92 protein-coding genes and 1 CRISPR repeat array (2 of these 93 running past the window's edge) are annotated in these 113,220 nt (G+C 70.4%); of the genes, 48 read left to right on the top strand and 44 right to left on the bottom strand.

The window, feature by feature from the left end; genetic code table 11:
* The 7 genes in view from KAK06_RS13125 to KAK06_RS13095 are tightly spaced (at most 21 nt apart) and all read left to right on the top strand, a layout consistent with a single transcriptional unit that may run on beyond the window.
* Window positions 1–833, top strand: partial view of an ABC transporter permease gene (locus KAK06_RS13125; RefSeq protein ID WP_210802562.1) — the 3' portion only. Its footprint begins 88 nt before the window's first position; 833 of the gene's 921 nt are visible here — the last part of the coding sequence; its start codon lies off the left edge, out of view; its stop codon occupies window positions 831–833.
* A 20-nt stretch (window positions 834–853) separates the two neighbouring features.
* On the top strand, window positions 854–1,537 hold the full coding sequence (gene biuH / locus KAK06_RS13120) for a biuret amidohydrolase (protein ID WP_210802561.1): 684 nt from the start codon (window positions 854–856) through the stop codon (window positions 1,535–1,537).
* 5 nt (window positions 1,538–1,542) lie between these two features.
* Complete coding sequence (locus KAK06_RS13115; protein ID WP_210802560.1) at window positions 1,543–3,087, top strand: ABC transporter ATP-binding protein; 1,545 nt, start codon at window positions 1,543–1,545, stop codon at window positions 3,085–3,087.
* Complete coding sequence (locus KAK06_RS13110) at window positions 3,084–3,749, top strand: cysteine hydrolase family protein (RefSeq protein ID WP_210802559.1); 666 nt, start codon at window positions 3,084–3,086, stop codon at window positions 3,747–3,749. The genes KAK06_RS13115 and KAK06_RS13110 overlap by 4 nt, the downstream gene beginning before the upstream one ends.
* A complete protein-coding gene (gene atzF / locus KAK06_RS13105) occupies window positions 3,746–5,545 on the top strand; it encodes an allophanate hydrolase (RefSeq protein WP_210802558.1) in 1,800 nt (599 codons plus the stop codon). Before KAK06_RS13110 ends, atzF begins: the two co-directional genes overlap by 4 nt.
* A gap of 4 nt (window positions 5,546–5,549) precedes the next feature.
* Entirely contained in the window at window positions 5,550–5,948 is a 399-nt protein-coding gene (gene hpxZ / locus KAK06_RS13100; RefSeq protein ID WP_210802557.1) for an oxalurate catabolism protein HpxZ, read from the top strand.
* Between the two features lie 21 nt (window positions 5,949–5,969).
* Entirely contained in the window at window positions 5,970–6,716 is a 747-nt protein-coding gene (locus KAK06_RS13095) for a GntR family transcriptional regulator (protein ID WP_210802556.1), read from the top strand.
* A 29-nt stretch (window positions 6,717–6,745) separates the two neighbouring features.
* Here the strand turns inward: KAK06_RS13095 and KAK06_RS13090 are convergent, their stop codons facing one another.
* The 3 genes from KAK06_RS13090 to KAK06_RS13080 form a co-directional block, all read right to left on the bottom strand.
* Complete coding sequence (locus KAK06_RS13090; protein ID WP_210802555.1) at window positions 6,746–7,774, bottom strand: hypothetical protein; 1,029 nt, start codon at window positions 7,772–7,774, stop codon at window positions 6,746–6,748.
* 83 nt (window positions 7,775–7,857) lie between these two features.
* Window positions 7,858–9,369, bottom strand: coding sequence for a hypothetical protein (locus KAK06_RS13085; RefSeq protein ID WP_210802554.1), 1,512 nt, complete (start codon window positions 9,367–9,369; stop codon window positions 7,858–7,860).
* Between the two features lie 81 nt (window positions 9,370–9,450).
* Window positions 9,451–11,490 carry a S9 family peptidase gene (locus KAK06_RS13080; protein ID WP_210802553.1) on the bottom strand — a complete coding sequence of 680 codons (2,040 nt, stop codon included), beginning with the start codon at window positions 11,488–11,490 and terminating at the stop codon, window positions 9,451–9,453.
* 283 nt (window positions 11,491–11,773) lie between these two features.
* On the opposite strand from KAK06_RS13080, the gene KAK06_RS13075 reads away from it, so the two are divergent.
* From KAK06_RS13075 to KAK06_RS13065, 3 genes are all read left to right on the top strand, one after another.
* On the top strand, window positions 11,774–12,523 hold the full coding sequence (locus tag KAK06_RS13075; protein ID WP_210802552.1) for a Crp/Fnr family transcriptional regulator: 750 nt from the start codon (window positions 11,774–11,776) through the stop codon (window positions 12,521–12,523).
* Between the two features lie 105 nt (window positions 12,524–12,628).
* Window positions 12,629–12,775: a DUF3149 domain-containing protein gene (locus tag KAK06_RS13070; protein ID WP_210802551.1), complete on the top strand. Its 147-nt coding sequence runs from the start codon at window positions 12,629–12,631 to the stop codon at window positions 12,773–12,775.
* Between the two features lie 72 nt (window positions 12,776–12,847).
* Window positions 12,848–13,663, top strand: coding sequence for a TlpA family protein disulfide reductase (locus KAK06_RS13065; protein ID WP_210802550.1), 816 nt, complete (start codon window positions 12,848–12,850; stop codon window positions 13,661–13,663).
* A gap of 264 nt (window positions 13,664–13,927) precedes the next feature.
* Here the strand turns inward: KAK06_RS13065 and KAK06_RS13060 are convergent, their stop codons facing one another.
* Both KAK06_RS13060 and KAK06_RS13055 read right to left on the bottom strand, forming a co-directional pair.
* Window positions 13,928–14,305, bottom strand: a complete 378-nt coding sequence (locus KAK06_RS13060; protein ID WP_210802549.1) for a c-type cytochrome — start codon at window positions 14,303–14,305, stop codon at window positions 13,928–13,930.
* A gap of 56 nt (window positions 14,306–14,361) precedes the next feature.
* Window positions 14,362–16,764 carry a penicillin-binding protein 1A gene (locus tag KAK06_RS13055; protein ID WP_210802548.1) on the bottom strand — a complete coding sequence of 801 codons (2,403 nt, stop codon included), beginning with the start codon at window positions 16,762–16,764 and terminating at the stop codon, window positions 14,362–14,364.
* A 131-nt stretch (window positions 16,765–16,895) separates the two neighbouring features.
* Between KAK06_RS13055 and KAK06_RS13050 the strand changes: the two genes are divergently transcribed.
* The gene (locus tag KAK06_RS13050) at window positions 16,896–18,542 is read left to right on the top strand and encodes an FMN-binding glutamate synthase family protein (RefSeq protein WP_210802547.1); all 1,647 of its coding nucleotides are present in this window, start codon (window positions 16,896–16,898) and stop codon (window positions 18,540–18,542) included.
* Window positions 18,543–18,606: 64 nt separating this feature from the next.
* Here the strand turns inward: KAK06_RS13050 and KAK06_RS24560 are convergent, their stop codons facing one another.
* The gene (locus KAK06_RS24560) at window positions 18,607–21,165 is read right to left on the bottom strand and encodes a S8 family serine peptidase (protein ID WP_310741083.1); all 2,559 of its coding nucleotides are present in this window, start codon (window positions 21,163–21,165) and stop codon (window positions 18,607–18,609) included.
* Between the two features lie 250 nt (window positions 21,166–21,415).
* Complete coding sequence (locus KAK06_RS13040; RefSeq protein ID WP_210802546.1) at window positions 21,416–22,030, bottom strand: glutathione S-transferase family protein; 615 nt, start codon at window positions 22,028–22,030, stop codon at window positions 21,416–21,418.
* A 181-nt stretch (window positions 22,031–22,211) separates the two neighbouring features.
* On the opposite strand from KAK06_RS13040, the gene purB reads away from it, so the two are divergent.
* Entirely contained in the window at window positions 22,212–23,585 is a 1,374-nt protein-coding gene (purB, locus tag KAK06_RS13035; protein ID WP_210802580.1) for an adenylosuccinate lyase, read from the top strand.
* Between the two features lie 6 nt (window positions 23,586–23,591).
* Here the strand turns inward: purB and KAK06_RS13030 are convergent, their stop codons facing one another.
* The 3 genes from KAK06_RS13030 to KAK06_RS13020 all read right to left on the bottom strand — a co-directional run bounded on the left by KAK06_RS13030 (window position 23,592) and on the right by KAK06_RS13020 (window position 27,466).
* Window positions 23,592–23,825 carry a hypothetical protein gene (locus KAK06_RS13030; protein WP_210802545.1) on the bottom strand — a complete coding sequence of 78 codons (234 nt, stop codon included), beginning with the start codon at window positions 23,823–23,825 and terminating at the stop codon, window positions 23,592–23,594.
* 162 nt (window positions 23,826–23,987) lie between these two features.
* Entirely contained in the window at window positions 23,988–26,903 is a 2,916-nt protein-coding gene (locus tag KAK06_RS13025) for a serine/threonine-protein kinase (protein ID WP_210802544.1), read from the bottom strand.
* A complete protein-coding gene (locus tag KAK06_RS13020; RefSeq protein WP_210802543.1) occupies window positions 26,900–27,466 on the bottom strand; it encodes an ECF-type sigma factor in 567 nt (188 codons plus the stop codon). Before KAK06_RS13020 ends, KAK06_RS13025 begins: the two co-directional genes overlap by 4 nt.
* A gap of 99 nt (window positions 27,467–27,565) precedes the next feature.
* Here KAK06_RS13020 and pyrF point away from each other — a divergent pair, with 99 nt between their 5' ends.
* Window positions 27,566–28,381 (top strand): orotidine-5'-phosphate decarboxylase, encoded by an 816-nt coding sequence (gene pyrF, locus KAK06_RS13015; protein WP_210802542.1) that lies wholly within the window; start codon window positions 27,566–27,568, stop codon window positions 28,379–28,381.
* A gap of 59 nt (window positions 28,382–28,440) precedes the next feature.
* Window positions 28,441–31,323: a PAS domain-containing hybrid sensor histidine kinase/response regulator gene (locus KAK06_RS13010; RefSeq protein WP_210802541.1), complete on the top strand. Its 2,883-nt coding sequence runs from the start codon at window positions 28,441–28,443 to the stop codon at window positions 31,321–31,323.
* Here KAK06_RS13010 and KAK06_RS13005 read toward each other — a convergent pair.
* The 5 genes from KAK06_RS13005 to KAK06_RS12985 form a co-directional block, all read right to left on the bottom strand.
* Window positions 31,301–32,614 carry a toll/interleukin-1 receptor domain-containing protein gene (locus tag KAK06_RS13005; protein ID WP_210802540.1) on the bottom strand — a complete coding sequence of 438 codons (1,314 nt, stop codon included), beginning with the start codon at window positions 32,612–32,614 and terminating at the stop codon, window positions 31,301–31,303. The genes KAK06_RS13010 and KAK06_RS13005 overlap by 23 nt on opposite strands.
* 51 nt (window positions 32,615–32,665) lie before the next feature.
* Window positions 32,666–33,481 carry a response regulator gene (locus KAK06_RS13000; protein ID WP_210802539.1) on the bottom strand — a complete coding sequence of 272 codons (816 nt, stop codon included), beginning with the start codon at window positions 33,479–33,481 and terminating at the stop codon, window positions 32,666–32,668.
* Complete coding sequence (locus KAK06_RS12995; RefSeq protein ID WP_210802538.1) at window positions 33,478–34,941, bottom strand: PAS domain-containing sensor histidine kinase; 1,464 nt, start codon at window positions 34,939–34,941, stop codon at window positions 33,478–33,480. Before KAK06_RS12995 ends, KAK06_RS13000 begins: the two co-directional genes overlap by 4 nt.
* 101 nt (window positions 34,942–35,042) lie before the next feature.
* A complete protein-coding gene (locus tag KAK06_RS12990) occupies window positions 35,043–37,328 on the bottom strand; it encodes a xanthine dehydrogenase family protein molybdopterin-binding subunit (RefSeq protein ID WP_210802537.1) in 2,286 nt (761 codons plus the stop codon).
* Entirely contained in the window at window positions 37,319–37,801 is a 483-nt protein-coding gene (locus tag KAK06_RS12985; protein WP_210802536.1) for a (2Fe-2S)-binding protein, read from the bottom strand. The genes KAK06_RS12990 and KAK06_RS12985 overlap by 10 nt, the downstream gene beginning before the upstream one ends.
* Window positions 37,802–38,003: 202 nt before the next feature.
* On the opposite strand from KAK06_RS12985, the gene KAK06_RS12980 reads away from it, so the two are divergent.
* Window positions 38,004–38,978 (top strand): porin, encoded by a 975-nt coding sequence (locus tag KAK06_RS12980; RefSeq protein WP_210802535.1) that lies wholly within the window; start codon window positions 38,004–38,006, stop codon window positions 38,976–38,978.
* A 46-nt stretch (window positions 38,979–39,024) separates the two neighbouring features.
* On the opposite strand, the gene KAK06_RS12975 is transcribed toward KAK06_RS12980, so the two are convergent.
* Both KAK06_RS12975 and KAK06_RS12970 read right to left on the bottom strand, forming a co-directional pair.
* A complete protein-coding gene (locus KAK06_RS12975) occupies window positions 39,025–40,734 on the bottom strand; it encodes a M14 family metallopeptidase (RefSeq protein ID WP_210802534.1) in 1,710 nt (569 codons plus the stop codon).
* 43 nt (window positions 40,735–40,777) lie between these two features.
* Window positions 40,778–41,530, bottom strand: coding sequence for a class II glutamine amidotransferase (locus KAK06_RS12970; protein ID WP_210802533.1), 753 nt, complete (start codon window positions 41,528–41,530; stop codon window positions 40,778–40,780).
* 91 nt (window positions 41,531–41,621) lie between these two features.
* On the opposite strand from KAK06_RS12970, the gene KAK06_RS12965 reads away from it, so the two are divergent.
* Window positions 41,622–42,008 carry a TraR/DksA family transcriptional regulator gene (locus KAK06_RS12965; RefSeq protein WP_210802532.1) on the top strand — a complete coding sequence of 129 codons (387 nt, stop codon included), beginning with the start codon at window positions 41,622–41,624 and terminating at the stop codon, window positions 42,006–42,008.
* Here the strand turns inward: KAK06_RS12965 and KAK06_RS12960 are convergent, their stop codons facing one another.
* The 11 genes from KAK06_RS12960 to KAK06_RS12910 form a co-directional block, all read right to left on the bottom strand.
* Complete coding sequence (locus tag KAK06_RS12960) at window positions 42,009–43,898, bottom strand: ATP-binding cassette domain-containing protein (RefSeq protein ID WP_210802531.1); 1,890 nt, start codon at window positions 43,896–43,898, stop codon at window positions 42,009–42,011.
* A gap of 31 nt (window positions 43,899–43,929) precedes the next feature.
* Entirely contained in the window at window positions 43,930–47,091 is a 3,162-nt protein-coding gene (locus KAK06_RS12955) for a Kelch repeat-containing protein (RefSeq protein ID WP_210802530.1), read from the bottom strand.
* A 92-nt stretch (window positions 47,092–47,183) separates the two neighbouring features.
* Window positions 47,184–47,672 (bottom strand): DoxX family membrane protein, encoded by a 489-nt coding sequence (locus tag KAK06_RS12950; protein ID WP_210802529.1) that lies wholly within the window; start codon window positions 47,670–47,672, stop codon window positions 47,184–47,186.
* Window positions 47,673–47,680: 8 nt separating this feature from the next.
* The gene (locus KAK06_RS12945; protein WP_210802528.1) at window positions 47,681–47,920 is read right to left on the bottom strand and encodes a hypothetical protein; all 240 of its coding nucleotides are present in this window, start codon (window positions 47,918–47,920) and stop codon (window positions 47,681–47,683) included.
* 119 nt (window positions 47,921–48,039) lie between these two features.
* Entirely contained in the window at window positions 48,040–48,240 is a 201-nt protein-coding gene (locus KAK06_RS12940; protein ID WP_210802527.1) for a hypothetical protein, read from the bottom strand.
* Between the two features lie 19 nt (window positions 48,241–48,259).
* A complete protein-coding gene (locus tag KAK06_RS12935; protein WP_210802526.1) occupies window positions 48,260–48,529 on the bottom strand; it encodes an HvfC/BufC family peptide modification chaperone in 270 nt (89 codons plus the stop codon).
* Window positions 48,505–49,296 carry an MbnB/TglH/ChrH family RiPP precursor modification enzyme gene (locus KAK06_RS12930; protein ID WP_210802525.1) on the bottom strand — a complete coding sequence of 264 codons (792 nt, stop codon included), beginning with the start codon at window positions 49,294–49,296 and terminating at the stop codon, window positions 48,505–48,507. Before KAK06_RS12930 ends, KAK06_RS12935 begins: the two co-directional genes overlap by 25 nt.
* Window positions 49,297–49,304: 8 nt before the next feature.
* Entirely contained in the window at window positions 49,305–49,553 is a 249-nt protein-coding gene (locus KAK06_RS12925; protein WP_210802524.1) for a hypothetical protein, read from the bottom strand.
* A gap of 97 nt (window positions 49,554–49,650) precedes the next feature.
* On the bottom strand, window positions 49,651–50,013 hold the full coding sequence (locus tag KAK06_RS12920) for a methylglyoxal synthase (RefSeq protein ID WP_210802523.1): 363 nt from the start codon (window positions 50,011–50,013) through the stop codon (window positions 49,651–49,653).
* Window positions 49,998–50,960 carry a glutathione synthase gene (gene gshB, locus KAK06_RS12915; protein WP_210802522.1) on the bottom strand — a complete coding sequence of 321 codons (963 nt, stop codon included), beginning with the start codon at window positions 50,958–50,960 and terminating at the stop codon, window positions 49,998–50,000. Before gshB ends, KAK06_RS12920 begins: the two co-directional genes overlap by 16 nt.
* The gene (locus tag KAK06_RS12910) at window positions 50,957–51,661 is read right to left on the bottom strand and encodes a phosphatase PAP2 family protein (RefSeq protein ID WP_210802521.1); all 705 of its coding nucleotides are present in this window, start codon (window positions 51,659–51,661) and stop codon (window positions 50,957–50,959) included. The genes gshB and KAK06_RS12910 overlap by 4 nt, the downstream gene beginning before the upstream one ends.
* A 108-nt stretch (window positions 51,662–51,769) precedes the next feature.
* Between KAK06_RS12910 and KAK06_RS12905 the strand changes: the two genes are divergently transcribed.
* Entirely contained in the window at window positions 51,770–52,657 is an 888-nt protein-coding gene (locus tag KAK06_RS12905; protein ID WP_247652834.1) for a hypothetical protein, read from the top strand.
* The gene (locus KAK06_RS12900) at window positions 52,654–53,844 is read left to right on the top strand and encodes a choice-of-anchor X domain-containing protein (RefSeq protein WP_210802520.1); all 1,191 of its coding nucleotides are present in this window, start codon (window positions 52,654–52,656) and stop codon (window positions 53,842–53,844) included. The genes KAK06_RS12905 and KAK06_RS12900 overlap by 4 nt, the downstream gene beginning before the upstream one ends.
* Here KAK06_RS12900 and KAK06_RS12895 read toward each other — a convergent pair whose 3' ends face one another.
* The gene (locus KAK06_RS12895) at window positions 53,845–54,945 is read right to left on the bottom strand and encodes an alkene reductase (RefSeq protein WP_210802519.1); all 1,101 of its coding nucleotides are present in this window, start codon (window positions 54,943–54,945) and stop codon (window positions 53,845–53,847) included.
* Between the two features lie 62 nt (window positions 54,946–55,007).
* Here KAK06_RS12895 and KAK06_RS12890 point away from each other — a divergent pair, with 62 nt between their 5' ends.
* The 4 genes from KAK06_RS12890 to KAK06_RS12875 all read left to right on the top strand — a co-directional run bounded on the left by KAK06_RS12890 (window position 55,008) and on the right by KAK06_RS12875 (window position 59,519).
* Window positions 55,008–55,895: a 23S rRNA (adenine(2030)-N(6))-methyltransferase RlmJ gene (locus KAK06_RS12890; RefSeq protein WP_210802518.1), complete on the top strand. Its 888-nt coding sequence runs from the start codon at window positions 55,008–55,010 to the stop codon at window positions 55,893–55,895.
* A 47-nt stretch (window positions 55,896–55,942) separates the two neighbouring features.
* Complete coding sequence (locus KAK06_RS12885; protein WP_210802517.1) at window positions 55,943–56,287, top strand: hypothetical protein; 345 nt, start codon at window positions 55,943–55,945, stop codon at window positions 56,285–56,287.
* A 105-nt stretch (window positions 56,288–56,392) separates the two neighbouring features.
* Window positions 56,393–58,393, top strand: coding sequence for a TonB-dependent receptor (locus KAK06_RS12880; RefSeq protein WP_210802516.1), 2,001 nt, complete (start codon window positions 56,393–56,395; stop codon window positions 58,391–58,393).
* A 4-nt stretch (window positions 58,394–58,397) separates the two neighbouring features.
* On the top strand, window positions 58,398–59,519 hold the full coding sequence (locus KAK06_RS12875; RefSeq protein ID WP_210802515.1) for a PepSY-associated TM helix domain-containing protein: 1,122 nt from the start codon (window positions 58,398–58,400) through the stop codon (window positions 59,517–59,519).
* On the opposite strand, the gene KAK06_RS12870 is transcribed toward KAK06_RS12875, so the two are convergent.
* A complete protein-coding gene (locus KAK06_RS12870) occupies window positions 59,509–63,033 on the bottom strand; it encodes an alpha-1,6-glucosidase domain-containing protein (protein WP_210802514.1) in 3,525 nt (1,174 codons plus the stop codon). The two genes, KAK06_RS12875 and KAK06_RS12870, sit on opposite strands and share 11 nt — an antisense overlap.
* 161 nt (window positions 63,034–63,194) lie before the next feature.
* Here KAK06_RS12870 and mnmE point away from each other — a divergent pair, with 161 nt between their 5' ends.
* Window positions 63,195–64,577 (top strand): tRNA uridine-5-carboxymethylaminomethyl(34) synthesis GTPase MnmE, encoded by a 1,383-nt coding sequence (mnmE, locus tag KAK06_RS12865; protein WP_210802513.1) that lies wholly within the window; start codon window positions 63,195–63,197, stop codon window positions 64,575–64,577.
* A gap of 9 nt (window positions 64,578–64,586) precedes the next feature.
* On the opposite strand, the gene KAK06_RS12860 is transcribed toward mnmE, so the two are convergent.
* Genes KAK06_RS12860 through KAK06_RS12835 form a run of 6 tightly spaced genes read right to left on the bottom strand, consistent with a single transcriptional unit; the run spans window position 64,587 to window position 70,231 of the window.
* Window positions 64,587–65,558: a Bug family tripartite tricarboxylate transporter substrate binding protein gene (locus KAK06_RS12860; protein ID WP_210802512.1), complete on the bottom strand. Its 972-nt coding sequence runs from the start codon at window positions 65,556–65,558 to the stop codon at window positions 64,587–64,589.
* 38 nt (window positions 65,559–65,596) lie between these two features.
* Entirely contained in the window at window positions 65,597–67,198 is a 1,602-nt protein-coding gene (locus KAK06_RS12855) for a bifunctional 3-(3-hydroxy-phenyl)propionate/3-hydroxycinnamic acid hydroxylase (protein WP_210802511.1), read from the bottom strand.
* 1 nt (window position 67,199) lies between these two features.
* A complete protein-coding gene (locus tag KAK06_RS12850) occupies window positions 67,200–67,745 on the bottom strand; it encodes a VOC family protein (protein ID WP_210802510.1) in 546 nt (181 codons plus the stop codon).
* A gap of 22 nt (window positions 67,746–67,767) precedes the next feature.
* Complete coding sequence (locus KAK06_RS12845) at window positions 67,768–68,781, bottom strand: zinc-dependent alcohol dehydrogenase family protein (protein ID WP_247652833.1); 1,014 nt, start codon at window positions 68,779–68,781, stop codon at window positions 67,768–67,770.
* Window positions 68,768–69,346, bottom strand: a complete 579-nt coding sequence (locus tag KAK06_RS12840; RefSeq protein ID WP_210802509.1) for an amino acid synthesis family protein — start codon at window positions 69,344–69,346, stop codon at window positions 68,768–68,770. Before KAK06_RS12840 ends, KAK06_RS12845 begins: the two co-directional genes overlap by 14 nt.
* 24 nt (window positions 69,347–69,370) lie before the next feature.
* On the bottom strand, window positions 69,371–70,231 hold the full coding sequence (locus KAK06_RS12835) for a fumarylacetoacetate hydrolase family protein (RefSeq protein ID WP_210802508.1): 861 nt from the start codon (window positions 70,229–70,231) through the stop codon (window positions 69,371–69,373).
* Between the two features lie 116 nt (window positions 70,232–70,347).
* Here KAK06_RS12835 and KAK06_RS12830 point away from each other — a divergent pair, with 116 nt between their 5' ends.
* The gene (locus KAK06_RS12830) at window positions 70,348–71,046 is read left to right on the top strand and encodes a GntR family transcriptional regulator (protein WP_210802507.1); all 699 of its coding nucleotides are present in this window, start codon (window positions 70,348–70,350) and stop codon (window positions 71,044–71,046) included.
* A gap of 16 nt (window positions 71,047–71,062) precedes the next feature.
* On the opposite strand, the gene KAK06_RS12825 is transcribed toward KAK06_RS12830, so the two are convergent.
* Complete coding sequence (locus tag KAK06_RS12825) at window positions 71,063–71,806, bottom strand: GNAT family N-acetyltransferase (protein WP_210802506.1); 744 nt, start codon at window positions 71,804–71,806, stop codon at window positions 71,063–71,065.
* A 206-nt stretch (window positions 71,807–72,012) separates the two neighbouring features.
* Here KAK06_RS12825 and KAK06_RS12820 point away from each other — a divergent pair, with 206 nt between their 5' ends.
* Window positions 72,013–72,480: a cyclic nucleotide-binding domain-containing protein gene (locus KAK06_RS12820; RefSeq protein WP_210802505.1), complete on the top strand. Its 468-nt coding sequence runs from the start codon at window positions 72,013–72,015 to the stop codon at window positions 72,478–72,480.
* Window positions 72,481–72,494: 14 nt separating this feature from the next.
* On the opposite strand, the gene KAK06_RS12815 is transcribed toward KAK06_RS12820, so the two are convergent.
* The gene (locus KAK06_RS12815; RefSeq protein ID WP_210802504.1) at window positions 72,495–74,489 is read right to left on the bottom strand and encodes a monovalent cation:proton antiporter-2 (CPA2) family protein; all 1,995 of its coding nucleotides are present in this window, start codon (window positions 74,487–74,489) and stop codon (window positions 72,495–72,497) included.
* A gap of 63 nt (window positions 74,490–74,552) precedes the next feature.
* On the opposite strand from KAK06_RS12815, the gene KAK06_RS12810 reads away from it, so the two are divergent.
* From KAK06_RS12810 to KAK06_RS12795, 4 genes are all read left to right on the top strand, one after another.
* Entirely contained in the window at window positions 74,553–75,539 is a 987-nt protein-coding gene (locus KAK06_RS12810; RefSeq protein WP_247652832.1) for a KpsF/GutQ family sugar-phosphate isomerase, read from the top strand.
* A gap of 85 nt (window positions 75,540–75,624) precedes the next feature.
* The gene (locus KAK06_RS12805; RefSeq protein WP_210802503.1) at window positions 75,625–76,200 is read left to right on the top strand and encodes a KdsC family phosphatase; all 576 of its coding nucleotides are present in this window, start codon (window positions 75,625–75,627) and stop codon (window positions 76,198–76,200) included.
* Window positions 76,197–76,892, top strand: a complete 696-nt coding sequence (lptC, locus tag KAK06_RS12800) for an LPS export ABC transporter periplasmic protein LptC (RefSeq protein WP_210802502.1) — start codon at window positions 76,197–76,199, stop codon at window positions 76,890–76,892. The genes KAK06_RS12805 and lptC overlap by 4 nt, the downstream gene beginning before the upstream one ends.
* Window positions 76,889–77,671 carry an SDR family oxidoreductase gene (locus KAK06_RS12795; protein WP_210802501.1) on the top strand — a complete coding sequence of 261 codons (783 nt, stop codon included), beginning with the start codon at window positions 76,889–76,891 and terminating at the stop codon, window positions 77,669–77,671. Before lptC ends, KAK06_RS12795 begins: the two co-directional genes overlap by 4 nt.
* Before the next feature lie 78 nt (window positions 77,672–77,749).
* Here KAK06_RS12795 and rbp read toward each other — a convergent pair whose 3' ends face one another.
* Window positions 77,750–78,250, bottom strand: coding sequence for an RNA-binding regulator (rbp, locus tag KAK06_RS12790; RefSeq protein ID WP_210802500.1), 501 nt, complete (start codon window positions 78,248–78,250; stop codon window positions 77,750–77,752).
* A gap of 206 nt (window positions 78,251–78,456) precedes the next feature.
* On the opposite strand from rbp, the gene KAK06_RS12785 reads away from it, so the two are divergent.
* The 4 genes from KAK06_RS12785 to KAK06_RS12770 all read left to right on the top strand — a co-directional run bounded on the left by KAK06_RS12785 (window position 78,457) and on the right by KAK06_RS12770 (window position 82,596).
* Window positions 78,457–79,227 carry a helical backbone metal receptor gene (locus tag KAK06_RS12785; RefSeq protein WP_210802499.1) on the top strand — a complete coding sequence of 257 codons (771 nt, stop codon included), beginning with the start codon at window positions 78,457–78,459 and terminating at the stop codon, window positions 79,225–79,227.
* 33 nt (window positions 79,228–79,260) lie between these two features.
* A complete protein-coding gene (locus tag KAK06_RS12780; RefSeq protein WP_210802498.1) occupies window positions 79,261–79,902 on the top strand; it encodes a MarC family protein in 642 nt (213 codons plus the stop codon).
* Window positions 79,903–79,909: 7 nt separating this feature from the next.
* On the top strand, window positions 79,910–81,577 hold the full coding sequence (locus KAK06_RS12775) for a GMC family oxidoreductase (RefSeq protein WP_210802497.1): 1,668 nt from the start codon (window positions 79,910–79,912) through the stop codon (window positions 81,575–81,577).
* A gap of 257 nt (window positions 81,578–81,834) precedes the next feature.
* Window positions 81,835–82,596, top strand: a complete 762-nt coding sequence (locus KAK06_RS12770) for a sulfite exporter TauE/SafE family protein (RefSeq protein WP_210802496.1) — start codon at window positions 81,835–81,837, stop codon at window positions 82,594–82,596.
* Here the strand turns inward: KAK06_RS12770 and KAK06_RS12765 are convergent.
* Window positions 82,584–83,303, bottom strand: a complete 720-nt coding sequence (locus tag KAK06_RS12765) for a 2OG-Fe(II) oxygenase (protein ID WP_210802495.1) — start codon at window positions 83,301–83,303, stop codon at window positions 82,584–82,586. The two genes, KAK06_RS12770 and KAK06_RS12765, sit on opposite strands and share 13 nt — an antisense overlap.
* A 112-nt stretch (window positions 83,304–83,415) precedes the next feature.
* Between KAK06_RS12765 and KAK06_RS12760 the strand changes: the two genes are divergently transcribed.
* Window positions 83,416–84,900 carry a metallophosphoesterase gene (locus tag KAK06_RS12760; protein WP_210802494.1) on the top strand — a complete coding sequence of 495 codons (1,485 nt, stop codon included), beginning with the start codon at window positions 83,416–83,418 and terminating at the stop codon, window positions 84,898–84,900.
* On the top strand, window positions 84,897–86,927 hold the full coding sequence (locus tag KAK06_RS12755) for a CHAT domain-containing protein (RefSeq protein WP_210802493.1): 2,031 nt from the start codon (window positions 84,897–84,899) through the stop codon (window positions 86,925–86,927). The genes KAK06_RS12760 and KAK06_RS12755 overlap by 4 nt, the downstream gene beginning before the upstream one ends.
* Here KAK06_RS12755 and KAK06_RS12750 read toward each other — a convergent pair.
* Window positions 86,906–87,802, bottom strand: a complete 897-nt coding sequence (locus KAK06_RS12750; RefSeq protein WP_210802492.1) for a LysR family transcriptional regulator — start codon at window positions 87,800–87,802, stop codon at window positions 86,906–86,908. The two genes, KAK06_RS12755 and KAK06_RS12750, sit on opposite strands and share 22 nt — an antisense overlap.
* 98 nt (window positions 87,803–87,900) lie before the next feature.
* On the opposite strand from KAK06_RS12750, the gene bla reads away from it, so the two are divergent.
* On the top strand, window positions 87,901–88,773 hold the full coding sequence (bla, locus tag KAK06_RS12745) for a class A beta-lactamase (RefSeq protein WP_210802491.1): 873 nt from the start codon (window positions 87,901–87,903) through the stop codon (window positions 88,771–88,773).
* 31 nt (window positions 88,774–88,804) lie between these two features.
* On the opposite strand, the gene KAK06_RS12740 is transcribed toward bla, so the two are convergent.
* The gene (locus tag KAK06_RS12740; RefSeq protein ID WP_210802490.1) at window positions 88,805–89,248 is read right to left on the bottom strand and encodes a MarR family winged helix-turn-helix transcriptional regulator; all 444 of its coding nucleotides are present in this window, start codon (window positions 89,246–89,248) and stop codon (window positions 88,805–88,807) included.
* 122 nt (window positions 89,249–89,370) lie between these two features.
* Here KAK06_RS12740 and KAK06_RS12735 point away from each other — a divergent pair, with 122 nt between their 5' ends.
* The 4 genes from KAK06_RS12735 to KAK06_RS12720 all read left to right on the top strand — a co-directional run bounded on the left by KAK06_RS12735 (window position 89,371) and on the right by KAK06_RS12720 (window position 95,051).
* The gene (locus KAK06_RS12735) at window positions 89,371–91,068 is read left to right on the top strand and encodes a long-chain-fatty-acid--CoA ligase (RefSeq protein WP_210802489.1); all 1,698 of its coding nucleotides are present in this window, start codon (window positions 89,371–89,373) and stop codon (window positions 91,066–91,068) included.
* 31 nt (window positions 91,069–91,099) lie between these two features.
* Complete coding sequence (locus tag KAK06_RS12730; RefSeq protein ID WP_210802488.1) at window positions 91,100–92,239, top strand: ABC transporter substrate-binding protein; 1,140 nt, start codon at window positions 91,100–91,102, stop codon at window positions 92,237–92,239.
* Between the two features lie 20 nt (window positions 92,240–92,259).
* On the top strand, window positions 92,260–92,847 hold the full coding sequence (locus tag KAK06_RS12725) for an ABC transporter ATP-binding protein (protein ID WP_210802487.1): 588 nt from the start codon (window positions 92,260–92,262) through the stop codon (window positions 92,845–92,847).
* A gap of 338 nt (window positions 92,848–93,185) precedes the next feature.
* Window positions 93,186–95,051 (top strand): phosphoenolpyruvate carboxykinase (GTP), encoded by a 1,866-nt coding sequence (locus KAK06_RS12720; RefSeq protein ID WP_210802486.1) that lies wholly within the window; start codon window positions 93,186–93,188, stop codon window positions 95,049–95,051.
* A 60-nt stretch (window positions 95,052–95,111) separates the two neighbouring features.
* Here KAK06_RS12720 and KAK06_RS12715 read toward each other — a convergent pair whose 3' ends face one another.
* Window positions 95,112–96,341, bottom strand: a complete 1,230-nt coding sequence (locus KAK06_RS12715) for a hypothetical protein (protein ID WP_210802485.1) — start codon at window positions 96,339–96,341, stop codon at window positions 95,112–95,114.
* Between the two features lie 226 nt (window positions 96,342–96,567).
* Between KAK06_RS12715 and KAK06_RS12710 the strand changes: the two genes are divergently transcribed.
* The 7 genes from KAK06_RS12710 (at window position 96,568) to cas6f (ending at window position 105,454) form a co-directional block, all read left to right on the top strand.
* Entirely contained in the window at window positions 96,568–96,837 is a 270-nt protein-coding gene (locus KAK06_RS12710) for an HTH domain-containing protein (RefSeq protein WP_210802484.1), read from the top strand.
* A 177-nt stretch (window positions 96,838–97,014) separates the two neighbouring features.
* Entirely contained in the window at window positions 97,015–98,025 is a 1,011-nt protein-coding gene (gene cas1f / locus KAK06_RS12705) for a type I-F CRISPR-associated endonuclease Cas1f (RefSeq protein ID WP_210802483.1), read from the top strand.
* 2 nt (window positions 98,026–98,027) lie between these two features.
* Window positions 98,028–101,444, top strand: a complete 3,417-nt coding sequence (cas3f, locus tag KAK06_RS12700; protein WP_210802482.1) for a type I-F CRISPR-associated helicase Cas3f — start codon at window positions 98,028–98,030, stop codon at window positions 101,442–101,444.
* A gap of 134 nt (window positions 101,445–101,578) precedes the next feature.
* Complete coding sequence (gene csy1 / locus KAK06_RS12695) at window positions 101,579–102,811, top strand: type I-F CRISPR-associated protein Csy1 (protein ID WP_310741085.1); 1,233 nt, start codon at window positions 101,579–101,581, stop codon at window positions 102,809–102,811.
* Window positions 102,808–103,827, top strand: coding sequence for a type I-F CRISPR-associated protein Csy2 (gene csy2 / locus KAK06_RS12690; RefSeq protein ID WP_310741082.1), 1,020 nt, complete (start codon window positions 102,808–102,810; stop codon window positions 103,825–103,827). Before csy1 ends, csy2 begins: the two co-directional genes overlap by 4 nt.
* Window positions 103,828–103,845: 18 nt before the next feature.
* The gene (gene csy3 / locus KAK06_RS12685) at window positions 103,846–104,886 is read left to right on the top strand and encodes a type I-F CRISPR-associated protein Csy3 (RefSeq protein ID WP_210802480.1); all 1,041 of its coding nucleotides are present in this window, start codon (window positions 103,846–103,848) and stop codon (window positions 104,884–104,886) included.
* Window positions 104,887–104,893: 7 nt separating this feature from the next.
* Window positions 104,894–105,454 (top strand): type I-F CRISPR-associated endoribonuclease Cas6/Csy4, encoded by a 561-nt coding sequence (gene cas6f / locus KAK06_RS12680; RefSeq protein ID WP_210802479.1) that lies wholly within the window; start codon window positions 104,894–104,896, stop codon window positions 105,452–105,454.
* 129 nt (window positions 105,455–105,583) lie between these two features.
* A CRISPR array of direct repeats spans window positions 105,584–112,034; the repeat unit is 28 nt; unit sequence GTCCACTGCCGCACAGGCAGCTCAGAAA.
* Window positions 112,035–112,212: 178 nt separating this feature from the next.
* On the opposite strand, the gene KAK06_RS12675 is transcribed toward cas6f, so the two are convergent.
* Complete coding sequence (locus KAK06_RS12675) at window positions 112,213–112,545, bottom strand: type II toxin-antitoxin system Phd/YefM family antitoxin (protein ID WP_210802478.1); 333 nt, start codon at window positions 112,543–112,545, stop codon at window positions 112,213–112,215.
* Between the two features lie 510 nt (window positions 112,546–113,055).
* Here KAK06_RS12675 and KAK06_RS12670 point away from each other — a divergent pair.
* A protein-coding gene (locus KAK06_RS12670) for an acyl--CoA ligase (RefSeq protein WP_210802477.1) crosses the window boundary here: on the top strand, window positions 113,056–113,220 show its 5' portion. 1,359 nt of this gene lie beyond the right edge of the window; the window shows 165 of its 1,524 coding nt (coding positions 1–165); its start codon is at window positions 113,056–113,058; its stop codon lies beyond the right edge, outside the window.

Below are 113,220 nucleotides of genomic sequence, written 5' to 3'. Positions count from 1 at the left end.
GCGAGTGCCTGACCGAGAAGAGCGGGCGCATCAACCTGGGCCTGGAAGGCGTGCTGGTGTTCAGCGCGATGGCAGGCTTCGGCGGCGCCTACCTGAGTGGCTCGCCCTGGCTGGGCGTGCTGCTGGCCGGCAGCTGCGGCGCGCTGCTGGCGCTGCTGCACGGCCTGCTGTGCTCGCTGCCGCGGGTGTCGGACATCGCCACCGGCATTGCGCTGATGCTGCTGGGCTCGGGCCTGGCCTTCTACCTGGGCAAGCCGCTGATCCAGCCGCAGGCGCCGCAGATCCCCTCGCTGCCGCTGGGCGCCTGGAGCGACTCGCCCGCGGTGCAGTCGGCACTGGCCATCAATGCGCTGTTCCCGCTGGGCGTGGCGCTGGCCGCGCTGCTGGCCTGGGGCCTGCGCCACACGCGCTGGGGCCTGGTGGTGCGCATGGCCGGCGACTCCAGCGATGCGGCACGCGCGCTGGGCTATTCGGTGAGCGGCGTGCGCATCGCCGCCACCACGGCCGGCGGTTTCATCGCCGGGCTGGGCGGCGCCTCGCTGTCGCTGTACTACCCGGGCAGCTGGAATGAGGGCCTGTCCAGCGGCCAGGGCCTGATCGCGGTGGCGCTGGTGATCTTCGCCCGCTGGCACCCCTGGCGCTGCCTGGGCGCGGCGCTGCTGTTCGGCGGCGCCGGCGCCATCGGCCCGGCGCTGCAGAGCGTGGGCATCAGCGGCGGCTACTACCTGTTCAACGCCATGCCCTATGTGCTGACGCTGGCCATCCTGGTGGCCACCTGCTCGCCCAGCCGCACGCTCAAGGGCGCGCCGGCCGAGCTGGGTGTCTCGCGCTGACCTGAAAGGACGAACCGACCATGCCCACCCTCCGCTCCGTGCCCTACGCCTGGCCGTACGACGGCCAGGTCACGCCGCAGAACACCGCGCTGGTGATCATCGACATGCAGACCGACTTCTGCGGCGTCGGCGGCTACGTGGACACGATGGGCTACGACCTGTCGATGACGCGCGCGCCGATCGAGCCGCTGACGCGCCTGCTGGCCGAGGCCCGCCGCACCGGCCTGCACGTGATCCACACCCGCGAAGGCCACCGCCCCGACCTGTCCGACCTGCCGGCCAACAAGCGCTGGCGCAGCCAGGCGATCGGCGCCGGCATCGGCGATATCGGCCCCTGCGGCCGCATCCTGGTGCGCGGTGAACCCGGCTGGGACATCATCCCCGAGCTCTACCCGATCGCCGGCGAGCCGATCATCGACAAGCCCGGCAAGGGCAGCTTCTGCGCCACCGACCTGGAGCTGATCCTGCACACCCGCGGCATCCGCAACCTGATCCTCACCGGCATCACCACCGACGTGTGCGTGCACACCACGATGCGCGAGGCCAATGACCGCGGCTTCGAGTGCGTGATGCTGTCCGACTGCACCGGCGCCACCGACCGCGGCAACCACGAGGCCGCGCTGAAGATGATCCAGATGCAGGGCGGCGTGTTCGGCGCGGTGTCCGACTCGGCCGCGGTGCTGGACCTGCTGGCCGGCTGGTGAGCGCGATGACCGCGCTGTCGCTGCAGACCTTCGAGCTGGGCAAGCGCTTCGGCAGCTTCACCGCGCTGCAGGGCGTGAGCCTGGCGGTGCGGCCCGGCACGGTGCACGCGCTGCTGGGCGAGAACGGCGCGGGCAAGAGCACGCTGGTCAAGTGCATCGTCGGCTACCAGCGGCCCGACGAGGGCGCGGTGCTGGTGGACGGCCGCGAGCAGGACATCCACTCGCCCACCGTGGCGCGCGACCTGGGCCTGGGCATGGTCTACCAGCACTTCACCGTGGTGCCGGGCATGACGGTGGCCGAGAACCTGCTGCTGGCGCGCGGCCGGCTGCCCATGCGCATCGACTGGCGCAGCGCCCGCGCCGAGCTGGCGGCCTTTCTGCAGACCACGCCGTTCAAGCTGCCGCTGGATGCCACGCCGCTGGACCTGTCGGCCGGCGAGAAGCAGAAGCTCGAGATCCTCAAGCAGCTGTTCCTGAAACCCCGCCTGCTGATCCTGGACGAGCCCACCTCGGTGCTGACCCCGCAGGAGGCCGACGAGGTGCTGGGCGCGCTGCGCGAGCAGGCCCGCTCGGGCGCCTGCTCGGTGCTGATGATCACCCACAAGTTCCGCGAGGTGATGGCCCACGCCGACGATGTCAGCGTGCTGCGCCGCGGCCGCCTGGTGCACAGCGGCGCGGTGGCCGGCACCACGCCCGCCGCGCTGGCCGAGGCGATGGTGGGCGAGGCCCAGGGCGCGCTGGCCGTGGGCGAGCGCAGCGACCGGCTGGAGCAGCCGCCGGGCGAAACCAAGCTGGCGATCGACACGCTGGTGGTGATGGGCGACCGCGGCGAGCCCGCGGTGCGCGGCCTGGACCTGCAGGTGCGCCGCGGCGAGATCGTCGGCGTGGCCGGCGTCAGCGGCAACGGCCAGCGCGAGCTGATGCAGGCGCTGACCGGCCAGCGCGCGCGCCTGTCGGGCCGGGTGCAGGTGGATGGCCGCGCCTTCGGGGCCCGCCGCGGCGAGAACCGCCACCACCGCGTGCGCAGCCTGCCGGAAGAGCCGCTGGCGAACGCCTGCGTGGGCGCGCTGAGCGTGGCGCAGAACATGGCGCTGCGCCACTTCGACGAGCGGCCCTGGTCGCGCGCCGGCTGGGTGCGCTGGGGCGCGCTGCGCGCGCGGGCGCGGCAGTGGATCGCCGAGTACGGCGTCAAGACCCAGGGCGAGCGCGCGGCCATCCGCACGCTCTCGGGCGGCAACGTGCAGCGCGCGGTGCTGGCGCGCGAGCTCGACGGCGAAGCCGAGCTGCTGCTGGTCAGCAACCCGGTCTTCGGCCTGGACTTCGCTGCGGTGGCCGAAATCCACGGCCGGCTGATGGCGGCGCGCAACCGCGGCGCCGCGGTGCTGCTGGTCAGCGAGGATCTGGACGAGCTGCTGTCGCTGGCCGACCGCATCGTGGTGATGAGCGAGGGCCGCGTCGTCCACGACACGCCGGCGCGCAGCGCCAGCCGCCAGTCGCTGGGCGCCTACATGGGTGGACGTGCCCATGGCCCGCAGGAGACGCACGCATGATCCGCCTGGCCGCCACCCCCTTCGAGTACCCGTTCGAGCTGGCGCACACCGCGCTGGTGATCATCGACATGCAGCGCGACTTCGTCGAGCCCGGCGGCTTTGGCGAGACGCTGGGCAACGACGTCACCCGGCTGCAGGCCATCGTGCCCACGGTGCGCCGCGTGCTGGACGCCTGGCGCGCCGCCGGCGGCCGTGTGCTGCACACGCGCGAGGCGCATGCGCCCGACCTGTCCGATTGCCCGCCCGCCAAGCGCCTGCGCGGCGCGCCCACGCTGCGCATCGGCGACACCGGCCCGATGGGCCGCATCCTGGTGGCCGGCGAGCCCGGCAACCAGATCATCCCCGAGCTGGCGCCGCGGCCCGGCGAGTGGGTGATCGACAAGCCCGGCAAGGGCATGTTCTGCGGCACCCAGATCGATGCGCTGCTGCGCAGCCACGGCATCAGCCACCTGGTCTTCATGGGCGTGACCACCGAGGTCTGCGTGCAGACCTCGATGCGCGAGGCCAATGACCGCGGCTATGACTGCCTGGTGGTGGAAGACGGCACCGAGAGCTACTTCCCTGAATTCAAGACGGCCACACTGGCGATGCTGACCGCGCAGGGCGCGATCGTCGGCTGGAGCGCGCCATCGGCCACCCTGATCGCTGCGCTGACCGCATGACCCGCCCCCTGCACACCATCGCCGACTGGCGCCGCGCCTACGATGAGGGCGCCGAGCCGCTGCCGCTGTACGGCGCGCTGCTGGCGCGGCTGTCGGCCCAGGACCCGGCCTGGATCACCCGCGCCAGCTGCGCCGTGATCGAGGCCCAGCTGGCCGCGCTGCCGCCGCGCAGCGCCGCACTGCCGCTGTGGGGCGTGCCCTTTGCGGTGAAGGACAACATCGACGTGGCGGGCCTGCCCACCACCGCCGCCTGCCCGGCCTTCGCGCACGAGCCCGCGACCAGCGCCACCTGCGTGCAGCGGCTGCAGCAGGCCGGTGCGGTGTGCATCGGCAAGACCAACCTGGACCAGTTCGCCACCGGCCTGGTGGGGACCCGTTCGCCCTATGGCGCGGTGCCCAACAGCTTCGATCCGGCGTTTGTCAGCGGCGGCTCCAGTTCGGGCTCGGCGTCGGTGGTGGCGCGCGGCCTGGTGCCCTTCGCGCTGGGCACCGACACCGCTGGTTCGGGCCGCGTGCCGGCGGGCTTCAACCACCTGGTGGGCCTGAAGCCCTCACCCGGCCGCGTGCCCATGGCCGGCGTGCTGCCGGCCTGCCGCACGCTGGACGTGGTCAGCGTCTTCGCGCTGACCGTGGCCGACGCCGCCGAGGTGATGGCCTGGATCGAGGGCGCCGACGACGAACCGCGCTTCGCCTGGCCCGCGCTGCAGCCGCCCTGGCTGGGCGGCGCGCACCCTGCGCTGCGCCTGGGCGTGCCCGACCGCCCCGGCTGCGACAGCGCGCTGGGCTGGGACCGCGCGTTCGACGACGCGCTGGCGCGCGCGCGCAGCCTGGGCGCCGAGACCGTGCCACTGGACTTCGGCCCGCTGTTCGAGGTGGCCGAGCTGCTCTACGACGGCCCCTGGGTGGCCGAGCGCCACAGCGTGGTGGCCGACCTGATGGCGCGCCAGCCCGAGGCGCTGGACCCCACGGTGGCCGCGGTGATCGGCGCCGCCACCCGCTACAGCGCCGACGATGCCTTCCTGGGCCGCTATCGGCTGGAAGAACTGCGCGCCCGCCTGGCGCCGCTGTGGCAGCAGGTGGACGCGCTGCTGGTGCCCACCGCGCCCACCTGCCCCACGCTGGCCGCGGTGGCGGCCGAGCCGGTGCGGCGCAACAGCGAGCTGGGCCGCTACACCAACTTCGTCAACCTGCTGGGCTGGTCGGCGCTGGCGCTGCCGGCCGTGCTGCCCGAGGAGGGCGGGCTGCCGTTCGGCATCACGCTGATCGGCCCGGGCGGCGCCGATGCCGCGCTGATCGACTGGGGCCTGCGCTGGGAGGCCGCCGGCCCCGATCAGTTGGGCGCCCGGCTGCGTGCGGCGCGCGCCGACGACCGCACCCCCGGCCGCCGACCACAGGCCGCGCCCACGCTGGCGCTGGCGGTGGTGGGCGCGCACCTGCAGGGCCTGCCGCTGCACGGCCAGCTGGTCGAGCGCGGCGCGCGGCTGCTGGCGCGCACCACCACGGCCGCACGCTACCGCCTGCATGCGCTGCCGGGCAGCACGCCGCCCAAGCCCGGGCTGGCGCGCGTGGCCGACGGGCAGCCCGGCCACGCGATCGCGCTGGAGGTCTACGAACTGCCGCAGGCGGCGCTGGGCTCCTTCCTGGCGCTGATCCCGCCGCCGCTGGGTCTGGGCAATGTCGAGCTGGCCGACGGCCGCTGGGTCAAGGGCTTCATCTGCGAGGGCGCCGCGCTGCAGGGCGCACCCGACATCAGCGCCTTCGGCGGCTGGCGCGCCTACCTGGCGCGGGGGCGCTGAGGCCATGATCGACACCCGCCTGATCGACGACGAGCTGGTGCTGGAGGAGCTGCACGCCGTGTTCGTGGCCTACGAGGCCGCACTGATGGCCAACGACGTGGACGCGCTCAATGCCTTCTTCTGGGACGATGCGCGCACCACCCGCTACGGCATCGCCGACCGCCAGTGGGGCATCGACGAGCTGCGCGCCTACCGCGCCGCCACGCCCGCGCCCCAGTTCACGCGCACGCTGCACCACCTGCGGCTGCACAGCTTCGGCCACGACGTGGCGGTGGCCCAGGTGGAGTTCGTGCGCAGCGACACCGCGCTGCGCGGCTTCCAGACCCAGACCTGGGTGCGCCTGGCCGAGGGCTGGCGCATCGTGGCCGCCCACGTCAGCATGATCCCGTTCGAGGCCGACTGAGCTGCTTATCATCCTGGCCACATGCCCAGCACGACGCGCCCCCGAAAAACCGCCCCCCGCCCGACACGCGCCGCCACCGTGGTGCGCGTGGCTCCCGGCCTGAGCAGCGAGCCCACGCTGGCCGACCAGGCGCATGCGCGCATCAAGCAGATGGTGGTGGACTTCGCGCTGATGCCGGGCGAGCGCATCTCCGAGTCCGAGCTGGCCCAGCGCGTGCAGGTCAGCCGCACGCCGCTGCGCGCCGCGCTGCAGCGCCTGGCGCGCGAGGGCCTGCTGCAGCTGGTGCCCAAGCTGGGCTGGCAGGTGGCGCCGCTGGACTTCGACGTGATGGACGAGCTCTACGACCTGCGCGTGCTGATCGAATGCGACGCCGCCCGCCACCTGGCCGAGCACGAGGAGCGCCCCGAGCTGCGCCAGCTGGCCGATGTCTGGCTGGTGCCCGCCGCCGAGCGCCAGCGCGACGGCGCCCAGGTCGGCGCGCTGGACGAGCAGTTCCATGCGCTGCTGGTGCAGGGCAGCGGCAACCGCGAGATGGTCCGCGTGCACCAGGAGATCACCGAGCGCATCCGCATCATCCGCCGGCTGGATTTCACCAAGCCGGCGCGCATCGACGCCACCTACGACGAGCACGCGCGCATCCTGCGCGCCATCACCCGCCGCCGCGCCGACGAGGCCCAGCGCCTGCTGCGCGCCCACATCGCGCAGAGCAAGCTCGAGGTGCGGCACATCACGCTGGACATGCTCTACCGGGCGCGGCGCAGCGCCTGACGCGCCGGCGGCAGGGCCCTCGTGGATGCTCAGAGCGGATGCATCAGGTAGGGCATCATCACCTTGGTCTTTCGATGAACGGCCATGCCGGCGATGCGTCCGGCACTGTCAATACCCTGCGCACTGATTAGCCGCCAACCCTTGGGTGAGACCATTGGATCGATGCGCTTGTTGAGGTCGGCGATGCTGCCGTTGATCCAGATGACGGCGCGATCACTGCCGCTGCGGCGGGCATAGCCAACAATCTGGCCCTTGGAATTGATGCCTGTGGCCCACGCGTCAGTGCCGTCCAGCGTTGGCAACTCCACCAAGCCATTCCCAGTCCAATAAAAGGGCCTGGTGTACGAGCCGTCTGATGTGTCCGACCAGCCCACGAGCCAGCCTTTGCGGTTCACGGCAGACACAACGGCCCTTGGGCCACCCAGCGTACCCAAGTCCAGCGGACTGCCGGCGATCCAGACCGCCGCGTGTGTGACCGTCGACGAGATCGTCAACGATCCACCCGCGATGCCGTCGTCATTGAGTGCTTTGACAGCACCGCCGACGGCGCCATCCGGCAGTGGCAACGCCGCAGGCACCTCCTCGGTCCACAACGTGGGTTGCGGCCATCCCAGGCCCGGCCACTCCGCGTAGCCCGCAATGACGCCACCTGCATTGACGGCCAGCGCCATGCTCTGTCCAGGCCCTGTCGGCAACTGCAGCCAGTCCCAGCTGCCGTCGGCCCGCCAGACAACCGGTTGCGGGTTCGACGACGGTTGGAACCGGCCCTCGCCCACCGTCACGCCGGCGGCGTTGCCAGCCAGCGCAGCGTTGGCGCCCGCCCCAGCGGCCGGCAGACGGGTAGGCTGCAGCCCGTTCCAGCGCACGGCAGCGATCTGCGAGGGAGGCGCGTCGTCAATCGACTGGCCGAGTACCACACCACCTGGCGCGATGCCATAGACATAAGAGCGCGAGCCAGGCACGCTGTTGAAGTTGTCAAGCAACTCCAGACGGTAATTGCCGGCCGATGCGGCACCAACGGACAGCGATAGGGCCACAGCGGCAAAGGCGTGGGTCATGGACATATTCGGTGTCTCCCTTGTTTGTCATGCATACCTGCAAAAGCCGCCACTTCCAGAACCGCTATAGACACAAGGTGGCGTCAGCGCGTGGGCGTCGAAAAGCGGTAGTCCACGCCCAGGCCCACGGTGTCGGCGCTGAAGCGCCGGCCGGCCGAGCTGCGGGCCTCCAGCCGGCCCAGGTTCAGGCTCAGCGAGAGCTGGTCGTCCAGGATGTAGCGCACGCCGCCGCTGGCCTTGGCCGCGGTGCCGTGCACGTTGGCGCCCACCATCGCCTGGCCGAACCACTGCCAGCGGTCGCTGGCCGCGGCGCGGCTTTGCAGGCCCAGGCCGGTCAGCAACTCGCCGTAGCCGGGGTAGCCCAGGTAGGCGTTGTAGGCCACCGCGGCCTGCACCGGCACGTACCAGCGCTCGTTCAGCGGCGTGTCGACCTGGATGCCGATCATCTGCAGCGGCGGCCGCGCGATGTCGCGGTAGACCAGCTTGAAATCGGTCTGGTGGAACAGGCTGACGCGGAAACCCTGCCAGTGCGACGGGCCCTCGTCGCCCGCGCGGCTGGGGCGCAGATGGTGGGTCAGCGCCAGGCCGTAGGTGGTGTTGCGCGAGCTGGCCTTGGGCGCGCTCATGTGGCCCACCGACAGCGACAGGCCCAGCGTGCGGCTCAGCGCGTACTCGGCGCTCAGCTTGGGATAGACCAGCAGGCCCGGGCCGGTGTCGATCTGCTCGGGCGAGTAGCCGCCCGAGCCCAGGCCCAGCTGGCCGTACAGCGCCCAGCTCGGTGCCACACGCCAGCGCTGGCCCACACCACCCAGCACCTGGTTGTAGATCGGCAGGCCGCGGTAGCCCACGCCGATCGCGCCGAACCAGTAGGTGTCGGGCGCGAAGAAGTGCGCGTACTGCAGGTCGGCCAGGCGCAGCGTGCCCTTGAAGTTGCCCTGCGGGCTGCTCTGGCGGTAGTTGTCCAGCGTCACCGTCAGCATGTTCTCGCCCACCTCGGCGGCGGCGCGGCGCTCGTCGGCCGGCCCCAGCGGCTGGCCCTGGCTGGCGAATGGACCGGTGAGGTAGCTGTACGGGATCTCGACGAACAGATTGGCCTGGGTGCTGTCGATCGCCGAGCTGCGGAATTTCACCTTGGCGGCATTGACCCCAACGGCGAAGGAACCGAAGTCCCAGCCCAGGCCGACATGACCCTTGACGAAGCCGCCAGTGCCCGACAGCACCTTGCTCTGCGCAATGCTGCGCCCACCGCCGCCGCCGCCGGCCGACAGGCCCGCAGTGGCGAACAGCGGGCCGCTGATCGGCTGGCGCAGGTAGGCGCCCAGGTCAAAGGCCATGAAGCCGCCGTAGCCGCCATGCACCAGCGGCGCATACACCCCCGCGCCCAGGTGCAGGCGCTCGCCCACCGGGTGGTACAGGTGAAAGCCCATGAAGTCGATCGGCGCATCACCGGGCACCTTGATCTTCTGGTAGTCCAGCGTGATCAGCGCGTCGTGGCGGCGCAGGCTGGCGTCGGGGGAGGCGCTGTCCTGGGCGTGAGCGCAGGCTCCGGCCAGCAGGCCAAGGGCGACAAGGGGGACGGGCAGGCGAAGCGTCATGGGCGGTCTCGGGCGGCAGGACGTGGGCGGGCGGCGCGCGAGGTTAACACCGCGCGCACCAGCGCCGCAGCCGCCGGCCGCTCAGCGACCCTCGGCTGGCAGGTGCTTCGCCAGAAACGCCTCCACCCGCCGTGCGAAGTCGATCTGGTTCTTCTCGGTGCGCCAGCCATGGCCCTCACCGGGGTAGACCACCCACTCGGGCTCGCGGCCGGCGCGGCGCAGGGCGTCGCGCATGCGCTCGCCATGGGCGATCGGCACGCGCTGGTCCTCGGTGCCGTAGGCCATCAGCAGCGGCGCCTTGATGCGGGCGGCCTGGCGCACCGGGTCGATGGCCTCGACCATGGCCGCATCCTCGGGCAGGCTCGCCACGCGCTTGGGCAGGTTGACACTGCGACCCTGGCTGGAGATGTCGTCACGCACCAGCCAGGAGCCCTTGAGGAGCAGCTCCATGTCGGCCACCCCCACCCACTGGATGCCGCAGGACCACAGCTCAGGCTGGCTGACCAGGCCCATCAGCGTGGCATAGCCGCCATAGCTGGCGCCCATGATGCAGGCGCGCTCGCCAGCGATGCCCTTGGACTGCACATGGCGCAGCGCGTCGGCCAGGTCGTCCTGCATCGCGCGGCCCCATTGGCGGTCGCCGGCGCGTTCGTGCACCAGGCCGTAGCCGGCGCTGCCGCGGAACTCGGGCTCGATCACCACGTAGCCGCGTGAGGCCAGGAACTGCACCATCGGGTCCCACGCCCAGTGGCCGCCGCGCACCCAGGGGCCGCCATGCACCAGCAGCACCGCGGGCGGGCGCGCCTTGGCCGGCACACCAACCGGGCGGGTGACCCACAGCGGCATCTCGCGACCGTCGCGCGTGCGGATGCGCTCGAAGCCCTTGTCGGCCATCTGCGCCACCGGCAACTCGGGCCGCGCCACCTGCAACAGCTGCAGCGCGTTGCGGCCCTCCTGGTCGGGCCGCCACAGCCAGACCCGACCCGGGTCGCTGGCCGATCGCGAATGCACCAGCACCACCCGGTCGTCGCGGTCACAGCGGGCGCAGCTCAGGCGGTTGGACCAGTCGGGCAGCAGCGCGTCGATCCTGGCCTGCAGCGCGCGCAGCGCCGGGTCGTACCAGACGGTGGTGTGGGCGTCGGTTTCCAGGTGCACGCCCAGCAGGCGCTGGCCGGTGCTGTCAAAGACCAGGTCGGGCGAGACATCGAAGCCGGGCGCTTCGACCAGGTTGGTGGCCGCGGGCCGGCCCGCCGCAAAGTCATAGCGACCCAGCGCGTACCACTGGCCAGCGCCGTAGCGGTGCGTCAGGTAGAGCTCGCCTCGGCCGTCCACCGCCTCAGGGATGAAGGGCAGCTTGTCGGGCGCGGCCTCGGCCAGCGTTGACCAGCCGTCAGCACCGTTCCAGAGGATCGTGGCCCGGTGGTCACGCTCGGCCACGATGGCGCGAGGCACGCCCTGCGGGTCGAACCACCACTGCTTGGCATGGCGCGGCGTGCCCTTGAGGTCGATCTTGCGGGTGCGGCCGGTGGCGGTGTCCAGCCACATCGGCTCGACGCCGGCCAGTTGGCCCACGCCGAACAGCATCTGGCCGACGATGACCTCGTTGCGCTGACCCGGCAGGACCTGCAGCAGCAGGTGGTTCCAGGCCAGCGTGTTGTCGCGGATGCGGGTGTCGATCGCGACCGGGGTGTAGCGGCGGTAGACCAGTTGGCGGTACTCGGTGCCATCGGACTTCACCGAGTACAGGCCCGGGGCGTACTCGTAGTCCTCGCCGCTGCCCTCCTGGTAGTCGATCGCACTGAAGACCAGGCGCTCGTCATTGACCCACTGGAAGCGGCCGACGTCGCCATCCTCAAAGGCCGCCACCCAGCGCAGTTGGCGGTCGCCCTCCAGGTTCATCACCACCAGGCCGACGCGCTCGCGTTTCACACTGGTGGTGAAGGCCAGTTGGCGGCCCGAGGGCGACAGCTTGAGCTGCTCGATCGCCGGCCGCTGGAAGAAGCGCTCGACCGGCAGGTCGGACGCCGCCGCGGCCCGGCCAGGCAGCCAGGCCACCCCGGCCAGCACGATCGTCACCAGGCCCGACCGCCACCCGCGGCCGCACACCCATGGCTGTTGCATGGTCATCCTCCCTTGTCGGCTCGATGTTCGCACGGGCACGGCCCGGTGGAATCAGGGCTGACGCTGGTCGGGCCGGGGTGCCGGCGACAGCAGCGCCTGGGCCAGATCGCCATCGACCAAGGCCCCGGCCGCGTCGATCAAGGGCTGCTCGAAGTCGTTCCAGCCGCGACGTCGCCTTGAGCTTCGGCAGCGGCGGCGCGCGTGATCGACATCAATCGACGCCGCCGCCAACGCGGTTCAATGCTGCCCACCGGCCCTGCCGACGGGGCCTGTGGCTTGCTGCATGAATCTCGCCGATCCGCCCCCGCCGCCGCGTGCGCGCATCCACTGGCTGACGCCGCCGGCCGACCAGCAGCCGCTGTGCACCGAGTGCGCGGTGCGCGACATGGCCTTGTTCGGCCCGCTGCCGGGCGACTGGCTGCGCCAGGCGCATGACTACGTCAGCGCACTGACACTGCCGCCAGGCCAGCGTTTGCTGGGCCGGGGGCACCAGGGTCAGGCCGTCTACACCGTGCGCCAGGGCGTGCTGCGCGCCGAGCGCTACACGGAAGCCGGCCAGCGCCGCATCGTGCGCCTGGCCGGGCCCGGCGCGCTGCTGGGCAGCGAAGCGCTCTCAGGCCTGCCGCAGGTGGACGATCTGATCGCCTGCACCGAGGTGTCGCTGTGCCGCATCTCGCTGGGCCTGTTCCCGCCCGCCACCGAGCGCGGCCAGGCCATGGCTGTGCCGGTGTTGCGCCAGCTGCAGCGCGACATGGACGCGATGGTGCAGTGGTCGGTACACCTGACCCGCGGCAGCGCGCGCTCGCGTCTGCTGCAGCTGCTGGCGCTGCTGGACCGCCATGCCGAAGCCGACGGCAGCGCCTGGCTGCCGCGGCGCGACGAGATCGGCGACATGCTGGACCTGACGCTCGAAACCGCCAGCCGCCAGTTCAGCGCGGTGCACAAGTCAGGCGTGGTGCAGGTGCTGTCGCTGCAGCGCATGCGGGTGGACCGGCCGGCACTGGCGGCAGCCATCGCCGCGCTGGCCGACTGATCCAGGTCAAGCGCAGGCCAGGCGCCCGGCGCCGCTTGCCAATTGTCATCCGGCCCCGGTGCGGGCGGGCGTGTCATGTCGACCTCGACATTCACGGAGCCTCACATGCCTGCCTTGATCGATCTCTTCACCAGCGACGTCGGACTGCTCAGCCTGGCCAGCATTGTCTTCATGCTGGGCATGGGCGTGTTCTACCTGCGCTACTTCCTGCGCCACATGCACGAGGACGAGGCGCGCCACAAGCAGGGTTGATCGCCGCCGCCGCATCGGCGGTGCCGGATCCGGCGACACTGCGGGGACGATGCACCCCGCCCTGCCCCGCTGATGTTGTCCGTCACGATCGGCCCGCTGGCCCTGCCGCTGCAGCCGCTGGCCTGGCTGCTGGCCCTGGTGGCCGGCGCCTGGCTGGCCGGGCGCCTGGTGCGCCGCACAGATCCGCAGGCCGGCCAGCGCGTCGGTGATGCGCTGTGGCTGGCCGCGCTGGCAGCGTTGCTGGCCGGGCGCCTGGTGCACCTGCTGCTGCACACCTCGGCGTATGCCGGTCAGCCCTGGGCCATGCTCGATGTGCGCGACGGTGGTCTGCACGGCCCGGTCGCCGCGCTGACCGGCGCCGGGTTTCTGGTCTGGCGCCTGCGTCACCAGCGGGCCTGGTGGCAGCCCGCCGCCGGCGGCGCTGCGCTGGCGCTGGCGATCGTTGGCGCCGCCAGCGTGCTGGCCCAGCGCCACGCGGTGCACCAGCCCCCCGAGCTGGTGCTGCAGGACCTGCAGGGCGCGCCCGTGAACGTGCGCAGCGCGCTGCACGGCCAGCCGGCGGTGCTGGCGCTGTGGGCCACCTGGTGCGGCGTGTGCCAGCGCGAGCTGCCGCTGCTGCAGCAGGCCCAGCAGCGTTGGCCGCAGGTGCGCGTGGTCTATGTCAACCAGGCCGAGGCACCGGCGCTGGTGCAGGCTCACCTGGCCACCCAGGCCGCGCCCGCGGCACCGGTGTGGCTGGACACCCAGGCGCAGCTGGGCACGCTGGCCGGCTCGCGCGCGCTGCCCACGCTGCTGTTCTACGACGCCGCTGGCCAGCTCGTGGGCACCCATGTGGGTCTGCTCAATGCCGCGGCGCTGGAGGTGCGGCTGCAGTCGCTGACCCGCTGAGCCGCGCCGCCAGCCGCCATGCTGCGCACCGCACACCCCACCCGCCCAGCGACTGCTGTTGATCGAGGACGACCGGATGATCGGCGACAGCCTGCGCGCTGGGCTGCGCGCCGAGCATGGCCGCCTGCAGGTGCGGCGCGACGGCGAGACGATCTTCGTGCCGGTGCCGCTGGGCTGAGGCCCTCCAGGACACGCCGGGCCGCCCCAAGTGTCCTGGTCCCCCGCGGGGGGTGGGCCGGGCGCAGCACGGCGGTGCTCGGTGTGTCAGGGCACCAGCACCAGCAGCCAGTTGACCAGCCGGCGCGCCTCGTCGGCACTGACCGTGCCGGCCTGCGGCGGCATGTTGGCCGGCGAGACCTTGCCCACCCAGTGGCGCCCGGCGGGGTTGCTGCCGTCCAGCACGGTGCGGGTGAGCGTGTCGTGGGCGCGCGGGTCGTTGCGGTACTTGATCGACACATCGCGCCAGGCCGGCGCGATCGGCGGCAGGCCGTCGGCGCGCGGCGCCGCGGGCTGCAGCGTGTGGCAGGCCATGCAGCCACGATCGGTGGCCAGCTTCAGCATCGCGGCGTTGTTCTCGGCCGGTGTGGCGCCGACCGCGCTGGTCAGCAGCCAGGCGGCGGTGGCGGTCATCAGGGTGCGCATCGTGTTCTCCGGATCGGGGCCCGCAGGCTCTGCGGGTGCATTCTCGCGCGCGGCGCTCAGGGACCGGAGGCGGCGGTGGATGCGGCCGACGCAGCGGGCGGCGGCGGCTCAGCCTCCAGGCCGATGCGCTCGACGAAGCCGCCACCGGCGAACTCGGCGTAGCGCCAGTCACCGTCCACGCTCACCACGCCCTCGGGCGGCGCGTCAGCGACCACCGGCACGCCCTTGAGCGCCTGCTGCATGTAGCCCAGCCAGGCCGGCAGTGCCAGGCCGCCGCCGCTCTCGCGCGCGCCCAGGCTGCGCGGCTCGTCGTAGCCGATCCACACCACCGCCACCACCGCCGGCTGGAAGCCGGCGAACCAGGCGTCGACCGCGTCATTGGTGGTGCCGGTCTTGCCGTACACATCCGATCGCTTGAGCGTGGCCTGGGCGCGCGCCGCGGTGCCGCTGCGCGTGACCTCCTGCAGCAGCGCGCGGGTGACGAAGGCGTTGCGCGCCGGGATGACGCGCGCGCCATCGGCTGCGCTGGCGGCTGCGGCCACCGCGGTGGGCGCGGCGCTGGCCGGGGCCGAGGCGGTCTCGGCCGCTGGCACGCCAGACGCGGCCGACGCGGCCGGTGCCGCCGCCTCCACCAGCGCGGGCGCGGTCGGCGCCTCATAAAGCACCGTGCCCTGGGCGTCGACGATCTTCTCGATCACCCGCGGCGTGACCTTGAAGCCGCCATTGGCGAACACCGCATAGGCGGCGGCCATCTGCATCGGCGTGACACTGCCGGCGCCCAGCGCCAGCGTCAGGTTGTCGGGCTGCTTGTCGCGCTCCAGGCCGAAGCGCTCAGCCCAGTCGCGCACCGTGGGCACGCCGATCTGCTGCAGCAGGCGCACGCTGACCAGGTTCTTGGACTTGGCCAGCGCCTGGCGCAGCGTCAGCGGACCGTCGAACTGGCCGTCGCTGTTCTGCGGGCTCCAGTCGCCGATCGTCAGTGGCGCGTCGTTGATGACGGTGGCCGGCATCACGCCCTGCTCCAGCGACGCGGAGTACAGCAGCGGCTTGAAGCTGGAGCCGGGCTGGCGCCAGGCCTGGGTGGCGTGGTTGAAGGGCTGGCGCGCGAAGTCGTAGCCGCCCACCAGCGCGCGCACGCGACCGGTGGCGCTGTCCAGCGCGACCAGCGCGCCCTCGGCCTCGGGCCACTGGGCCATCGTCCAGCCGCCCTTGGCGGTGGCGGCCACGCGGATGATCGAGCCGCGCTGCACGCGCAGCGCGTCGCTGGCCTTGGGGCCCAGGCCGCTGTGCGCCAGGCGCAGACCGTCGCCGCTGAGGGTGACGGTGTCGCCGTTGGCCAGGCGGGCGCTCAGCTCGCGCGGGCTGGCCTGCAGCACGATGGCCACGCGCAGGTCCTCATCGTCGCGGCTGTCCTTCAGCGCCGCCGCGATGGCCGCGTCATCGGCATCGTCGGGCAGGGTCACCTCGTCCTCGGGGCCGCGCCAGGGCTGGCGGCGCTCATGATCGAGCAGGCTCTTGCGCAGCGACAGCCAGGCCGCCTGCTGCTCGGCCGCGACCAGCGAGGTGGTGACCTTGATGCCGGTGGTGTAGGCCTTGTCGCCCAGCCGCGCGAACACCTCGCGCCGAGCCATCTCGGCCACATGCTCGGCATGCACGTCGGTCTGGCCCTGGGTGCGCACCACCAGCTTCTGCGCCACGGCGGCGTCGTGCTCTTCCTGGGTGATGGTGCCGGTGGCCAGCAGCCGGCCCAGCACCACGCGCTGGCGGGCGGTGGCGCGTTCGAAGTGGGTGATCGGGTTGGCGAAGCTGGGGTTCTTGGGCAGGCCGGCGAGCATCGCCATCTCGGCCACGCTGCACTCGGCCAGCGGCTTGCCGAAGTACACCCGCGCCGCGGCTCCAAAGCCATAGGCGCGCTGACCCAGGTAGATCTGGTTCATGTAGAGCTCAAGGATCTGGTCCTTGCTGAGCTGCTGCTCGATCTTCAGCGCCAGCGCCGCTTCCTTGAGCTTGCGCTCCAGCGTGCGGCGCGACGACAGGTAGAAGTTGCGCGCCACCTGCTGGGTGATGGTGGACGCCCCCTCGCGCCGGCCGGCCAGGTTGGCCAGCAGCGCGCGGGCGATGCCGCGGTAATCAATGCCGCCATGCTCGCGAAAGCGCACGTCCTCGACCGCCACCAGGATGTCCTGCATGCGCGGCGGGATCTGCGCCAGCGGCAGGAACTCGCGCCGCTCGCTGCCGAACTGGGTGATCTCGATGCCCTCGCGCGTGAGCACCTGCAGCGGCTGGCGCGGCTGGTAGTGGGTCAGCTCATCGAGCGGCGGCAGCTGCGGGTAGATGATGGCCACCGCCGCGGCCGTGGCCAGGCCCGCCAGCACGGCCAGCAGCGCCAGAATCAGCAGCAACGACGAGAACATGAAGCCGCGGCGGCGGGCCGGTGAGGCGGGTGGAACAACAGGCATGGGCGATCGGGCGGCCGGAACCGAGGCATTATCGGCATGGATTGGCGGGCGCTCCCCGGCCAGTTCCGGCCTTCGGGGCGGGCCGCGCTCGCTAGCATCCGCGCAGGCGCCGCCGCGCCAAGGAGACGCCCATGCCTGCCTGGCTCGACGCGCTGAACCGCCATCTGCCGCTGCGCTACCTCACCCTGATCGCCCTGGCCTGCGCGGCCCTGCTGGGCGCCTTCGTGTGGATCGCCACCGGCGAGTTCGCCTGGCTGGCGCTGCTGGGCGCCGCCGGCACCGGCCTGGGCTGGCGCGACCTGCACCAGCGCCGCCACGCGGTGCTGCGCAACTACCCGGTGATCGGCCACCTGCGCTTTCTGCTGGAGTTCATCCGGCCCGAGATCCGCCAGTACTTCATCGAGAGCGACAACGAGGCCGCGCCCTTCTCGCGCCAGCAGCGCTCACTGGTCTACCAGCGCGCCAAGGGTCAGCCCGACAAGCGCCCCTTCGGCACCCAGCTGGATGTGCACCACCAGGGCTACGAATGGATCAACCACTCGCTGGTGCCCACCCACATCGACAGCCACGACTTCCGCGTGACGATCGGCGCCGGCCGCGGCCAGCCCTACAGCGCCAGCGTGTTCAACATCTCGGCGATGAGCTTTGGGGCGCTCAGCGCCAACGCCATCCTGGCGCTCAACGGTGGCGCCCGCAAGGGCGGCTTCATGCACGACACCGGCGAGGGCTCGATCAGCGAGCACCACCGGGTGCATGGGGGCGACCTGGTGTGGGAGATCGGCTCGGGCTACTTTGGCTGCCGCGGCGACGACGGCCGCTTCAGCGAGGAGCGCTTCGTCGCCAACGCCGCCAGCGCGCAGGTGCGGCTCATCGAGGTCAAGCTCAGCCAGGGCGCCAAGCCGGGCCATGGCGGCGTGCTGCCCGGGCCCAAGGTGACGCCCGAGATCGCCGCGGCGCGCGGTGTGCCGGTGGGGGTGGACTGCGTGTCGCCCGCCGCGCACTCGGCCTTCTCGACCCCGCTGGAGCTGCTGCAGTTCATCGAGCGGCTGCGCGCGCTCAGCGGCGGCAAGCCCACCGGCTTCAAGCTGTGCATCGGCCACCCCTGGGAGTGGTTCGCGATCTGCCAGGCGATGCAGGCCAGCGGCATCGTGCCCGACTTCATCGTCGTCGATGGCGCCGAGGGCGGCACCGGCGCCGCGCCGCTGGAGTTCACCGACCATGTGGGCACGCCGCTGCAGGAAGGCCTGCTGCTGGTGCACAACACACTGGTCGGCCTGGGGCTGCGCGAGCGCATCCGCCTGGGTGCCTCGGGCAAGATCGTCAGCGCCTTCGACATCGCCCGCGCGATGGCGCTGGGGGCCGACTTCTGCAACTCGGCGCGCGGCTTCATGTTTGCGCTGGGCTGCATCCAGGCCCAGACCTGCCACAGCGGTGAATGCCCCACCGGCGTGACCACCCAGGACCCCTGGCGCCAGCGTGCGCTGGTGGTGCCCGACAAGACCGAGCGGGTGGCGCAGTTCCACGCCAACACGCTGCATGCGCTCAAGGAACTGGTGCAGGCCGCCGGCCTGCGGCACCCTGGCGAGATCCGCGCCAGCCACATCGTGCGCCGGGTCGATGGCGACCAGGTGCGGCTGCTGGCCAACCAGCTGCGCTTCCTGCAGCCCGGCGAGCTGCTCGAGGCCATCGCCGGGCGCCAGCCCTGGCCGCACAAGGTCTACGAGACCTACTGGCCGTTGGCGCGGCCGGACAGCTTCGCGCCGCGCGCGCCTGAATGAAAAAGCCCCGCCGGGTGGCGGGGCTTGGCAGCAGGCGGGCGGCGCATCGAGGCGCCGCGCCGGCTCAGCGCACGGTGGCGCGGGCGATCGTCACCGTGTTGGTGCTGAAGGTCTCCCAGTGCGCCGGGTTGGTCGGGTCACCCAGCGCCTTGAGCACCTCGATGGTCACCGTGTAGTCACCGTCGGGCTGCACGCCCTTGGTGGTGGTGCCGTCCCAGGCGAAGGCGAAGGCACCGGTGGCGGTGCTGTTGCGGCCCAGGTACTGGTCGATGCTGATGATGCCGGCCGACTTGCCCGTGGCCTTGTCGGTGGCCTTGACGATGATCTTGCGCGACTGGTGATCCAGGTGCAGCAGGAAGTACGGGATGTCGTCAGCCACCATCGAGTAGGTGCCGCCAGTGCTGTTGCGGTTCACAAAGCTGCCGCCGACCAGCTGGGCCAGCCACGGGTAGTCGCTGCCACCCGAGGTCAGCACCTGGATCGACTGGTAGTCACCCTTGAAGCCGGCAAAGGGCACGCGCAGCACCTGACCGCCGCCCTGCGGCGTGGCCACGACGTAGCCGCCGAAGAGGCTCTTGTCGGCGAGATCGGCGTTGGCCGCGACCGTCACGTCCACCGTGGCGGTGCCACGGGCCGGCACTGTCACCGAGGCGGGGATGATGGTCACGCTTGCCGCGGCATCCAGCGCGCTCACCGCAAAGGTGTTCGGACCGGTGGCCAGCGCCGCAGCGTGCGACAGGTCGTAGGTGATGGCGGCGCTCGAGGTGTTCCTCAGCGTCAGCGTGCGGGTCTTGGCAGCCCCTTCGGTCTCGCCCAGGGCCAGCTCGCTGGGCATCACCACCACCGGGGCCTGCACCGCAGCGGGGATGTTGATCAGGCCGGCGCCCTGGCGGTGCACCATGTCGATGTAGCTGGAGGTGGGCGCACCGTTGTAGACCTTGGGCACCGCGGTGTTCTGCAGGCGGCGCTTGACGGCGGCGGGCAACAGCGACGGGTCGGCCTGCAGCATCAGCGCAGCGGCGCCCGCCACGTGCGGCGAGGCCATCGAGGTGCCCGACAGCGAGGTGTAGCCACCCTTCTCCAGCGGATAGGTCGAGTAGATCGAGCCGCCTGGTGCGCCCAGGTTGGGCTTGAGGCTCAGGTCAGCGGCCAAACCCCAGGACGAGAAGCTCGAGATCAGCCCACCGGTCGGGTTGGGCACGCTGATCACACCGGACTGCCAGTCCATCGCCGCGCTGCCGGCCTGGATCAGGCCGTCGATCGTGGCGCCGTCGACCGCGCTGATCGACACCACGGGAATGGTGATCGGCGGGGTGCCGGCCACCGTCGGGTTGATCAGGCCGGTGGTGTTGTTGTAGAGGATCACCCCGGCCGCGCCCGCGGTCTGGGCGTTGAAGGCCTTGATGTAGAAGGCGCAGGTGCCGCGGCGGATCAGCGCCACCTGGCCGGTCAGGCTGCCGGCGGGCAGCGGGTTGCACGCGTCGTTGGCGGTGCTGGTGGTGCCGGTGCGGGCCAGCGGGAAGTTGCCGCTGGTGGGCGGGGTCGGCGCGCCGGTGGCGGCCAGATAGCCCACGTCGGCGGCGCCGGCGGTGAAGTGGCTCAGCGCCATCGCCGTGTTGTCGAACGAGGCCACGCCGATCACCTGCTTGCCCACGCCGGGCGCACCCGCCGCGTACAGGCCGCTGGTGCCGGAGTTGCCGATCGAGGCCACCATCACCACACCGGCCTTGGCCAGGTTGTCGGCCGCCTTGGCGGTGGGGTAGTCGGGCCACTGGAAGGACGAACCGATACTCTGGTTGACGACCTGCATGCCATCGGCCAGCGCGCGCTCCATGGCGGCGGCCATGATGTCGGAGTCGGTGGTGCCGTTGCAGCCGAAGACGCGGTAGGCGCCGAAGCTCACGTTGGGGGCCACGCCCTTGAGCGTGTCGCCGTTGGCGCCGACGATGCCCGCCACGTGCGAGCCGTGGCCACCGCAATCGTCGGGGTTGGCATCGGGCACCGGGTCGGTGCCGAGGTCGGCGTTGTAGTCATCGCCGACGAAGTCGTAGCCGGTCACCACGCGCGGGTTCGGGAAACCGGGCGTGCCGCCGTTGAGCGCGGGGTGATCGACGTCGACGCCGGTGTCGATGATGCCGACCTTGATGCCCTGACCGGTCAGGCCCAGCACGTTCTGCGCATAGTCGGCGCCGGTCATGGCCAGCGCGGTCATCATCGTCGGGCCCACGTCACCCCGCACGCGCTCGACCTTGGGCGCGGGAATGATCGACACCGGGTGCACCGCCTTCACGCCGGGCAGGCGCTCGAGGCGGGCCTTCTCGGCCGGCGTGGCGCGCACCGAGACGCCGTTGAACAGGCGCTCGAAACTGAAGCGCTCCTTGACCTGGATGCGCGCCGCGGCCACGGCCTGGCGGAACGCGGCCTTCTCGCTGCGGATGCGGTCGCTGCGGCCACCTTCGGCGGTGGGCGCCGACTTGAACTCGATGAACCACAGGTCAGGCGAGCGCTGCGCGCTCTGCGCGGACACGCTTTGCGAGGTGCTGGGGGCGGCTTGGCCCGCGGTCACGCCCATCATCAGGGCAGCGGCGGCGCTGGCGATCAGCGTCTGGCGATTGACTTTCACTACAAGGAACTCCAGGGTTGTAAACCCGGGCCGGATGGGCCCGGTGGATGCGCCCGCTTCTGGCGGAGCGCCTCTGCACGACGCAAGAAGAATGCCCAAGAGTGAACATGCCTCTGCCGTCGAACGAGCCGCGATGTTTGGCCATGCGTGCCCGTTCGGCGCTGCGTGCTTTCCCGCGGAGTGCTGGTGGCGTGCCCCCTAGGCTTAGGGAATTTGGCTGCTCACCTGTCCCTGAGGCGACAGGTGGCGCTCAGGCCTGAGGCAGGGTGTCGGTGAAGCTGGGCCGGGCGGCCAGCTTGTCGAACAGGCGCTGCAGATTGGGGTGGTCGGCGCGCCAGTCGATGTCGGGGAAGCGGAAGTCCAGGTAGCCCAGCGCCACGCCCACGGCGATGTCGGCCAGGCTCATGTGGATGCCCACGCAGAAGGGCTTGTCGCCCAGGCCCTGGCTCATCGCCCGCAGCGCGCTGTGTACACGGCTGAGCTGGCGGTCGATCCAGGCGTCACAGCGCTGTTCGGCGCTGCGGCCGGGCCAGACGGCTTCCATGCGGGCGGCGATGCTGGCATCGAGCAGGCCGTCGGCCAGCGCCTCCCAGGTGCGCACCTCGACGCGCTCGCGGCCGCTGGGCGGGATCAGCTTGCCCACCGGCGACAGCGTGTCGACGTACTCGACGATGACGCGCGAGTCGAAGATGGCCTCGCCGGCGTCCATCACCAGGCAGGGCACCTTGCCCAGCGGGTTGGAGGTGAGGATCTGGTCATTGCCCCACACGTCCTCGAGGACGAACTGGTAGTCCAGCTTTTTCTCGGCCAGCACAACGCGAACCTTGCGGACGTAGGGGCTGGTGAGGGATCCGATCAGTTTCATGCGTGGCGAGTCGGCGGCTGGGCGCGGGGTGCAGCGGGATTCTATCGATGCACTTTCTCACGGACGGTCACAGTCCGGAAGTCACCAACCGTAAAATGCGGGCATGTCGCGCGGCGCCCACGCTGCGCTGTCGGCGCCGCCGTCTGCCGCGCCACGCCCCTCCCTCTGCCCCGAGACGCCGATGACGATCCCGACCATCACGGCCCTGTCCCCGCTGGACGGCCGCTACGCTTCCAAGCTCGCCGCGCTGCGGCCGCTGCTGTCCGAATACGGCCTGATGCACCGCCGCGTGCAGGTCGAGGTGGAGTGGTTCATCGCCCTGTCCGACGCCGGCCTGGACGGGTTTGCGCCGCTGTCCGAAGCCTCGCGTGGCCTGCTGCGTGGTCTGGTGCTGCGCTTTTCCGAAGCCGATGCGCGCGCGATCAAGGACATCGAGCGCACCACCAACCACGACGTCAAGGCGGTCGAGTACTGGCTGAAGGCGCGCTTCGAGGGCCAACCCGAACTGAAGGCGGCCAGCGAGTTCGTCCACTTCGCCTGCACCAGCGAGGACATCAACAACACCAGCCACGCGCTGATGCTCAAGGCCGCGCGCGAGCAGGTGATGCTGCCGGCCATTGACCGCATCGTCGCCAAGCTCACCACCATGGCGCAGGCCTTTGCCGCCGTGCCCATGCTCAGCCGCACCCACGGCCAGACCGCCAGCCCCACCACCGTGGGCAAGGAGATCGCCAACGTGGTGGCGCGCCTGCAGCGCGCGCGCCAGGTGATCGCCGAGGTGAAGCTGCTGGCCAAGATGAACGGCGCGGTGGGCAACTACAACGCCCACTCGGTGGCCTACCCGGACACCGACTGGGAGCGCTTCTCGCGCGAGGTGATCGAGCAACGCCTGGGCCTGGTGTTCAACCCCTACACCATCCAGATCGAGCCGCACGACTACATGGCCGAGCTGTTCGACGCCTTCACGCGCCTGGACACCATCCTGATCGACTTCTCGCGCGATGTGTGGGGCTACATCTCGCTGGGCTACTTCAAGCAGAAGCTCAAGGACGGCGAGGTCGGCTCGTCGGCGATGCCGCACAAGGTCAACCCGATCGACTTCGAGAACGCCGAAGGCAATTTCGGCCTGGCCAATGCGCTGCTGGCGCACCTGGCGCAGAAGCTGCCGATCAGCCGCTGGCAGCGCGACCTGACCGACTCCACCGTGCTGCGCAACATGGGCGTGGCGCTGGGCTATGCGCTGCTGGGCTATGACTCGCTGGCCCGTGGCCTGGACAAGCTTGAGCTCAATGAGGCTGCGCTGGCCGCCGACCTGGACGACAGCTGGGAAGTGCTGGCCGAGGCCATCCAGACGGTGATGCGCCGCCACGCCCTGCCGCAGCCCTACGAGCAGCTCAAGGCCTTCACCCGCGGCAAGCCGATGACGCGCGAGCTGATCCAGGGCTTTGTGGCCGATCTGCCGCTGCCCCAGGCCGAGAAGGCCCGTCTGCTGGCGATGACGCCGGCCGACTACACCGGCCGCGCCGCCACCCTGGCCAAGCGCATCGGCGGCTGAGGCCGCTCAGCGCGCCTGGGCGACTACCGCCACGGCGGCGGCGTCGGGCGGTGGGGCCTCGGGTGTGCTGCGGCTGGCACGCGCGGCCAGCGCATCGACCGGATCGGCGGCGGCCGCCAGCTGGGTGCCCAGCTGGATCAGCAAGGTGGCCGCCAGGGCCGAGCCGCCCAGCACCAGCAAGGGTGACCAGGGGCTGGGGCGGCCGGGGCGCCGCGACGCAGGTGTCGGGTGTGTGCTCATCAGGTGTCCCTCGCAGACCGGGTGCGCTGCCCCGGATCGTCCGTCCGGGGTCGTCCATGCCCTCGTTGTGGCACGAACCGTCGCTTCTCCTGATGACATACGCAAGACAGGCGCCAATCCGGACAGGGTTGTCCCCTGCTTGAGGGACGGTCGCCCCCGCCTTCAGCGCAGCGCAGCGTGACCGCAATCCGCCAGCAGGGCGGCGGCCTGGCGGTCGTGCAGGCCGCCTGGCGCCGCCTGGGCCAGCCAGCGGCGCGCCTCGGCGGCCCGCTCGCAGGCGGCGCCGCGCTGGCCCTCGGTGCGCAGCAGCTCGGCCTCGAGGACCGCCGCCATGCCGCTGGACGCACCGCCAAACTCGCGCAGCACCGACTCATCGATCTGTGCCCGCGCCCGGGACAGGGCCTCGCGCGCCTCGGCCAGGCGCCCCTGCTGCCAGGCCGCCCGGGCCTGCCACAGCGCCAGGCTGGCGCGGTCGCGCGCCAGCAGCGTGGCGGGCTGCTGCGCGGCCGAGGATTCGATCTGCTCGCGCCATGCCGCCAGCCGCTCGTCGGTCTGCGCGGCGGAGCCGGTGGGCACCAGCACGGCCATCAGTGCGCGGCTGCGCACCAGCACCTTGCGCAGGTGCTCGGGCATGCCGACCTGCTCGGCCTCGGCCTGCGCCTGGTCCAGCACCGCCACGGCCTGGGCAGCGCGCCCGCCTTCAGCCAACAGCGGCGCCGCGCGCAGGCGCCACAGCGCGCGCCAGACATTGGGCTGTGGACCCACCAAGCGGCCAATGCCGTCCCAGGCCGCCTGGTAGGCGGCGTTGGCCTCGTCCATGCGACCCATCAGCGCAAGCGCGTGGCCACGCTCCATCTCGATCGACGGCAGCGTATAGCCATCGCCGGCGCCCTTGGCCTGCAGAGCTTGCGCGCGCAGTCGCTCAAGCAGGCTCAGCGCGGCACGCGGCTGGCCGGCCAACGACAGCGTCAGGCCCAGCCGGTAACCCGTCTGCAGGGTGTCGACATGCAACGGACCGAGCAGATCCTGGCTGCGTGCGTGCGCTGCCTCGTACAGCGCCTGGGCGCGCCGCAGATGCCCCAGGCGCGACTCGGCATCGGCCAGGCCGGCCTCGGCCTCGGTGCGGGTCAGCGGCGGCAGGTCAGGCTCCCGGTCGAACAGGGCCAGCACGTCCTCGTGGTGGTGCAGGAGCTGCTGCGGGTCACGCTGGACCAGGGTGGCTGTGCGTGCCCGGCCGACCAGCGCCCGCAGCAGCAGACGCGGATCAACAGACTGACCCTGCAGGCGCGCCGCCACCTGTTCGAACAGCGCGAAAGCATCGGCGGGCTGGGCGTGCTCCAGCAGCGAGGCCTGGATCAGATCGCGCTGCGCGATCAGGCCAGGCGCCGGCGCGGTCAGCCGGGCCAGCACCAGGTCGGCTTCGCGCAGGGTGGCCGCGGCACGGTCCAAGGCCCGGGCCAGACGAGCGTCGGCCAGCAGCACCAGCGCCTCGGCCAGCGGCGGCGAGTCGGGTCCGAAGCGGTGGCGGGCGTGGTCGACCAGCCGCAGCGCCGAGGCCTCGCGACCGGCCGCATCGTCGACGTCGGTGTACAGGCTGTACACCGTGCGTTCGAGGTCGAACTGCACCTCGGCGTCCTCCACCGGACGCCGGGCCAGTTGCTGCGCCGACAGGTCCAGCAGCTCACGCGCCGTCACCTGCCCGCCGCGACGCGGGTTGGCGCCCAGCCAGGACACCGGCTTGTACAGGCCCAGCACGAAGTCGCGCGTGGCCTGGGCGCGCAGGGCCTCGCGCTGGGCGATGCGCGCCTGGTTCCACGAGAACACTGAGCTGGCCACCAGGGCCAGCGCGACCACGCTGCCGGCGCCCACCGCCAGCCGGTGGCGGCGCACGAAGACGCGGGTGCGGTACAGCCAGCTGTCCGGCTGGGCCAGCACCGGCTGGCCGTCCAGCCAGCGCTGCAGGTCGGCGCGCAGCTCGGTGGCGCCGGCGTAGCGCTGCGCCGGATCGGTGCGCAGCGCCTGCAGCACGATCGCGTCCAGGTCGCCGCGCAGCGCCTGCGCCAGCCGGCGCGCGCTCAGGCCGCGCCGGCCGGCGGCGCCGGCGGCCACGCGGGCGCTGGGCCGCGTGGTGTCGCCCTGCAGCACCGCGGTCTCGACCTGGGCCGCCGAGCGGTGGCTCAGCCGGTAGGGCAGCTCGCCGCACAGCAGCTCGTGCAGGATGACGCCCAGCGAGTAGACGTCGCTGGCGGTGGACAGCGGCTCGCCGCGCAGCTGCTCGGGGCTGGCGTAGTCGGGCGTCAGTGCGCGGCCGCCCAGCGCGGTGAGCTGGGTGTCATGGGTGCGGTCATCGTCGCCCAGCAGCTTGGCGATGCCGAAGTCCAGCAGCTTGACCTGCCCCTGCTGGTCGACCAGGATGTTGCCGGGCTTGAGGTCGCGGTGCAGCACCAGCTGCGCATGGGCGTGCGCCACCGCGTCGAGCACCTGCAGGAAGATGCGCACCCGGCCGCGCGGCGAGCGGGTGCGCTCGTCGCACCAGGTGGTCAGCGGCGCGCCCTGCACATGCTCCATCGCCAGCCAGGGCTTCTGTCCATCCAGCCCGGCGTCATACAGGCGCGCGATGTGCGGGTGGTCCAGTCGCGCCAGCAGGTCGCGCTCGCGCGCCAGGCGCTCGGCCAGGTCGTCGCGCCAGGGCAGGTGCAGCGGCAGCTTCAGCGCCACCTGGCGCTCGTAGGCGCCGTCGGCGCGGCAGGCGCTCCACACCTCGGCCATGCCGCCGGTGCCCAGCAGCGCCTGCAGCGCCCAGGGGCCGATGCGGTCGCCGGGCTGGCGGCTGCTGCGCGGCGCCGGGCGCTCGCCCAGCGGCGGTGGGGCCTGCAGCGCGGGGTGGGTCTGCGCGCGCTCATGCGCGGCGAGCAGCGCGTCGAGCTCGGCCAGCTCGTCGGCGGGGCCCTGCAGCGCGGCGCGCCAGGCGGCGCGCTCGGCCGGGTCCTCGCGGTCCAGCGCCTCGTCCAGCCAGGCCGAGACGCGCCGCCAGCGCGCCCGCGCAGCCTGAGCGGCCGGGTCGGCGTCGTCGCTCACGACATCTGCGCCATCAGGAAGGCGCGCGCCTTCTCCCAGTGCCGGCGCACGCTGCGCTCGGTCAGCGACAGCAACTCGGCGATCTCGGCCTGGCTGTAGCCGGCGAAGTACTGCATCTCGACCACGCGGGCCAGCGTGGGATCGAGCTTGTCGAGCTCCTCCAGTGCAGCGTGGATCTCGATCAGGGTCTCGTCGGCCGCCGCCGCCGGGTGCTCGGTGGGCGAGAGCTCGTCCAGCGCGACATGGTCGCTGTCGCCGCCGCGGCGCATCGCCTGCTGCTCGCGCGCCAGGTCGATGATCACGTGGCGCATCACCGTGGCGGCGTAGGTGAAGAAGTGCTTGCGGTCGTCCAGCGCCAGCGAGCGCGCACGGGTGAAGCGCAAAAAGCTCTCGTGCACCAGCTCGGTGGTGCTCATCAGCGGCGCCTGGCCGCGCACATACAGCCGCGCATGGGCAATGCGCCGAAGCTCCGGGTACAGCTCGGAAAACAGGTGCTCCACCGCGCCCGGCTGGCCTTGCACGGCGCGCTGGATCCACACGGTCAGTGACGGCGCCTCGGCCATGACCCCTCCGTCCGTTCGTCTGCGTCGGCGCGGAGCATAGCGCCCGTGGGTGACCAGCGGGGAGCCCGCTGCAGCCTGCCAGCCTCCTAGAATGAGGGGATGAGCTTCGCCCGCATGCTGGCCGCCGCGACGGCCCGACACGACTCGCTGCTGTGCGTCGGCCTGGACCCGGACCCGGCGCGCTTGCCGGCCGGCATGAAGGGCGATGCCAGCCGCATCTTCGATTTCTGCGCCCGCATCGTCGATGCCACCAAGGACCTGGTCTGCGCCTTCAAGCCGCAGATCGCCTACTTCGCCGCCCACCGCGCCGAGGACCAGCTCGAACAGCTGATGGCCTACATCCGCCGCAACGCCCCCGAGGTGCCGGTGATCCTGGACGCCAAGCGCGGCGACATCGGCTCGACCGCCGAGCAGTACGCCCGCGAGGCCTTTGTGCGCTACCAGGCCGATGCGGTGACGCTGTCGCCGTTCATGGGCTTCGACTCGATCGAGCCCTACCTGCCCTACGACGGCAAGGGCGTGATCCTGCTGTGCCGCACCTCCAACCCGGGCGGCTCGGACCTGCAGTTCCAGACGCTGGACAACGGCGACCGGCTGTTCGAGCATGTCGCCCGCCTGGCCGCCGGTGCCTGGAACCGCCACGGCCGGCTGGGCCTGGTGGTGGGCGCCACCTTCCCGCAGGAGCTGGCGCGGGTGCGCGAGCTGGCGCCCACGCTGCCGCTGCTGATCCCGGGCGTCGGCGCCCAGGGCGGTGACGCGGCGGCCACGGTGCGCGCCGCCTGGCGGCCGGAGGGGCCGATCATCGTCAACTCCTCGCGCGCCGTGCTGTACGCCGGGGCAGGCGAGGACTTCGCTGCGCGCGCGCGCGCGGTGGCGCTGGCCACCCGGTCGGAGCTGGCTGCGGCGCGCGGCTGACGCGACCGCTTGCATGTCGGCCTGCCCTGGCGGGTCGATTTGACGCGACACTTGGGGCCATGCCGCTGAGCCCGCCTGAGCCCCCCTCATCCCGCCGCGCCACCCCGGCGGCCGCCAGCGGACGCGGCCTCTGGTGGGTCCTGCTGGTCCTGGGCGCGGCCGCGGTGCTGCAGCCCTTGGGCGGCTTGGCCGGACTGGCGCTGCGGATCCTGGGCCTGATGGCGATCGCAGCGGCCGTGGCCTTGGCGCACCGCCAGCGCCAGCAGCGCGAGGCCTCGCTGCTGCGCCAGGCGCGCTCGCTGTCGATGGAGCTGGCGCTCTCAGCCGACCTGCACTTCGAACTGGACCGCGAAGGCCGCCTGCGCCGCTACCAGCACGCCACGGGCGTGCAAGGCCTGCTGGAGGTGGGTGACCACGGGCGCCTGCCCTGGGACTGGCCCGGCACCACCTTGGCCCCCACCGACCTGGCACGCCTGCAGGCCGCGCTGGCGCAGTCGCAGCCGGTGCGCGACCTGCCGCTGTCGCGCATTGATGGTGCCGCCCGCGAACGTCATCTGCGCCTGTCGCTGGGCGCGATGCCCGACGGCCGCTTCGGCGGCGTCTTGCGCGAGGTCAGCACCGAGGTCGAGACGGTGCGCGCCCTGCACCTGAGCCAGGCGCGCTACCAGGAGCTGGTGCGCCGCCTGCCGCTGCCGCTGGTGCTGCACCGCGAAGGCCTGGTGATCGACGCCAACCCGGCCGCCGTGGCGCTGCTGGGCCACAGCGAGCTGGCCACGCTGCTGGGCAGCAACTTCATCCAGCGCTGCATGGACGACGAGTCGCGCGCGCAGGCGCTGGCCAAGCTGCAGCAACTGAGCCACCTGCCGCCGGGCCGCCACCTGCCGCCCGACGAGTACCGCCTGCTGCCCCAGCCCGACCGCTTGCTGACCGTGATGGCCAGCAGCGCCCAGGTCGATGCCGAGGACGGCCAGGCCGCGGTGCTGACCATCTTCACCGACGTCACCGAGCACCGCCAGGCCGAGCAGGCCCTGCAGCGCTCAGAGGCGCTGCTGAGCCACCTGGTGGCCAACAGCCCCGACCTGATCACGCTGACCGAGCTGGCCACCGGCCGCTACCTGATGGTCAATCCCAGCTTCACCCGCGTGGCCGGCTGGACCGCCGAGGAGGCGGTGGGCCGCACCAGCACCGAGCTGGGCATCTGGGTGACCGAGGCCGACCGCGCCCGCTTCCTGCAGCAGCTGGCCCGCGACGGCACGGTGCGCAACCTGTCGCTGCCCTTCCGGGTGCGCGACGGCCGCACCGTGGCGATGCTGGTGTCGGCGGCGCGCTTCACGCTGGACGAGGCCGACTACCTGATCCTCAGCTGCCGGGACATCACCGCCAGCGAGCAGGCCCGGCTGGAGCGCGAGGCCATCCTCGAGAACGCCCAGATGGGCATCGCCCTGACCCGCGACTACCACTTCCTGATGGCCAACCCCCGGCTGGAGCAGATGCTGGGCTGGCCGGTGGGCTCGCTGGCCGGCCGCCATGTCGGCCTGGTGTGGGCCGACCAGGCCGAGTTCGAGCAGTTGGCCAACACCCTGGTGCCGCGGCTCAATGCCGGCGAGCAGGTCGAGCTGGAGCGCTCGATGGTGCGGCGCGACGGCAGCAGCTTCATCGCCCGCGTGCTGGCCAAGGCGGTGGACCCGGGCCAGCCGCAGCGCGGCACGATCTGGTTCGCCGAGGACATCACCCAGCGCCGCCAGACCGAACGCGCGCTGGCCCGCGCCCGCGACGATGCCGAGGCCGCCAGCCGTGCCAAGAGCGCCTTCCTGGCCAGCACCAGCCACGAGATCCGCACGCCGCTCAACGCGCTGCTGGGCCTGGCGCGGCTGGCGCGCAATCCGTCGATCGACGAGACGCGCCGGCGCCAGTACATCGACCAGATCAGCGACAGCGCCGAAACCCTCTCGGGCATCCTCTCCGACATCCTGGACCTGTCGAAGATCGAGGCCGGCAAGATGCACCTGGACCTGGTCACCTTCGACCTGGGCGGGCTGCTGACCTCGCTGCACCAGGCCTATGGCGCGCTGGCCGACACCAAGGGCCTGGGCTTCCAGGTGCAGCGCGACGATGACCTGCCGGATGCGGTGCTGGGCGACTCGGTGCGGGTGCGCCAGATCCTCAGCAACTTCCTGAACAACGCGCTGAAGTTCACCGAGCGCGGCGAGATCCGCCTGGCGGCGCGGGTGGTGCGCGCCGGCCTGCTGCGCTTCGAGGTCACCGACACCGGACCGGGCATCGCCCCCGAGCTGCAGGCGCGCCTGTTCCGCCCCTTTGTGCAGGGCGACGAGGCGATGTCGCGCGCCTTTGGCGGCACCGGCCTGGGCCTGTCGATCTCGCGCGAGCTGGCCGAGATGATGGGCGGACGCGTGGGCGTGGTCAGCGTGCCGGACCAGGGCAGTTGTTTCTGGGCCGAGCTGCCGCTGGCCTCGGCCGACCCGGCCGACGTCGATTCAGGCTCCACCAACGGCGACGCCGACCCGATCCAGGGCGCCCGCTTGCTGATGGTGGAAGACAACCCGGTCAACATGATGATCGCGGTGGCCCTGCTCGAGCAGTGGGGCGCCGAGGTCTCGCAGGCGGGCGACGGCGAAGAGGCGATGGCCGCCGTGGACGAGGCCGTCACCCGCGGTCACCCGTTTGATCTGGTGCTGATGGACGTGCAGATGCCCGGCATCGGCGGCCATGAGACCGCGCGCCGCCTGCGTGCGCGCTACGACGCCCGCACGCTGCCCATCGTGGCGCTGACCGCCGCCGCGCTGGTCTCCGAACGCGATGAAGCCCTGGCCGCCGGCATGAACGATTTCCTGACCAAGCCGATCGACGCCTCGCGCCTGCGCCACACGCTCAACCGCTGGCTGCGCCAGAGCCTCGGCCCTAGCCCAGGTAGCCCGGAATGATCGCCGAGAGCTGCTGCAGGGGTCCGGTGGCGAACAGGCTCAGCGTGCACAGCACATAGAGCGCGCCCAGCAGCCAGAACAGGCCGCGCACCTGCCAGGCGTCGCGGCGCAGCCCCAGCCGGGCCTCGGTGGTCTGCCAGGCGGCCATCAGCAGCGACAGCGTCGGACACAGCGCGATGTAGCCCACCACCGACAGGCTGGTGGCGGCGTCCAGATCGGGCACCGAGTTCACCATCGATCCCCCGAACCACAGCAGGGCCAGCAGCAGCAGCGCGCTGAGCGCGCTCAGGCGCTGCTGGGCCTGAGTGCCGTGTCGGCGCTCGGCACGGCGCAGCACCGGCTCCCACAGCGCCAGCGCCACCGTGCCCAGCGCAATCGCCAGCAGCGTGCCGGCCAGCAGGGCGTAGTACAGCGCGTCGACCTGGTCGGGATCGATCCTGGTGCCCGGCCACCAGGGCCGCATCTGCCAGCCGGGCACCGAGGTCAGCAGCAGGAAGGCCCCGCCCAGCACGAGGTTGCCGCCGACGATCAGCACCGACAGCCAGCCCTGCAAGCTGAAGACCGGCAGGCCAGCGCGCGCGCGCATCTCGGCCACCAGCCAGTACGACAGGTAGGGTCCCAGGCCGAACAGCAGTGTGGACAGCAGGTAGTGGATGCCATGCCAGAGCTGGCGCTCGGTGCTTGAGCCGTCAAGCGCTGGCGCCAGCCAGGCCAGCGCGGCGCTGGACAGGGCCACGCTGGCGCTCACCACCGCCAGCAGCATCGACACCCGCAGCCAGGTGGGCAGGCCGGTGCGGCGGGGCGCGTCGGTGCTGTCCGGCGCCACCCAGCCATGGGCGGCGGCGATGTCGCGCTCAAGCATCTCCATGGCGGTGTCGAAGTACTGCGCGGGCGCAAAGCGCGCATTCTGCTGCGCCAGGCGGCGAATCGACGTGGGCAGTTGGCTGGCCGGCGGCATGTCCGGGGCGCCCACCACCAGCGGGAAGATGCGCTTGCCGCTGTCCAGCGCCTCGCGGATCTCGGCCAGCATCACATCGGGCTCGTCGGGCCCATGGTCGTCGAACAGCTCGATGAAGCGCGGCCCGACCAGCACCACCACGGCGGAGGCTTCCTGGACCCGCTCGCGCAGCCGCGCATCCCAGTCGATGCCCGACGGCAGCTCGCGGTCAATGAAGACCGCCTCGCCGCCAAAGCGCGCCTGCAGTCGCTCGTGCACGCGCAGCGCGGCGTGCTCGGAATCGACGCGGCGGTACGAGATGAAGATGCGCGGCTCGGGCATGGTGGTCGGCATCGACTCTGGCCCGGAAGCGCCAGCGCCGCAAGCCCCTGGCTGAGGGAAGCGTCAGCGCTGCAGGCACTGCGCCAGCACGGCAAGAAAGCGCGCCGGGTCCATCGGCCGCCGCAGGTAGGCCGCCGCGCCCAGGGCCAGCGCCTGCCGCTCCACCGCCTGGTCCCAGTGCGTGGCGCTGGTGAACACCACCGGGACCTGGCAGGTGCCGGCGTCGGCGCGCAGCGCCCGCAGCAGATCCAGGCCGTTGCCCGGACGCATGCCGACATCCGACACCACCAGATCGGGCAGCTGCCGACGCACCAGCTGCAGGGCCGCCACCGCATCAGAGGCCGTGACCACCGCATAGCCATGCGGCTCCAGCAGGTCGCGCTTGAGCACCAGGTTGAAGTCGGTGTCATCGACCACCAGGATCAATCCGCGGTGCGGCGCCGGCCGCGGCGGCGGGGCCTGCGCCGCATCGTCCGGCGAGGCCGCCCGCGGCGCCGGCGGTGGCGCGGCCAGCCAGGGCCTGACGCTGTCGGCAAAGCGCATCGGATCGATCGGCTTGGCCAGGTAGCCGTCGAAACCAGCCGACAGGATGCGCTCGCGGTCACCCACCATGGCCAGCGCCGTCAACGCCACCAGCGGGATGCGGCACAGCGCTGGGTCGGCCTTGGCATGCCGGGCGAACTGAAGGCCGTCCATGCCGGGCATCTGGATGTCGCACAGGATCAGCGAGGGGTGATGCTCCCGCGCGGCGGCGAGCCCGCGCTCGCCATCGGTGGCGCTGACGGTGCGGTAGCCCAGCGCTGCCATCAGGCAGGTCAGCAGCTCCAGATTGACCGGGTTGTCCTCGATCAGCAGTGCCAATTGGCCCGTGGCACTCATGATCCTGGCGCGTCGCCGTTGTGCAGCGGCAGTGGCAGCGACAGCGTGAAGCGGCTGCCGGCCTGCGGGGTGCTGCTCATCACCAGCCGGCCGCCCAGCAGCTCGGCCAGGCGCAGGCTCAGGTGCAGGCCCAGCCCTGTGCCCTCGACCAGGCCGCTGCGACCGCCCACCTGGACGAAGGGCTGGAACAGCCGCGCCTGGTCTTCCTCGGAAATGCCGCGGCCGGTGTCGGTCACGCACAGCGCCAGCCAGCCCGACTCACGCGTCACGCACAGCTCCACCGAGCCGGTGTCGGTGAACTTGATCGCGTTGTTGACCAGATTGATCAGCACCTGCTGCAGCGCGCGCCGGTCGGTGTGCAGCGTGGCGTCCAGGTCGGGCGTCGGCTGCAGCAGCAGGCGCAGGCCCTTGGCATCGGCGGCCTGGCGCAGCGTCTCGATCACGTCCTCGATCAGCGCGCGGCAGTCCACCGGCTCGCGCTGGATCTCGACCCGGCCGGAGTCGATCTTGGCCAGGTCGAGCAGGTCGTTGATCAGCGACAGCAGGTGCTTGCCGCTGGTGTTGACCAGACCCAGCTGGCGCTCCTGCTCGGCGTTGAGCGGGCCGCTCAGGCGCATCAGCAGCAGGCCGGTGAAGCCCAGGATGGCGTTGAGCGGCGTGCGCAGCTCGTGGCTCATCGTGGCCAGGAAGCGGTCCTTGGCCCGGCTGGCGCGCTCGAGCTCGACGTTCTTTTCCTGCAGCGCGCGCTCGACGCGGTGGCGGTCGGACACATCGCGGATCGCGGCCATGGCCAGCGGCCCCAGATCGGAGTCCAGCGGGCTCAGGCTGATCTCGACCGGAAACTCCTCGCCGCTCGCCCGCAGGCCCTGCAGCGACAAGCCCTGGCCCATCGCGCGGGTGCGGGGCGAGGCGAGGTAGGCATCGCGCTGCCCGACATGCGTGCCCCGCGAGCGTGCCGGCATCAGCGACTCGATGACGTCGCCCAGCAGGGACGTGCGCTGGCGGCCGAACATGCGCTGCGCCTGGCCGTTGGCCAGGATGATGCGGCCGATCCGGTCGGTCACGATGATGGCATCGGGCATGGACTCCAGCAGGCGGCCGTACAAGGCCTCGACGAGGTCGGCCTCGCGCCGCACCCGCCAGGGCGTGACGTCGACATCGCTGCACAGACAGCCGGCCGGCTCCCCGCAGGGATCGGGCAGCGGCCGCTGACAGGACTCGACATAGATCAGCGCGCCATCGCGGCAGCGACGCACGACTTCGACGGTGGCGGCGAGCCCCCCGGGGGGCGGCTCACCGAACAAGTCGGCCCAGTGGCGGCCCAGCGCCTCGTGCCGCGGGTGGCCGTACAGGGCCTCGGCGCCGGCATTCCAGAAACGCACCGAGCCGGACGCATCGACGGCCACCAGCGCATGCGGCGTGCGGTCGACGATCGTGTCAGCGGAGAAGGACGGGTCCATCGGCGGACCTCGCTACAACATCAAGGACCCGATTGTGGTGAGTTGAACCGCGGCCGTCGCGCTTTCACCCCGCCGCTGTCGTGGACAGCGGCGCCGTGGCCTCAGGCCAGCGGCAAGGCACGCAGGCGCCGGCCGTTCAGCACGAACAGCGCGTTGGCCAAGGCGGGCGCCACTGGCGGCACGGCCGGCTCGCCCATGCCGGTGGGCGCGCGGCTGCTGGCCACCAGGTGGGTCTCGATGCGCGGTGTCTCGCGCAGCGTCAGCGGCATCTGCGTCGGGAAGTTGGTCTGCTGCACCACGCCGGCAACGATGTCGATGCGGCCCGACAGCGCCGCCGACAGACCGAAGATGATGCTGCCTTCCACCTGCTGGGCGATGCCATCGGGGTTGATCGCGGTGCCGCAGTCGACCGCACACACCGCCCGGTGCACCCGCGGGCGGCCGCCATCGAGCGAGACCTCCAGCACCAGCGCGACGATGCTGCCGAAGCTCTCGTGCAGTGCCAGGCCGCGCGCGCGGCCGGCCGGCAGGGCCTGGCCCCAGCCGGCCTGCTCGGCGGCCAGGCGCAGCACCGCGGCGTGGCGCGGCGCGTCGTCCAGCATCGCCAGCCGAAACGCCAGCGGGTCGCGCTTGGCCGCGTGGGCCAGCTCGTCGATGAAACCCTCGGAGAAGAAGGCGTTGTGGCTGTGTCCCACCGAGCGCCAGTTGCCGATCGGCACGCCGCTGCGCGTGGCGACGTGGCGCATGCGCTGGTTCGGGATGGCATAAGGCAGGTCGAACAGGCCTTCGGCGGCGGTCTTGTCCGGCGTGTCGACCGGGCCGGACAACCACGGCACGTTGCGCGCCATCCAGCGCGGCGTGATGGCGTCGCCAGCGCTGTGGATGCTCAGCGCGCGGATGCGGCCCTGGCTGTCCAGCGCGGCGCGCAGCAGCGCCGCGCCGGCCGGCCGGTACAGGTCGTGGCCGAAGTCTTCCTCGCGCGGCCACAGCAGCTGCACCGTCTGACCGGGCATCTGCTGCGCCAGCGCAACGGCCTGCACCACGCTGTCGACTTCCAGCCGGCGGCCGAAGCCCCCGCCCGACAGCGTCATGTGCAGGCGCACCTGCGACTCGGGCAGGCCGGCCTGGCGGGCGGCCGCGGCCCGTGCCAGGCCGGGCACCTGGGTCGGAGCCCAGACCTCGACGCCCTGCGCATCGACCCGCGCGGTGGCGTTCATCGGCTCCATCGTCGCGTGGGCCAGGTAGGGCGCGTGGTACAGCGCCTCCACCACCTCGGCCGAGCGGGCCAGCAGGCCGGTGGCGTCGCCGTCGGCATGGAAGGAAAAGCCCTCGTCCTCGACCGCAGCGGCGCGCGCCCGGTCCTGCAGCGACTGCAGGATGCGCGCCGAGTCGGCGCCACCGCCCTCGGGTGGCAGGGCTTCAAAGTCCAGGGCGCGCAGCGCCATCAGCGCCAGGCCGGTGTGCGTGGCCACCACCGCCACCGATTCGGTGCCATCGGCCGGTGCCGGCAGGCGGTGGATGCCCAGCACGCCCGGCATCGCCCGCACCGCGGCCTCGTTGCGCAGCGCACCGATGCGTCCGCCCAGCGCCGGTGCGTGGCGCAGCGCAGCGAAGCGCTGCCCGGGCTGGCGCACGTCGATGCCGAAGTGCGCCTGGCCGCGGCTCTTGGCCGGCGTGTCCAGCCGCGGCTGCGCCCGACCGATCAGGGTCCACTGATCGCGCGGCTTGAAACGCACCTCGCCGGGCCGCGTGGTCTGCGCCGCCGCGGCCAGCTCGCCGTAGTGGGCCTGCTGTTCACCGGCGTGGCGCACCACGCCAGCCTCGATCGTCAGTTCGGCCACCGGCAGCTTCCACTGCAGCGAGGCGGCGCCCAGCAGCTGCGCGCGCGCGGTGGCGGCGGCCAGGCGCAGCGCGTCCCAGCTGTCGGCCAGCGTGGACGAGCCGCCGGTGATCACCAGGCCCAGCTCGCGCGCGAGCTTGCGCACCATCCACTGGCCCAGGCGCACGCCCAGGGTCTCGTGGCCGGGCTCGGTGTGGCGCGGATGGACCGGCAGGCTGGCCTCGAGCACCGCCAGGTTGCCGTAGATCTTCTCGTGCGGCGCCTCGATCGGCTGCACCTGGTCCAGCTGCAGGTTCATCTCCTCGGCCACCAGCATGGCCAGCGCGGTGTGCACGCCCTGGCCGATCTCGGCCCAGGGCATGGCCAGCTGGACCTGGCCATCGGGCCGCACCGCGATCCAGCCGTTCAGGCCGACCGCGCCGCTTTCGGACGGCAAGGTGTCGGGGCCACCCAGCCGGCTGCGCGGCGGCAGGCCGCTCCAGCCCACCACCAGGGCCCCGGTGCCGCCCAACACCGACCACAGCCAGGTGCGACGCGTCAGGCCCATGGCTGGCCCTCGCGCAGCCAGCGGGCCGCCGTCTGGATGGCAGCGCGCACGCGCGGGTAGGTGCCGCAGCGGCACAGGTTGGTGATGGCGGCGTCGATGGCCGCGTCACTGGGTTGGCGGTTGCTGCGCAGCAGCGCCTCGGCCGCCATCAGCATGCCGCTCTGGCAGTAGCCGCACTGCGGGACCTGGTGATGGATCCAGGCGCGCTGCAGCAGGTGAGGTTTGTCGGGCGTCCCCAGCCCCTCGATGGTGCGCACCTGGCGCCCGGCCGCGGCCGCCACCGGCAGCACACAGGCCCGCTGCGGCTGGCCGTCGATCTGCACCGTGCAGGCGCCACAGGCGGCCACGCCGCAGCCGAACTTGGTGCCCGTGAGCCCCAATTCGTCGCGCAACGCCCACAACAGGGGCATGTCCGGCGGGACGCGGGCGTCATCCAGTTCCACCGCGCGTTGGTTCAGGATCAGTCGGGTCATGAGTCGGTCCAGGGTGGGCCGCGAGGCAGGACATGGGCATGTTTCCTGCATACAACAGGTGGCCCAGGCGCCTGCGCCGCAACAAGCGGCGCGGGCCGAGTGTGTCAGAAAATCAAGCGCAATGCCCGGCCAGCCCGCGCGCCCGGTGCGTGAGCAGCCGGCCCGGATCCACCCATTCCACAACCTCCCGACGGAGCCCTCGATGACCATCCGCTTCCACCGCGCCCCGGCCCTGCTGGCCACGGCCGCCCTGCTGGCCTGTGCCGGCGCCCACGCCCAGTCCAGCGTTCAGGCCTATGGCCTGATCGATGTCTCCGCCGGCCAGTTCCAGGACGCAGGCGCGATCAAGGACAAGACGGTGGCCAGCGGCAAGATGAGCACCAGCTACTTCGGCTTCAAGGGCAGTGAAGACCTGGGCGGCGGCCTGAAGGCCAACTTCGCGATCGAGAGCTTCCTGCGCGCCGACAGCGGCAGCGCCGGCCGCTTCAACGGTGACACCTTCTGGGCGCGCAACGCCTACGCCGGCCTGTCGGGCTCGCTGGGTTCGGTCACCGCTGGCCGCAACACCACCTCGCTGTTCGTCTCGACGCTGCTGTTCAATGCCTTTGGCGACTCCTTCGGCTTCTCGCCGTCGATCCGCCACTACTTCACCAGCGGCACCGTGACCGGCGACACCGGCTGGAACAACTCGATCTCGTACAGCTCGCCCAAGCTCGGCGGCCTGTCGGCGCAACTGCAGGTGGCCGGCAACGACGGCAAGACCCTGGGCCGTCGCTACGGCGGCAACGTGCTGTACTTCGGCGGCGCCTTCGCGGGCAGCTTCGCCTTCCAGAAGGTCAAGGAAGGCACCACCGCCGGCACCACCACCTGGCAGCTGGGTGGCTCCTACGACGCCGGCTTTGCCAAGTTCTTCGGCCAGTACGGCAAGGTGGCCAATGACACCACCAATGTCGATTACAAGCTGGGCGAGGTGGGCGCGTCGGTGCCGGTGGGCGCCTCGGGCAAGCTGCTGGCCGAGTACGGCAAGCTGTCGGTCAAGGGCCGCAAGACCGTCAGCCTGGGCTACGACTACGCCTTCTCCAAGCGCACCGACGGCTACGTGGTCTACATGAACGACAAGCTGCCGGTGGTGGACGCGGGCAACAGCTTCGCGCTGGGCATCCGCCACAAGTTCTGATCGCCGTCTGGCGCTGAGCACCACGGCCCCATGGCGGGGCCGTTGTTCATGGTGCTGCGCCCAGACGCAGCCGGGTGTGAACGGCCCCGGCACGGCTGGCGCGCGCGCGCAGCGCCAGCTCGGTGCCTGCAGGCGCGCGCACCAGCCACTCGGCGCGGGCGCGGTCGGCGGTGAGCTCGCGCTGCGGCAGGAAGGCCTGCATCGATTGCTTGGGCGCATGGCCATCGAGCTGCGGGCCCTCGATGCGCCGCGCGCCGCCCGCCAGCGTGGCGCCCTCGGGCAGCTCGATCTCGAAGATGCAGGGCCGCGCCACCTGGCGCTCCAGCGCCCGGCGCGTGACGTGGCTGGGCAGGTAGCCGGCGTTGGCCACCTGCAGGCGCACACGCCACAGACCATCGCCCAGCGCCTCGGCGGTGGCCGACTGCAGCGTCAGCTGCGGCAGCGACAGCGCGATCTGCTGCAGCCAGGCCGGGAAGCGTGCCGCCTCGCGCTCGCGCAGCGCGGCCGGCGGGTTGCGCCAGTAGTTCATGCGGTCCCAGCCGCCAATCTCCACCGCGCCCAGCTGCGGATGCTCGAAAGGTTGCCAGTCCACGTGGGCCTGGCCGCCGCACTGCTCGTCGCTCCACTTCAGCAGCTTCAGGTCGTCCTCCACCGGATGCTCGCGGTACCAGTGGATCCAGTCGTAGCCGGTGATGCCGGCCTCCTTGTTGGGCGCCCAGATCTCCACCGTCCAGAACAGCGCGCCCAGGTGCTCGTAGAACCAGTCCTGGGTGCCGCTGATGACCTCCTTGGGGTGGTAGCGGAAGTCCTCAAAGATGCTGACGCAGGGGTAGCCGGTGAGCTGCTCGCCCAGCTTGGACAGGCGCTGGTACAGCCACAGGTCCTCGGGCGTCATGTCCTTGTCGGCCTGGGTGCCCATCGGCCGCAGGATCACGCCCGAATGGGTGTGGAAGCTGACCGCCGCGCCGATGTTGGGGTGCTGCACGACGAAGTCGACCACGGCACGCACCTCGGGCTCGCTGGCCGGGTAAGGGCCGGCGCCGATCTGCTCGAACTCCTGGCGCCAGAAGGCCGGGAAGTTGCGGTTCAGGTCCAGCCCCTCGCGGTCGCGGTTGACGACGATGCGGCTGCCGTCGCAACCATCTTCCAGCAGGCCTTCGGGCATCACGCGGTAGTAGGTGCCGCCGAACTCGCCGGGCTGGCGCGGGATCAGCAGGCGCGGCTCATCCGGGTGCGGTGTCCAGCCGCCGTTGGGGTCGCGCAGGCGCATGCTGAGGATGCGGCCGTCGCCGTCGATGTCCTGCACCGTCAGGCCGTCCACCGCCGGCTCATCGAAGGGATAGGGCCGGGTAGAGGAGCGGATGTGACGCGGCCGCTCGGCCAGCGCCAGCTCGGCGCCGTCGGGGTTGACGCGCGGGCACAGGTAGAGCGTGCGGGTGTCGAGCAGGTGGGTGACCGCGGCGTCCTGGCCATCGCGGGCCAGCAACTGGTGCAGCCAGTAAAGCACCGACGTGGAGCCCATCAGCTCGGCGGCGTGGATGTTGCCGTCGACCCAGAAGGCGGGCTTGTCGGTGTCGGCGCCGGTGGCGCGGCGACTCACCACCACCAGCCAGATGTCGCGACCTTCATGGCTGAGCCCGAGGCTGCGCAACGCCACCAGATCGGGCCGGGCCGCCGCATAGTCGCGCAGCAGCTGCGTCAGCGCCTCGTGGCGCAGGAAGGTGTCGAAACGGGGCGTGGGCAGCGGCGTCGTCATCACGCCAGTGTCGCACCGGCCGCCAGGCCGGGCGATGCGGGCATCACCGGGGCGCGCCGTCGACAAACACCCTCAGCTCGCCCGGCGCAAAGGCCTGCCAGGGCTCGTGGGCGGTCAGCGGCTCGGTGGCGATCACCGCCACCCGGTCCTGCGGCGTGGTGACGCTGGCAAAGTCCACCGTCACATCCTCGTCGCGCAGCGAGGCCGCGCCGAAGGGGTGCTGGCGCACCAGCCAGTGCAGCGTGGTCGAGCCGTGCGCCCACAGCGCCTGGCCGTTGGACAGCAGCATGTTGAAGGTGCCGTGGCGGTGCAGCTGCGGCAGCAGCTCGCGCAGGGTGCAGCCCAGCTCGTCGATGGCCGGCACGCCGGCATGGGCCTTGGCCAGCTCCTGCATGATCCAGCAAAAGGCGTGCTCGCTGTCGGTGTCGCCCACCGGGCGGAACTGGCCGTGCAGGCGCGGGCGGAAGTCCTTCAGGTCGCCGTTGTGGGCAAACACCCAGTAGCGGCCCCACAGCTCGCGCACGAAGGGGTGGGTGTTCTCCAGCGCCACCCGGCCCTGCGTGGCCTTGCGGATGTGGGCGATGACCTGGTTGCTGTGGATCGGGAAGGTCTTGACCAGCTCGGCCACCGGGCTCTGGCGGGCGCTGCGCTCGTCCACAAAGAGGCGCACGCCCCTGCCCTCAAAGAAGCCGATGCCGAAGCCGTCCTTGTGCTCGTCGGCGCGCGTGGCCAGGCCGGTGAAGCTGAACATCACGTCGGTGGGCGTGTTGGCGTTCATTCCGAGGAGCTGGCACATGGGCCGATTCTAGGCAGGCCCAGGGCGCTTGATGGCCATCAAGGCAGCCAGGTGGGATCGGCGCGACGATGCAGACAACAAGGAGACCGACATGACTGCCCTGCTGAATGCCGAACAACGCATCCGCCTCGAAGCCGCGCTGAAGCAGCGCCAGGCCGCGCTGGATGCGCAGCTGGCCGAGCACCAGGGGGGCGCCAGCCGCGTCGAGATGGCGGCCGAGTTGCGTGCCGAGGATGCCCACGACAGCCGCGAGCGCGACGCCGACCGCGAGGTGGCCCTGGCCCGCGCCGACCGCGAGCTGGCCGAGCTGGGCCAGGTCAGCGCCGCGCTGCGCCGTGTGCACGAGCCCGATTACGGCTTTTGCGCCGACTGCGGCGAGGCCATCCGCTTCGAGCGCCTGCTGGCCGAGCCCTGGGCCACGCGCTGCGTGGGCTGCGCCAGCGCCGCCGAAGGGCACCAGGCGCACCACCGCCTCTGATCAACCGCGCTTGGCCAGCGCCTCCCAGCGCTCCAGCAGCTGCATCAGCTCGTCCTCGATCTGCGCGTGCCGCGTGGTCACCTCGGTGATGCGCGCCGCGCCCTCGGTGTAGAGCGCGCTGCCGCCGATCAACGCGCCCAGCGTGGCCTGCTCCTGCTCCAGCGCGGTGATGCGCGCGGGCAGCTCGTCCAGCTCACGCTGCTCCTTGTAGCTGAGCTTGCTGCGCGGCTTGGCCGGTGCCGCAGCGGCCGGTGCCGGTGGCGGCGCCTCGGCCGCTGCTTGCGCGGCGGCCGCCTTCTGGCGCGCGGCGCGGCCGCGTTCGCGCTGCACCAGCCAGTCGCCGATGCCGCCCTCGTACTCGCGCCACAGGCCCGGCTGCTCGTCGCCCTCCCAGGCGATCAGGCTGGTCACCACGTTGTCGACAAAGGCACGGTCGTGGCTGACCAGGAAGACGGTGCCGTCGTAGTCGGCCAGCAACTCCTCCAGCAGCTCCAGCGTCTCGATGTCGAGGTCGTTGGTGGGCTCGTCCATCACCAGCACATTGGCCGGCCGGGCGAACAGGCGCGCCAGCAGCAGCCGGTTGCGCTCGCCGCCCGAGAGGCTGCTGACCGGCGAATTGGCGCGCGCCGGGGCGAACAGGAAGTCGCCCAGGTAGCTCATCACATGCTTGCGCTGGCTGCCGATCTCGATCCACTCGCTGCCCGGGCTGATGGTGTCGGCCAGCGTGGCGTTGGGGTTGAGCACCTCGCGCATCTGGTCGAAGTAGGCGATCTCCAGCTTGGTGCCGGTGCGCACGCTGCCGCTGTCGGGGGCGAGCTGGCCCAGGATCATCTTCAGCAGCGTGGTCTTGCCCACGCCGTTGGGGCCGACCAGGCCGATCTTGTCGCCGCGCATCACGATGGTGGAGAAGTCCTTCACCAGCGGCGGTCCGCCAAAGCCCTTGCTGACGTTCTCCAGCTCGGCCACCAGCTTGCCGCTGGCGCCGCCGCGGTCGATGTCCAGCCGCACATTGCCCTGCACGTTGCGGCGCGCGGCGTGCTCGTGGCGCATCTGCTCAAGCCGCGCGATGCGCGCCACGCTCCGGGTGCGGCGGGCCTCCACGCCTTTGCGGATCCACACCTCTTCCTGCGCCAGCAGCTTGTCGAAGCGGGCGTTGGCCAGCGCCTCGTTGGCCAGCTCGCGCGCCTTGTGGCCCTGGAAGGCGCTGTAGTTGCCGGGGTAGCTGCGCAGCTGGCCGCGGTCCAGCTCAAGGATGCGGGTGGCCACCACGTCCAGAAAGGCGCGGTCGTGGGTGATCAGCAGCAGCGCGCCGCGGAAGGCCACCAGCAGCTCGCCCAGCCAGCGGATCGCGTCCAGGTCGAGGTGGTTGGTGGGCTCATCGAGCAGCAGCACGTCGGGCGCGGCCACCAGGGCCTGGGCCAGCGCGACGCGCTTGCGGTTGCCGCCCGACAGGGTGTCGACCACCGCGCTGGCGTCCAGGCGCAGGCGCTGCAGGGTTTCATCCACCCGGCGCTCCCAGGTCCAGCCGTCCAGCGCCTCCAGGCGGGTCTGCAGCGCGTCGAGATCGTCCTCGGGGGCGTGGGCCTCGAAGCGCGCGCGCAGCGCCTTCACCTCGGCCAGGCCTTCGCTGACCGCTTCAAACACCGTGGCGCCAGGCGCGAAGGCCGGCTCCTGCGGCACATAGAAGCGGCGCTGCTCGCCCTGGACCTGCAGCTCGCCGTCGTCCGGCCGCTCCAGGCCGGCGAGGATCTTCAGCAGCGAGGACTTGCCGGCGCCATTGCGGCCGATCAGCGCGACGCGCTCGCCGGCTTCCAGGGAAAAGTCGGCGCCGTCGAGCAGCGCGACATGGCCGAAGGCGAGGTGGGCATTGGTGAGGGTGAGCAGGGCCATGGCGGCATTGTCGCCGCCAGGGGCCCGGGGCTCACTTCACCTGGATTCTCACCGTCGTCGGCGCGCTGTCGAGCAGGTCGTCATTGGCCACGTAGTCGAACTGGTCGGTGCCGGTGAAGCCCGGCGGCGGCGTGTAGCGGAAACTGCCGTTGGCGTTGAAGCTCAGCTGCCCGGCGGGCGGGCTGACCAGGCGCGCGCCCAGGCGGTCACCGTTGGCGTCGCTGTCGTTGCGCAGCACGCTGCGCTCGGTGCTCACCAGCAGCGACTTGCCAGGCTTGGCGCGGTAGCGGTCGGCCGCGGCCTGCGGCGCCTGGTTGGGCGCGCCCGAGGTGCAGTAGGCCGCGCCTTGCCGCACCGGCGGATAGCCGCCCCAGATGATCATGCGGTCGCCGGTGAAGACCGTGCTCCAGCGGCCGCCGGACGGCCGGCCATCCGGCGCGTGCAGCAGGGTGGTGGCGCGCCAGCTGTTGGTGGCCGGGTCGTAGCGGCCGCCGCTGCCGTTGAGCGTGCCGCCCCAGACGATCATCTCGCTGCCGGTGTACACCCCCTGGGCGATGCGCGGCGTGGGCGCGCCGTTCTGGCTGGTGCGGGTCCACTGGCCGGTGGTGGGCGAGAAGCGCGCGCCGTCGTTGTAGTCGACGCCAAAGAGCTGGTCATAGCCGCCCCAGAAGATGGCCTCGCTGCCGGTCCACACCGCCACCGGCCACATGCGGGCATCGGGCGAGCCACTGACGGGCAGCGGCGTCCAGGTGTTGGTGGCGGGGTTGTAGCGGCCGCCGGTGGGCCTGACGCCGGCATCGATCGAGCCGCCCCAGACGATCATCTCGCTGCCGCTCCAGACCGCGCCATGGTGGTCGCGGTGGCCGGGGTCCTTGTTCAGCGTGCCACGGCGCCAGCTGTTGCTGGCCAGGTCGTAGATGTACGGCCCTTCGCTGGAGCTGATGCCGCCGTAGGTGATCATCTCGCTGCCGGTCCAGACCGCCGTGTGGCCGTAAGTGACCCACGGGCCCTTCTTGCTGGACATCGGCCGCCACTGGTCGGTGGCGGGGTTGTAGATGCCGCCGGTGTCAGGCGTGAAGGGCGCGCTGGAGCCGGCGCCCCAGAAGATGATCTCGTTGCCGGTCCACACCGCGGTGGCGTTGTTGCGTGCGGTGGCCGCGCCCACGGTGCTGGTGGGTTGCCAGCTGTCGGTGGCGGGCGTGTAGCGCGCACCGGCATCGGTGACACCGACACCGTCGTAGCCGCCCCAGATCACCATCTCGGCGCCGGTCCACTCGGCCGAGTGCAGGCCGCGGCCGGTGGGCACGTTGTTCGTGGTCATCGGCTGCCAGCTGTCGGCCGACGGGTTGTAGCGGCCGCCATCGGCGCGGAAGCCGAACTGGTCGTCCATGCCGCCCCAGGCCAGCGCCTCGGTGCCCGTCCAGACCAGCGTGCCCGCCTGGGTGCCCGGCTGATGGCCGATGCCGGTGGCCGTGCGCCAGCTGTCGGTGACCGGGTTGTACAGCCCGGCCGGCGCAGCCGACGGCCAGCCGCCGTGCACCAGCATCTCGCTGCCGGTCCAGACCGCGCCGTGCATGTAGCGCCACTGCGGCATGCCGCTGCCGCTGCCGATGCGCCAGCTGTTGCTGGCCGGGTTGTAGGCACGCACCTCGGTACCGCCGACCACACCACCCCAGACCAGCACCTCGCTGCCACTCCAGACCGCCGTGTTCCAGTAGTTGGCGTCCGGCGCGTTGGCGGTGGACATCGGGGTCCACTGGTTGGTGCCGGGGTTGTAGCGCGCACCATCGCCGTAGAGCTGGCCGATGCTGACGTTGTAGCCGGACCAGACCACCATCTCCTGGCCGGTCCACGCCGCCGGCACAAAGGCGCGCGCGGCCAGCGGCGACGCGGGCAGGCGCACCCAGGTGTCGGTCTTCGGGTTGTAGCGGGCACCGGTGTTGACGGCGTTGCCCGTCATGCCGCCCATGCCGCCCCAGACGATCAGTTCCTTGCCGGTCCAGACCGAGGCGGCCCAGGAGGCGCCCTCCAGCGGTGCGTTGACCGCGCTGGTGGCGCGCCAGGTGTCGGTGGCCGGGTCGTAGAGCGAGCCCACGCCATCGGCGCGGCCACCCCAGACCAGCATCTCGCTGCCGGTCCAGGCGCTGCTCATCGCGGTGCGGGTGACCGGCGCATCGGCCATCGGCAGCCAAGTGTCCGTGGCCGGACGGTAGCGGGCGCCGTCGATGCGGTAGTTGCCCACCGCCTCCATGCCGCCCCAGACGATCATCTCGCTGCCGGTCCAGACCGCCGTGTGCTCGTAGCGGCCATCGGGCAGCGACGCGGTGGGCTGCCAGCTGTCATCGCGGCAGACGGTGGCCACCTGCGGCAGGGTGTAGCGCGCCTCGGGCAGCGCCAGGGTGGCGGCAAAGCCCTTGCGGGCCTGCGACCACCAGGTCTCGATCGGCGTCTTGCGCCAGACGGTGGCGCGGCTGCGCAGCACCGGGCCGTCAACCGCGTCCACACGCACCGCAGTCCAGCGGTCGCTGTCCTCGCGCAGGCGCACGGTCTGGCCCAGCGCCAGGCTGCCGGCCGGCGTGGTGGCGGCGGCGCGCAGCAGCCGGGCCTGGCGGTCGAAGGCTTCGGGCGCCAGCAGCCGGGCGCCGGCACCGGCACCGGCCAGCGCGGCGCGGTCGCGCACCAGCACATGGGACTGGCGCTCGGCGGTGGTGGCCTGGCCGCTGGCGTGCTCGGCCAGCACCTGGCGGCGACGCTCGCCATGAATGCGTTCATCGCGCGCGTACTGGGCGCGCCACAGGCGATCGGCCAGCGCCGGGCGGGCCAGGCATTCGGCGGCGCGCAGCGGGTCGTTGCCCAGCGCGGCGAACAGCTCGCGCAGCATGGCTGGATCCTTGGAGCCAGCGGCCATGCGGTCGAGCTCGGCCTGCAGCTGGGCGCTGGTGATCGGCGTGCGCCACCACTGGGCCAGCGCGTTGCTCTGGCGCTCGACATCCTCCGCGCGGCGGCGGATCAGCCGCTCGGGCAGCACCTGCTCAAAGGCCAGGCGCTGGCCGGCGTCGCCACGGTGCTGCCACAACACGCGCTCGACCGCGCGCTGGCAATCGATCCGGTCGGTCAGGCTGAATGCGCCGGCCTGGGCAGCCAGGCTGGTCAGCAGGGCCGCGAGGCCCATGCGCATTGGTGTGTTCTTCATCGGTGGGTCCCTCCACAGCATGGACGATCCCACGCTAGCGGAGCCTGCTGGGGGATCTCACCCATCCCCCACGAATGAAGTCTTGAGATCGGTCAAGCCACTGGCCGCAGGGGACCGCGCCAGGCCCAGCGACCGCTGCCCTGGCTCAGCAGCGCCAGCAGCATCAGGCCCATCATCAGCGGCAGCTTGAAGCCCTGGCCGGCGTCGGTCTCGATCTGGTTCCAGCCGGCCCAGCCGAGGTCGAAGTGCACGGTCCAGACGGCGATCACATCGACGAAGAGCAGCGCCAGCGCCGCCAGCCGCACCGGCCAGCCCAGCAGCAGCAGGGCTGCGCCAAGCACTTCAGTCACACCGGCCATCAGCCAGTTCATGTCGGGCGAGAGCCAGCCCAGCGGGCCGGGAAAGGCCAGGCCGACGAACCACTCGGGCGCCGTCAGGCCATGGCTCAACTTGGTCCAGCCAGCCTGGCCGAACTCTTGCGCCAGCCACAGCCGCAGGGCCAGCAGGCCCAGGCCGTCGATCGCCTGGGTGAGCGAGCCGTGCGTGCGCACGACCCAGGTGGGGAGTGAGAGTGCGTTCATGTCGGACCTCACTTCTTCGAGCAGCCGCCGTCCTTCTTGGCGCACGACGACTCCTTGCCACCGTCCTTCTTGCTGCAGCCGCCGTCCTTCTTGCTGCAGGCGGCGTCCGACGCCGCGTTCTTCGGCGCGGTGGCGGTCTTCTTGCCGCAGGAGCCGGCACCGCAGGCGCTGTCCTTGCCGGGCGCGGCGTGGGCAGTGGATTGGGCGATCAAGGCGGCGGCGAGCAGGGCGGCGTGACGGAGGTTCATGGTGAGGTTCCTGGTGGGTTGGGGTTGGGTGCTCATGCACAGCGTGTGCATGTCCTTTGGTCGGGCCAGCGGTCAGAACCTGACAGGCCGGAGAGACACTTTTTTTCGGCCGGTGGTGCTCAGCGCGGCGCAGCGTCATCGGCACGCCAGGCCTGCGCGCGCCACTGCGCCAGCAGACGGTCCAGGCGTGCGTCATCGCGGGCCAGGCGGCGGCATTGCACACACCACCAGCGGTGGGTGTGCGCCTGCAGGCGCCGGGGCCAGCCGGCCTCGTGGTGCGGCCCGCTGTGCAGCAGGAAGAAAGCGTCGCGGCAATGCATGGCCAGCTGGCGCAGCGGCTCAGGCCGAGGTCCGCGCGAGGAAGGCGGCAAAGTCCTCGGCCAGGTCGTTGACGAAGGGCGAGTCCCAGGTGGAGTCGCGCACCCAGGCCTCGATCAGCCCGCGCCAGGCCTCTTCGCCCAGCTGTTCACGCAGGTCCGGATGGTGGGCCTCGATGGTCTGGCTGGCGCCCAGCCACACCAGGTGGCGGTACAGGCGCATGCCGCGCTCGTCGTAGCCGGCGGGCAGCTCGTCGCTGCGGCCTCTCACATAGTCGAAGAACGCAGACATGCGAGCTCCTCGGCCAGGCCCGCGGGCTCCGGCAGGTCGTGGTCCCATTCCAGCAGCACCGGCCAGCCGTGCGCGGCCGACAGCGCACGCGCCTGGGCACGCACCTCATCAGATGCCGAGCGCGCATGGGTGTCCACATGCAGGCCGAAGCGCTCGTCCCATTCATGGCCGGCCACATGCAGGTAGGCGATGCGATCGGGCGACAGCCGGGCCATGAAGGCGTCCAGCGGCGGGCTGCCGTGGTTCTTGCGGTTGACCTCGATGTTGTTGAGGTCCAGCAGCACCGCGCAGTCGGCCCGATCGGCCACACCGGCCAGGAAATCGGGCTCGGGGATGTCGCCGATGTTGGCGTACCAGGTGGGGTTCTCGATCGCCATGCGCCGGCCCAGGATGTCCTGCGCCTGGCGGATGCGGTCGGCCACGCGGATCAGCTCAGTCTGCGTGTGCGGCAGCGGGAACAGGTCGTGCAGCTGGTGGGCATCACCGCTGGCGGCCAGGTGGTCCGAGTACCAGGTGGCACCCAGCTCATCCATCAGCGCAGCCACCTCGCGCAGCATCGCCACGTTCAGCGGCGCGGTGCCGCCCAGGTTCAGCGTGACCCCGTGCAGCCACACCGGCCGGCCCAGTGCACGCATCGCGTGCAGCGGGGCGCGGTCGCGGCGCAGCCAGTTCTCGGGGACGACCTCGTGGAAGTCGGCGGGCAGCGCCGACAGATCCCACTCGGCCATCTCGCGCCGGTAACCGATGCCCACAGCAGACGTGTTCATCGCCGCGCTCACTTCTTCGAGCAGCCGCCATCCTTCTTGGAGCAGCCGCTCTCCTTGCCGCCGGCCTTCTTGGAGCAGCCGCCGTCCTTCTTGCTGCAGCCGGCATCGGTGGCGCCGGACGCGGCGTTCTTCGGGGCGGTGGCGGTCTTCTTGCCGCAGGAGCCGGCACCGCAGGCGCTGTCCTTGGGCGGCGCGGCATGGGCGGCGGACTGGGCGATCAGGGCGGCGGCGAGCAGGGCGGCGTGGCGGAGGTTCATGGTGGTTCCTTGGGTTGGGTTGACGATGTGCAAGTCATCTCGCACATGGAGTCAGTCGAACCAGGACCGCCAAACCTTTCAGGCCGGCAAAAAAAATTTAGCCCAACGCGCGCAGCAGCAGCCGCGCGCTGCTGATGTTGGTAGCGCAGGGCACATCGTGCACATCACAGGCCCGCACCAGCGCGTTGATGTCGGGCTCGTGGGGCTGCGGCGTCATCGGGTCGCGCAGGAAGACCACCGCGTCGACCTCGCCCACCGACAGGCGCGCGCCGATCTGCAGGTCACCGCCCAGCGGGCCGCTAAGCAGGCGCTCCACGTCCAGGCCGACCTCGTCCACCAGCCGGCCGCCGGTGGTGCCGGTGCCCATCAGCTGGTGCTGGCGCAGCATCGGCGCGAACTCGCGCGCCAGCGCCACCATGCGGTCCTTCATGCGGTCATGGGCGATCAGTGCGATGCGCATGCAGCCTCCAGCGCGGTGATGAACTGGGCGGCCACGTCATGCCCGGTCTGGTCGGTGATCTCCTGGAAGCAGGTGGGGCTGGTGACGTTGATCTCGGTGAGGCAACTGCCAATCACATCCAGGCCCACCAGCAGCAGGCCGCGCGCGGCCAGCACCGGGCCGATGGCCTCGGCGATCTCGCGGTCGCGGGCGCTGATCGGGCGGGCCACGCCCTTGCCGCCGGCGGCCAGGTTGCCGCGCACCTCGCCGCCCTGCGGAATGCGGGCCAGGCAGAAGGGCACGGGCTGGCCGTCGATCACCAGGATGCGCTTGTCGCCGTCGGCGATCTCGGGCAGGTAGCGCTGGACCATGATGGTCTCGGCGCCGTCGCGGTTCAGGCTTTCCAGGATGGCGCCCAGGTTCAGGCCGTCGTCGCGCACGCGGAAGATGCCCATGCCGCCCATGCCGTCCAGCGGCTTGAGGATGATGTCGCGCTGCTCGGCGTGGAAGGCGCGCACGTCGTCGGCGCTGCGCGTGACCAGGGTGGGCGCGATGAACTGGGGGAACTCAAGGATGGCCAGCTTCTCGGGGTGGTCGCGCAGCGCGCGCGGGCTGTTGAAGACGCGCGCGCCCTCGGCCTCGGCGCGGCCCAGCAGGTGGGTGGCGTAGAAGTACTCGCTGTCAAAGGGCGGGTCCTTGCGCATCACCACTGCATCCACATCGGCCAGCGCGGTCTCGCCCAGGGCCTCGGCGGTGTACCAGTCGTCCACGCCATAGCCGCTGCGGCCGGTCAGCGTCAGGCGCAGCAGCCGCGCCGAGACGCGGCCACCCTGGCGCCAGTGCAGCTGGGCGGACTCGCAGGCGAGCAGCTCGTGGCCGCGGCGGGCGGCCTCGCGCATCATCGCGAAGGTCGAGTCCTTGTGGGTCTTGAAGGTGGCGAGCGGGTCGGCAACAAAGAGCAGCTTCATGCCGCCAGTGTGCCGCCGTTTGGCCGCGCGCGCAGCGCCGGGATGAATTGGCTGAGTCCGGCGCACAGCACCCAGCAGATCCAGCCGGTCCAGGCGGTGTGGCTGGGGTAGTGGGCGCCGCGCAGCATCTGCGCGCCACCAAAGACCAAGCCGGCCAGCAACACGCCCAGCAGCCAGCAGCGCGCGGCGCGCGGCGCATGCACCCGCAGCGCGAACCAGCCGCTCACGAACGCAAAGGCCGCCGACGCATGGCCCGACGGAAAGCAGCGCCCCGACCCGCCATCGGCCACGCCACGCAGCCAGTGCGACACGTACTGCGCGCTGCCGCCGAACTCGGCCAGGTCCCAGGGGCAGCTGCTGAGGCTGCGCGCCTTGAGCAGCGGGATCAGCGCCACACACGCCAGCGTGGCGCCCACCCACCACACCCGCGCTGCACGCGGCAGCGGCCGGGCGAAGGGCAGGGGCTTCCAGATCCCCACCAGCAGCACCGCAAAGACCAGCCAGCCGGCCGCCCGGCCGCCCTGGTGCAGCACGCTGCTGGTCAGCCAGTGTTCGCGCCAGGCAAAGCCCTCGGCGCTGCCGACCTGGCGCACCGCCCACAGGTCGGCGCCGCTGGCGTCCCAGGCGATCAGGGCGAGCAGGGCCAGTACAGCGACCAGCAGGTCCTGCTGCCACAGGGGGCGGACGGTGTCACGGGGCATGGCGACGATTGTCGCAGCGCGGCCCTGGGGTATCCCCGCATGGACCGCTGCGACGCGGCGGCGCACAGTCGCCTCGGCGGCGTCGGGCAGGCGCCGGGGGAGCGCATGATGGGCCTGAGCAAGAACACCTGGCGCGGCGCGGTGGCGGCGCTGATCCTGCTGGCCGGTGCCGCGGCACTGGCCACCAACTACTCGCTGTGGGTCAACGGCCGTGGCGGCGGCGGCCAGGTCGGCAACCACCTGGACTTTACCTACTGGGGACCGGCCAGCACCGCCGGCGGCGTCAACAAGCGCTCGGTCAACTGGGACGGCACCAGCCACATCGCCGACCAGAACCAGCATGTACGCAACGCGCTGGACTGCTACTGCACCGGCCCCAACTGGTGCTACATCGCCGCCCACAGCGCCGGCAATCTGCAGATCGGCTACGCGCTGGCGATGTACGGCGGCAGCGCGCGCCTGAAGAAGAACGCGGCGCCGGACGGCAGCGGCGTCTGCGGCAACACCGACGGCAGCACGCAAACTGGCTGGAACATCAAGTTCGTCGACGTGGCGGCCGGCGCCGCAGGCGGCAGCGAGCTGGCCGACCTGGGCGAGTGGGCGGTGAGCGAGCCGCTGGTGTCCGACCTGCGCACCAGCACCGCCCGCGCGCTGTACAACCACAACAGCACCCGCGGCCTGTGGTTCTACCTGTTCACCGGCGCGGGCGGCGCCTTCTATTCGGGCCTGCTGCCGGGCCAGGACGATGGCGCGGTGGCCTACCACTCGGCCGGCGGCACGGCGGGGTCGTCCGGCCGGTCGCTGTGCAACCCCAGCGACTGGTTCTGCGACGACCTGACCCTGGGCACCGCCGCCAACCAGGGTGGCAGCACCAAATGGAGTTTCCATTCGGTGCGCTTCCGCGATGACAAGGAAAAGTACGACCACGGACCCAACGGCAACTGGGGCGGCGCGATCACCACGATGCGCGCCGACATGGTGAACAACGCCAAGTGAGGCCCATCGGCTGGGCACTGCTGGCGGCAGGGCTGCTGGCAGCGCTGTGGTGGTGGCAAGGCAGCGACCAGGCGCCGCCATCGACCGCAGCGCTGGAGGCCGCGCCCTCAGTGGCCTCGTCGGCCCGCTCCGACAGACCGGCCCCCACCGCGCCGGCCAGCGCGGCCTTCAGTGGCTGGGCCCCCGCGCAGCGCGACGACGGCCCAGCCCTGGCGCACGAGCAGCTGCAGCGCGCCGAGCGCGCGCTGGCCAGCTACCGCGCCGCCACCCGCTACCCGCCCGAGGCCCGGCCGATCACCGAGCACCCCGACCAGGTGCAGCCCTTCGCACCGATCAGCGCCGACTACCCGCTGCGCCTGCGCGGCAGCGCGCCGGTGGCCGGCGTGCGGCTGCAGACCACGCAGGAGCGGGTCTTCGTCAGCGGCCAGGAGACGGTGGCCTTCAGCATCGCCGCGGTGGACGAGCAGGGACGGCGCCTGCCGCTGCTGATCACCCGCTCGGTGCTGTTCGACGCCCCCGACCCGCGCGCCGCCAGCGGCCGCTCGCCGGTGGCCCTGCCCTTTGCCGACGACGGCCAGGGCGCCGATGCGCAGGCCGGCGACGGCGTCTGGAGCGCCCGCGCCGCGCCCGCCGCGATGGGCTTTGCCGACTACGCCGGCACGCTGCGCCTGCTGCTCGAGCTGAGCCAGGACGGCCGGCGCGGCGAGTTCGCCTTCGAGCTGGTCTACGAGCCGCAGGTGCCGGCGCAGTGGGCCGGCGTGCGCGAGGCGGTGCAGGACGGCTCGCTGGTCTTTGCGTTGGGCCTGCAGGTGGCGCAGCCGGGCCGCTACCTGATCAGCGCCCGCCTGGACGATGCGCAAGGCCAGCCCTTTGCGCTGCTGCAGTTCAACGAGGAACTGGGCAGCGGCGCGCAGCAGGCGCGGCTGGTGGCCTTTGGCAAGCTGCTGCGCGACGGCCAGCCGGCCATGCCGCTGCGGCTGCGTGACGTGGAAGGCTTCCTGCTGCACCCCGACCGCCACCCCGACCGCGCGATGCTGCCGCGCCTGGCCGGCGTGGTGCACACCAGCCGCGTTTATCCACTGAGTCGCTTTTCCGAGGCCGAATGGCAGAGCGAAGAGCGCCAGCGCTACCTGGACGAGCTGCAGCGCGATGTGGACCGGGCCCGGCGCGAGCTGGCCGGGCCGTGATCAGGGCAGCACCGGGTAGTCGGTGTAGCCGGCCGCGCCGCCGCCGTACAGCGTCATCATGTCCAGCGCATTCCAGGGCGCGTCCTCGCGCAGGCGCCGACCCAGGTCGGGGTTGGCGATGAAGCCCTTGCCAAAGGCCACCAGGTCGGCCGCGCCGCTGGCGGTGGCGGCCAGCGCCATCGCGCGGGTGTAGCCGTTGTTGACCATCCAGCGGCCCGGGAACAGCGCCTTCAACGCGGCGTAGTCAAACGGCGGCACACCCTGCTCGCTCAGGTCGCGCGGGCCGCCGGTGGCGCCTTCCACCACGTGGATATAGGCCAGGCCCAGCGGTGCCAGCTGCGCCACCAGGTGGGTGTAGAGGGCCTGCGGGTCGCTGTCCTGGCCGATGTCGTTGGCCGGCGTGATGGGCGAGAGGCGGATGCCGGTGCGGCCGCCGCCGATGGCGCCGGTGATGGCGCGCGCCACCTCCAGCGTCAGGCGGCAGCGGTTGATGATCGAGCCGCCGTAGGCATCGCTGCGGTCATTGGCCGAGTCCTTCAGGAACTGCTCGAGCAGATAGCCGTTGGCGGCGTGGATCTCGACCCCGTCGAAACCCGCTTCCATCGCGTTGAGCGCCGCCTGGCGGTACTGCTCAATGATGCCGGGCAGTTCATCAGTGGTCAGCGCGCGCGGCTCGGACACCGGCGCGAAGCCGCCGGCGATGTAGGTTTTGCTCTTGGCCGCCCGCGCGGTGGACGACTGCGGCGCCGCGCCGCCCGGCAGCAGCGAGGTGTGCGAGATCCGGCCCACATGCCACAGCTGGGTGACGATGCGCCCGCCCTCGGCGTGCACCGCCGCGGTCACGGCCTGCCAGGCCGCCACCTGCTCGGCCGTGTGCAGGCCCGGGGTGTCCAGGTAGCCATGCGCCATCGGCGCGATCGGCGTGGCCTCGGTGATGATCAGGCCGGCGCCGGTGGCGGGGTTGGCGCGCTGTCGGTAGTACTCGGCCATCAGCGCGGTGGGCACCTGACCAGTGGCCCGGTTGCGGGTGAGCGGCGCCATGACGACGCGGTTGGCCAGCGCGATGTCGCCGACCTGCAGGGGGGTGAAGAGGGATTCCATGGGCCGCGAGCTTAGCCGGGCGGCTACAGTGTCGTGTTGACCCCTGTTGAAAGTCCCCCGCCATGCTCGCCTACCGCCACGCCTTCCACGCCGGCAACCACGCCGACGTGCTCAAGCACCTGGTGCTGGTCCAGGTGCTGCGCTACATGGTGGGCAAGGACAAGCCCTTTCGCTACATCGACACCCATGCCGGCGCCGGCGGCTACCAGCTCAAGGGCGCCGTGGCGCAGAAGAAGACCGAGTACCGCGAAGGCATCGGCCGCCTGTGGAGCCGCGCCGACCTGCCGCCGCTGGTGGCCGACTATGTGCAGCTGGTGCAGCGCTTCAACCTGCCGCCCGCCGAGGACGGCCGCCTGCCCGCGCTGGAAAAGGGCATGACGCCGCCGCTGGCGCTCTACCCCGGCTCGCCCAGCCTGGCCAGCCTGCTGCTCACCCCCTTCGACAAGCTGCATCTGTATGAGCTGCACCCGGCCGACGCCCGCACGCTGGCCGCCCACTTCGGTGGCGAGAAGCGCAGCCGGGTGATGCAGGAAGACGGCTTTGCGGCACTGAAGAAGGAGCTGCCGCCCACGCCGCGCCGCGCCGTGGTGCTGATCGACCCCAGCTACGAGACCGTGGGCGACTACAGCCGCGTCGTGGCCAGCCTGCGCGAGGCCGTGCAGCGCTTTGCCGAGGGCGTCTACATGGTCTGGTACCCGCAGGTCAGCCGCGTCGAGGCGGTGCAGCTGCCCAAGCGCCTGACCGGCGTAGCCCCCAAAGGCTGGCTGCATGTGCGCCTGACCGTGGCCCAGCCCGACCAGCAGGGCTTTGGCCTGGCCGGCAGCGGCGTGTTCATCCTGAACCCGCCCTACACGCTGCACCAGCAGCTGGCTGAGCTGATGCCCTGGCTGACCGAGCAACTGGCGCAGTACGACGGCGCCAGCTACCTGATCGAGGAATTGCCGGGCTGACAAGTATCAGTCTCGGCGGCGGCGCGCTGCCTAGAATCCGCGCCGCCATGAGCACCGCCCACCGCCCGATCATCCTGCGCCTGCTGTGGCTGGCGCTGCTGGTGGGCCTGCTGCGGGTGGGCTGGGGGCCGGTGCTGGCGGCGCCCGCCGATCCCTTCTTCGCCGCGGTCTGCCATGCCGGCAACCCGGTCCCGCCCGGGACCGAGCAGCCCCCGAACGCCGGCCACTGCCCGGCCTGCCTGGTCCCGTCCTGGGCCCCGACGCCCTTCGTCGATCCGCGCTGGCAGACGGTGAACGCTGCTGGCGCCGCCGAGCCCCAGCCGCCGATCGTGGCGGCGCCTGTGCCGGCCCGCCGCACAGCGGCGCGCGCCCGCGCCCCGCCGCTCGCCTGAGCGACCGCCGGCCATACCGCCGGCCTCCCCCCTTCGACACCCACCCGCGTGCCGCCCTTCGGCCACGCGGCTGCGCATGCGCGCCTCCACCAGACACCCACCCCCATGACACCCCGACACCTGCTCACCCCGCTGGCCCTGGCCCTGGCGCTGGCCAGCCTCAGCCCCGCCACCCAGGCCGCCGACACGGTCTTTGAACTCGGCCGCATCGACGTCAGCGGCCAGCGCGACGGGCCGCGCGGCGTCCTCAGCTCGGTCGACGTGGTCGGCGGCGACCGCCTGCAGGACGCCAGCGTGCTGGAAACCTGGGCGCTGATGCGCCGCGTGCCCGGCATCCAGCTCACCGAGTTCAACCAGGGCACCACCTCGGGCAAGCTGTCGATGCGCGGCTTCAACGGCGAGGGCGAGGTCAACGCCGTCAAGCTGCTGATCGACGGCATCCCGTCCAACAGCAACGACGGCAACATGCCCTGGATCGACGCGGTCTGGCCGCTGGAGATCGGCCGCCTGACCACCGTGCGCGGCACCAATGACCCGCGCTTCGGCCAGCACCAGATCGCCGGCCATGTCGAGATCGACACCCGCGGCGGCAACTACCTCAGCCACCGCATCGGCGTGGACACGCTGGGCCAGCGCGATGTGCAGATCGCCTGGGGCCGCGACAGCGGCGACTGGCGCAGCAGCCTGTTCGTCGGCTGGCGCGACGGCGAAGGCCAGCGCGAGCACTCGGCCAGCCAGCGCCAGGTGGTGGCGGGCCAGCTGTTCTACCAGCCCGAGGGCCGCGACTGGCGCGTGGGCGTCACCGCGCGCCAGCACGAGGCCGACGCCCAGGAACCCGGCTACCTGACCCTGGCGCAGTCGCGGCAGGACCCGGAACAGTCGCCCGCCCACGTGGCCACCGATGGCGGCACGCGCACGCTGCGCCAGTTCTCGCTGCGCGCCGACGGGCAGCCGGCCACCAACCTGGACTGGCAACTGCTGGCCTGGCGCAACGAGTTCGACGACGCCCGCTTCGTGACCTTCTCGGCCGCGGTCTCGCAGCAGGAGCGCAACACCCTGGAAACCCACCACGGCCTGCGCGCCAGCCTGCGCTGGTCGCCCGCCGTCAGCGGCCTGCACCGGCTGCAGCTGGAAGCCGGTGGTGACATCGAGCTGCAGGACGACGCCAGCCTGCGCTACCTGACCACCTCACGCGCGCGCCAGTCCACCACCCGCGACCAGGCCTGGACCCAGCGCACCCGCGGCCTGTACGCGCAGGCGCTGATCGAGCCCACACCCACGCTGCGCCTGGTGCCGGCGCTGCGCGTGGACCGGCTCAGCGGCGGCTTCACCAATCAGCTCAGCGGCAAGACCTACGAGATCAACGACTACGGCACGATCAGCCAGCCCAAGCTCAGCGCGGTGTGGACGCCGCTGCCGGGCCACAGCCTGTACGCCAACTGGGGCCGCAGCTTCCAGGTCGGCGTGGGCGCGGCGATGTTCAAGATCAGCCGCGTCGACGACCTGGCGCCGTCGATCAACAGCGGCTGGGAGGCCGGCTGGAAGTTCAGCCTGCCCGCCGTGAACGGCCGTCTGGCGCTGTGGCAGCAGACCGCCACCAACGAGGTGATGCGCAAGCTCAACGACCCCAGCAACGACAGCGAGAACATCGGCGCCACACGGCGCCGCGGTATCGACCTGCAGCTGCGCGGCGCGCTGGCATCGCGGGTGGACGGCTGGCTGGGCGTGTCGCGCCAGCAGGCCATCATCGTCACGCCCGACAGCAGCTCGGGCGCGGTGGCCGGCAACGAGCTGGACCATGTGCCGCGCTGGCTCTACAGCGCCGGCGCCGACTGGCAGGCCACCGAGTCGCTGCAGCTGTCGGCCTGGCTGCAGGGCCAGGGCAGCTATGAGCTCAACCGCGCCAACAGCGCCGGCCGCTTTGGCGCCTACACGCTGCTGAACCTGGCGGCGACCTGGCAGGTGGCGCCGCACTGGACGCTGTCGGCCGAGCTGAAGAACCTGGCGGACCGCTACACCGAGTACGTCTGGTTCGACGGCACGCAAAGCCTGCATGCGCCGGGCGCTGGGCGCTCGCTGGCGCTGTCGCTGCTCAGCCGGTTCTGAGCGCATGAGCCGCCACCGCGCCACCTGGCGGCGCTGGCACGGCGGGGTCGGCCTGCTGCTAGGCGGCTGGCTGGCCCTGCTGGGCCTGAGCGGCAGCCTGCTGGTCTTCTACCCGGTGCTGGACGCAGCGCTGAACCCGGCGCTGCGCTGGACGCCGCAGGACGGTTGCGTGCAGCGCTGGCAGCCGGTGCTCGATGCGCTGCGCGCCGCCGAGCCCCAGCGCCCCGGCCCCTGGCGCATTGAGCTGCCCGAGCAGGGCTGCGGCATCGTCCACGCGCGCTACCTGCGCCCGGCCGAGAGCCTGCAGGCGCACTTCCGGCCGCTGGTGCTGCAGCTGCATCCCACGCAGCACACGGTGCTGGCGCGCCGCTTCTGGGGCGACAGCCTGATGACCTGGCTCTACGACCTGCACTACACGCTGCTGCTGGGCCGCGCGGGGCTGTGGCTGGTGGGCGGCATGGGCCTGGTGGGTGCGCTGATGACGCTGGCCGGCCTGCGCCTGTGGTGGCCGGCCACGCCCCACCAGTGGCGCCAGGCCTGGCGCTGCAAGCCCGGCGCGGTGCGCCAGCGCCGCACCTGGGACCGCCACCGTCTGATCGGGCTGTACAGCGCACCGGTGATGCTGGTGCTGGCGCTGACCGGCACGGTGCTGGCCTGGCCCGACTGGATCGAGCCGCTGGTGGCGCGCGTCAGTCCGCCGATGCCGCTGCCGATGGCGCACTCCCAGCCGCTGCCCGGCACGATGATCACGCTGGACCAGGCCCTGGCTGCCGCGCAAGCGCACTTCCCGCAGGCCCAGCCGCGCTGGGTGGACACGCCCGATGGCCCCGAGGGCAGCTACCGCGTGCGCCTGCAGCAGCCCGGCGAGCCCAGCGCGCGCTTCCCCAAGAGCTTCGTGCGCGTTGACGCCTGGAGCGGTGCCGTGCTGGCGGCCCGCGACGCGCGGACCCAACCCGCGGGCGACACGCTGCTGGCCTGGATGCACCCGCTGCACAACGGCGAGGCCTTCGGCCTGGTGGGCCGCTGGGCCGTGCTGCTGTGCGGCCTGGCCTGGCCCTGGCTGGCCTGGAGCGGCTGGCAGCGCTGGCGCGACCGCCATGCCGCTCGCCGGCCGGTCACTCGATGACGAACACCACCGCGGTGCGCGCAGGCACGCTGACCGTGCCGCTGGCGCCCTCCAGCGTGGCCAGCTTGGCGCGCGCATCGGCGGCCTGCGGCGCGCGATGCACCGGATGCAGCTGCCAGCCGCTGGCCTTGAGCGCGTCGGCGCTGAAGGACTGCGTCTCCTTGCCCACGTTGACGAAGTAGGCCAGGCGGCGGAAGTTGGCGCCGGCGTAGCCCTCGCCATCCAGCACGCCGGCCAGCACCGTGGGCACCTGGGCCGAGCCGGTGTTGACAAAGCGCAGCCGGGCCTGGATGTCGTCGGCGCTGCGCAGGCGCAGCAGCGTGGAGCTGGCGCGGATGCGCAGCAGGTCGCGGAAGACATCGCGCGTCCAGCCGATCTCGGTGCCGGTGGGCTTGATCGACGGGTTGGCCAGGCGCGGCTGGATCATGCCCCACTCATTGCCGTTGTCGCGCTGCGGCGGCAGGCCGACGCCGAAGTTGTTGTCGGCGTAGGTCCAGTCCAGGCGGTTGAACCAGTCGCCCGAGTCATAGCTGTTGCGGTCCATCGACTTGCTGCGCAGCGTGTCCACACCGGCGTGGAAGTAGGCCACGCCCTGGGCGAAGGTGTTCAGCGCCGCGCCCAGCATCTGCACGCGGGCGCGGTCCTCGCGCGAGGTGGCCAGCGGCAGCCGGTAGGCGTTGATGTCGAAGAAGGTCTGGTTGTCGTGGTTCTCGAAGTAGTTCACCACCTCCGACGGGTCGGTCACGTAGCCGGCCGGCAGGCCGCCCACGTTGATCTGCTCCAGCGGCAGCGTGGCGTCCCAGTGGGTGGTCAGCGTGTAGCTGCGGATCGAGCCGGCCAGGCCGGCCTTGATCACGTCGCCCAGCCACATCAGGTCGTTGCGCGAGCGGCCGCCGCCCTGGTCGTTCGGGTCGAACCACAGGCCGTTGACATAGCCCTGGTTGGCGACCAGCGCACTGCCGCTGTCGCAGCAGCCGCCGCCGCGCAGCGCGTCGCGCAGCATCGGGTTGAAGGTACCGATGCCGGTGCCGTTCATCGACAGCATCTCGGCCTGCACGAAGCGCGCACCATTGGCCACTTCGCCGAAGTTCCAGCCCTCGCCGATCAGCTGCACCTCGCGGCCGACGACGCTGCGCAGGCGCTCCTTCAGCGCCACCATCACGCTGCGCGGCTGGTGGCCCATCAAATCGAAGCGGAAGCTGCTGACGTGGTAGTCGCGGGCCCAGGTGACGACCGAGTCGATCATCAGCTTGCCCATCATGCGGTTCTCGGTGGCGGTGTTCTCGCAGCAGCTGGAGCGCTCGATGTCACCGCTGGCGTTCAGCCGGTGGTAGTAGCCGGGCACCACGCGGTCCAGCACCGAGCGCTCGTTCTGCCCCGAGGCCGAGGTGTGGTTGTAGACCACGTCCATGCCCACCCGCAGGCCCAGGCCGTTGAGCGCCTGCACCATGCGGCGGAACTCGACGATGCGCGCCGCGCCATCGGACACCCGCGTGGCATAGGCGCCGTCGGGCGTGGTGAAGTGCCAGGGGTCGTAGCCCCAGTTGAAGCAGTCCTGGCCGGCGGTGGCGGCCACCGCGGCCTGCTGGTCGGCCGAGTCCGGCGCACCCGACGGGCTGGGCGTGACGCAGCCGCGCTCGGGCACGCTGGCGATGTCGAAACTGGGCAGCAGGTGCACATCGGTCAGGCCCGCCTGGGCCAGCGCCTGCAGGTGCTTCACGCCGTCAGCGCGCGGGTGGGTGAAGGCCAGGTAGGTACCGCGGTGCGCCGCAGGCACGCTGGTGTCGTTGGCCGAGAAGTCCCGCACATGCAGCTCGTAGATCGACATGTCGGGCGCAGCGGCCACGCGGTCGGGCGGCACGCTGGCGTCCCAGCCGGTGGGCTTGAGCGCGTCGGCGTCCAGCCGCGCCACCAGGCTGCGCCGGCTGTTGGCCGACAGGCCCAGCGAGTAGGGATCGGTCACCAGATTGCGCACCACGCCCACGCCGCGCACGAAGACCTTCACGCCAAAGCGGTAGTAGGTGCCGGAGAGGTCACCGTCGCGGCTGAGCTGCCAGATGCCGGTGGCCGGGTCGAACTGCATGTCCTCGGCGCTACTGGCCGGGCCGTTGCCGTCGGGGTAGCGGAACAGCGCCACCTTCTGCGCGGTGGGCGCCCACAGCTTGAAGGTGGTGCGGCCGCCGCTGACCTGGGCCCCCAGGTCGGTCACGCCCTCGGCGGCGGCATACAGGTCGTCCAGCGCACCGGCCAGCTGCAGCGTGGTGGCGTTCTGCACCTGGCCGGCCTCGTTCTCCTGCACCAGCACCAGCTGCGCCGTGTGCAGGCGCGGCAGGCGGCGCAGGTCGGCGTCGCGCACGCTGAAGACCGCGCCCTTGCCCACCCACTTGAAGCGGGTGGCGGCGTCGGTGGGCACCTGGCCGGTGAAGGCGTCCAGCGCCAGGAAGCCATCCGCCCCGCTGACCGGCTGGTCCAGCGCCACGCTGATCTGGCCGTTCATCGAGTGGTACAGCCGCACGGCGCCAATGGCCTGCACGCGCGGCCACTGGATCAGCTGACGGTTCAGCCACACCGCGCGCGCATCGGTGCTGGACACCGAGCGGGTGTCGGGCTTGGCGACGTAGACGGTGGCGTCTTGCTCGACCAGCCAGACATGGCCCACCTGGCCGGCAATGGTCAGTGCCGCGTAGTCGACACGGATGTTGCTCGAGCGCCCATCCTTGTCGTTCTGGTTGGGCGGCATGCCATGGATGATGAACTCCACGCCGCGTCGGTTGGCGTCATCCTTGGGGTTGAGCACCGGCAGATCGAACACCACCTCGCCGCTGCCGGCGCTGTAGCCGGGCATGCGGTCGAACGCGAGCGGCGCGTTCCAGTCCTCGATCGGCAGGCCCGCCAGGCGCACGGTGTCCAGGCCGCTGCCGTTCCACAGGTGCAGGCCCCAGTCGGCGTAGTCGCCCGCATAGCGCTGGTAGTGCACGCGCACCGTGCTGATGTCGGGCGGGCCCGAGGTGAGCGGGTTGCTCAGGTAGGTGGTGCCGTCGCCCTCCAGGCGCCAGATCTCGTTGGCCTGGCCCTGCACCAGGGTATAGGACTGATCGGCACCGCCGTGGTCCTTCCAATCGCCCTTGTGGAACAGGTAGCCGACCGTGCCGGAGTCGGCACTCAGCGGGATGTCGTAAACGGCGCCGAAGTCATCGCTGCCGCTGGCGTTCCAGCCGTTGTTCCAGCCCGGGTCCTGCGCGGCACCCCAGCTGTGTACCTGCCAGCCGTCGTGGTCGGCGTTGGTGCGGCGGTAGTGGATGCGCAGCGTGGTGGCCGCCGTGGCCGATGTCGCACTGCGGCGCGTGACCGGCACAGCGGAGAGCACCGCCTGTTCGTCGGCGGCGTTCGCATCCGACAGCGAGAGCCGGTCGTCCGAGCCCCCGCAGCCGCTCAGCCCCAGCCCCACGCCCATCAGCGCCAGCAGCAGCACCTGCCGCAGCCACCGTCCCAACGCACCCATCCAGGTCGCCATCTGCGTCTCCTCGTGTTCGCCGGCGCGATCGTATTGAAGTAAAACTACTTCGTTAAGTGCGTAGTTTCCCGGTGAAATCGATCTCACCTCTGGGTAGATCGTGAGGAGTCATGGTTGTATGTACTCAAACTACAAAGGCGAGCTGGCTGGACAATCGCGCCATGAGCGATCTCGCCCGCCTGCACGACCCGATCGTGGCCATCGCCACCGCCCCCGGCCGCGGCGCGGTGGGCATCGTGCGTGCCTCGGGCCGCGACCTGCGGCCGCTGATCGACGCCCTCATCGGCGCGCCGCTGAAGCCCCGCCACGCCCACTACGGCCCGCTGCGCGCGGCCGACGGCAGCGCGATCGACCACGGCCTGGCGCTGCACTTCCCGGCCCCGCACAGCTACACCGGCGAAGACGTGCTGGAGCTGCAGGCCCACGGCGGCCCGGTGGTGCTGCAACTGCTGCTGGCGCGCTGCCTGGAGGCCGGTGCCAGCATCGGCCTGCGCGTGGCCGAGCCCGGCGAGTTCACCCAGCGCGCCTTCCTGAACGACAAGCTCGACCTGGCCCAGGCCGAGGCCGTGGCCGACCTGATCGACGCCAGCACCGAGGCCGCCGCACGCAGCGCCAGCCGCTCGCTGGGCGGCGCCTTCTCACACGAGGTGGACGCCCTGGCCGAACGCATCGTGCGGCTGCGCATGCTGGTCGAAGCCACGCTGGACTTTCCCGAAGAGGAGATTGACTTCCTCGAGAAGGCCGACGCGCGCGGCCAGCTGTCAGCCATCGCCTCCGCGGTGCAGCGCGTGCTGGGCCAGGCGCGCCAGGGCGCGCTGCTGCGTGAGGGCCTGCGCGTGGTGCTGGCCGGCCAGCCCAACGTGGGCAAGAGTTCGCTGCTCAACGCGCTGGCCGGCGCCGAGCTGGCCATCGTCACCCCGATCGCCGGCACCACCCGCGACCGCGTCAGCGAGACCATCCAGATCCAGGGCGTGCCGCTGCACATCACCGACACCGCCGGCCTGCGCGACGACGCCGCTGCCAGCGACGAGGTGGAACGCATCGGCATGGCGCGCAGTTGGGAGTCGATCGCCAGCGCCGACGCCGTGGTCTTCCTGCACGACCTGACCCGCCTGGACGAGCCCGCCTACCAGGCCGCCGACGCGCAGATCAGCGAGCGCCTGCGCCAGGTGGACCCGGCGCGCCTGCTGCAGGTCTACAACAAGGCCGACCGCACGGACGGCTCGGCGCGCGACGGCCTGCTGCTCAGCGCCAAGACCGGCGCCGGCCTGGACGCGCTGCGCCAGGCCCTGCTGGAGCGCGCCGGCTGGCAGGCCGCGCCCGAGGGCGTCTTCATCGCCCGCACCCGCCACGTGCAGGCGCTGCGCCGGTGCGCCGAGCACCTGGCGCTGGCCACCGAGCACGCCGCCCAGGCCGATGCCCAGCTCGACCTGTTCGCTGAAGAGCTGCGCCTGGCGCACCAGGCGCTGCAGCAAATCACCGGACGCTTCAGTGCGGATGACTTGCTGGGGGAGATCTTCAGCCGGTTTTGCATCGGCAAGTGAGCGCTGCCCTCACAGGCGAGCGATCTTCGCGTCGCTGACCACCTGGGTCCATTTCTGCAGCTCGGCCGCGACCATCGCCGTCATCTCCTGCGGCGTGCTGCTGCGCGCTTCGCCACCCATCTCGGCCAGGCGCTGGCTGACCGTGGCGATCTGCAGCGCGCGCTGGGTTTCGGCCTGCAGGCGCTCGACCACCGCGGCCGGCGTGCCGGCTGGCAGCATCCAGCCGGCCCAGGAACGGACGTCGTAGCCAGCCACGCCCTGCTCGGCCACGGTGGGCACTTCGGGCATGCCGGGCCAGCGCTGTGCGCCGGTGACCGCCAGCGCCCGCAGCTTGCCGGCCTTGATGTGGCCCAGCACCGCGGTGGGCGGGGCGATGACCATGGGCAGGTCGCCCGCGAGCAGGCTGGTCACCGAGGCCGCATCGCCCTTGTAGGGGATGTGCAGCAACCGGGCGCCCGACATCCGGGAGAGCAGTTCGCCGGCCAGGTGGTGCGTCGAGCCGACACCCGCACTGCCGTAGGCCACGTTCTCGGGCTTCGCGCGCGCGGCCTCCAGCAGCTCGGTCAGGCTGCGCAGCTTGGACTCGGCCTGGGTGACGATCAGGAACGGGAAGAAGGTGATCGTCGAGACCATCTGGAAGCTGCCCACCGTCTGGTAGGGCAGCTTGTCGTAGAGCGCGCCGGCCACGGCGTGGCCCCCGGTGGCCAGCAGCAGCGTGTGGCCGTCCGGTGCGGCCCGCGCCACGGCGGCCGAGGCCAGCGTGCCGCCCGCGCCGGCTATCGCCTCGACCACCAGCGGCTGGCCCAGGCCCTTGGCCATCTCGGCACCGACAACCCGCGCGATCGTGTCGGCGTTGCCGCCCGGCGCAAAGCCCTGCACGACGCGGATCGGGCGCTCGGGCCAGCCGGCCGCGCGCGCACCGGGCAGGGCGAGCGCGGCGCTGCCGGCCAGGGACTGGAGGATGAACTGTCGGCGTTGCATGGTGTCTCCTGCGTGTGGTGGTGGAACGGGGTCCGGCCTCAGCGACCGAAACCGATGGCGGCGGCGAGTTCGGCCAGGTGCCTCAGGGCGCCGGGGACGCTCGCCGCGGTGGCGTAGACCTGGTGGTCAGGCCGGACGATGGCGAAGCGCGCGCCCAGGCCACGCAGCCAATCGACCAGCAGGGACTGCTCCTCGGCGATCAACAGCCCCGGCTCGGCCGGCGCGCTGTCGACCGCCGGGTCGATGAGGCGCAGCAGGCGGCCTTGCAGCGGCGAGAGTGCTTCCTCGAAGGCCCTGACGTCGGCAGGCGTGAGGGCGTCGTCGCCAGCCAGCACACGCACGCCGCCACCGCCCACATCGTCCAGCCAGCCCGTGTCACCGTCGGGCACGCTGCGCACGCGCGGCTGCGGAAACAGGCTGCCCGCGCCGGGGCTGCCGGCGGCGATCAGGCCGGCTGACAGATCGGGCAGCATCGATTGGCGCACGGTGGTGGGCACGGTGCCGCCGTGTTCGGCCAGCAGGCGCGCGTCGCGCTCGGCGGCCTTCACCGGGTCGCGTTCGCAGATCACGCGGCCCAGCGCCATTGCCGCGCGGGTGGTGGCCACCACATGCGGGCGGCGCTCGGTCTCGTAGCTGTCGAGCAGGGCCTCTGGCGCGCTGTAGCGCAGCACGCGTTCCAGCTTCCAGGCGAGGTTGGCGGCGTCGCGCAGGCCCTGCACCATGCCCTGGGCCATGAAGGGCGGCGTCATGTGCGCCGCGTCGCCCGCCAGCAGGATGCGGCCGGCGCGCCAGCGCTGCGCGACCAGACCGTGGAAGCGGTAGGCCGCGGCGCGCCACAGCGTGGCCTCGCCCGGGCGGATCCAGCGGGCCAGCAGCGGCCACAGCGTCTCTTCGGGCCACTGCTCGTGCAGCGGCTCGCCGGGCAGCAGCATCAGCTCCCAGCGACGGTGGGTGCCCGGGCCGACGACGAAGGTGCTGGGCCGCGCGGGTTCGCAGTACTGCACCTGGGTCTGCGGCAGCTCGGCCAGCTTGTCCGGCCGCACATGGGCATCGACCACCAGCCAGGGCTCGTCGAACTGCAGGTCCTCCAGCGTGATGCCCAGCCGCTTGCGCACCGGGCTGGCGCCGCCATCGCAGGCCACGGCATAGGCCGCGGTCCAGGTGCTGGTGTGGCCGGTGGCGTCGCGCACCGTGGCCGTGACACCGCCGCCCGCGTCGTCCAGCGTGAGCACCTCATGCGCCAGGCCGATGTGCACGTTCTCCTGGGCGGCCAGGTGCTGGCGCAGCACCCGCTCCACCGCCGGCTGGTCGAAGACCCAGTTCGGCGCCCAGCCCAGCTGGTGCGGGGGTGGCGCCATGTCCAGCCGCTTGATCAGTTGCCCGCTGACGCCGCGGTACTCGCTGGGGCGGTAGGGCGCGATGTGCGGCGCCAGCGCCTCAGCCAGGCCCAGCGATTGCCAGATGCGCAGCGCCTCGTGGTCCAGCCCGATCGCCCGCGGCAGCGGGTACAGGTCGGGCAGGCGATCAAACACCGCCACGCGCAGGCCACGCCGGGCCAGCAAGCCGGCCAGCGTGGCACCGGTGGGCCCCAGGCCGATGACCAGCACATCGGCGTGCCGCGATGCAGCGAACGACGTCACCTCAGAGCGCTCGCTGGCGGGCCTCGAAGCGCGCGGCCCACTCGGCCTGCGGCATGAAGGTGGGGTCGGCCTTGGCGATGCGCTCGGTCTCGGCCCAGATCTCCTCGTCCGGACGGTCCAGATCCAGCGGATCGCCGTGCGGCTGCGTCACATACCAAGGCGTGTCGAGGTAGACCTCCAGCGTGTTGCCCTCGGGGTCCAGGCAGTAGATCGACAGCGCGTTGGCATGGTTCAGGCCGCGCATCCCGGTGGCGCCCTTGTCCAGCGCGCGCCGGCGCGCTTCGCGCAGCGCGTCAATCGTGTCGACCTTGAACGAGACCTGCATGATCGTGCTGGCCGAGCCGGCCGGCCGGTTCTGCGCCAGCGCCACCTGGTGGTGCTGGTCCGAGCGCGCGCTCATGAAGGCCAGCGGGTAGGGGAAGGTGAAGCCCACGCCGCGGTCGGTGAGCTGCAGGTCGAACACCGAGGTGTAGAAGTCGATCATCCGCTCGATGTCGAAGCAGGCGATGCCCATGTGGGCGAGACGGGGCGCGTAGGACGTGGGCATCGGGGCCTCCGGGAGAACGGTGTCAGGGAACGAGGACGAGCTTGCCGAGCACGTCGCCGCGGTCGAGCAGCTCATGGGCCTGGCGCACCTGGGCCATCGGCAGCGACAGCGTGGGCGGTGCCTTCACCCGGCCGGCGGCCATCAAGGCGATGGCCTCCTCGAGCAGAGCGCGGCGCTGCGCCGGCAGCTCGTCGTAGGTGTGCATCGAGAAGGTGCGCAGCGCCAGGCTGCGGCCCAGCAGCGCACGCATCTCCTTCAGCGTCTCGCGCTGAGGAAAGCCCAGCACCAGGTTGTAGGACACCAGCATGCCCATCGGCGCCAGCGCATGCAGGCCGGCGGTGAGCCACTCGCCGCCCAGGTGGTCGAAGGCCATGTCGACGCCGCGGCCACCGGTCAGCGCACGCACGTCGTCGGCCAGCGCGGCGGGGTCGGCGGCGACGATCGCCTCGGCGCCGTTGTCCAGCGCGAAGCGGCGCTTGGCCTCGCCGCGCGCGGTGCCGAAGACGCGGGCGCCTTTGGCGCGCGCCACCTGGGTGAGCGCCGAGCCGACGCCTCCGGCGGCGCCGGGAATCAGCACGCTGCCTACCGGGGCACCGCCCGCACACTGCATCAGCGCCAGTGCCAGCTGCACGTTGGGCAGGCTGGCCGCATCGGCCGGTGCGATGCGCTCGGGCAACACGAAGGGCGCGCTGGCCGGCACGCAGATCGCCTCGGCATAGCAGCCACCGCGCTGCGGCAGCTCGCGCGCACTCACCAGCACGCGCTGGCCCAGAAGTTCGCGCGGTGCGCCATCGCCCAGCGCCTCGACGATGCCCACCAGCTCGGCGCCGGGCACGGCCGGCAGCGGCGGCATCCACTTGTAGGTGCCCTGGCGGATCAGCACGTCGGGACGGCCGACGCCGATGACCTCGGCACGCACCCGCACCTCGCCGGGCGCCGGCACGGGCGTGGGCAGGTCCTCGACCACCAGCGCCTCGGGGCCGCCGGGGGTGTGCACACGGATCGCGCGCATCGTGCCCGCGTCAGCGCTGGCCATCGTGCACCGAGACCTGCGCCTTGGTCAGGCCGCCCAGGCGCGCGTGCACACGCCCGCCGGTGCCCATGACCAGAGCAAAGAGGATCTCGTCGGGTCGCGGGGCGTCCTGGATGCCGATCTCCATGGTGTTGAAGTGGCTGCGCACATAGCAGGCATGGATGTAGTGCAGCGGCACCATCAGCCGGTAGCCGGTGGCCGCCACGGCCTTGGCCGCGGGCACGATCGCCTTGGGCTGGCCCAGCACCTCGCGCATCGCCCAGCCGCCGGCCTCGTGCCAGACGGCCGCATGCTCGAGCTCACCATTGACGCCGACGATGGCGGCCTTGCTGTAGACCTCGACCTGGTCGCGCCCCAGGGTCTCGACCAGCTCGGTGGCCAGCAGCGTGCCGAGGGAACGCAACTCGGCCATGAAGGGCAGCAGGTCTTCTTCGTAGCGGCCGGCGTAGGGGTTGCGGATCACCGCGCAGGCAGCGGCCAGCTTCAGCGGCACCGCGGCCTGTGGCCCGCCCTCGTGGTGGATGGTCTCGATGGTCAGGCTGCGTTTGCGGATCTCGATCAGCGACATGGTGGCGTCCTTGGTGCGGGCCGCTCAGGCCTGGTCGACGATCGGGTTGCGCAGGGTGCCGATGGCCTCGATCTCGACCTCGCACACATCGCCGTGTTTCATGAAGCGCTGCGGCTTGCGCGACCAGCCCACGCCGGCCGGCGTGCCGGTGATGATCACGTCGCCCGGCACCAGCGTGAAGATGGTGGACGCGTAGGCGATCAGCCGCGGGATCGGGAAGATCATGTGGCCGGTGTGGCTGGACTGGATGGTCTCGCCGTTGAGCCGCGTCTCCAGCTTCAGCTGGCGGCCCGGCGCGATCTCGTCGGCGGTGACCATCCAGGGCCCGAAGCCGCCGGTGGACTCGAAGTTCTTGCCCGAGGCGATCTGCTTGGCGTGGAACTGCCACTCGCGCACGCTGCCGTCGTTGTAGACGCTGTAGCCGGCCACATGGTCCCAGGCCTGGGCCTCGGGGATGTCGCGCCCGCCGCGGCCAATGATCACCGCCAGCTCGCCCTCCCAGTCCAGGCTCTCGGACACCCGGGGCCGCACGATGGGCGCCTCGTGCGCGGTCTGCGAGCGCCAGACGCGCAGGAAGATCGGCGGAAAGTCGGACAGCTCGCGTTGCATGCCGGCGGCCAGCACCTCCTGGTGGTGGTCCATGTAGTTGCGCACCGCGCAGACGATCTTCTCCGGCCGCGGAATCACCGGCAGGTAGTGCAGCCCGGCCAGCGGCCGCTCGGCCTGCAGGCCGGCCACCAGCGCGTCGCGCCGCTCCCAGGCCGGGCTGCCGACGAACTCGGCCAGCGTCGCGCAGCCGCTGCGCTGCGCCAGCGAGGCGACGCCGTCGCCCAGAACCACACCCCAGTCTTCATGGTTCCCGTTCAGGTAGGACAACAGCTTCATCTTGGCTCCTGCCGGTCAACGGACCGCGTTGTCCACAACTCTATTTTTTATGCACAAAAGCATCCATGAGCACAAACCCGCGGTGAGGGCGAAACGACCTGGACGACAATCCGGCCATGAGCGAGGAGCCCAGCGACAGCGCCGCCTCCCTGGCGGAGCGCGCCTACCGCGACCTGCGCCGCGCCATCGTGCGTGGCGAGTTCGAGGCTGGTGCGCGCCTGCGCGTCGAGGACCTGACCCGGCGCTTTGCCGTCAGCAGCAGCCCGATCCGGGAGGCACTGAACCGGCTGTCGGGGCAGGGTCTGGTGCGCATGCTCGAGAACCGCGGCTTTCGCGTCGCGCCGCTCACCGCCGAAGGCGTCAGCGACCTGGCGCGGGTGCGTCAGTTGGTGGAGTGCGAGGCACTGCGCGACGCGATCGCCCATGGCGACGATGCCTGGGAAGCCCAGGCCGTCGCCGCGGCGCACGCGCTGGCGCTGGCCGAGCGGCGCATGGGTCAGGAGGCTCGTCCGCTGGACGACGACTGGTCAGCCCGCCACCGCGCCTTCCACATGAGCCTGTACGCCGCCTGCACCTCGCCGCTGCTGCTGGACCTGGCCGACGTGCTGTTCGACAACGCCGAGCGCTACCGGCGCTGGGCCGCGCGCCACCGCACGCAGCCCCGGCGCAAGCACGACGAGCACCAGCAGTTGCTGGGTGCGGTGGTCGCACGCGATGCTGCGAAGGCGGTGGCCCTGCTGCAGACGCACATCTCACGCACCGAGCAGCTCGTCGCTGCTGCGCTGCACGGCATCGGGACGGCCGATCGGCAGTGAGGCGCCGGGGGTGGCGTCACCCTCGTCCCCGCGCTGCCAGCGCCACCCGGTAGAACCACTCCGCCGAGCCATCCCGGTTGATGCCCAGCAGCGCGCCGCAACGCGCCCAGCCCAGGCGCTGGAACAGCGTCTGCATCGGCGCACACCAGTCCTCCGTCGACGACAGCAGCCAGCGGCCGCGCGCCTGCTGCTGCACCGCCTGCAGTAGCGACGTGGCGTGGCCCTGGCGGCGGGCCTCGGGGCGCACGCACAGGTAGGCCAGGAAGGGCTGACCGAGCAGGCCGCGCGGCGTCCATGAGGCATAGCCGGCCACTTGACCGGTGCCATCCAGCGCGACCAGGCAGGTGGCGGCGGCCACCTCGGCGGCGCGGTCGCCGTTGAAGGCGTCGAAGGCGGCGATGGCGGCCAGATCGCCCGGCTGCGCCAAACGGATGCGGATGCGCTCTGCCTCACCCGCCGGCGGCTCGCCGTGGGTCAGCTCATAGACATGGCTCTTCGCGCCCAGGCGGCTGACCCACACGCCCGGCGCGGGCGCTCCGGGGGCATGGCGCTGCGCGTCGTCCCAGGGGCGGCCGGTGAGCTCGCCGCTCAGCGGGTCATGCATCGACCAGCCCAGCATGGGGTGGCGACGCAAGCTGAGCTCGGGCCGGTCCTCCCGGGCGAAGGTGTCGGGGTCAACGCGGCGGAAGCGGTAGACCAAGCCATCGAGCGGACGGCGCAGCGTGAGGCAGGCGGTGAAGGCGGCGGGATCGGTGGGCATGGCCCAGTATGCGGTGGATGACCTGACCCGGGTCAAGCCCCGCACCGCCGTCGGCCGCGGACGGTCACCACCGGACCGACCAACGGCGAACCTGGGGGGATGGAAGGCAGCGCGGTCGATGGACGCGGGCCCGTCGCTCTGGATAATCGACGGGTCGGTCGGCCCGCGGCGAGGGCGGGGTCGACCCATGGATGGGAGAGACTCGGGTGAACATCGACAAGCTGAGTGAACTGGTGTTGTCGCTGAACGCGGATGACGCGCTTCGGCTGCGGTTCAACAAGGACGAGTGGCGGATGCTGGGCAGTTTTCTGCAGCAGCACACGCTGCGCGCGGGCGACGTGGTGATCCGCTACCAGGACATGGACCGCGCGCTGTACCTGCTGGAGTCGGGCACGCTGCAGGTCTATGTGCCCGATGGCGGGCCGGTGCGCCGGCCGGTAGCCATCCTGCGTCCGGGCGCGGTGGTCGGTGAACCCAGCCTGTTCGGCGACACGCCGCGCATGGCCCAGGTCGAGGCGATGAGCGCCGTCACGGTGTGGGCGCTCACCCGCAACCGCTTTGAAGAAATGTCCGCGCGTCAGCCGGAGCTGGCGCTGGAGTTCCTGCGCGCCTGCGGTGCCGTGATGGCCGAGCGCATGCGCCTGAACCTGGAGCGCGGGCTGCCGGTGGCCTGAGGCCGGCGAACAACTCAGCCCAGCAGCTTCTTCTCGGCCACGGCCAGCGCCTCGGGCAGGCCCGAGAGCACCAGCGTGTCGCCGGCGTGCAGCACCAGCGCGTCGTCGGGCTCAAGCACCCGGCCGCCGGCCTGGCGCACCGAAGCCACATTGACCTCCAGCACCGCCAGCGCCTGATCGCCCAGCGTGCTGCCCAGGCACTTCGCGCCGGGCGGCAGCGTCACGCTGTGCAGCCGGGCCTGCTGCAGCTCTTCCACCGTGTCGTCGTCGGCGCCATGGAAGTAGCCGCGCAGCAGGCCGTAGCGCGCATCGCGGGCGTCGCGCGTCAGGCGGATCACGCGGCGCATCGGCACGCCCACCAGCGCCAGTGCGTGGCTGGCCAGCATCAGCGAGCCCTCGATGGCCTCGGGCACCACGCCGGTGGCGCCGGCCTCGCGCAGCTTTTCAAGATCGCTGTCGTCGATGGTGCGCACCACCACCGGCACCTTGGGCGCGTGGGTGCCCACCAGGTGCAGGATCTTCAGCGCCGAGGGCGTGTCGGGGTAGGTCACCACCACCGCGGCGGCGCGCGCCAGGCCGGCGGCCATCAGGCTTTGCAGGCGCGCGGCGTCGCCAAAGACCACGCTCTGGCCGGCGGCGGCGGCCTGACGCACGCGGTCGGGGTCGAGGTCCAGCGCCATGTAGGGGATCTGCTCCAGCGCCAGCATGCGCGCCAGGTTCTGGCCGCTGCGGCCGTAGCCGCAGATGATCACGTGGCTCTCGGTGCGGATGGCCTTCTTGGCGATGGTGGTCAGCGCCACCGACTGCATCATCCAGTCGTTGGCCGACAGGCGCATCACAATGCGGTCGCTGTGCATGATCACGAAGGGCGTGGCCAGCATCGACAGCACCATGGCCGCCAGCACCGGGCTCTGCCACTGCGCGGCGATCAGTTGCTGCTCGGCGCCGAGCGTCAGCAGCACGAAGCCGAACTCGCCGGCCTGCGCCAGGTACAGGCCGGTGCGGATGGCCACCCCCGGCGCCGAGCCGAAGCCGCGCGCCAGCAGCGCCACCAGCACCGCCTTGGCGATCACCGGGCCCATCGTCAGCAGCAGCACCAGCAGCCACTGGTCGGCCACCGGGCGCCAGTCGAGCTTCATGCCGATGGTGATGAAGAACAGGCCCAGCAGCACGTCGTGGAAGGGGCGGATGTCGGTCTCGACCTGGTGCTTGTACTCGGTCTCGGCCACCAGCATGCCGGCCACAAAGGCGCCCAGCGCCAGGCTCAGGCCGGCGTGCTCGGTCAGCCAGGCCAGGCCCAGCGTGATCAGCAGCAGGTTCAGGACAAACAGCTCCTCGCTCTTGCGCCGCGCCACCAGCGTCAGCCACCAGCGCATCACGCGCTGGCCACCCACCAGCAGCAGGGTCAGCAGCACGCCAGCCTTGAGCACCGCCAGGCCCATGGCGCGGGCCATGTCCTGACCACTGTCGCCCAGCGCCGGGATCAGCACCAGCAGCGGCACCACCGCCAGATCCTGGAACAGCAGCACGCCCATCACGCGCTTGCCGTGCTCGCTCTCCAGCTCCAGCCGCTCGGCCATCATCTTCACGACGATGGCGGTGGACGACATCGCCACCGCGCTGCCCAGCACCAGCGCACCGGGCCAGTCCAGCTCCCAGGCCACGCCGACCATCGCGAAGCCCCACGCCAGCAGCACATTGCCGATGACCGCGCCCAGCATGGTCAGCGCCACCTGCCACAGACCCAGACCGAAGACCAGCTTGCGCATGCTGCGCAGCTTGGGCAGGTTGAACTCCAGCCCGATCACGAACATCAGAAAGACCACGCCAAACTCGGCCAGGTACTTCACACCGGCCGAGTCCCGGGCCAACGCCAGCGCGTTGGGCCCGATCAGGACGCCCACGGCCAGGTAGCCCAGCATCGGTGGCAGACGCAGCGAGCGGCACGCCACCACACCGGCAACGGCAGCGATCAGGTACAGCAGGACGACTTCGAGGGTGGTGGCCATTGACGGCGGGTTGTGGGCAGACGCCTAGAATCAAGCGCATTGTCGCCCGGAGCCCGTGCCGCCTTGGACTCAGCCACCGCATTCAGCCACCCCCGCGCGCTTGAGCTGGCGCGGCAAACCTTTGACATCGAGGCGCAGGCGCTGCGCGAGGTGCGCGACAGCCTGGGCGAGGCCTTCACCGCCGCCGTCGGCGCCATGCTGAACACCCGCGGCCGCGTGGTGGTCATGGGCATGGGCAAGAGCGGCCATGTGGGCCGCAAGATCGCCGCCACGCTGGCCTCCACCGGCACGCCCGCCTTCTTCGTCCACCCGGGCGAAGCCAGCCATGGCGACCTGGGCATGGTGCAGCCCGGCGATGTGGTGCTGGCCATCTCCAACTCGGGCGAGAGCGACGAGATCAACGCCGTGCTGCCCGCGCTGCGCCGGCTGGACGTGACCCTGGTGGGCATGACCGGCAAGCCGCAGTCCACGCTGGCGCGCCACGCCGACATCGCGCTGCTGTGCGCTGTCGGCCAGGAAGCCTGCCCGCTGAACCTGGCGCCCACCGCCAGCACCACCGCGCAGATGGCGCTGGGCGATGCGCTGGCCGTGGCGCTGCTGGATGCGCGGGGTTTTCGCGAGCGCGATTTCGCGCAGTCCCACCCCGGCGGCTCGCTGGGCCGCAAGCTGCTGATGCATGTGCGCGACCTGATGCGCAGCGGCGATGCCGTGCCGCGCGTCGCGCCCGACGCCAGCTTCTCCGAGCTGATGCACGAGATGACCCGCAAGGGCCTGGGCGCCACCGCGGTGGTCGACGGCCCGCAGCTGCTGGGCATCTTCACCGACGGCGACCTGCGCCGCCTGATCGAGACCGGCGCCGACCTGCGCGCCCTCAAGGCCACCGAGGTCATGCACGCCAACCCGCGGCGCGTGCGCGCCGACGCGCTGGCCGTGGACGCCGCTGCGCTGATGGAGCAGCACCGCGTGAACTGCCTGCTGGTGGTGGATGACGATGGCGCGCTGGTCGGCGCGATCAACACCAACGACCTGCTGCGCGCCAAGGTGATCTGATGTCCACCCCCACGCTCGCTGCGCTCGCTGCCCCCCGAGGGGGCGCTGGCCTTTCTTGGGGCGGCCCGGCGAAAGGCCAGACCGCATGATCACGCCGCAGCTGACGTTCCCAGCCGAGCTGCTGCTCAAGGCCCAGGGCCCGAACCTGGGCATGAAGGCCGCCATCTTTGATGTCGACGGCGTGCTCACCGACGGCCGGCTCTACATCGGCGAGAGCGGCGAGCAGTTCAAGGCCTTCAGCACGCTGGACGGCCATGGCCTGAAGCTGCTGGCGCGCGCCGGCATCACGCCGCTGGTGATCACCGGCCGCGACTCGCCAGCGGTGCGCCGCCGCGTGGCCGACCTGGGCCTGACGCACGCCGTCTTCGGCGCCGAGGACAAGCTGACCGCCGCCACGCCGCTGCTGGCCACGCTGGGCGTGGACTGGCCCGAGGTGGCCGCGATCGGCGACGACTGGCCCGACCTGCCGCTGCTCACCCGCGCCGGCTTGGCCTGCGCGCCGGCCAACGCCCACGCCGAGGTGCGCGCGGTGGCCCACCACGTCACCACGCGCGCTGGCGGCGACGGCGCCGCGCGCGAGTTCTGTGACCTGCTGCTGATGGCCGCCGGCCACTACGCGCGGCTGCTTGACGGCCACCTGGCCACACTGGACGGGCGTTGAAGCCGGTCAGCGCCGAACTCCACCTGCCCGACCTGCCCGAGGTGCCGGTGGCGATCGGCCCTGAGCCGGCGCCCTACCGGCCCGTGCAGCTGCCCTGGACGGAGCGCCTGCGCCAGGCCCTGCTGAACTACCTGCCACTGGCGCTGATGGTGCTGGCGGCCCTGCTCAGCTGGTGGCTGGTGCGCAGCGCGCCGCGCCCCGACACCGCCACCGCCCCCGGCGCGGTGCGCCACGAGGCCGATTACCAGCTCGAGCGCTTCCAGCTGCAGCGCTACGACGCCGAAGGCCGCCCCACGGTGCGCCTGGAAGGCGACAAGCTGCGCCACTACCCCGACACCGACGAGCACGAGATCGACGCCGTGCGCCTGTGGCTGACCGGCACCGACGGCCGCCAGACCGAGGCCACCGCGCGCCAGGCGGTGGTCGACGGCGACGGCCAGCGCGTGCGCCTGGCCGGCGACGTGCAGGTGCGCTCGCAGGCCGGCGACGAGCCGCCTCTGTGGTTTGAAGGCCAGCAGCTGCTGGTGCTGGTGCCCGAGCGCCAGTTGCGCACCGAGCAGCCGGTGCGGGTGCGCCAGGGCCACAGCGAATTCACCGCCGCCGCGCTGGTCTTCGACGAGCCGCGCCGCACGCTGCAGCTGCAGGGCCGGCTGCGGGCCACCCTGACCCCCGACAAGAGCACCCGCCGATGAGCGACGCCGCCCCGCTGGTTTTCATCACCGGCGCCTCCAGCGGCATCGGCCAGGCGCTGGCGGCACGCTATGCCGCCGCCGGCTGGCGGCTGGCGCTGGTGGCCCGCCGCACCGAGGCGATCGCCGCCTGGGCCGCCACTGCCGGCCTGCCGGCCGAGCGCTGGCAGGCCTATGCGGCCGATGTGCAGGACGTGGACAGCATCGTCGGCGCCGGCCAGCGCTGCCTGGCCACCCAGGGCCTGCCGCAGGTGGTGATCGCCAACGCCGGCATCAGCGTGGGCATGGACACCGCCGAGCGCGCCGACCTGGACGTGCTGCGCGAGACCCTGGCCACCAACAACCTGGGCCTGGCCGCCACCTTCCACCCCTTCCTGGCGGACATGCGCGCGGCGCGCCGCGGCACGCTGGTGGGCATCGCCAGCGTGGCCGCCATCCGCGGCCTGCCCGGCCATGGCGCCTACTGCGCCAGCAAGGCCGGCGTGGTGGCCTACTGCGAGAGCCTGCGCGGCGAATGCCGGGGCTCGGGCGTGCGCGTGGTGACGCTGCTGCCGGGCTATATCGCCACGCCGCTGACGGCCGGCAACACCTACCCGATGCCCTTTCTGATGGCCCCCGAGGTGTTTGCCGACCGCGCCTTCCGGGCGATCGACGCCGGGGACAGCTACCGCGTCATCCCGTGGCCCATGGGCGTGGTCGCCAAGCTGCTGCGCCTGCTGCCCAACCCGCTGTTCGACCGCCTGCTGGCCGGACGCGGACGCAAGAAGCGGCGCGTGCCCTGAAACGGCCCCTGACAACGAAAAAAGGCACGGTCTTCACCGTGCCTTCTTCATGATGCGGGGCAGGCGCCCCGCGGCAGATCAGTAGCCGTAGCCGCCGTCGCCGCCACGGCCACCGCCGTAGCCGCCGCGGCCACCGCCGCCGCCGCCACCACCGTAGCCGCCGCGGCCACCGCCGCCGCCGCCACCGTAGGGGCTGCGGCCACCGCCGCCACCACCACCGCCGTAGGGGCTGCGACCACCGCCGCCGCCACCACCGCCGTAGCCACCACCGCCGCCGCCACCACCGTAGCCGCCGCCGCCACCGCCGCTGCGGAAGCCGCCCGGACGCTCTTCACGGGGACGGGCCTCGTTGACGACGATCGAGCGGCCTTCCAGCGGCTGACCGTTCATGCCGTTGATCGCGGCCTGGGCTTCGGCATCCGAGCCCATTTCAACGAAACCAAAGCCCTTGGAACGGCCGGTTTCGCGGTCCATCATGACCTTCGCAGAGGTCACCGAACCAAAGGCGGCAAAGGCTTGTTGCAGCGCGTCATCACGCACGCTGTAGGCCAGGTTGCCAACGTAAAGCTTGTTTCCCATGGGGGAAGCTCCTCAACTAACGCAAAAGACCATGTGGAGCTTCAACCCAGCGTGAACCATCAAGCGAAGGTGCCGCGTCCAGACACAGCAGACAGCAGTTCCCGCGAGAGTCCGCGGCCTGCGCGGGCATTATGAGCACAGATCGGCGCGTGACGTAAAGCACGTTTGTCTCCGAGTGTTGCATTTTGGCCCACGAGAATAGGGGGATGTCGCGCCCCCGCATCGCCAGCCTGGTGCCCAGCCTGACCGAACTGGTCTGCACGCTGGGTCTGCGCAGCGCCCTGGTCGCCCGCACCGGCTTTTGCATCCACCCCGGCGACCTGGCCGAGGTGCCCAAGGTGGGTGGCACCAAGGACGTGCATCTGGAGCGGCTGCGGGCGCTCCGCCCCACGCACGTCCTGGTCAATGTGGACGAAAACCGCCTGGAGACCGTGCAGGCGCTGCGCGACTTCGTGCCCGAGGTGATCATCACCCACCCCTGCGCGCCCGAGGACAACCTGGCGCTGTACGCCCAGTTCGCCCAGGTCTTTGGCGACCAGCCTGGCGTGCGCGACGCCGCTGCGCGCCTGGCCGACGCGCTGCACACCGAGCTGGACGCCACGCGCCCCGGCCGCCTCCCGGTGGAGTCGGTCTGGGTGCCGATCTGGCGCGAGCCCTGGATGACCGTGGCGCGCGACACCTACATCTCGCGTCTGCTGGCCAGGCTGGACTGGACCACCCTGCCCGGCCAGCTCGGCGGCCCCACCGGCGCCGCGCGCTACCCGGTGATGACCGGCACCGAGCCCTGGCTGGCCACGGTGCGCCGCGTGCTGCTGCCCAGCGAGCCCTACCGCTTCGACGAGCGCCACCTGGCCGAGGTGCAGGCGCTGTGCCCGCAGGCCCGGGTGCGGCTGGTGGATGGCGAATGGCTCAGCTGGTACGGCCCGCGCGCCGCCCAGGCGCTGCGCCACCTGCGCGCCTTGCGTGAAAGCCCCTGAGGGCGCGATGCGCGGCGCAGCCACAATCGCGCCATGGACCTGCTCAAGCCGCTGATCGCGCTGCTGGCGATCGTCAACCCAATCGGCGTGGTGCCCTTCTTCATCCATTTCACCCAGGCGATGGACCGCACCCAGCGCCGCCGCACCATCCAGGTCAGCGCCACCACCGCCTTCGCGGTGATCGCCATCAGCGGCCTGGCCGGGCTGAAGATCATCGAGTTCTTCGGCATCTCGATCGCCTCGTTCCAGGTGGGTGGCGGCCTGCTGCTGCTGGTCTCGTCGATCCACATGCTCAACGCCCAACCCGCCGAAGGCCGCAAGGATGACGTCGACGAAGGCCAGGCCAAGGCCGACGCCGGCGCCTCGATCGCCGTGGTGCCGCTGACCGTGCCGCTGCTGACCGGCCCGGCCACCATCTCCACCATGGTCATCTACGCCGAGAAGACCCGCACCTTCTGGGAGCACGCGGTGCTGGTGGGCTACGGCGTGGTGATCGGCCTGGCCACCTTCATCGTCTTCTCGGCCTCGGGCCGCATCGCCAAGGTGCTGGGCTCCACCGGCATCAATGTGATGACCCGGCTGATGGGCCTGATCCTGGCCGCCATGGCGGTGGAGCTGCTGGCCGACGGCCTGGTCAAGCTGTTCCCGATCCTGGCGGCGCACGTGCCGAACTGACATCCCGATGGACCACGACATCCCCACCTACGACCACATCGTCATTGGCGCCGGCACCGCCGGCTGCCTGCTGGCCAACCGCCTGTCGGCCGACCCGAAGCGCCGCGTGCTGCTGATCGAGGCCGGCGGCCACGACGACTACGCCTGGATCCACATCCCCGTGGGTTACCTCTACTGCATCGGCAACCCGCGCACCGACTGGCTCTACCAGACCGACGCCGACCCGGGCCTCAACGGCCGCCGGCTGCGCTACCCGCGCGGCAAGGTGCTGGGCGGCTGCTCCAGCATCAACGGCATGATCTACATGCGCGGCCAGAGCCGCGACTACGACGCCTGGGCGCAGGACTGCGGCGACGCCAACTGGCGCTGGGAGCACTGCCTGCCCTACTTCCTGAAGCACGAGGACCACTGGAAGGGCGCCAACGCGCTGCACGCCGCCCCCGGCTTCGACCCCACCGGCGCACGTGCCGGCGGCGAGTGGCGGGTGGAGAAGCAGCGCCTGTCCTGGGAGATCCTGGACGCCTTTGCCGCCGCCGCGCAGCAGGCTGGCATCCCCGCCACCGACGACTTCAACCGCGGCAGCAACGAGGGCGTGGGCTACTTCGAGGTCAACCAGCGTTCGGGCCTGCGCTGGAACGCCAGCAAGGCCTTTCTGCGGCCGGTGATCGGCCGGCCCAACCTGCAACTGTGGACCGGCGCCACCGTGCAGCGCCTGCTGCTGGAGCGCGGTGTCGACGGCGCGCTGCGCGCCAGCGGCGTGGAGTGCCGGCCGGTCAACGGTGGCGAGCCGGTGATCGCCCACTGCCGCGGCGAAGTGGTGATGGCCGCCGGCGCGGTGGGCACGCCGGCCATCCTGCAGCGCAGCGGCATCGGCCCGGCGCCGCTGTTGCAGCGCCTGGGCATCCCGGTCCAGCAGGACCTGCCCGGCGTGGGCGGCAACCTGCAGGACCACCTGCAGATCCGCGCGGTCTTCAAGGTGCAGGGCGTGACCACCCTCAACACCCTGGCCGCCACGCCCTGGGGCAAGGCCAAGATCGGCCTGGAGTACCTGCTGCGCCGCAGCGGCCCGATGAGCATGGCGCCCTCGCAGCTGGGCGCCTTCACCCGCTCCTCGCCCGACCACGCCTGGCCGAACGTGGAGTACCACGTGCAGCCGCTGTCGCTGGATGCGTTTGGCGAGCCGCTGCACCGCTTCAATGCCTTCACCGCCAGCGTCTGCAACCTCAACCCCACGTCGCGCGGGCGCATCGACATCACCAGCCCCGAGGCCGAGGTGGCACCCTCCATCCTGGCCAACTACCTGAGCACCCCCGAAGACCGCCAGGTGGCCGCCGATTCCCTGCGGCTGACCCGCCGCATCGCCGCCCAGCCGGCGCTGGCCAAGTACCGCCCCGAGGAATGGAAGCCCGGTGTGCAGTACCAGAGCGACGCCGACCTGGCCCGGCTGGCCGGCGACATCGGCACCACCATCTTCCACCCGGTGGGCACCTGCGCGATGGGCCGCGACGACGACCCCGCCGCGGTGGTGGACAGCCGGCTGCGGGTGCGCGGCGTGGCCGGGCTGCGGGTGGCCGACGCCAGCGTGATGCCGCGCATCACCAGCGGCAACACCAACTCGCCCACGCTGATGATTGCCGAGCGGGCCGCCGAGTGGCTGCGGGCCGGGCCACAGTGAGTGTCTCCTAACGGGGGGTTTGCCCCGATGCGCACCATCCCGGGGCCCCATTACAGTGCGGTCACTCTCTGCCCTGTCTCCCAGGAGACAGGCTGCTTGAGGGGGTCCGAGGAGACAAACCGGGCCGATAACCAGAATGCATCGAGCCCAGCGGGGGCCCTATCCGGACACCGCCCGCTGAACTTGCCACGTTGTTGAGCAAAAATGCCAAAGGGCGCCAGTTACCACTGGCGCCCTTTTGCTTTGCTCGCCCGCCCATGTTTGAACTGCTGTTCGCCGCCGCCGCCTCGCTGCTGGGCGGCTTTGTGGATGCCATCGTCGGTGGTGGTGGCCTGGTGCTGCTGCCCGCACTGTTCGCCGCCTATCCCGCCGCCGCGCCGGCCACGCTGGCCGGCACCAACAAGGGCGCGGCCGTCTGGGGCACGGCCTGGGCCGCGCAGCAGTATGCGCGGCGGGTGTCGATGAACTGGGGCACGCTGCTGCCCGCCGCCACGCTGGCTTTTGGTGGCAGCCTGGCGGGCGCCTGGCTGCTCACGCAGATCGACGGTTCAGGCCTGCGCAAGGCCTTGCCCTTTGTGCTGGGCGCCATCCTGCTGTACACGCTGGCCAAGAAGGACCTGGGCCGCGCCCACGCGCCGCTGCATGCGCCGCAGCGCGAGGCGCTGCTGGGCGGCAGCATCGGCGCCGTGATCGGTCTGTACGACGGCTTCTTCGGCCCCGGCACCGGCAGCTTCCTGGTGTTTGCCTTCGTGCGGCTGCTGGGCTATGACTTCCTGCATGCCTCGGCCGCCGCCAAGCTGCTGAACGTGGCCACCAATGTGGCGGCGCTGGCGCTGTTCGGCTGGAAGGGCCATGTGTGGTGGCACATCGCTGCGGTGCTGGCGCTGGCCAACATCGCCGGCAGCCTGCTGGGCACCCGGCTGGCGCTGAAGCACGGTGCCGGCTTCGTGCGCGGCGTGTTCATCGTGGTGGTGGGCGCACTGATCGCCAAGACCGCCTGGGATGCTCAGCTGCTGTAGAGCTGTTCCGGCCGCGCCATCAGCAGCCAGCTGGTGACGATGTACTTGTCGCCCGAGACCGGCGTGCGCCCGCGGTGGGTGTGGGTGAAGTAGGCCGGCGCGATCACCATGCGCCCGGCGCGCGGCTGCACCGAGCGGCGCTGGTAGTAGAAGTCGGTCTCACCGCCCTCGTCCACGTCGTTGAGGTAGACCATCCACAGCAGCGTGCGGTGCACCGCCTCGTGGCCGGGCTCGGGGTAGACCTCGCAGTGCCAGTAGTTGTAGTTGCCCCGCCCGGCGTCGTACTTCTGCAGCTGCACGCCGCCGATGCGGAACACCGCGCCCATCAGCTCGCCAGCGATCGGCGCGCCCACCTCGTCGAAGTTGTCGTGGCCCAGCAGCACCGGCTCGCCGGTGGCAGGGTGGCGCACGGTGAGCGTCACCGGGGCGATCAGCGCGAAGTGGTGCTGACGCAGGTAGTCACGCAGGTGCTGGCGCACGGTCTGCAGCAAGTCCTGCAGCGGCGCCTGCCAGTCGGCGTGCTGGCCCAGGTGCAGGTCGGTGGAGATCTTCTTGGCCGTGTCCACCCCGGCGCCGGTGCGCCCCGGGTGGCGGTGCGGGCTGGCCTCGAAGCGCTCGATCAGGGCGCGGCAGAAGGCCGGATCGAGCGCGTGGTCGATCACCGCGATGAAGTCGGTGGGCGGATCGGTGGGACAGGAATCAGCCATGGCGCGATGGTGCCTCAAGTGCGGGACGCACCCTCCCCAGTCCCGCTCTTGACAGGCGTCGGCACTGGGCGAAGATCAAGCCTCGGCGCCATTGCGCCCAGGGAGACCACGCATGCTCAGCGACCCGATAGCCGCCTTTGACGCCATCCATGTCATCTCCGACATCCACATGGGCGGCAAACCCGGCTTCCAGATCCTGCGCGAAGTGCCCCGCCTGGCCGGCTTCATTGATTGGCTGCGCACCGAGCGCCAGGGTCAGCGCCTGGCCCTGGTGCTCAATGGCGACGTGGTCGACACGCTGGCCGAGGAGATCGAGGGCTATGTGGCGATCAACGACGCGCTGCCCACGCTGCAGCGCATCGTCGAGGGCCCGTCCTTCGGCACCGTCTGGCAGGCCCTGGCGGCCTTTGTGAAGACCGAGGGCCGCCACCTGGTGGTGGTGATCGGCAACCACGACATCGAGGTGGCGCTGCCGCCGGTGCAGCGCTACCTGCTGCAGGTGCTGGCCGGCGGTGACCTGGCGGCGCGCGCGCGGGTGGAGTTCTCCACCACCGGCGGCGGCTGGACCTGCCTGGTGGGTGGCGCGCGGGTGTACTGCACCCACGGCAACGAGGTGGACGCCTGGAACTTCAACCGCTATGAAGACCTGGCCCGCGCCGGCCGCCGGCTCAACGCCGGCCAGCGCCTGGAGCCGTCGGAGTGGACGCCCAACGCCGGCACCCGCATGGTCAAGGACGTGATGAACAGCGTGAAGAAGCAGTACCCGTGGATCGATCTGCTCAAGCCCGAAACCCAGGCCGCGGTGGGCACGCTGCTGGTGATGGCGCCCGAGAAGATGAACCAGCTGGGCGATCTGTTGGGCATCGTCGGCGTGAAGACCGCGGGCGAGTACCAGGCGCCCAGGCGCCTGTCGGCCGGGGATGCACCGGCCGCCGCGCCTGCCAGCCAGACGCTGGAGCAGTTGCTGGGCCCGAACCTGCGCCAGGCGCCCGCGCGCGACACCGCCCAGGACATGCTGTCCGCCGCCGAAGACCAATACGCCACCGCCGCGCCCACCGGCGTCCCGACAGGCCAGCTGGGCACCGCCGGCCTGGTCTGGGACCGCCTGACCGGCTGGATCCGCGGCATCGACAAGCCCGAGGCGCTGCGCCGCGCGCTGCTGGACTGGCTCAAGGGCGACAAGACCTTTGACTTCGTCGACCGCGACACCACCTGCACCGATGTGCTCAAGGCCGTGGGCGCCGACGTGGACATCATCATCACCGGCCACACCCACCTGGCGCGGGCCATCGACCTGGGCGCCGGGCGCATGTACTTCAACAGCGGCACCTGGATCCGGCTGATGCGCTTCACCGAGGCCATGCTGCGCAGCGAGGCTTCGTTCCGCGCGGTCTGGGAGGTGCTGGAGAAGGGGGCGATGAGCGACCTGGATCAAGCGAGCTTCGGCGCCGAGAAGCTGGTGCTGGACAGGACCACCGCGATCGAGGTCTCGGTCGATCAGGACGGGAAGCAGGTGGTCGGCCAGTTGGTGCAGATCAACGGCGATGGCCGCCAGCCCGGCAAGGCACTGAAGACCTACACGAGGGCCGTCGCATGAGCCAGGACAAGGCCGACAGCCGCTGCGCCGCCTCGCGCCATGCAGCCACCCGCGTGCACCCCTTCAAGCTGGAACTGCTGCGCCAGGGTCCGGCGCACAACCAGCTGTTGTCGCCGATCACGCCCTACCTGGCGCTCAGCGGCAACGCGCCGCCGCAGACGCTGTACTTTCCGTTCGAGCACCGGCAACTGCTGTCGCGCCTGGGCCGGCTGCGCCAGGCCGACCGCGATATGCCGCCGATGGAGCGCGAAGCCGTGCTGCGCGACCTGGGCGAGCCGCTGGGCCAGGTGCTGGGCACGGTGCCCTCGCTGTACGCCGCAATGACCCGCGACGACGAGCCGCTGCTGCATGTGCAACTGGCGCTGTCGGCGCTGGAGCTGTCGATGCTGCCCTTCGAGGCGGTGGTGGCCCCCGATCACTTCCCTGGCGGCAACAAGCCGATGCTGCTGCATTCACCCATGGTGGTCACGCGCGAGGTGCGGCGCTCGCAGCGCGCCGCGGTGCGCTGGAACCGCGCGCCGAAGGTGCTGTTCGCCTTTGCCTCGCCTGGCGGTCTGGCGCCGGTGCCGGCGCAGGACCACCTCAATGCACTGCGCCGGGCGATCGAGCCGCTGGTGCGGCGCAGCACCGAGACCGACCCCGAGAAGAACAAGAAGGAACGCCTGCTCAAGGTGGGTGAGCTGCTGCACGTGCTGCCCAATGCCAGCCTGCGCTCGCTCACCGAGGCCTGCCGCAGCCAGTCCTTCACCCACGTCCACATCCTGGCCCACGGCCTGCCGATCCAGATGGCCGGTGGCGACCGCTACGGCATGGCCCTGTGCCGCGACGGCGAACCGCTGACACTGGCCACCGTGGACGCCGCGCAGCTGGTGGGCGCACTGCGCGGCGGCATTGACGCCGACGACGGCTGCATGCCCACGCTGGTCAGCCTGGCCACCTGCGATTCGGGCGCGGTCGATTCGGTGCTGATGCCTGGCGGCAGCCTGGCCCACGAGCTGCACGAAGCCGGCGTGCCCTGGGTGGTGGCCTCGCAGTTCCCCCTGTGGATGGATGCGTCGGTGCTGTTGGCCGAGTCGCTGTATGCCGGCGTGCTGGTGGGCCACGACCCGCGCCGCGTGCTGCTGGAGGTGCGGCGTCGCCTGGCCGCCGAGGTGCCCGAGACCTTCGACTGGGCCAGCCTGGTGGCCTATGCCACCATTCCCTTCGACCTGGACCGCCAGGTGGCCGACTTCCGCGAGCGTCAGACGCGCGCGCTGCTGGAGGCCCGCTTCTCGATGATCGACGAGATGCTGGCCCTGGGCACCACCGGTGCCGAGCTGCGCGCGCGCATCGCGCCGCTGGCCGAGGACATCCGCGAGATGCTGCGGCGCCAGACCGCAGCCGCCGACCGTGTCGATGACAGCTTCAGCAGCGAGCGCGCGCGCCGCGCGCTGCGGGCCGAATGGCTGGGCATGACGGCCGCCAGCGAAAAGCGCCTGGGCATTGCCTACCAGCGCGTGGCCGATGCCGAGGCCGCGCAGAAAGGTGCAGACACCGCCGCCCCGGACCCGCGCGCTCAAGAGGCCTACCGGCGCGCCCGGGACCTCTACCTGGAGGCCTCGCGCGAGGAGCCGCACAACCACTGGGTCAGCACCCAGTACCTGTCGATGGGCGTCATCGCCGCGCGCGGCGACAAGGCCGCGCTGGCGGCCCTGGTCTCGGCCGGCAAGCTGCGCTGGGAGCTCACAACGCAGCTGGCCCGCCTTGAGCAGCTGAGCGCCAAGGGCAAGGACCTGGCCTGGGCCTGGGGCACGGTGGCCGAGCTGACCATGCTGGGCAGCGTCTATGCCGGTCGGCAGTTCCGCCAGGGCCAGGCCCAGAACACGATCACCGAGGCCTGCCAGGCGATCATCGCCTCGGCCGGCTCCGATCCGTTCCCGGTGCAATCCACCCGGCGCCAGTTCCAGCGCTACTGCGTGCAGTGGGCCGACGAGCGCTGGAGCGCGCTGGCCAAATTGGCGGTGGATCAGCTCAGCGCGGGCGGCTGAGCGTCAGCCGGCGCCAGGCTGGCCTGCAGCCAGCCCTCGAACGCCCGCAAGGCGCTGGAGGGCTCGCGCCCCAGTGGCCGCGTCAGCCAGTAGCGGCCCACGTCCACCGCTACGCCAAAGGGCTGCACCAACCGTCCCTCGGCCAGCTCGCGCCGGAACATGGCCGCCGGGGCCAGCGCCACGCCGCTGCCCAGCAGCGCCGCCTGCACCATCAGCACCGAGGAGTCGAACTGCGGACCGCGGGCGGCCAGCGGCTCGATACCGGCGGCGCGCGACCAGGCCGGCCAGTCCTCGGCGCGGTAGCTGCGCAGCAGCGTGCAGCGGCGCAGGTCGGCCGCTCGCGCCAGCGTGGCGGCCAGGGCCGGCGCGCACAAGGGGGTGAGCGGCGCAGCCTGCAGTGGCACGGCGTGGGTGCTGCGCCAGGCGCCGTCGCCAAAGCGGATCGCCGCGTCGATGGTTTCGGTGGCCAGGTCCAGCTTGTTGTTGTGGGTCTGCAGGCGCAGCTCGATGTGCGGGTGCTCGGCCTGGAACTGCGGCAGCCGCTCGAGCAGCCAGCCCTGGGCGTAGGTGCCCACCACGGCCACAGTCAGGCGCTCGGGCGGGGCGCGCTCGTCCAGCAGCTGCACCGCCTTGTCCAGCAGCGCAAAGGCCTGCTGCACCAGCGGCGCCAGGCGCGCGCCCTCGTCGCTGAGCTGCAGGCCGCGCGCGGTGCGCAGGAACAGGCGCTGGCCGATCTGCGCCTCCAGCGCCTTGATCTGGTGGCTCACCGCGGCCTGGGTCACGCACAGCTCGTCGGCCGCGCGGGTGAAGTTCAGGTGCCGCGAGGCGGCCGCAAAGGCGTGCAGGTGGTTCAGCGACAGACGGGCCAGAGCCATGACAAATCCTCATGCCAGAGCCCAGCATTCGTCGCTGGGCAAAGGAAGCAAGCCTGCGAAGAATAGCGACACCGCCAACCCGAAGGATGAGTGAAGCTATGGAGACCACCCGCCGCCACTGGATCAGCACCCTGCTCGCCACGCTGGCCGCACCCGCGCTGGGCGCCGTGCCGGACGCGCTCGCCGCGCTGGAGCGCCGCCAGGGCGGGCGCCTGGGCGTGGCGCTGCAGGATCTGGCCGGTGGGCCGGGTCTGGCGCACCGCGCCGACGAGCGCTTCGCGCTGTGCTCCACCTTCAAGCTGTGGCTGGCCGCGGCCACGCTGGCGCAGGTGGATGCCGGCCGCTGGCGGCTGGATGAGCGCCTGCACTGGGACGCGGCCGACGCCGTGCCCCACATGCCGGTGGTGGCCACGCAGGACCCGCGCGCCGGCATGACCCTGGCCGCGCTGGCCGAGGCCGCGCAGTGCCACAGCGACAACCTGGCCGCCAACCTGCTGCTGCGCCACCTGGGCGGGCCGCAGGCGCTGACCGCCTGGCTGCGCACGCAGGGCGACCACGTCACCCGCCTGGACCGGCCCGAGCCGGCGATGAACCAGGTCCGTGCCGGTGACGAGCAGGACACCACCACGCCGGCCGCCATCGCCGCCAACCTGGTTCGCTTGCTGCGCGGCGACATGCTGGGTGCCGCCAGCCGCGAGCGCCTGCTGGGCTGGATGCGCGCCACGCGCACCGGTCAGCGCCGCCTGCGCGCCGGCCTGCCGGCGGGCTGGACGGCCGGCGACAAGACCGGCACCGGCCTGGACGACGGCCTGCCCGACCGCATCAATGACGTGGCCATCGTCTGGCCTCCCGGCGGCCGCGCCCCGCGCGTGGTGGCAGCCTATTACGAAGGCCCGCTGCGCGGCAGCCGCCGCGTGCGGCCGCAGGACGAGGCGGTGCTGGCGGCGGTGGGCCGGCTGGTGGCGCGCTGACGCCCTGGCCGTGGTGCCCACCGGCGCGTGATCAGCCCCGCGGGGGTTGCTCGTCGGCCGACCAGGCCATTGCCAGCAGCGCCTTGAGCTGCGCCAGGTTGGCCGCACCCATGTGCCGCACCAGCCGGGCCTCGATGCGCTGCAGCTCCTGCTCGGCTGAGCGCGCCATCGCGCGCCCCTTGTCGGTGTAGGCCAGCAGCTTGACGCGGGCGTCATCGGGGCTGTCGATGAAGGCCACATAGCCCAGCGCCGCGGCCTCCAGCGCCAGCTTGTGCACCGCCTGGCGACTCACGCCCAGGCGGCGCGCCAGATCGCTCAGGCCCAGCGGGCGCGTGGCCAGCAGCGGGAACAGGCGGGCCATCGCCGGCGTGATGTCGCCGTAGCCGTTGTGAGCGGCGCGCTCGTACAGGCGCTCCTCCAGCCAGTCGGTGCGGTGGCGCAGCAGTTGCCGCAGGTAGGGCTGGGGTCGGGGCATCGCGCGATTTTGATCGAAGCGCAGGCTAGGTGTTTTCCCATGATCTGCGGCAAACGTCAACACCGGTTGACGAATAAGGCCTATGCTCGCGCCGCTCCCGCACACCGTCTCCACGCCGCACGATGTCGACGCCGCCGCACCACCGCCACTGGCCTCCGGGCGTGCCGTTCACGATCGAGGTGCCCGACGAGTCGCTGTGGGACGGCCTGGCGCGCCGCGCCACCGCCACGCCCGACGAGCCGGGCCTGTTCTTCCTGGGCAGCGCCTTCACCTGGGGCGCACTGGCGCGCGATGCACGCCACCTGGCCGGTGCACTGCAGCGCCTGGGCCTGGGTGCCGGTGACCGGGTGCTGTTGTTCAGCCAGAACTGCCCGCAGTTCGTGGTGGCCTTCCATGCCGTGCTGGCGGCCGGTGGTGTGGTGGTGCCGGTCAACCCGATGAACAAGGCCGACGAGCTGGAGCACTACCTCCGTGACACCGGCGCGCGCCACGCCATCGCCTCGTCCGACATTGCCGCCGAGCTGGGCCGGGCCACTGCCGCCTGCCCGGGCCTGGCGCACCTGGTGGTGTTCGATCTGGCCGATGCGCTGCCGACCCACACGACCGGCGACGACTGGCCCGCCACCTGGCGCGCCTGGCTGCCGCAGCGCCATCCGCTGCCCGCCGCCGGCGCCGCGGCGGTGCATGTCTGGTCCGCGCTGCTGGCCCGGGCCATCGAGCCGGCGCTGGTGCCGCGCCGGGGCGACGACCTGGCCCTGCTGCCCTACACCAGCGGCACCACCGGCCACGCCAAGGGCTGCATGCACACCCACGCCACGCTGCTGCACAACGCGCTGGGTTCGGTGCGCTGGCAGGACATGCGGCCGTGCGACACCCACCTGATCGTCGCGCCGATGTTCCACATCACCGGCCTGGTGGTGGGCCTGCTGGCCGGCCTGCACAGTGGCGGCCGGCTGGTGGTGCTGCCGCGCTGGGACCGCCGCGTGGCCGCGCGCGCCATCGGCGAGCACCGCGTCACGCACTGGGCCAACATCCCGACCATGGTCATCGACCTGCTCTCGGGCGACGACCTCGACCAGTACCAGCTGGGCAGCCTGCGCTACATCGGCGGCGGCGGCGCCTCGATGCCCGACGCCGTGGGCGAGCGACTGCAAGCGCAGTTTGGCCTGCGCTATGTCGAAGGCTACGGCCTGACCGAGACCGCCGCGCCCACCCACTGCAACCCGATGCATGCGCCGCGCCTGCGCTGCCTGGGCATCCCGTTCATCGGCACCAGCGCGCTGGTGGTCGACCCCGACACGCTGGCGCCGCTGCCCGACGGCCAGGCCGGTGAGATCGTCGTGCGCGGCCCGCAGCTCTTCAAAGGCTACTGGGCCAACGAGCGCGCCACCGCGGCGGCCTTCGTGGAGATCGACGGCCAGCGCTGGTTTCGCACCGGCGACCTGGGCACGCGGGATGCCGACGGCTACTACACCATCGCCGACCGCCTCAAGCGCATGATCAATGCCAGCGGCTTCAAGGTCTGGCCGGCCGAGGTCGAGTCGCTGCTGCTGCGCCACCCGGCCATCAAGGAGGCCTGCGTCATCGCCATGCGCGACGCCTACCGCGGCGAGTCGCCCAAGGCCCTGGTCGTGCTGCACGACGCCCAGCGCGGCCGGGTCACGCCCGAGGCCATCGTCGCCTGGGCGCGCGAGCACATGGCCGCCTACAAGGTCCCGCGCGAGGTGGCCCTGGTCGATGAGCTGCCCCGCACCGCCAGCGGCAAGGTGCTGTGGCGGCGCGCGCAGGCGGCCCAGGACGCGCTCGAGGTCAGCCGCTGATGTCACCCACACCCCCCCCAGGAGACACCACATGAACACCCCCCGCCCCCTGGTCCGCCTGATGCTGGCCGCGCTGACCCTGAGCGGCAGCGCGGCGCAGGCCGACATCACCATCGGCGTGTCGCTGCCGCTGACCGGCGCGGCCTCGTCGCTGGGCATCCCGATGGCCAACCAGATCAAGCTCTTTCCCGAGCAGATCGGCGGCGAGAAGCTGAAGATCGTCATCGCCGACGACGCCACCGACCCGGCCAAGGGCGCGCAGAACGCCAAGCGCTTCACCGAGGAGGGCGCCGACCTGGTGGTGGGCAGCGTGGTCACGCCCATCGCCGCCGCGATGGCCCAGCACCTCAACGAGGCGCAGGTGCCGCAGTACGCGCTGGGGCCGTTTGCCAACCTGCCCGGCAAGGACGGCTGGTCCTTCCGCATGGTTCACGCGCCTGAGCTGATGGCGCAGGCGGTGATGGCCCACCTGAGGAAATCCGGCGTCAAGACCCTGGGCTTCCTGGGCTACGCCGACGCCTACGGCGAAGGCTGGCTGACCGAGATGAACAAGCTGCTGGCCCAGCCCGGCGCGCCAACACTGGTGGCCGTGGAGCGCTTCGCCCGCACCGACAGCAGCGTGGCCGCCCAGGCGCTGAAGCTGGCCAGCACCACCCCCGATGCGATCCTGGTGGTGGCCTCCGGCGGCGGCGCGGCCCTGCCGCAGCGCGCGCTGGCCGAGCGCGCCTACAAGGGCCGCATCTACCAGACCCATGCTGCCGCCAGCCGCGACTTCCTGCGCCTGGCCGGCAAGGACGCCGAGGGCGCCTACGTGGTGGCCGCGCCCGGCATCGTGCCTGAGCAACTGCCCGCCGGCCATGTCTCGAAGCCGCTGGCGCAGGACTTCGTCAAGGGCTACGAGGGTGCCTACGGTGCCGGCACGCGGGCCATCTACTCGGCCAGCGTGTATGACGTGCAGCTGGTGCTGCAGATGGTCATCCCCAAGGCGCTGAAGCTGGGCAAGCCTGGCACGCCGGCTTTCCGCACCGCGCTGCGCGACCTCACCGAGCAACTGGGTCCGCAGCCGGTGGCCAACGGCGTGCTCAACTTCTCCAAGGACAACCACTGGGCCTACGGCCCGGCCAGCCCGGTGATGCTGCGGGTGGCGGGTGGCGACTGGAAGGTCGATTGAGCCGGTGACAATCACGGGCGATGACCGCGCCCGTGCTGCTCCGCCTGATCGACCTCGGCCTCGGCCCGCTGCGCGGGCTGAACGCGGCCTTGCCACCTGGCCTGAGCGCCATCACCGGCGGCGAAGGCTGCGGCAAGACGCTGCTGCTGCGCCTGCTGGCCGGCGAGCTGGCGCCGGCGCAGGGCCGGATCGAGCGCCAGCAGGGGCCGGTCTGGTACGCGCCCACCGACGACCCCGCCGACGATGCCGTGGTCGCCGCCGATTGGCTGGCGGCCCGCCGCCCGCACCACGCCCGCTGGGACCAGGCACTGGCCGACAACCTGGCCGACGCGCTGGACCTGGCCCAGCACCTGCCCAAGCCGCTGTACATGCTGTCGCGCGGCAGCCGCCGCAAGCTGGGCCTGCTGGGCGCTGCGGCCAGCGGCGCCGAGCTGGTGCTGCTCGACCAGCCCTGGGCGGCGCTGGACGCACGCTCCTGCCGCCTGGTCGATGAGCTGCTGACGGAGGCCGCCGACAGCCCCCGCAGCGCCTGGGTGGTGGCCGACTACGCCCTGCCGCCGGCCCTGGCCGATCTGCCGCTGGCCGCCCACATCGCGCTGGGCGACTGAGCCCACTCCCCCGTTTGCAGGTGTGCAGAGATCACACCTGGCGGGGCGTCTTGCGTCCTCGGCATTTGGTTATGCAAGATGTGCATGGATGCCCATTCCCCTGAAATTACCGCGTCGTTACACTCAAAAGACGACCCTGCGCCCGGGCAACCCCGGGTGGCGCAGGGGCGGCTGGGCCGGATCGATGTAACCCGTCGGTACCTGGTTCGGAGGCCTGAGTCCGCCCTGCGGAAACAGCGCCAGGCATTGGGCGAGCTTCCTGGTGGCGGCACCCACGGATGCGCTGCCAAGGGGGCTCGCCCAATGCCTTTTTTGTCTTTTCAACCTTGGAGCCCCCGATGAACCGTCCCCTGACGCCCGAGCTGCGTGCCAAAGCGCCCGCCTACGTGAAGAACGCCCGCCTGATCGAATGGGTGGGCCAGATCGCCGCGCTGACCGAGGCCGCCGATGTCTACTGGTGCGACGGCACCCAGGAAGAATACGACCGCCTGTGCCAGCTGCTGGTGGACGCCGGCAGCTTCAAGAAGCTGGCCAAGCGCCCGGGCAGCTACCTGGCCGTGACCGACCCGTCCGACGTGGCCCGCGTGGAAGACCGCACCTACATCTGCTCGCAGAAGAAGGAAGACGCCGGCCCCACCAACAACTGGATGGACCCGGCCGAGATGCGCACGCTGCTGCAAACCGGCGACAAGGCCCTGTTCAAGGGCTGCATGAAGGGCCGCACGCTGTACGTGATCCCGTTCAGCATGGGCCCGCTGGGCTCGCCGATCGCCCACATCGGTGTGGAGCTGTCGGACTCGGCCTACGTGGCCGTGAACATGAAGCTGATGACCCGCATGGGCCGCGCCGTGATCGACCTGCTGGGCACCGACGGCGACTTCGTCCCCTGCGTGCACACCGTCGGCGCGCCGCTGGCTGAAGGCGCCAAGGACACCACCGCCTGGCCCTGCAACCCCACCGTCAAGTACATCGTCCACTACCCCGAGACGCAAGAGATCTGGTCCTACGGCTCGGGCTACGGCGGCAACGCGCTGCTGGGCAAGAAGTGCTTTGCGCTGCGCATCGCCAGCACCATGGGCCGCCAGCAGGGCTGGCTGGCCGAGCACATGCTGATCCTGGGCGTGACCAACCCGCAGGGCAAGAAGTACCACGTCGCCGCCGCCTTCCCCAGCGCCTGCGGCAAGACCAACTTCGCCATGCTGATCCCGCCGGCCGCGCTGGGCGGCTGGACCGTCACCACCATCGGTGACGACATCGCCTGGATCAAGCCGGGCGCCGACGGCAAGCTCTACGCCATCAACCCCGAAGCCGGCTACTTCGGCGTGGCCCCGGGCACCAACTTCAAGACCAACCCCAACTGCATGAAGTCGGTGGAGCGCGACACCATCTTCACCAACGTCGCCCTCACCGACGACGGCGATGTGTGGTGGGAAGGCATGGACGGCGAGCCGCCCGCCCACGCCATCGACTGGCAGGGCAAGGACTGGACGCCGCAGATCGCCAAGGAAACCGGCGCCAAGGCCGCCCACCCGAACTCGCGCTTCACCGTGGCCGCCACCAACAACCCCGCGCTGGACCCGGCCTGGGACGACGCCAAGGGCGTGGCGATTGATGCCTTCATCTTCGGCGGCCGCCGCAGCACCACCGTGCCGCTGGTGACCGAGGCCCGCAACTGGATGGAAGGCGTCTACATGGCCGCCACCATGGGCTCCGAGACCACCGCCGCCGCCTTTGGCGCGCAAGGCGTGGTGCGCCGCGACCCGTTCGCCATGCTGCCCTTCTGCGGCTACAACATGGCCGACTACTTCCAGCACTGGCTGGACATGGAGCACAAGCTGCAGGGCGAGGGCAAGAGCCTGCCCAAGATCTTCTGCGTCAACTGGTTCCGCAAGGGCGCCGACGGCAAGTTCGTCTGGCCGGGCTACGGCGACAACGCCCGCGTGCTGAAGTGGATGATCGAGCGCGTGGAAGGCACTGGCCAGGGCGAAGGCCACTTCTTCGGCATCAGCCCGCGCTACGAAGACCTGGACTGGACCGGCCTGGACTTCAGCAAGGCCCAGTTCGACAGCATCATCGACGCCGACCCCACCGCCTGGCAGGCCGAGCTGAAGCTGCACGAGGAGCTGTTCACCACGCTGGCCTACCACCTGCCCGCCGAGCTGACCGCCACCAAGCAGAAGATGGAAGCGGCGCTGGCGAAGTAAGCCACAACAACCCCGCACAACAGGCCGCTCATCAGCGGCCTGTTGTTCTTTCGGGGGTGATCAGGGCACCCGGCGCGCCGCACGGTCCTGCTGCGGCGCGCGCCGCTGTGGCGGTGCGGCCTGAGCGGCACGCGCGGCCGCGGGCGGCGAGCCCGCCCCCAGGTCCTTGTACATCACCACCCGGGGCGCGATGACGTAGGTGCCGCCATCGGTATAGGTCCAGGTGTCGTCCTCCATCACCCATTGAAACCGGCCCTTGCGGGCCAGCGGCGTCCAATGCCGCACGCTCTGGTAGCTGCGATGGTTGCGGGTGAGGGTCACCCGCTCATCGGCCAGCCCCCAGCTCAGGGGCTGAACGAAGTCATCGCGGTAGAAATAGCGCACGCCCGTCTGGTCGGGGTACAGCCGGTACTCCATGAAGGCGTAGTCCCAGGACAGGCGCCAGTTGCGCGACACACCGCTGGCACCGCCCCAGCTGGGTGCCGCATCGGCCATCACCATCTCGGACTTGCTGACCCAGGCCGGCTGGCCGTCCACCATGTCGGCCACCAACCAGGTCTCGGCACCGGTCTTGCCGTCGGTGGCCACGCGCAGGAAACCGCGCGGACCCGACGGCAGTGACACCACCATCCACCCATCCGGGTGGGTGCTGCGCGCATAGGTCTGGCCCGAGCGTTCAAAGTGCACATGCCGCCGGTCCGGAAAGCTGACCACCTCCTGCGCCAGCTGCCACAGCGCAGCGCCGTTCAGCGACGCCTCCTGCGGGCCGGCCAGCCGCCGGCCCTTCTTCAGATCGGACATGCCCGGCGCCAGCGCCATGGCCAGGTGCGACATCGTGTAGCCCGGCTCGTCCTCGGAGCCGATGGGTTCGGTCTGGCCCGCGTCGCAGCCCGTCAAGAATTGACGCCGACCCACCGTGTTGACACGGGAGGTGCCCTGACTGACATCCCCGCTGTCGATTCCGATCAGGAAGATGTCGGTCTCATCGCGCACCAAGGCCTGATTGCCGCAGCTGTCGAACACATAGCCTTCAGACGCAAATGGCGGATCCACCACCAGACGCCGCCGCGCACCCACCACCGTGTAGCTGCCCTGGCGCGCGCCCGACTCGTTGACCAATAACGCGGTCTGGCTGTCGGTATCCCAGCGCACCACCTGGCCACCCAGGTAGCCCAGCCAAGGGGTGAAGTAAGCCGTGTGCTCAGTGGCGGCCACAGCGGGCAGCGACACACCGAGCAGCACAGCGGCCAGCGACCCACCGGCGGTACGCCGTTTGAAGTGAGAGGACATCAAGGACTCCAGAGTTCAGTAACGCGAAACATCCTGCCCGGCCGCTGCGGGCTGGACATCCTCAGTTCGAATGAGGTCTCGGGCCACGGCGTGTTCGACACACCCGGCCGATGAGCCCGCGCCATCCAGTTGAACGCCTTCCCCCCTTTTGGGGGGGGCGCATCAGCCCTGCTCGCCGCTGTGATCGGCCTAAGATCGCTGCACAAACGCCAGGGAGAACAAGGCGGTGGGTCAGCACGAGCGGCTGTACAAGATCCGGCATCTGCTGGACGCAGGGCGATGCGTCACGCCCGCGCAACTGCACACCCTGCTGGAGGTGTCTCGCTCCACGATCAACCGCGACATCCACGCGCTGCGCCACCGGATGAACGCGCCGATCGAATGGAACCTCGCCGATTTCAAGCGCCACTGCACATGCGCATCGCCATCACGACGGGCGGCTGGCTTCTGTCACCCCTATAGAGCGCGGCGGATTGGGCTCCACTGGCCCCAGTGACCGTGAAGCGTGCGCGTTACCACAGCGGACCTCGCAGACCGCACTAACCCACCGATGCGGAGCGCGAGGCCCTGCGCAATGCACGTTGAAGTACACGCACCTGTAAATCCATCCAGATCACGCCATGAGCCAGTGGGCACCTAACCTGAAGACAACGAAAGGATTTGGGAGTCAATCATGGACTCGCTCATGGCCGGCGATTTGAAATGCATCCTGCACTCCAAACGGGCCAACATCTACTACCTGGAGCACTGTCGGCTTCTCGTCAACGGCGGGCGGGTCGAATACATCACCGAGCAGGGTAAGGGATCGGCGTACTGGAATATTCCAATCGCCAACACGACCACCGTACTGCTAGGTACCGGTACATCAGTCACGCAGGCAGCAATGCGCGAACTGGCCAAGGCAGGGGTGATGCTAGGTTTTTGTGGCGGTGGCGGAACACCACTGTTCGCCGCTACAGATTCGTCCCTGGAAGTGGCCTGGGTGTCACCCCAGAGCGAGTACCGGCCGACAGAGTACCTGCAGCATTGGGTCCGTTTCTGGTTTGACGACGCATTGCGGCTTGGCGCGGCCAAGGCATTCCAGAGGGCGCGGCTAATGCGTCTGCAACAACATTGGGCGGGGAGCAAGACCTTGCGCCAACAGCGATTCAAGCCCGACCTCGACGCCTTGGCTGCCGCCATTCAGGCCGCGCTCCCCGGCATCGCAGCAGCACAAGACACCATGACACTGCTCACCGAGGAAGCTCGGATGAGCAAACAGCTCTATCGCCTGGCGAGCCTGGCCACTGGCTACGGCGAGTTCACACGCGCCAAGCGTGGTGACAGCACCGACGCGGCCAACAGGTTTCTGGACCACGGCAACTACCTGGCCTACGGTCTGGGCGCCACTGCCACCTGGGTACTGGGTCTCCCCCATGGGCTGGCCGTGTTGCACGGCAAGACGCGGCGTGGGGGACTGGTCTTCGACGTGGCGGATCTGATCAAGGATGCGGTCATCTTGCCGCAGGCCTTCGTCTCGGCGATGCAAGGTCACAGTGAGCAGGAGTTCCGGCAGACCTGCATCGAAACCCTCACCCGAAGTGAAGCACTCGACTTCATGATCGACACGGTCAAGGCGACTGCAGAGACCTTTGGTCGGCGGGCTCAGGACCCCGTCAACCCGGTCGCCGACGAAGGCGCCTAGGCATGAACGTCCTGCTGATCTCCCAGTGCGACAAGCGTGCTCTGACCGAAACCCGTCGCATCCTGGACCAGTTCGCTGAGCGTCGCGGTGACCGCACCTGGCAAACACCCATCACCCAGGACGGCCTGGACACCTTGCGTCGCTTGCTGCGCAAGACCGCCCGCAAGAACACTGCCGTGGCCTGTCACTGGATCCGGGGCATCGATCACTCGGAATTGTTGTGGGTGGTGGGTGACCGGCGCCGATTCAACGAACAAGGGGCGGTGCCCACCAATACCACTCGACGCAATGTGCTTCGCAGTGCCGATGAGAATCAATTGCACAGCGGTGAGCTGATTCGGCTACTGGCCGACATGGCGGGCCTGATGCACGACCTGGGCAAGGCCACCGAAGCTTTCCAGGCGCGCCTGTGCGGCCAGTTGGAGGGCCGCAATCTGATCCGGCATGAGTGGGTCTCGCTTCGCCTGCTGGAGGCCTTTGTCGGCAGTGACGACGACGCCACTTGGCTGGGGCGGCTGGCCTGTCCCAGTGCCGAAGACGATGCTCGATGGCGACGGGAGCTGCGTTGCGACGGGCTCCGGGGTCACTTCGATTCGCCCTTCAAGACGCTGCAGAACGCGCCACTGGCGTCGGCACTGGGCTGGCTCGTTGTCACCCATCACCGGCTGCCGGCCTTGCCCAAAAGCAGGGAGGAGAACGACAGATTTCAGATGTCACGCCTGCGAGGTCTGCTCACCCAAGTGCAACCAGACTGGAATGAACAGGCGTTTGATCAGGCCGAACCGGCCGCCTTCGCGCCCTACTGGCACTTCCCGCAGGGCCTGCCCGTCAGCAGCGCAGCCTGGCGCCGTCGAGCCAGCCGCATCGCAGGGCGCCTAGCCGACTGGCGAGCCCGTCAGCCTGGAGAGCCCGCTGCAGATAGCCTGCTGAACAACCCGTTCGTGATGCACCTGAGCCGGCTCAGCCTGATGTTGGCCGATCACCACTATTCCCGCTTGCAGGGCGACAGCGCCGAGCGAGTGAAAGGCGACGCTGACCACCCCTTATGGGCCAACACCCTGGAGGGTGGCCGCCCGAACCAGCGACTCGACGAGCATCTGCTGGGCGTGGCCCAGCACGGCTCGGAAGTGGCGCGCTTCCTGCCCCGACTGGCCACGCACCTGCCTCGCCTGGGCGCCCACAAAGGGCTCAGACAGCGCACGCGCGACGAACGCTTTCGCTGGCAGGACAAGTCGGCCGAACTGGCTGCCGCTTTGCGTGAACGTGCCCAACAGCACGGCGCCTTTCTCGTCAACATGGCCTCCACCGGATGTGGCAAGACGCTGGCCAATGCCCGCATCATGTATGCACTGGCCGATCCCACCCAAGGCCTGCGCTGTGCCTTTGCTTTGGGCTTGCGAACGCTGACCTTGCAGACGGGTCAGTCGTTCCGCGCCATGCTCGGACTGGGAGATGACGACCTGGCCATCCGCGTGGGTGGCTCGGCAAACCGCGCCTTGTTCGAGTTTTTCGAGGGCTTGGCCGAGGCGCGAGGGTCGGCCTCCGGGCAGGCGCTCCTGGAGGAGGACAGCCACGTGCTGTTCGAAGGTGCGACCGACCAGCACCCCCTGCTGCGCCGTGCTGTGGCTGACCCTGAAGTCAGCAAGCTGCTGTTGGCGCCACTGCTCGTGTGCACCATCGATCACCTCACCCCAGCCACCGAGAGCCAACGTGGAGGCCGACAGATCGCCCCCATGTTGCGCCTGATGAGTGGAGACCTTGTGCTGGACGAGCCCGACGACTTTGATCTGGCCGATCTACCCGCACTCACGCGGCTCGTGCATTGGGCCGGACTGCTGGGCGCACGAGTGCTGCTGTCTTCGGCCACCTTGCCGCCGGCCCTCATCCAGGGTCTGTTCGAGGCCTACCGGAACGGTCGCCACCACTTTCAGCGCAACTGCGGCGCCCACCCGGGGGGCGCCGACATCCCACCTGTGGTCTGTTGTGCATGGGTGGATGAGTTCAACCAACAAGCGCAGGACTGCCCTGATCCCGCCAGCTTCGGCCGCGCCCACGCTCAGTTTGCCCAACAGCGCCACACCGAACTGGCCAGGCTGGCGGCTCAGCCGCGGCGCCGCGCAGCGCTGCTGTCAGCGCCCAAGCCGCCCCAACCAGGGGCCAAGGACATCGCCACCCTGGCTGCCGTCTGGGCGCCGGCCATGCTGGCCGCCGCGGCGAGCCTGCACCAGCAGCATCACAGCGTGGATCCCGTCAGCGGCCACCGCGTCAGCTTCGGCCTCGTCCGCATGGCCAATATCGAACCGCTGTTCGAAGTGGCCCTGGCCCTGTTCCGCCAACCGGTGCCACCTGGCTGCCGAGTCCACCTATGTGTTTACCACTCCCGCCACCCACTATTGATCCGTTCGGCGATTGAGCAGCAGCTCGACCGCACTCTGAACCGACATGACCCATCGGCCGTGTTCTCGCTGTCGGACATTCGCCAGCGGCTGGATACAGCGCCCGAGCTCGATCAGCTCTTCATCGTGCTCGGCTCGCCCGTGACTGAAGTGGGTCGGGACCATGACTACGACTGGGCCTTGGTGGAGCCCTCCTCCATGCGCTCCCTGATCCAACTGGCCGGCCGCGTTCGTCGGCACCGGCGCGGGGCGGTGGAAAGCCCCAATCTGCTGGTCTTCGACCACAACCTGCGTCACTTCCGCGAACCTGGACGTGCGGCCTTCCGTCGCCCCGGTTTCGAGACGGACGGGCCCGCGTTCCACCTGAGCACCCACGATCTGCACGCTCTGCTGCGCCCTGAGGAACTGGCTGCCATCGACGCCCGTCCCCGTATCGTGCCGCCACCGGTGCTACAAGCCCAGCAGCGCCTGGTCGACTTGGAGCATGCCCGGCTGCACAAGCACATGCTGCCCAGCGTCGCACCAGCGCACACGCCCGCTGGAGGGCTGATGAGCCGTGCCCGCAGCCAGGCGGCAACAACGCCGCCAGCACTCGAGCTCAATGCCAGTACCTGGTGGCATGCCGCCCCGCAAGACGCCACGCTCACCGCGGTGCTGCAGCGCGCCCAGCCCTTCCGCCAGGAGCCGTCGCCGCCAGACGTGACCTTGGTGCTGCTGCCAGACGAGGACGGAGACGATGTCCTGCTGCACCGCGTGATCGAGGGCCCCAAGCGGGGTCAGAACCTCTACGTGCCCATCGATCGCTCCCTGCACCACCGTGTGCCGGACGATGCCGTGCGCGGTGACCGCATGGAGGTTTGGGGCACCACCGACTATCTTGGCGCATTGGCCGATTTGGCCCTGGCGTTGGACCTGCCTCTCGATTCTTGCGCCAAGCGATTTGGAACGGTCGCCGTGCCAGGCGACCAGCAGGAGGAAGGCTGGCGCTACCACCCAGCGCTGGGCTTTGCGAAACGGAGGTGAAGCACACACGGACTATTCAAACGCACCACCCGACCTCAACTTTCAGGGAGAACTGAATGTCACCACCAGACCCTATGCGATCCGCGTCGATCCGAGCCGCACTGCAAGCGCACATCACAACACGCTTGAACAACGTGCTGTTGAAGATCACTGGAACAGATGCAGCTGCCGACAAGGAGCGAAAGAAGCAGCAAGATTTCTATCAGCTCCAGTCCCTTCTGGAAAAGGGCGCGGAATGCGTTGATCAGATTCAGATCGCCACACACATCTTGAAGGCGGTTCATCCCGATACGAAGGTTCGGAATGCAACCAACCTGAACGTAGACTGCGCTGGTCTGCCCGAACTGCCCTGGGTGGGATCGCATGTCCTGGGTACCTACGTAGATAGAGACGCTACCGGCAATGGCGCCTTTAACAAGTTGGTCTACGAACTATTCCGTCTACTGTCGGTTCCTGTCGACGGACAGAGCGTCCTGGCATGGCTAAAGGAGGGTGACGCTGACGCTGTCGCCGCCCTCAGCAATTCGGCGGAGGGTGCAACCAAGGTTGCCTTCAAGCTGGCGAGCATCGATGTGCCACGTTGCCCACATCCGTCCTCGCATCCGCTGGCCAAGCAGCTCTACTGGCCGGTGGGCGATGATCCGCACGACGACACGGGCTACCACTTGCTGGCCCCGCTGTATCCCACTTCTCTGGTCCATCGCGTCTACCAGACGCTGCAAGACGACCGCTTCAGCGAAGAAGCCAAGTCCGCCCGCGAGGCCCGGAAGGCGGAGCGTTGGCACGAGCGACCGGTGCGGGAGTACCCGCACCTGGCCATTCAGAAGCTGGGTGGCACCAAACCGCAGAACATCAGTCAGCTGAACAGCGAGCGGCGGGGCGACAACCTGCTGCTGGCCTCGCTGCCGCCGGTGTGGCGTTCAGCAGAGGTCCGCCCCGTGTTGGGCACGGCCTCACTGTTCAAGGTCTATCGCCACCGGCCAGAAGTGCGCCGACTGACGCTACTGCTGCGCCGCTTCCTGGAAGGCGATCCTGCGAGCAATCAGGCCACCCGCACCCAACGCGATGAGTGGGTGGAGGCTCTCCTGGAAGAGCTGATGCTGTTCACCGCTGAGCAGCAGACCTTGGAACCAGGTTGGTCGACAGACCCGCGATGCGAGCTGCCAGCCACTCATCGCGTCTGGCTGGATCCTGATGGCGGGACCGACCCGGTGCCTGATCTGATCGACGCGCTGGCACAGGACTTCGCCAACTGGCTCAACCACGAGCTGCGTGACCCGCTGCCCCTAGGGGACCCCGAGTATTTGCACTGGCGCGCGCAGGCCCGCGAACTGTTCAAGGCCATGGAGCGGGAGGGTGTGCTGTGAGCCAAACCAATCTGCCACATCGCGGTCTTTTGCTGCTGCCGCACATCCGGGTGCAAAACGCCAATGCCATCTCCAGCCCGCTCACCTGGGGCTTCCCGGCCATCACCGCCTTTACCGGCCTGATGACTGCACTGGAGCGCCGATTGGGCCCGCAAGCCGGCATCAACCTGCTGGGCGTAGGCGTGGTGTGCCATGGCTTCGAGGCGCAGGTGACAACGGATGGCTATACACGGGCCTTTCACCTCACCCGCAACCCCGTGCTGCAGGATGGCAGCACCGCAGCCATCGTGGAGGAAGGCCGCGTTCACCTGGACATCAGTCTGGTGTTCGAGGTGAGGCTGGCGGATGGGCTGCTCAACGACGCCGCGCGTGACACCCTGGCGGAGCACGTTGCAAGAACCTTGGCCGACATGCGCCTGGCAGGGGGCAGCGTCATGCCGCCTTTGGCCTCCAGCAAACGGCGTCCGACACGGCCCTTGCTGGCTTTGGTCCCCGACGACTCAGAGGAGCAACACCAGCAGTTCCGCCGGTTGGCACGGCGTTTGGTGCCGGGCTTTGCGCTCATTGCACGCGACGATCTATTGGATCAACAACTGGTCGAGCTGCGTGCCCGAAGTCCCCAAGCCAGCACGCTGGATGCCTGGCTGGACTTGGCCCGATGGACCAGTCGGCCGGTTGAGCGCTCAGCCGCTGATGCCGAGGACCAGCCGGACAGCCACACGGCCTGGCAGACCGACCCTCGTCCGGGCTGGATCGTGCCCATACCGGTTGGCTTTGCCGCGCTGTCACCGCTGCTGCCAGCGGGCAGCGTAGCAGGCGCGCGCGACATGGCCGTGCCTTTCCGATTCGTCGAAACCATCTGGTCCATCGGACAGTGGATCAGCCCTCATCGCTTGCGGCGCCTCAACGACCTCATTTGGCAAAGCGGCCACGACCACCGTTCGGAACAGCCCAACGACCACGGGCTGTACCGCTGCTTCATCGATACCTCGGCCACATCGGCCACCCCCATCTGAACACCCAGGGAGATCACCATGGCAACCAAGGAAATCACTCTCAAGACCGCTTCTGTGCTCGCCTTCGAGCGCAAGCTGGACCCCTCCGACGCGCAGTTCTTCGCCGGCACTTGGGACAGCCGAAGCAACAGTGCAGGCTGGGCCCCGGTCAAGATCAATGAGAAGTCCGTTCGGGGCACGATCTCCAATCGGCTCAAAACCAAGGATCAGGATCCAGCCAAGCTAGATGCCGCCATTGAAAACCCCAACCTGCAAACCGTGGACGTGGCAGCCCTGCCCGCCGACGCGGATACGCTGAAGGTCAGCTTCACGCTACGCGTGCTGGCCGGCATGGGCTTCCCATCCGCCTGCAACAACGCCGACTACCAGACCAAGTTGCTGAGCACGGTGAAGGGCTACGTGGAGGCACAGGGCTTCACCGAACTTGCCCGGCGCTACGCCCACAATCTGGCCAATGCACGTTTCCTCTGGCGCAACCGAGTGGGCGCCGAGCAGGTAGAGGTTCACGTTGTTCACCTGGCGCAAGGCCAAGCGGCCCGAACCTGGGTGTTCGACGCTCTGAGCCTGCCACTGCGCGATTTCTCGGCGCCGGCAACCACAGAATCGGAACTGGGCGCCTTGGCTGCGCTGATCGCTCAAGGCCTGGCCGGCAGCAGCCACGTGCTGCTGCAAATCACGGCCTATGCCCGAGTTGGTGCTGCGCAGGAAGTCTATCCCTCGCAGGAACTCATTCTGGACAAGGGCAACAGCAAGAAGAGCAAGACGCTTTACCACGTCCAGGGCGTGGCAGGCATCCACTCTCAAAAGCTCGGCAACGCCCTGCGCACCATCGACACCTGGCACCCCGATGTGGCCGAGTTGGGACCCATTGCCGTAGAGCCCTACGGCTCGGTGACCACGCTAGGCAAGGCCTGTCGAAAGCCGACCGACAAGCTGGACTTCTACAACCTGTTGGACAGCTGGCTTCTCAAGGACAAAGTGCCATCAGTGGAACAGCAGCATTTCGTCATGGCCACGCTGATTCGCGGCGGCGTATTCGGCGACGCAAGCAAGGAGTGAGTCGACAATGCATCACTACATCGACATACATCTGCGGCCGGACCCAGAATTCGCAGAGCATCAGTTGATGGCCGCTCTCTTTACCAAGCTGCACCGCTGGCTGGCACTGGTGCAGAGCCGGCAGATTGCCGTGAGCTTCCCCGGCTACTCGGAGTCCCCTGTCACCCTGGGACCAACCCTGCGGCTTCTGGGGCCTGCCGTCGAATTGACGCGGCTCATGGAGCACGATTGGCTCAAAGGCATGCGTGACCATGCCGACGTGCGAGGCATGGCCCCGGTGCCCGCGGAAGCTGTTCAACGCACACTGCGCCGAGTCCAGGCCAAAAGCAGTGCTGAGCGGCTTCGGCGACGTCAAATGCGACGACACAACCTGAGCCATGAAGAGGCACTGCAGCGGGTGCCCGACAGCTGTGCTGAGACCTTGAAACTCCCCTACTTGCGCTTGTCCAGTGCCAGTACAGGACAACGGTTCAAGTTCTTCCTTCGGCTGGGTGCGCCTTGCCCGCAGGCTAGCGGCGAGTTCAATGCCTACGGGTTGAGCACCACTGCGACCGTCCCTTGGTTTTGACCCTTTTTACGCGTTGCCTGGCAAGTGCTTGGGAAACAAGCACTTGCGCAAGGATCCCAGTCTTTGGTGTGCGAGCCTGTCCGCCAGGAAACGTGAGCACTGACAGGTGCTTGGCGCCTCAGACGCCTAGTCCACTGCCGCACAGGCAGCTCAGAAAAACGGCGTGGTTACTGGTTGGTACGCGGGTAAGTCCACTGCCGCACAGGCAGCTCAGAAAGTTGAGGCTCCGAAAGTCGCCGAACAGTTCGTGTCCACTGCCGCACAGGCAGCTCAGAAAATGCCCAACGCTGCCCCCAAGCCCTGCCAGGAGTCCACTGCCGCACAGGCAGCTCAGAAAACACCCAGCAGGCCGAGAAAATCAACGCAACCGTCCACTGCCGCACAGGCAGCTCAGAAAAGCCGGGAGCACCACACCCAGCAGGCCGAGAAGTCCACTGCCGCACAGGCAGCTCAGAAAAGGTCGGGGCCCACGGAGTAGCGCACGGTGCTGTCCACTGCCGCACAGGCAGCTCAGAAATTGCTGTCATCCGGGTGGATGATGAGCGTGACGTCCACTGCCGCACAGGCAGCTCAGAAAACCTGGACTAGTCGGAGTGGATTCTTTTTCCCGTCCACTGCCGCACAGGCAGCTCAGAAAATCACCCGGCTAGCCATCACCCGGCTAGCCATGTCCACTGCCGCACAGGCAGCTCAGAAAAGCGGGGCTGGCGTGCGTGACGCGCTCACCGTGTCCACTGCCGCACAGGCAGCTCAGAAATCAAGCGCAACATGCTGGCGGGCCTGTTCCGGGTCCACTGCCGCACAGGCAGCTCAGAAAACATGCGATCCCGAGACGGGACAACGTGCAGCGTCCACTGCCGCACAGGCAGCTCAGAAAAGCCGCACCAACACGGCCAACGCCGACCGCGCGTCCACTGCCGCACAGGCAGCTCAGAAATATCAAGCCGCGTCGCGGCGCTCGATGTTCTCGTCCACTGCCGCACAGGCAGCTCAGAAAAGTGACGGCCTGCACCCCTCGCGATACATCAAGTCCACTGCCGCACAGGCAGCTCAGAAAACCGTGCCCAGCGCGCCAGCCACCCCGGCCGAGTCCACTGCCGCACAGGCAGCTCAGAAAACCAAGGCGCGGCCAGCGCGACCGGCGACCAAGTCCACTGCCGCACAGGCAGCTCAGAAATCAACGCCTACGCCGACGCCGGCGACCACCTCGTCCACTGCCGCACAGGCAGCTCAGAAAACACAAAGCCGGTGGTGGCCAGGTAGAACACGGTCCACTGCCGCACAGGCAGCTCAGAAATGACCGACGGCGGCTACCTGATCGTCAAGAACGTCCACTGCCGCACAGGCAGCTCAGAAAAGGTAGGCGTTGCCGTCGTTGAAGAGGACGAAGTCCACTGCCGCACAGGCAGCTCAGAAAGGTGTAAGTCCAATCAGCTTCCGGGATCGAGTGTCCACTGCCGCACAGGCAGCTCAGAAATGCTCAGTGCTGGCGCATAGGAGCCACGCAGCGTCCACTGCCGCACAGGCAGCTCAGAAAGTGCTGCTTGGCCTGTAGGGCGGCCTTGAAAAGTCCACTGCCGCACAGGCAGCTCAGAAAACTCGGCCGCGGTGGCCTGGGCCTCCTTCAGCGTCCACTGCCGCACAGGCAGCTCAGAAATTGTCCAGCGCTTCCTTCTCATCCGTGTCGTAGTCCACTGCCGCACAGGCAGCTCAGAAATTCTCGGCCGGTGGCCTGTCGTTCACCCTGGCGTCCACTGCCGCACAGGCAGCTCAGAAATCACTGGGACGCTCGCGGTTGGTGGCCTCACGGTCCACTGCCGCACAGGCAGCTCAGAAAACGTCTCGTACTGGCTGAAGAAGGGCCTGCCAGTCCACTGCCGCACAGGCAGCTCAGAAAAGCACTAGGGGATTCGATGTCGCATCTACGAAGTCCACTGCCGCACAGGCAGCTCAGAAAACATGGTGCCAGCGGAGCCGCTGCGCCAGCAGGTCCACTGCCGCACAGGCAGCTCAGAAAAACGCGGCGCGCAGCACATAGAACGCCAGCCCGTCCACTGCCGCACAGGCAGCTCAGAAAAGCGAGCTGTGGGGCCCCACTGCCCAGCAGATGTCCACTGCCGCACAGGCAGCTCAGAAATGCAGGATGCGGCTGAGCAGGTCACCGGTCAAGTCCACTGCCGCACAGGCAGCTCAGAAAATATGACGCAATAACGCCTATCATCGCGCTCCGTCCACTGCCGCACAGGCAGCTCAGAAAGCCCGAGGGGAGAAGGCCCAGGCTGACACGCTGTCCACTGCCGCACAGGCAGCTCAGAAATACCGGGCCGCGGCGTTTCCCGAATGGTCCGTGTCCACTGCCGCACAGGCAGCTCAGAAACTGAAGAGTGGCGCGACAACAAGGCGGTTGAGGTCCACTGCCGCACAGGCAGCTCAGAAAAGGTCAAGCGCGCGTTTCTGCCAACTGAAAATGTCCACTACCGCACAGGCAGCTCAGAAATCGGTAGACGCCTTGTAGGTTTTGCTCGCTCAGTCCACTGCCGCACAGGCAGCTCAGAAAACACCTTTGTGGTGGCGCTGGAGGCCATACGCGTCCACTGCCGCACAGGCAGCTCAGAAAGAGCGCGACCAGCACACGAGCAACAACGGCACGTCCACTGCCGCACAGGCAGCTCAGAAATTGGGCAGCAGAAGACCTTGTTCGATCGTGCCGTCCACTGCCGCACAGGCAGCTCAGAAAATCTTCCGGCCCTGCCACATCCGCAGCACGTCGTCCACTGCCGCACAGGCAGCTCAGAAAATCCACCCGCGTTGAAACGGCCACGACGACCACGTCCACTGCCGCACAGGCAGCTCAGAAAAAGCGCATGGAAGTCGGCTACGCCGGTGTGCCGTCCACTGCCGCACAGGCAGCTCAGAAATGGCCCGCGGCCAGGAAGGCCTGCACACGGAAGTCCACTGCCGCACAGGCAGCTCAGAAAAGCGAGAAACCGTCGATGCCCTTCCGATGGATGTCCACTGCCGCACAGGCAGCTCAGAAATCTGGAGGCCGCCCCATGGGCCCCAATCCCGCGTCCACTGCCGCACAGGCAGCTCAGAAAAGATGAACTGCGCAAAGCGTCCGGTAAATCACGTCCACTGCCGCACAGGCAGCTCAGAAAACATCAGCACCGAGCTGCCCCCGCGCTACCTGGTCCACTGCCGCACAGGCAGCTCAGAAATCTGTGGGGTGCTTCGGTCAGACGCTTGGTGTGTCCACTGCCGCACAGGCAGCTCAGAAAGATCAACGCAGGGCCGGCAAGCGCCTGGGGTCGTCCACTGCCGCACAGGCAGCTCAGAAATACTGGGACGCCTACCGCGCCGTCAACGCGGCGTCCACTGCCGCACAGGCAGCTCAGAAATCGCCGGTGTCGGCAAACTTTTGGTTCACCTCGTCCACTGCCGCACAGGCAGCTCAGAAATGCACCAGGTCGCGCACGCCCACGTAGTCGGTGTCCACTGCCGCACAGGCAGCTCAGAAAAAAGCAATGGCGCGCCCGAGGTAAGGCGGCCCGTCCACTGCCGCACAGGCAGCTCAGAAATCGCCCGAAACCGTGGCAGTCTGCGTGACCACGTCCACTGCCGCACAGGCAGCTCAGAAAAAATCCCTGGCAGGTGGTCGCCCCCAATGTCAGTCCACTGCCGCACAGGCAGCTCAGAAAGCCGCGGTGCTGATCGTGTGGGCAACGGTCGAGTCCACTGCCGCACAGGCAGCTCAGAAATACATGGGGTAGGGGGAGGTCTGTCTGGTGATGTCCACTGCCGCACAGGCAGCTCAGAAATAGCGAAACGCTCTCACGAGCAAAGGAAAGCAGTCCACTGCCGCACAGGCAGCTCAGAAAGAGGACGATCTGGCAGTACGGCGCTTCGAGCGGTCCACTGCCGCACAGGCAGCTCAGAAAATCGGCGCGCGCCGGCCGGCGCCGGCAGGGTCGTCCACTGCCGCACAGGCAGCTCAGAAAGTGAAGGCCGGCCGCATCCTGCCCGCCCAGAAGTCCACTGCCGCACAGGCAGCTCAGAAAGTGGGCGAGCAGTGCGCCCTGATCAGCCCCGGGTCCACTGCCGCACAGGCAGCTCAGAAAAACGCCGTACATGCGCGCACCCTGCGGCAAACGTCCACTGCCGCACAGGCAGCTCAGAAAGCTGCGTGCCCTCAGCCCATTGACGTTGCTGGGTCCACTGCCGCACAGGCAGCTCAGAAAAGCGTGTCCAGGTTGACCATGTGCGCCAGGCCGTCCACTGCCGCACAGGCAGCTCAGAAAGTGGCGACCGTTCAGATACGCCTGCACGCCCAGTCCACTGCCGCACAGGCAGCTCAGAAATCCCCAGTCGCAGTGCCCGCCTTGGATTTCTCGTCCACTGCCGCACAGGCAGCTCAGAAAAGGCGGCATGCGGCCGGTTTTGATGGCCAGCTGTCCACTGCCGCACAGGCAGCTCAGAAAGTGCATGATGATCGCGGTGGCCATCTTGGCGCGTCCACTGCCGCACAGGCAGCTCAGAAAACATGGCCGATGGCCGCATCTTCATCGGCCAGGTCCACTGCCGCACAGGCAGCTCAGAAAAGCGTGTCTCGGAAGGCCTGGAAGAAGCCCTTGTCCACTGCCGCACAGGCAGCTCAGAAATCGCCCGTCTCGGGGTTGACGTGGTAGCCCTCGTCCACTGCCGCACAGGCAGCTCAGAAAACCGGCTTTGTGTGGTGGTTCGGGGTGCGGCCGTCCACTGCCGCACAGGCAGCTCAGAAAGTGGGCCAGGAGGGCGAGCTGGGCCGCCTGGGGTCCACTGCCGCACAGGCAGCTCAGAAAATCTACACCAGCCCCACGGTGGTCAACGGCATGTCCACTGCCGCACAGGCAGCTCAGAAAATGCCGCCTGCCACCCCACCCAGTGCGCTGAAGTCCACTGCCGCACAGGCAGCTCAGAAAAAGAGAAGATCACCGGACCGCCAAGCGCTGTCGTCCACTGCCGCACAGGCAGCTCAGAAAAGCAGCTGCGCATTGGTCTGGCTGATCTGGGCGTCCACTGCCGCACAGGCAGCTCAGAAAAGCTCCGCGATCTGCTCGCCCGATCCAACCTCGTCCACTGCCGCACAGGCAGCTCAGAAATGTGGTCCACCTACAGCTGGGTCACCGACACCGTCCACTGCCGCACAGGCAGCTCAGAAAATGCCGGTGATGGAGCCTTGCAGGGCGCCGGCGTCCACTGCCGCACAGGCAGCTCAGAAAAGCAGGGCGGCACGCTCGGGCTCGGGTAGCGCGTCCACTGCCGCACAGGCAGCTCAGAAATCGGCGCGCTTGTCGCCGCGGGCGGTGGTGTCGTCCACTGCCGCACAGGCAGCTCAGAAAGTGAAGCGAACCACGGCATCACGCACGACGATGTCCACTGCCGCACAGGCAGCTCAGAAAATCCCGACCGACATGCGGGGCAAGGTCCAGCCGTCCACTGCCGCACAGGCAGCTCAGAAATTTTCCCCTCCTCTCGGCACGTCGCGCATCGCGTCCACTGCCGCACAGGCAGTTCAGAAATTGAGCACACGACGAAACGAGGCCAGAGAGCCGTCCACTGCCGCACAGGCAGCTCAGAAAATGCTGCGCGGGGTGATCGTGGCATCGATCGCGTCCACTGCCGCACAGGCAGCTCAGAAAGTCTGGGGCGCGATGTTCCTGTATCGCAAGTTGTCCACTGCCGCACAGGCAGCTCAGAAAAGGCAGCGCAGCGCACCGCCGACCAACGCGGCGTCCACTGCCGCACAGGCAGCTCAGAAACTCGCCGTCCAGCAGGCGCTGCAGGTTGCCCGGTCCACTGCCGCACAGGCAGCTCAGAAACGCAAGGGGCCGCAGCATGAGCCGCCCCACCGAGTCCACTGCCGCACAGGCAGCCCAGAAAGGCGACGACGACCCCGAGAAGCTGGCGCGCAAGTCCACTGCCGCACAGGCAGCTCAGAAAGTCGCCGGGGGAAGGCATCATGGGACGACCTAGTCCACTGCCGCACAGGCAGCTCAGAAAATGACCACCGCCCAACTGCGATCCGTCGCCACCGTCCACTGCCGCACAGGCAGCTCAGAAATCTTGCAGCAGTTGGAACTGCGCGGCAGCCATGTCCACTGCCGCACAGGCAGCTCAGAAATGAACGCCATGCGCACCTGCGTGATGCGCGTGGTCCACTGCCGCACAGGCAGCTCAGAAAACCGACCGCGCTGGGCATGTGTGCTCGACCGCGTCCACTGCCGCACAGGCAGCTCAGAAATAGAACTTATCGCGCGGCAGGACGCCGCTTTTGTCCACTGCCGCACAGGCAGCTCAGAAAACCAGGCCCAGCGCCATGCGCCAGCGCTGATAGTCCACTGCCGCACAGGCAGCTCAGAAATACCGCATCACGCTGAACGGCCGCGAGATCACGTCCACTGCCGCACAGGCAGCTCAGAAATGCAGGAAGGTGCCCATGGCGTCAGCCGCCATGTCCACTGCCGCACAGGCAGCTCAGAAAATCGCCCAGTAGCTGCCCGGCGGTTTCGGCTCGTCCACTGCCGCACAGGCATCTCATAAAGCTTCGCGCATTTCTCGCCCAGGCACAGCGCCAGGCACAGCCGGATGATCGCCACGATAACCATGACTGGCCGCGGAGGCCGGACCGAACCAATCTTCCGGACACCAGCTCGTTGGTATCAGCGACTGCGCGCGTCACCTCAGCGCGCAGGCGTCACATCAATCACCGGCGCCGTGTTCTAGCGGCGTTCCCGCCTAACCTCATCGATCTCGGCCTGGATTTCCTCTTCGGTCAGTTGGCTGGCTCCGCTGGCTGCGGCGCTAGCCTGGATCGCCCTCACCTGGTCGCCCATGCGGCTCAGGCGTATTGCCCGCAACTGCTTTTCCAAGGCCTCCGGTTCGGTGTGAAGCAGCAGCGCGAACGGCTTGCCGTTGCGCGTGATCACGAACTCCTCACCCGCTTCCAGCCGCTGCCAGATATCGGCTGATTGCGCGCGCGTTCGCGCGCGGTCACATAGTCCATGACGGTCCTCAAACAGGTGTCCATCGAATGCGCCACTGTGGCCACTCATGCCAGACGCCGCCACGCCCCATGCTCTGGTCGCACCACTCCCAGACACAAGACCCTTGGCCGAAGGCGTGTGCCAGCTGCTGGACCGAGTCCACCGTCGGCCACCAAACGCCGGCCGGTAGTCGGCCAATTCTGCTGTCGCTGGACAACAGTCCCAACTTCCCCGCGACTTTCCTGGCCGCACTTTGCCTGCCTGAGCCACTGCGTTCCGTGGCTCCAGGTGAAATCCCCTGGCCTGGTGTCAGGCCGCAAATAACAACCCCAGCCGTAAGTAACGGAAACTCGATCAGGGGGGATGCCGTCGTCTCCGGGGAAAGACCCTGATTTGTGACACCCCCCTCTTGCCCTTATAAAGAATTCGCCTGCGGTCTGGGTCTGCATCAGGACCCGCCTGTCGGCCCGGCCATCAGCCGGGCAGGGCTGCCGGCGTCCCCCCTGCACCCCCGCTTCTCTTTCCGTGGCCGACGCGCGTTGCCGGCGAGGGGTGGCTTGTCGTGATTCGAGGAGTCCCATGTCCCGCACGCTGAAGGACCTGCTGGCGCAAGGCGCCGAAACTGCCACCGCGGTGTCCGCGCCCGGGCGCCCCGCGCTGAGCCATGGCGGCCTGCGCCGTCTGATTGATGCCACGCTGGCGCGTCTGAACGCACTGGGCTTGGGCCGCAATGACCGCGTGGCC

This window comes from Ideonella aquatica, from assembly GCF_018069755.1.
Lineage (GTDB): Bacteria > Pseudomonadota > Gammaproteobacteria > Burkholderiales > Burkholderiaceae_C > Ideonella > Ideonella aquatica.
Note: the sequence above shows the minus strand (reverse complement) of the source record. Positions and strands in the feature narration are given on the sequence as shown.

What these genes read in the sequence shown, in the direction of transcription:
- KAK06_RS12890 (WP_210802518.1), top strand. Translation starts at nt 55,008, where the DNA reads ATGCTCGCCTACCGCCACGCCTTCCACGCCGGCAACCACGCCGACGTG.
- KAK06_RS13050 (WP_210802547.1), top strand. Translation starts at nt 16,896, where the DNA reads ATGCCTGCCTGGCTCGACGCGCTGAACCGCCATCTGCCGCTGCGCTAC.
- cas6f (WP_210802479.1), top strand. Translation starts at nt 104,894, where the DNA reads ATGCATCACTACATCGACATACATCTGCGGCCGGACCCAGAATTCGCA.
- KAK06_RS13030 (WP_210802545.1), bottom strand. Translation starts at nt 23,825, where the DNA reads ATGAGCACACACCCGACACCTGCGTCGCGGCGCCCCGGCCGCCCCAGC.
- KAK06_RS13085 (WP_210802554.1), bottom strand. Translation starts at nt 9,369, where the DNA reads ATGACGCTTCGCCTGCCCGTCCCCCTTGTCGCCCTTGGCCTGCTGGCC.
- KAK06_RS12760 (WP_210802494.1), top strand. Translation starts at nt 83,416, where the DNA reads ATGCTCAGCGACCCGATAGCCGCCTTTGACGCCATCCATGTCATCTCC.
- KAK06_RS13090 (WP_210802555.1), bottom strand. Translation starts at nt 7,774, where the DNA reads ATGACCCACGCCTTTGCCGCTGTGGCCCTATCGCTGTCCGTTGGTGCC.
- atzF (WP_210802558.1), top strand. Translation starts at nt 3,746, where the DNA reads ATGACCCGCCCCCTGCACACCATCGCCGACTGGCGCCGCGCCTACGAT.
- KAK06_RS13055 (WP_210802548.1), bottom strand. Translation starts at nt 16,764, where the DNA reads ATGCCTGTTGTTCCACCCGCCTCACCGGCCCGCCGCCGCGGCTTCATG.
- KAK06_RS12785 (WP_210802499.1), top strand. Translation starts at nt 78,457, where the DNA reads ATGTCGCGCCCCCGCATCGCCAGCCTGGTGCCCAGCCTGACCGAACTG.
- KAK06_RS12985 (WP_210802536.1), bottom strand. Translation starts at nt 37,801, where the DNA reads ATGACCCGACTGATCCTGAACCAACGCGCGGTGGAACTGGATGACGCC.
- KAK06_RS12730 (WP_210802488.1), top strand. Translation starts at nt 91,100, where the DNA reads ATGAACACCCCCCGCCCCCTGGTCCGCCTGATGCTGGCCGCGCTGACC.
- KAK06_RS12975 (WP_210802534.1), bottom strand. Translation starts at nt 40,734, where the DNA reads ATGACGACGCCGCTGCCCACGCCCCGTTTCGACACCTTCCTGCGCCAC.
- KAK06_RS12965 (WP_210802532.1), top strand. Translation starts at nt 41,622, where the DNA reads ATGACTGCCCTGCTGAATGCCGAACAACGCATCCGCCTCGAAGCCGCG.
- KAK06_RS12830 (WP_210802507.1), top strand. Translation starts at nt 70,348, where the DNA reads ATGAGCGAGGAGCCCAGCGACAGCGCCGCCTCCCTGGCGGAGCGCGCC.
- KAK06_RS13000 (WP_210802539.1), bottom strand. Translation starts at nt 33,481, where the DNA reads ATGAGTGCCACGGGCCAATTGGCACTGCTGATCGAGGACAACCCGGTC.
- KAK06_RS12935 (WP_210802526.1), bottom strand. Translation starts at nt 48,529, where the DNA reads ATGTCTGCGTTCTTCGACTATGTGAGAGGCCGCAGCGACGAGCTGCCC.
- cas3f (WP_210802482.1), top strand. Translation starts at nt 98,028, where the DNA reads ATGAACGTCCTGCTGATCTCCCAGTGCGACAAGCGTGCTCTGACCGAA.
- KAK06_RS12715 (WP_210802485.1), bottom strand. Translation starts at nt 96,341, where the DNA reads ATGTCCTCTCACTTCAAACGGCGTACCGCCGGTGGGTCGCTGGCCGCT.
- bla (WP_210802491.1), top strand. Translation starts at nt 87,901, where the DNA reads ATGGAGACCACCCGCCGCCACTGGATCAGCACCCTGCTCGCCACGCTG.
- KAK06_RS12740 (WP_210802490.1), bottom strand. Translation starts at nt 89,248, where the DNA reads ATGCCCCGACCCCAGCCCTACCTGCGGCAACTGCTGCGCCACCGCACC.
- KAK06_RS12910 (WP_210802521.1), bottom strand. Translation starts at nt 51,661, where the DNA reads ATGCCCCGTGACACCGTCCGCCCCCTGTGGCAGCAGGACCTGCTGGTC.
- KAK06_RS12950 (WP_210802529.1), bottom strand. Translation starts at nt 47,672, where the DNA reads ATGAACGCACTCTCACTCCCCACCTGGGTCGTGCGCACGCACGGCTCG.
- KAK06_RS12850 (WP_210802510.1), bottom strand. Translation starts at nt 67,745, where the DNA reads ATGCCCACGTCCTACGCGCCCCGTCTCGCCCACATGGGCATCGCCTGC.
- KAK06_RS12995 (WP_210802538.1), bottom strand. Translation starts at nt 34,941, where the DNA reads ATGGACCCGTCCTTCTCCGCTGACACGATCGTCGACCGCACGCCGCAT.
- KAK06_RS13115 (WP_210802560.1), top strand. Translation starts at nt 1,543, where the DNA reads ATGACCGCGCTGTCGCTGCAGACCTTCGAGCTGGGCAAGCGCTTCGGC.
- csy3 (WP_210802480.1), top strand. Translation starts at nt 103,846, where the DNA reads ATGGCAACCAAGGAAATCACTCTCAAGACCGCTTCTGTGCTCGCCTTC.
- KAK06_RS13010 (WP_210802541.1), top strand. Translation starts at nt 28,441, where the DNA reads ATGCCGCTGAGCCCGCCTGAGCCCCCCTCATCCCGCCGCGCCACCCCG.
- KAK06_RS12775 (WP_210802497.1), top strand. Translation starts at nt 79,910, where the DNA reads ATGGACCACGACATCCCCACCTACGACCACATCGTCATTGGCGCCGGC.
- KAK06_RS12930 (WP_210802525.1), bottom strand. Translation starts at nt 49,296, where the DNA reads ATGAACACGTCTGCTGTGGGCATCGGTTACCGGCGCGAGATGGCCGAG.
- KAK06_RS12780 (WP_210802498.1), top strand. Translation starts at nt 79,261, where the DNA reads ATGGACCTGCTCAAGCCGCTGATCGCGCTGCTGGCGATCGTCAACCCA.
- KAK06_RS13110 (WP_210802559.1), top strand. Translation starts at nt 3,084, where the DNA reads ATGATCCGCCTGGCCGCCACCCCCTTCGAGTACCCGTTCGAGCTGGCG.
- KAK06_RS12845 (WP_247652833.1), bottom strand. Translation starts at nt 68,781, where the DNA reads ATGGCCAGCGCTGACGCGGGCACGATGCGCGCGATCCGTGTGCACACC.
- KAK06_RS12750 (WP_210802492.1), bottom strand. Translation starts at nt 87,802, where the DNA reads ATGGCTCTGGCCCGTCTGTCGCTGAACCACCTGCACGCCTTTGCGGCC.
- KAK06_RS12735 (WP_210802489.1), top strand. Translation starts at nt 89,371, where the DNA reads ATGTCGACGCCGCCGCACCACCGCCACTGGCCTCCGGGCGTGCCGTTC.
- rbp (WP_210802500.1), bottom strand. Translation starts at nt 78,250, where the DNA reads ATGGGAAACAAGCTTTACGTTGGCAACCTGGCCTACAGCGTGCGTGAT.
- KAK06_RS12940 (WP_210802527.1), bottom strand. Translation starts at nt 48,240, where the DNA reads ATGCATTGCCGCGACGCTTTCTTCCTGCTGCACAGCGGGCCGCACCAC.
- KAK06_RS12905 (WP_247652834.1), top strand. Translation starts at nt 51,770, where the DNA reads ATGGGCCTGAGCAAGAACACCTGGCGCGGCGCGGTGGCGGCGCTGATC.
- KAK06_RS12990 (WP_210802537.1), bottom strand. Translation starts at nt 37,328, where the DNA reads ATGGGCCTGACGCGTCGCACCTGGCTGTGGTCGGTGTTGGGCGGCACC.
- KAK06_RS12945 (WP_210802528.1), bottom strand. Translation starts at nt 47,920, where the DNA reads ATGAACCTCCGTCACGCCGCCCTGCTCGCCGCCGCCTTGATCGCCCAA.
- KAK06_RS12885 (WP_210802517.1), top strand. Translation starts at nt 55,943, where the DNA reads ATGAGCACCGCCCACCGCCCGATCATCCTGCGCCTGCTGTGGCTGGCG.
- KAK06_RS13040 (WP_210802546.1), bottom strand. Translation starts at nt 22,030, where the DNA reads ATGAAACTGATCGGATCCCTCACCAGCCCCTACGTCCGCAAGGTTCGC.
- KAK06_RS12895 (WP_210802519.1), bottom strand. Translation starts at nt 54,945, where the DNA reads ATGGAATCCCTCTTCACCCCCCTGCAGGTCGGCGACATCGCGCTGGCC.
- KAK06_RS13080 (WP_210802553.1), bottom strand. Translation starts at nt 11,490, where the DNA reads ATGCAACAGCCATGGGTGTGCGGCCGCGGGTGGCGGTCGGGCCTGGTG.
- gshB (WP_210802522.1), bottom strand. Translation starts at nt 50,960, where the DNA reads ATGAAGCTGCTCTTTGTTGCCGACCCGCTCGCCACCTTCAAGACCCAC.
- KAK06_RS12920 (WP_210802523.1), bottom strand. Translation starts at nt 50,013, where the DNA reads ATGCGCATCGCACTGATCGCCCATGACCGCATGAAGGACCGCATGGTG.
- cas1f (WP_210802483.1), top strand. Translation starts at nt 97,015, where the DNA reads ATGGACTCGCTCATGGCCGGCGATTTGAAATGCATCCTGCACTCCAAA.
- KAK06_RS12840 (WP_210802509.1), bottom strand. Translation starts at nt 69,346, where the DNA reads ATGTCGCTGATCGAGATCCGCAAACGCAGCCTGACCATCGAGACCATC.
- KAK06_RS13065 (WP_210802550.1), top strand. Translation starts at nt 12,848, where the DNA reads ATGTTGTCCGTCACGATCGGCCCGCTGGCCCTGCCGCTGCAGCCGCTG.
- KAK06_RS13095 (WP_210802556.1), top strand. Translation starts at nt 5,970, where the DNA reads ATGCCCAGCACGACGCGCCCCCGAAAAACCGCCCCCCGCCCGACACGC.
- KAK06_RS13005 (WP_210802540.1), bottom strand. Translation starts at nt 32,614, where the DNA reads ATGCCGACCACCATGCCCGAGCCGCGCATCTTCATCTCGTACCGCCGC.
- KAK06_RS13060 (WP_210802549.1), bottom strand. Translation starts at nt 14,305, where the DNA reads ATGCGCACCCTGATGACCGCCACCGCCGCCTGGCTGCTGACCAGCGCG.
- KAK06_RS12825 (WP_210802506.1), bottom strand. Translation starts at nt 71,806, where the DNA reads ATGCCCACCGATCCCGCCGCCTTCACCGCCTGCCTCACGCTGCGCCGT.
- KAK06_RS12765 (WP_210802495.1), bottom strand. Translation starts at nt 83,303, where the DNA reads ATGGCTGATTCCTGTCCCACCGATCCGCCCACCGACTTCATCGCGGTG.
- KAK06_RS12980 (WP_210802535.1), top strand. Translation starts at nt 38,004, where the DNA reads ATGACCATCCGCTTCCACCGCGCCCCGGCCCTGCTGGCCACGGCCGCC.
- KAK06_RS12875 (WP_210802515.1), top strand. Translation starts at nt 58,398, where the DNA reads ATGAGCCGCCACCGCGCCACCTGGCGGCGCTGGCACGGCGGGGTCGGC.
- KAK06_RS13070 (WP_210802551.1), top strand. Translation starts at nt 12,629, where the DNA reads ATGCCTGCCTTGATCGATCTCTTCACCAGCGACGTCGGACTGCTCAGC.
- KAK06_RS12960 (WP_210802531.1), bottom strand. Translation starts at nt 43,898, where the DNA reads ATGGCCCTGCTCACCCTCACCAATGCCCACCTCGCCTTCGGCCATGTC.
- KAK06_RS12805 (WP_210802503.1), top strand. Translation starts at nt 75,625, where the DNA reads ATGATCACGCCGCAGCTGACGTTCCCAGCCGAGCTGCTGCTCAAGGCC.
- mnmE (WP_210802513.1), top strand. Translation starts at nt 63,195, where the DNA reads ATGAGCGATCTCGCCCGCCTGCACGACCCGATCGTGGCCATCGCCACC.
- KAK06_RS12970 (WP_210802533.1), bottom strand. Translation starts at nt 41,530, where the DNA reads ATGTGCCAGCTCCTCGGAATGAACGCCAACACGCCCACCGACGTGATG.
- KAK06_RS12755 (WP_210802493.1), top strand. Translation starts at nt 84,897, where the DNA reads ATGAGCCAGGACAAGGCCGACAGCCGCTGCGCCGCCTCGCGCCATGCA.
- KAK06_RS12860 (WP_210802512.1), bottom strand. Translation starts at nt 65,558, where the DNA reads ATGCAACGCCGACAGTTCATCCTCCAGTCCCTGGCCGGCAGCGCCGCG.
- KAK06_RS13020 (WP_210802543.1), bottom strand. Translation starts at nt 27,466, where the DNA reads ATGGCCGAGGCGCCGTCACTGACCGTGTGGATCCAGCGCGCCGTGCAA.
- KAK06_RS12815 (WP_210802504.1), bottom strand. Translation starts at nt 74,489, where the DNA reads ATGGCCACCACCCTCGAAGTCGTCCTGCTGTACCTGATCGCTGCCGTT.
- KAK06_RS12835 (WP_210802508.1), bottom strand. Translation starts at nt 70,231, where the DNA reads ATGAAGCTGTTGTCCTACCTGAACGGGAACCATGAAGACTGGGGTGTG.
- KAK06_RS12770 (WP_210802496.1), top strand. Translation starts at nt 81,835, where the DNA reads ATGTTTGAACTGCTGTTCGCCGCCGCCGCCTCGCTGCTGGGCGGCTTT.
- purB (WP_210802580.1), top strand. Translation starts at nt 22,212, where the DNA reads ATGACGATCCCGACCATCACGGCCCTGTCCCCGCTGGACGGCCGCTAC.
- KAK06_RS12720 (WP_210802486.1), top strand. Translation starts at nt 93,186, where the DNA reads ATGAACCGTCCCCTGACGCCCGAGCTGCGTGCCAAAGCGCCCGCCTAC.
- KAK06_RS12880 (WP_210802516.1), top strand. Translation starts at nt 56,393, where the DNA reads ATGACACCCCGACACCTGCTCACCCCGCTGGCCCTGGCCCTGGCGCTG.
- KAK06_RS13075 (WP_210802552.1), top strand. Translation starts at nt 11,774, where the DNA reads ATGAATCTCGCCGATCCGCCCCCGCCGCCGCGTGCGCGCATCCACTGG.
- KAK06_RS12870 (WP_210802514.1), bottom strand. Translation starts at nt 63,033, where the DNA reads ATGGCGACCTGGATGGGTGCGTTGGGACGGTGGCTGCGGCAGGTGCTG.
- pyrF (WP_210802542.1), top strand. Translation starts at nt 27,566, where the DNA reads ATGAGCTTCGCCCGCATGCTGGCCGCCGCGACGGCCCGACACGACTCG.
- KAK06_RS12795 (WP_210802501.1), top strand. Translation starts at nt 76,889, where the DNA reads ATGAGCGACGCCGCCCCGCTGGTTTTCATCACCGGCGCCTCCAGCGGC.
- hpxZ (WP_210802557.1), top strand. Translation starts at nt 5,550, where the DNA reads ATGATCGACACCCGCCTGATCGACGACGAGCTGGTGCTGGAGGAGCTG.
- KAK06_RS12725 (WP_210802487.1), top strand. Translation starts at nt 92,260, where the DNA reads ATGACCGCGCCCGTGCTGCTCCGCCTGATCGACCTCGGCCTCGGCCCG.
- KAK06_RS12925 (WP_210802524.1), bottom strand. Translation starts at nt 49,553, where the DNA reads ATGAACCTCCGCCACGCCGCCCTGCTCGCCGCCGCCCTGATCGCCCAG.
- KAK06_RS12675 (WP_210802478.1), bottom strand. Translation starts at nt 112,545, where the DNA reads ATGAGTGGCCACAGTGGCGCATTCGATGGACACCTGTTTGAGGACCGT.
- biuH (WP_210802561.1), top strand. Translation starts at nt 854, where the DNA reads ATGCCCACCCTCCGCTCCGTGCCCTACGCCTGGCCGTACGACGGCCAG.
- KAK06_RS12955 (WP_210802530.1), bottom strand. Translation starts at nt 47,091, where the DNA reads ATGAAGAACACACCAATGCGCATGGGCCTCGCGGCCCTGCTGACCAGC.